88 protein-coding genes are annotated in these 105121 nt (G+C 39.9%); 47 read left to right on the forward strand and 41 right to left on the reverse strand.

Annotated elements, in window-relative coordinates:
• Nucleotides 1-468: IS30 family transposase (locus tag GQR45_RS15070; RefSeq protein ID WP_165726374.1), on the forward strand; the 468-nt coding region annotated here is incomplete at its 5' end.
• Nucleotides 469-1076: 608 nt separating this feature from the next.
• Complete coding sequence (locus GQR45_RS15075) at nucleotides 1077-1562, forward strand: hypothetical protein (RefSeq protein ID WP_010554987.1); 486 nt, start codon at nucleotides 1077-1079, stop codon at nucleotides 1560-1562.
• A 31-nt stretch (nucleotides 1563-1593) separates the two neighbouring features.
• Here the strand turns inward: GQR45_RS15075 and GQR45_RS15080 are convergent, their stop codons facing one another.
• Complete coding sequence (locus tag GQR45_RS15080; RefSeq protein ID WP_165726375.1) at nucleotides 1594-2799, reverse strand: anhydro-N-acetylmuramic acid kinase; 1206 nt, start codon at nucleotides 2797-2799, stop codon at nucleotides 1594-1596.
• A 149-nt stretch (nucleotides 2800-2948) separates the two neighbouring features.
• Here GQR45_RS15080 and GQR45_RS15085 point away from each other — a divergent pair, with 149 nt between their 5' ends.
• The 4 genes from GQR45_RS15085 to GQR45_RS15100 all read left to right on the forward strand — a co-directional run bounded on the left by GQR45_RS15085 (nucleotide 2949) and on the right by GQR45_RS15100 (nucleotide 7171).
• Nucleotides 2949-3449 carry a GNAT family protein gene (locus tag GQR45_RS15085; protein ID WP_165726376.1) on the forward strand — a complete coding sequence of 167 codons (501 nt, stop codon included), beginning with the start codon at nucleotides 2949-2951 and terminating at the stop codon, nucleotides 3447-3449.
• A 181-nt stretch (nucleotides 3450-3630) separates the two neighbouring features.
• Entirely contained in the window at nucleotides 3631-4659 is a 1029-nt protein-coding gene (locus GQR45_RS15090) for an NADP-dependent oxidoreductase (protein WP_165726377.1), read from the forward strand.
• A gap of 50 nt (nucleotides 4660-4709) precedes the next feature.
• On the forward strand, nucleotides 4710-5327 hold the full coding sequence (locus GQR45_RS15095; RefSeq protein WP_010554991.1) for a glutathione S-transferase: 618 nt from the start codon (nucleotides 4710-4712) through the stop codon (nucleotides 5325-5327).
• Between the two features lie 224 nt (nucleotides 5328-5551).
• Nucleotides 5552-7171: a methyl-accepting chemotaxis protein gene (locus tag GQR45_RS15100; RefSeq protein ID WP_165726378.1), complete on the forward strand. Its 1620-nt coding sequence runs from the start codon at nucleotides 5552-5554 to the stop codon at nucleotides 7169-7171.
• Between the two features lie 71 nt (nucleotides 7172-7242).
• Here GQR45_RS15100 and GQR45_RS15105 read toward each other — a convergent pair whose 3' ends face one another.
• Together GQR45_RS15105 and GQR45_RS15110 are read right to left on the reverse strand one after the other, a co-directional pair.
• Nucleotides 7243-7551, reverse strand: a complete 309-nt coding sequence (locus GQR45_RS15105; RefSeq protein ID WP_165726379.1) for a YkgJ family cysteine cluster protein — start codon at nucleotides 7549-7551, stop codon at nucleotides 7243-7245.
• A 45-nt stretch (nucleotides 7552-7596) separates the two neighbouring features.
• Nucleotides 7597-9525 (reverse strand): RecQ family ATP-dependent DNA helicase, encoded by a 1929-nt coding sequence (locus GQR45_RS15110; protein ID WP_165726380.1) that lies wholly within the window; start codon nucleotides 9523-9525, stop codon nucleotides 7597-7599.
• A gap of 247 nt (nucleotides 9526-9772) precedes the next feature.
• Here GQR45_RS15110 and GQR45_RS15115 point away from each other — a divergent pair, with 247 nt between their 5' ends.
• Nucleotides 9773-11077 carry an NAD(P)/FAD-dependent oxidoreductase gene (locus tag GQR45_RS15115; RefSeq protein WP_007583476.1) on the forward strand — a complete coding sequence of 435 codons (1305 nt, stop codon included), beginning with the start codon at nucleotides 9773-9775 and terminating at the stop codon, nucleotides 11075-11077.
• A 95-nt stretch (nucleotides 11078-11172) separates the two neighbouring features.
• On the forward strand, nucleotides 11173-12672 hold the full coding sequence (locus GQR45_RS15120; protein WP_165726381.1) for a DUF2235 domain-containing protein: 1500 nt from the start codon (nucleotides 11173-11175) through the stop codon (nucleotides 12670-12672).
• Nucleotides 12673-13019: 347 nt separating this feature from the next.
• On the opposite strand, the gene GQR45_RS15125 is transcribed toward GQR45_RS15120, so the two are convergent.
• The 3 genes from GQR45_RS15125 to GQR45_RS15135 form a co-directional block, all read right to left on the reverse strand.
• Nucleotides 13020-14114: a Fic family protein gene (locus GQR45_RS15125; protein WP_165726382.1), complete on the reverse strand. Its 1095-nt coding sequence runs from the start codon at nucleotides 14112-14114 to the stop codon at nucleotides 13020-13022.
• A 314-nt stretch (nucleotides 14115-14428) separates the two neighbouring features.
• Nucleotides 14429-15562 carry a DUF1570 domain-containing protein gene (locus tag GQR45_RS15130; RefSeq protein WP_165726383.1) on the reverse strand — a complete coding sequence of 378 codons (1134 nt, stop codon included), beginning with the start codon at nucleotides 15560-15562 and terminating at the stop codon, nucleotides 14429-14431.
• A 2-nt stretch (nucleotides 15563-15564) separates the two neighbouring features.
• Nucleotides 15565-16050, reverse strand: a complete 486-nt coding sequence (locus tag GQR45_RS15135; protein ID WP_165726384.1) for a hypothetical protein — start codon at nucleotides 16048-16050, stop codon at nucleotides 15565-15567.
• A 687-nt stretch (nucleotides 16051-16737) separates the two neighbouring features.
• Here GQR45_RS15135 and GQR45_RS15140 point away from each other — a divergent pair.
• Nucleotides 16738-19890, forward strand: a complete 3153-nt coding sequence (locus GQR45_RS15140; protein ID WP_165726385.1) for a DEAD/DEAH box helicase — start codon at nucleotides 16738-16740, stop codon at nucleotides 19888-19890.
• Nucleotides 19891-19936: 46 nt separating this feature from the next.
• On the opposite strand, the gene GQR45_RS15145 is transcribed toward GQR45_RS15140, so the two are convergent.
• The 6 genes from GQR45_RS15145 to GQR45_RS15170 all read right to left on the reverse strand — a co-directional run bounded on the left by GQR45_RS15145 (nucleotide 19937) and on the right by GQR45_RS15170 (nucleotide 28948).
• Nucleotides 19937-20764, reverse strand: a complete 828-nt coding sequence (locus GQR45_RS15145; protein WP_165726386.1) for a hypothetical protein — start codon at nucleotides 20762-20764, stop codon at nucleotides 19937-19939.
• Nucleotides 20761-22350 carry a hypothetical protein gene (locus GQR45_RS15150; RefSeq protein ID WP_165726387.1) on the reverse strand — a complete coding sequence of 530 codons (1590 nt, stop codon included), beginning with the start codon at nucleotides 22348-22350 and terminating at the stop codon, nucleotides 20761-20763. The genes GQR45_RS15145 and GQR45_RS15150 overlap by 4 nt, the downstream gene beginning before the upstream one ends.
• A 4-nt stretch (nucleotides 22351-22354) precedes the next feature.
• Nucleotides 22355-23827: an OmpA family protein gene (locus tag GQR45_RS15155; protein ID WP_165726388.1), complete on the reverse strand. Its 1473-nt coding sequence runs from the start codon at nucleotides 23825-23827 to the stop codon at nucleotides 22355-22357.
• A gap of 104 nt (nucleotides 23828-23931) precedes the next feature.
• Nucleotides 23932-26886: a DEAD/DEAH box helicase family protein gene (locus GQR45_RS15160; protein ID WP_165726389.1), complete on the reverse strand. Its 2955-nt coding sequence runs from the start codon at nucleotides 26884-26886 to the stop codon at nucleotides 23932-23934.
• Nucleotides 26887-27489, reverse strand: coding sequence for a class I SAM-dependent methyltransferase (locus GQR45_RS15165; RefSeq protein WP_165726390.1), 603 nt, complete (start codon nucleotides 27487-27489; stop codon nucleotides 26887-26889).
• Between the two features lie 214 nt (nucleotides 27490-27703).
• Entirely contained in the window at nucleotides 27704-28948 is a 1245-nt protein-coding gene (locus GQR45_RS15170) for a UPF0149 family protein (protein ID WP_165726391.1), read from the reverse strand.
• 195 nt (nucleotides 28949-29143) lie between these two features.
• Here GQR45_RS15170 and GQR45_RS15175 point away from each other — a divergent pair, with 195 nt between their 5' ends.
• The 6 genes from GQR45_RS15175 to GQR45_RS15200 all read left to right on the forward strand — a co-directional run bounded on the left by GQR45_RS15175 (nucleotide 29144) and on the right by GQR45_RS15200 (nucleotide 35107).
• Nucleotides 29144-29884: an ABC transporter substrate-binding protein gene (locus GQR45_RS15175; RefSeq protein ID WP_165726392.1), complete on the forward strand. Its 741-nt coding sequence runs from the start codon at nucleotides 29144-29146 to the stop codon at nucleotides 29882-29884.
• Nucleotides 29885-29891: 7 nt separating this feature from the next.
• Entirely contained in the window at nucleotides 29892-30632 is a 741-nt protein-coding gene (locus GQR45_RS15180; RefSeq protein ID WP_165726393.1) for a transporter substrate-binding domain-containing protein, read from the forward strand.
• A 294-nt stretch (nucleotides 30633-30926) separates the two neighbouring features.
• Nucleotides 30927-32525, forward strand: coding sequence for an ABC-F family ATPase (locus GQR45_RS15185; RefSeq protein WP_010555514.1), 1599 nt, complete (start codon nucleotides 30927-30929; stop codon nucleotides 32523-32525).
• Nucleotides 32526-33038: 513 nt separating this feature from the next.
• On the forward strand, nucleotides 33039-33782 hold the full coding sequence (locus GQR45_RS15190; protein ID WP_101164395.1) for a ferredoxin--NADP reductase: 744 nt from the start codon (nucleotides 33039-33041) through the stop codon (nucleotides 33780-33782).
• A 251-nt stretch (nucleotides 33783-34033) separates the two neighbouring features.
• Nucleotides 34034-34777 carry a nuclear transport factor 2 family protein gene (locus GQR45_RS15195; protein ID WP_165726394.1) on the forward strand — a complete coding sequence of 248 codons (744 nt, stop codon included), beginning with the start codon at nucleotides 34034-34036 and terminating at the stop codon, nucleotides 34775-34777.
• Between the two features lie 9 nt (nucleotides 34778-34786).
• On the forward strand, nucleotides 34787-35107 hold the full coding sequence (locus tag GQR45_RS15200) for a hypothetical protein (RefSeq protein WP_010555512.1): 321 nt from the start codon (nucleotides 34787-34789) through the stop codon (nucleotides 35105-35107).
• Nucleotides 35108-35400: 293 nt separating this feature from the next.
• Here the strand turns inward: GQR45_RS15200 and hemH are convergent, their stop codons facing one another.
• Nucleotides 35401-36420: a ferrochelatase gene (hemH, locus tag GQR45_RS15205; protein WP_165726395.1), complete on the reverse strand. Its 1020-nt coding sequence runs from the start codon at nucleotides 36418-36420 to the stop codon at nucleotides 35401-35403.
• Nucleotides 36421-36494: 74 nt separating this feature from the next.
• Nucleotides 36495-37823, reverse strand: a complete 1329-nt coding sequence (locus tag GQR45_RS15210) for an HD domain-containing phosphohydrolase (RefSeq protein ID WP_165726396.1) — start codon at nucleotides 37821-37823, stop codon at nucleotides 36495-36497.
• 200 nt (nucleotides 37824-38023) lie between these two features.
• On the opposite strand from GQR45_RS15210, the gene GQR45_RS15215 reads away from it, so the two are divergent.
• The 3 genes from GQR45_RS15215 to GQR45_RS15225 all read left to right on the forward strand — a co-directional run bounded on the left by GQR45_RS15215 (nucleotide 38024) and on the right by GQR45_RS15225 (nucleotide 42177).
• Complete coding sequence (locus GQR45_RS15215; RefSeq protein ID WP_007583514.1) at nucleotides 38024-38977, forward strand: HAMP domain-containing sensor histidine kinase; 954 nt, start codon at nucleotides 38024-38026, stop codon at nucleotides 38975-38977.
• Nucleotides 38978-39230: 253 nt separating this feature from the next.
• On the forward strand, nucleotides 39231-41771 hold the full coding sequence (locus GQR45_RS15220) for a TonB-dependent receptor (RefSeq protein WP_165726397.1): 2541 nt from the start codon (nucleotides 39231-39233) through the stop codon (nucleotides 41769-41771).
• A gap of 205 nt (nucleotides 41772-41976) precedes the next feature.
• A complete protein-coding gene (locus GQR45_RS15225) occupies nucleotides 41977-42177 on the forward strand; it encodes a ribosome alternative rescue factor ArfA (RefSeq protein ID WP_165726398.1) in 201 nt (66 codons plus the stop codon).
• A gap of 311 nt (nucleotides 42178-42488) precedes the next feature.
• Here GQR45_RS15225 and GQR45_RS15230 read toward each other — a convergent pair whose 3' ends face one another.
• Entirely contained in the window at nucleotides 42489-43469 is a 981-nt protein-coding gene (locus GQR45_RS15230; RefSeq protein WP_010555235.1) for a helix-turn-helix domain-containing protein, read from the reverse strand.
• A gap of 220 nt (nucleotides 43470-43689) precedes the next feature.
• On the opposite strand from GQR45_RS15230, the gene GQR45_RS15235 reads away from it, so the two are divergent.
• Genes GQR45_RS15235 through eat form a run of 3 tightly spaced genes read left to right on the forward strand, consistent with a single transcriptional unit; the run spans nucleotide 43690 to nucleotide 47446 of the window.
• Nucleotides 43690-45096 carry an ethanolamine ammonia-lyase subunit EutB gene (locus GQR45_RS15235; protein ID WP_165726399.1) on the forward strand — a complete coding sequence of 469 codons (1407 nt, stop codon included), beginning with the start codon at nucleotides 43690-43692 and terminating at the stop codon, nucleotides 45094-45096.
• A complete protein-coding gene (gene eutC / locus GQR45_RS15240; RefSeq protein ID WP_165726400.1) occupies nucleotides 45093-45980 on the forward strand; it encodes an ethanolamine ammonia-lyase subunit EutC in 888 nt (295 codons plus the stop codon). The genes GQR45_RS15235 and eutC overlap by 4 nt, the downstream gene beginning before the upstream one ends.
• A gap of 59 nt (nucleotides 45981-46039) precedes the next feature.
• On the forward strand, nucleotides 46040-47446 hold the full coding sequence (gene eat / locus GQR45_RS15245) for an ethanolamine permease (RefSeq protein WP_165726401.1): 1407 nt from the start codon (nucleotides 46040-46042) through the stop codon (nucleotides 47444-47446).
• 129 nt (nucleotides 47447-47575) lie between these two features.
• On the opposite strand, the gene arfB is transcribed toward eat, so the two are convergent.
• Nucleotides 47576-47989, reverse strand: coding sequence for an alternative ribosome rescue aminoacyl-tRNA hydrolase ArfB (gene arfB, locus GQR45_RS15250; protein ID WP_007583522.1), 414 nt, complete (start codon nucleotides 47987-47989; stop codon nucleotides 47576-47578).
• Nucleotides 47990-48181: 192 nt separating this feature from the next.
• Here arfB and GQR45_RS15255 point away from each other — a divergent pair, with 192 nt between their 5' ends.
• Nucleotides 48182-48754, forward strand: coding sequence for a hypothetical protein (locus tag GQR45_RS15255; protein ID WP_007583523.1), 573 nt, complete (start codon nucleotides 48182-48184; stop codon nucleotides 48752-48754).
• Nucleotides 48755-48916: 162 nt separating this feature from the next.
• On the opposite strand, the gene katG is transcribed toward GQR45_RS15255, so the two are convergent.
• Nucleotides 48917-51097, reverse strand: coding sequence for a catalase/peroxidase HPI (katG, locus tag GQR45_RS15260; protein ID WP_101164385.1), 2181 nt, complete (start codon nucleotides 51095-51097; stop codon nucleotides 48917-48919).
• Nucleotides 51098-52004: 907 nt separating this feature from the next.
• Here katG and GQR45_RS15265 point away from each other — a divergent pair.
• Nucleotides 52005-52895, forward strand: a complete 891-nt coding sequence (locus tag GQR45_RS15265; RefSeq protein WP_007583526.1) for a tetratricopeptide repeat protein — start codon at nucleotides 52005-52007, stop codon at nucleotides 52893-52895.
• A 674-nt stretch (nucleotides 52896-53569) separates the two neighbouring features.
• On the opposite strand, the gene deoD is transcribed toward GQR45_RS15265, so the two are convergent.
• Both deoD and GQR45_RS15275 read right to left on the reverse strand, forming a co-directional pair.
• Nucleotides 53570-54274: a purine-nucleoside phosphorylase gene (gene deoD, locus GQR45_RS15270; RefSeq protein ID WP_002959109.1), complete on the reverse strand. Its 705-nt coding sequence runs from the start codon at nucleotides 54272-54274 to the stop codon at nucleotides 53570-53572.
• Nucleotides 54274-55506, reverse strand: coding sequence for a phosphopentomutase (locus GQR45_RS15275; RefSeq protein WP_010555228.1), 1233 nt, complete (start codon nucleotides 55504-55506; stop codon nucleotides 54274-54276). Before GQR45_RS15275 ends, deoD begins: the two co-directional genes overlap by 1 nt.
• 192 nt (nucleotides 55507-55698) lie before the next feature.
• On the opposite strand from GQR45_RS15275, the gene udk reads away from it, so the two are divergent.
• The 3 genes from udk to GQR45_RS15290 all read left to right on the forward strand — a co-directional run bounded on the left by udk (nucleotide 55699) and on the right by GQR45_RS15290 (nucleotide 58592).
• Nucleotides 55699-56331 (forward strand): uridine kinase, encoded by a 633-nt coding sequence (udk, locus tag GQR45_RS15280; RefSeq protein ID WP_007583533.1) that lies wholly within the window; start codon nucleotides 55699-55701, stop codon nucleotides 56329-56331.
• A 17-nt stretch (nucleotides 56332-56348) separates the two neighbouring features.
• On the forward strand, nucleotides 56349-57575 hold the full coding sequence (locus tag GQR45_RS15285) for a NupC/NupG family nucleoside CNT transporter (RefSeq protein ID WP_007583535.1): 1227 nt from the start codon (nucleotides 56349-56351) through the stop codon (nucleotides 57573-57575).
• A 306-nt stretch (nucleotides 57576-57881) separates the two neighbouring features.
• Nucleotides 57882-58592: a transporter substrate-binding domain-containing protein gene (locus tag GQR45_RS15290; protein WP_197188258.1), complete on the forward strand. Its 711-nt coding sequence runs from the start codon at nucleotides 57882-57884 to the stop codon at nucleotides 58590-58592.
• An 864-nt stretch (nucleotides 58593-59456) separates the two neighbouring features.
• Here GQR45_RS15290 and GQR45_RS15295 read toward each other — a convergent pair.
• The 11 genes from GQR45_RS15295 to GQR45_RS15345 form a co-directional block, all read right to left on the reverse strand.
• Nucleotides 59457-59666, reverse strand: coding sequence for a cold-shock protein (locus tag GQR45_RS15295; protein WP_002959120.1), 210 nt, complete (start codon nucleotides 59664-59666; stop codon nucleotides 59457-59459).
• A gap of 235 nt (nucleotides 59667-59901) precedes the next feature.
• Nucleotides 59902-60618, reverse strand: a complete 717-nt coding sequence (locus tag GQR45_RS15300) for a hypothetical protein (protein ID WP_007583539.1) — start codon at nucleotides 60616-60618, stop codon at nucleotides 59902-59904.
• Nucleotides 60615-61355 (reverse strand): iron transporter, encoded by a 741-nt coding sequence (locus tag GQR45_RS15305; protein WP_165726402.1) that lies wholly within the window; start codon nucleotides 61353-61355, stop codon nucleotides 60615-60617. Before GQR45_RS15305 ends, GQR45_RS15300 begins: the two co-directional genes overlap by 4 nt.
• Complete coding sequence (locus GQR45_RS15310; protein ID WP_007376645.1) at nucleotides 61342-61695, reverse strand: cupredoxin domain-containing protein; 354 nt, start codon at nucleotides 61693-61695, stop codon at nucleotides 61342-61344. The genes GQR45_RS15305 and GQR45_RS15310 overlap by 14 nt, the downstream gene beginning before the upstream one ends.
• Nucleotides 61688-63001, reverse strand: coding sequence for an ATP-binding protein (locus tag GQR45_RS15315; RefSeq protein WP_165726403.1), 1314 nt, complete (start codon nucleotides 62999-63001; stop codon nucleotides 61688-61690). The genes GQR45_RS15310 and GQR45_RS15315 overlap by 8 nt, the downstream gene beginning before the upstream one ends.
• 26 nt (nucleotides 63002-63027) lie before the next feature.
• Nucleotides 63028-63687: a response regulator transcription factor gene (locus tag GQR45_RS15320; RefSeq protein ID WP_010555222.1), complete on the reverse strand. Its 660-nt coding sequence runs from the start codon at nucleotides 63685-63687 to the stop codon at nucleotides 63028-63030.
• Between the two features lie 7 nt (nucleotides 63688-63694).
• Nucleotides 63695-64342 carry a hypothetical protein gene (locus tag GQR45_RS15325; RefSeq protein WP_165726404.1) on the reverse strand — a complete coding sequence of 216 codons (648 nt, stop codon included), beginning with the start codon at nucleotides 64340-64342 and terminating at the stop codon, nucleotides 63695-63697.
• Between the two features lie 21 nt (nucleotides 64343-64363).
• Nucleotides 64364-65134, reverse strand: a complete 771-nt coding sequence (locus GQR45_RS15330; protein WP_165726405.1) for an SDR family oxidoreductase — start codon at nucleotides 65132-65134, stop codon at nucleotides 64364-64366.
• Nucleotides 65131-65820 (reverse strand): iron-containing redox enzyme family protein, encoded by a 690-nt coding sequence (locus GQR45_RS15335; RefSeq protein WP_165726406.1) that lies wholly within the window; start codon nucleotides 65818-65820, stop codon nucleotides 65131-65133. The genes GQR45_RS15330 and GQR45_RS15335 overlap by 4 nt, the downstream gene beginning before the upstream one ends.
• Entirely contained in the window at nucleotides 65813-67282 is a 1470-nt protein-coding gene (locus GQR45_RS15340) for an AMP-binding protein (protein ID WP_165726407.1), read from the reverse strand. The genes GQR45_RS15335 and GQR45_RS15340 overlap by 8 nt, the downstream gene beginning before the upstream one ends.
• Nucleotides 67279-67932 (reverse strand): thermostable hemolysin, encoded by a 654-nt coding sequence (locus tag GQR45_RS15345; protein WP_024592423.1) that lies wholly within the window; start codon nucleotides 67930-67932, stop codon nucleotides 67279-67281. The genes GQR45_RS15340 and GQR45_RS15345 overlap by 4 nt, the downstream gene beginning before the upstream one ends.
• Before the next feature lie 274 nt (nucleotides 67933-68206).
• On the opposite strand from GQR45_RS15345, the gene GQR45_RS15350 reads away from it, so the two are divergent.
• The 5 genes from GQR45_RS15350 (at nucleotide 68207) to GQR45_RS15370 (ending at nucleotide 72442) form a co-directional block, all read left to right on the forward strand.
• A complete protein-coding gene (locus tag GQR45_RS15350) occupies nucleotides 68207-68830 on the forward strand; it encodes a fused MFS/spermidine synthase (protein ID WP_165726408.1) in 624 nt (207 codons plus the stop codon).
• Nucleotides 68823-69707 (forward strand): fused MFS/spermidine synthase, encoded by an 885-nt coding sequence (locus GQR45_RS15355; protein ID WP_165726409.1) that lies wholly within the window; start codon nucleotides 68823-68825, stop codon nucleotides 69705-69707. The genes GQR45_RS15350 and GQR45_RS15355 overlap by 8 nt, the downstream gene beginning before the upstream one ends.
• A gap of 134 nt (nucleotides 69708-69841) precedes the next feature.
• The gene (locus GQR45_RS15360) at nucleotides 69842-70309 is read left to right on the forward strand and encodes a MarR family transcriptional regulator (protein WP_007583567.1); all 468 of its coding nucleotides are present in this window, start codon (nucleotides 69842-69844) and stop codon (nucleotides 70307-70309) included.
• A gap of 8 nt (nucleotides 70310-70317) precedes the next feature.
• Entirely contained in the window at nucleotides 70318-71382 is a 1065-nt protein-coding gene (locus GQR45_RS15365; protein WP_165726410.1) for an HlyD family secretion protein, read from the forward strand.
• A gap of 10 nt (nucleotides 71383-71392) precedes the next feature.
• A complete protein-coding gene (locus GQR45_RS15370; protein WP_024607811.1) occupies nucleotides 71393-72442 on the forward strand; it encodes a DUF2955 domain-containing protein in 1050 nt (349 codons plus the stop codon).
• A gap of 115 nt (nucleotides 72443-72557) precedes the next feature.
• Here GQR45_RS15370 and GQR45_RS15375 read toward each other — a convergent pair whose 3' ends face one another.
• On the reverse strand, nucleotides 72558-73715 hold the full coding sequence (locus tag GQR45_RS15375; RefSeq protein WP_024591511.1) for a benzoate/H(+) symporter BenE family transporter: 1158 nt from the start codon (nucleotides 73713-73715) through the stop codon (nucleotides 72558-72560).
• 379 nt (nucleotides 73716-74094) lie between these two features.
• On the opposite strand from GQR45_RS15375, the gene GQR45_RS15380 reads away from it, so the two are divergent.
• The gene (locus tag GQR45_RS15380; RefSeq protein WP_165726411.1) at nucleotides 74095-74799 is read left to right on the forward strand and encodes a hypothetical protein; all 705 of its coding nucleotides are present in this window, start codon (nucleotides 74095-74097) and stop codon (nucleotides 74797-74799) included.
• A 126-nt stretch (nucleotides 74800-74925) separates the two neighbouring features.
• Nucleotides 74926-75669, forward strand: coding sequence for a zinc-dependent metalloprotease family protein (locus GQR45_RS15385; RefSeq protein ID WP_165726412.1), 744 nt, complete (start codon nucleotides 74926-74928; stop codon nucleotides 75667-75669).
• Nucleotides 75670-75760: 91 nt separating this feature from the next.
• On the opposite strand, the gene GQR45_RS15390 is transcribed toward GQR45_RS15385, so the two are convergent.
• On the reverse strand, nucleotides 75761-76981 hold the full coding sequence (locus tag GQR45_RS15390) for an ectonucleotide pyrophosphatase/phosphodiesterase (RefSeq protein ID WP_165726413.1): 1221 nt from the start codon (nucleotides 76979-76981) through the stop codon (nucleotides 75761-75763).
• 163 nt (nucleotides 76982-77144) lie between these two features.
• On the opposite strand from GQR45_RS15390, the gene dgt reads away from it, so the two are divergent.
• Together dgt and GQR45_RS15400 are read left to right on the forward strand one after the other, a co-directional pair.
• On the forward strand, nucleotides 77145-78611 hold the full coding sequence (dgt, locus tag GQR45_RS15395) for a dGTPase (protein WP_165726414.1): 1467 nt from the start codon (nucleotides 77145-77147) through the stop codon (nucleotides 78609-78611).
• Nucleotides 78612-78683: 72 nt separating this feature from the next.
• Nucleotides 78684-80321, forward strand: coding sequence for a cell surface protein (locus tag GQR45_RS15400; protein WP_165721969.1), 1638 nt, complete (start codon nucleotides 78684-78686; stop codon nucleotides 80319-80321).
• A gap of 319 nt (nucleotides 80322-80640) precedes the next feature.
• Here the strand turns inward: GQR45_RS15400 and GQR45_RS15405 are convergent, their stop codons facing one another.
• The 3 genes from GQR45_RS15405 to GQR45_RS15415 form a co-directional block, all read right to left on the reverse strand.
• Nucleotides 80641-81519 carry a bile acid:sodium symporter family protein gene (locus tag GQR45_RS15405; protein WP_024591551.1) on the reverse strand — a complete coding sequence of 293 codons (879 nt, stop codon included), beginning with the start codon at nucleotides 81517-81519 and terminating at the stop codon, nucleotides 80641-80643.
• A gap of 86 nt (nucleotides 81520-81605) precedes the next feature.
• On the reverse strand, nucleotides 81606-82187 hold the full coding sequence (locus GQR45_RS15410) for a uracil-DNA glycosylase family protein (RefSeq protein WP_165726415.1): 582 nt from the start codon (nucleotides 82185-82187) through the stop codon (nucleotides 81606-81608).
• A 150-nt stretch (nucleotides 82188-82337) separates the two neighbouring features.
• Complete coding sequence (locus tag GQR45_RS15415; protein WP_007583589.1) at nucleotides 82338-82694, reverse strand: VOC family protein; 357 nt, start codon at nucleotides 82692-82694, stop codon at nucleotides 82338-82340.
• A 232-nt stretch (nucleotides 82695-82926) separates the two neighbouring features.
• On the opposite strand from GQR45_RS15415, the gene GQR45_RS15420 reads away from it, so the two are divergent.
• The 3 genes from GQR45_RS15420 to GQR45_RS15430 are packed head-to-tail and all read left to right on the forward strand — an operon-like array spanning nucleotide 82927 to nucleotide 85198.
• Entirely contained in the window at nucleotides 82927-83268 is a 342-nt protein-coding gene (locus GQR45_RS15420) for a hypothetical protein (protein WP_007583591.1), read from the forward strand.
• Nucleotides 83265-84866 (forward strand): PepSY-associated TM helix domain-containing protein, encoded by a 1602-nt coding sequence (locus GQR45_RS15425; protein WP_165726416.1) that lies wholly within the window; start codon nucleotides 83265-83267, stop codon nucleotides 84864-84866. Before GQR45_RS15420 ends, GQR45_RS15425 begins: the two co-directional genes overlap by 4 nt.
• On the forward strand, nucleotides 84863-85198 hold the full coding sequence (locus GQR45_RS15430; protein WP_007583595.1) for a DUF3325 domain-containing protein: 336 nt from the start codon (nucleotides 84863-84865) through the stop codon (nucleotides 85196-85198). The genes GQR45_RS15425 and GQR45_RS15430 overlap by 4 nt, the downstream gene beginning before the upstream one ends.
• Before the next feature lie 209 nt (nucleotides 85199-85407).
• Here the strand turns inward: GQR45_RS15430 and GQR45_RS15435 are convergent, their stop codons facing one another.
• On the reverse strand, nucleotides 85408-85929 hold the full coding sequence (locus tag GQR45_RS15435; RefSeq protein ID WP_007376693.1) for a lipocalin family protein: 522 nt from the start codon (nucleotides 85927-85929) through the stop codon (nucleotides 85408-85410).
• Between the two features lie 130 nt (nucleotides 85930-86059).
• On the opposite strand from GQR45_RS15435, the gene GQR45_RS15440 reads away from it, so the two are divergent.
• From GQR45_RS15440 to GQR45_RS15450, 3 genes are read left to right on the forward strand one after another with little or no spacing between them, the layout of a single operon-like run.
• Nucleotides 86060-86515 (forward strand): YaiI/YqxD family protein, encoded by a 456-nt coding sequence (locus GQR45_RS15440; RefSeq protein WP_007376692.1) that lies wholly within the window; start codon nucleotides 86060-86062, stop codon nucleotides 86513-86515.
• A 1-nt stretch (nucleotide 86516) separates the two neighbouring features.
• On the forward strand, nucleotides 86517-87080 hold the full coding sequence (locus GQR45_RS15445) for a hypothetical protein (RefSeq protein WP_165726417.1): 564 nt from the start codon (nucleotides 86517-86519) through the stop codon (nucleotides 87078-87080).
• A 19-nt stretch (nucleotides 87081-87099) separates the two neighbouring features.
• Nucleotides 87100-87492 carry an ACT domain-containing protein gene (locus GQR45_RS15450; protein WP_024592701.1) on the forward strand — a complete coding sequence of 131 codons (393 nt, stop codon included), beginning with the start codon at nucleotides 87100-87102 and terminating at the stop codon, nucleotides 87490-87492.
• A gap of 182 nt (nucleotides 87493-87674) precedes the next feature.
• On the opposite strand, the gene GQR45_RS15455 is transcribed toward GQR45_RS15450, so the two are convergent.
• The 4 genes from GQR45_RS15455 to GQR45_RS15470 form a co-directional block, all read right to left on the reverse strand.
• Nucleotides 87675-88331, reverse strand: coding sequence for a class I SAM-dependent methyltransferase (locus GQR45_RS15455; protein ID WP_165726418.1), 657 nt, complete (start codon nucleotides 88329-88331; stop codon nucleotides 87675-87677).
• 28 nt (nucleotides 88332-88359) lie between these two features.
• A complete protein-coding gene (locus tag GQR45_RS15460; RefSeq protein ID WP_165726419.1) occupies nucleotides 88360-92010 on the reverse strand; it encodes an AAA family ATPase in 3651 nt (1216 codons plus the stop codon).
• Nucleotides 92007-93254, reverse strand: a complete 1248-nt coding sequence (locus GQR45_RS15465; RefSeq protein WP_024592704.1) for an exonuclease SbcCD subunit D C-terminal domain-containing protein — start codon at nucleotides 93252-93254, stop codon at nucleotides 92007-92009. Before GQR45_RS15465 ends, GQR45_RS15460 begins: the two co-directional genes overlap by 4 nt.
• Before the next feature lie 78 nt (nucleotides 93255-93332).
• A complete protein-coding gene (locus GQR45_RS15470; RefSeq protein WP_002959190.1) occupies nucleotides 93333-93569 on the reverse strand; it encodes a hypothetical protein in 237 nt (78 codons plus the stop codon).
• A gap of 579 nt (nucleotides 93570-94148) precedes the next feature.
• On the opposite strand from GQR45_RS15470, the gene GQR45_RS15475 reads away from it, so the two are divergent.
• The 4 genes from GQR45_RS15475 (at nucleotide 94149) to GQR45_RS15490 (ending at nucleotide 98886) form a co-directional block, all read left to right on the forward strand.
• Nucleotides 94149-96596, forward strand: coding sequence for a M1 family metallopeptidase (locus tag GQR45_RS15475; RefSeq protein ID WP_165726420.1), 2448 nt, complete (start codon nucleotides 94149-94151; stop codon nucleotides 96594-96596).
• A complete protein-coding gene (locus tag GQR45_RS15480) occupies nucleotides 96596-97090 on the forward strand; it encodes a DUF6702 family protein (RefSeq protein WP_165726421.1) in 495 nt (164 codons plus the stop codon). Before GQR45_RS15475 ends, GQR45_RS15480 begins: the two co-directional genes overlap by 1 nt.
• Nucleotides 97091-97409: 319 nt before the next feature.
• A complete protein-coding gene (locus GQR45_RS15485) occupies nucleotides 97410-98027 on the forward strand; it encodes an HAD family hydrolase (protein ID WP_007583617.1) in 618 nt (205 codons plus the stop codon).
• 133 nt (nucleotides 98028-98160) lie between these two features.
• Nucleotides 98161-98886 (forward strand): YebC/PmpR family DNA-binding transcriptional regulator, encoded by a 726-nt coding sequence (locus GQR45_RS15490; RefSeq protein WP_007583619.1) that lies wholly within the window; start codon nucleotides 98161-98163, stop codon nucleotides 98884-98886.
• Nucleotides 98887-99086: 200 nt separating this feature from the next.
• Here GQR45_RS15490 and GQR45_RS15495 read toward each other — a convergent pair whose 3' ends face one another.
• Nucleotides 99087-101276, reverse strand: a complete 2190-nt coding sequence (locus tag GQR45_RS15495) for a malate synthase G (RefSeq protein ID WP_165726422.1) — start codon at nucleotides 101274-101276, stop codon at nucleotides 99087-99089.
• Between the two features lie 241 nt (nucleotides 101277-101517).
• Here GQR45_RS15495 and GQR45_RS15500 point away from each other — a divergent pair, with 241 nt between their 5' ends.
• Together GQR45_RS15500 and GQR45_RS15505 are read left to right on the forward strand one after the other, a co-directional pair.
• On the forward strand, nucleotides 101518-103119 hold the full coding sequence (locus GQR45_RS15500; protein ID WP_007583624.1) for an isocitrate lyase: 1602 nt from the start codon (nucleotides 101518-101520) through the stop codon (nucleotides 103117-103119).
• A gap of 616 nt (nucleotides 103120-103735) precedes the next feature.
• Entirely contained in the window at nucleotides 103736-105109 is a 1374-nt protein-coding gene (locus GQR45_RS15505) for an IS4 family transposase (protein ID WP_096058041.1), read from the forward strand.
• Nucleotides 105110-105121: the final 12 nt, after the last annotated feature.

A 105121-nucleotide genomic window follows, 5' to 3' on the forward strand; every position in this document is an offset into this window, starting at 1 on the left:
CGTATCGGAGATTGGGAAATAGATACCGTCATAGGTAAAGGTCATCGAGGCGCCCTTGTTACCATTGTAGAGCGGGTCACCCAATTCACTGTATCAACTCAGGTGGCAGGAAAAACAGCGGAAGCCGTCACTGCGGCGACGATAGAACTATTAAGGCCATATAGGTCAGCGCTTCATAGCATCACAGCTGACAATGGAAAAGAGTTCGCTTATCACGAGCAAATCACAGAGGCTTTAAGTGTACCTGTTTATTTTGCTCACCCTTATCACTCATGGGAGCGCGGATTGAATGAAAACACGAATGGATTACTACGCCAGTATTGGCCGAAGAGCACAGATTTTACGGCGGTTACACCAGCGCAAGTAATACCTGTACTTGAGCAACTTAATAATCGTCCGAGGAAGACACTTGGATTTGAAACGCCTGCAAAATTGATGCAGGATCACTTGGCGGCTAAAGCCGCCTAAACGTTATGCACTTCAGATTTGAATCCGCGTCCTTTAATGAGCTACTATTAATAGCAAATAGTGTAAGTTATTGCCAGCTATAAATATTATGCTTAGATCGGTTATTACATAATGTAAAAAGGGGGACTTTTTCTATTAATATTACTTTGCGAATCGCTATTAACCCTGAATGACTGGTTATCGCTCATAACCGACTTACTACATTTTTAGTTTCAGATAGTTTTGCTTTCAGGGCACTCTTTTAATATGTACTACAACAATAAATCGCTATCCATACAGTATTAAATCAAAAAAGATAAGTATGAATTTTCATTTAGGATCTTTATTTAGTGTTTTAATTAGTTTAAGCCTAAAAACCAAATTCCAAACCTTATGAGAAAAACCCAAATAAGGAACGAGATCACCATCGCTACATGCCCTGCCACATATGGCTCTTCATTCCAGATGTGTGAGAAACCATTCCAAAACCGAATGAGAAAGAACAAAAATCCTCTTTGATCAAACCACTCAATAATTGTACTAATTAATGCAATTAGTCATAAATCTGTAACTTTGATCCGCGATAATCTCTATCCGATAAATGAATAAACTCAAGAAGACTAAGTAAGATGAGTACACCCTTAGTGCAACTAACATTTGCACTGCAATCATTTGATGATTCTATGTCTGCGGCGATGAGCCACGCTATGGAATATGAAAAGCTATCGCTAAAAGCCAATGCTGCGCATAACATCACGCTGCAATGTGTGTTGCCTGATGGCGCAAATGAGAGCGATGTTATTTCACTAAGTGCAACGCAGCCCAGTGCCCGTGGGGCGCAGTATTTTACTGAAAAAACGCTGAGCAATGCGGACCTTGAATCTGGTACTGTAAATCTAACTTTAAGTAACATTACACAAAGCCAGTGTTTTGTAGTGCAAATGATGCTGCACGGAAAAAACACGACTTTAAAAGAAAGCCAACAACTCGATGTGTACATTAAAGCATTTGAGCAAGGCTATATTCCTGAGCAAATAAAAACTGAACATACCAAGTCACAGGGAGTTCGTAGCTACTTTGCAAGTATGGGTTCTACGTTTTTATCGCTGTTTTAGTGCTGGCCGTACTTTGCCGACCTATAAGTTATTAATCTGCAAAACTTACTTTACCCATAGTAACTCCCGCAATACCTTGTGCAGTATTACTTAGGTGTTGCTGCTCTCCTGCTAGGCATTCGTTTGCTAAAATAGCAAATAGTACAGCCTCTTTTGCGTCGGGGTTTATACCTAAATCGTCGGTGTTTTTAAAAGCCTTAATACGTGGGCAAAGCGCTGTAAGTTGCGCCATTAGTAACGGATTATGAATACCGCCACCACTTACATACACCACACAATTTTGTGCGCGCTCTGCACACTCGTTTAATGCATTTGCTATAACGGTTGCAGTAAAGGTATTTAAGGTGGCCATTACATCTTCATGGCTTAAATGGTGGGTGTTTGTAAGCTGCTGTGCGGCGTTTAAATACGCTAAGTTAAATACCTCTGGCCCTGTGGTTTTAGGCATTGGGAGTTTAAAAAATGCGTTATTACATAATGCATTTAGTAATGGTGTATTTACCTTGCCTACTTTTGCTATTTTTGCGCCATCGTCATAATGCATATCTTTAAAATGTTGCTGTACGTAGGCATCCATAATGGTATTACCTGGGCCAATGTCGGAGCTAAATACGCCGTTTGCATCACCATTTTTGGGTAAAAACGTTAAGTTAGCTATGCCGCCCATATTTAGCAAAACCCGACTCTCAACAGTGCTCGAAAAATACAAATAATCGCCATACACAGCAAGCGGTGCACCCTCGCCCCCTGCGGCTATGTGTTTTTGCCTAAAATCACCAATGGTAGTAATACCCGTAGTAACGGCTATTTGGTCGCTATCGCCAATTTGTAAGGTGCCATTAGTAAAGCTTTTGTGGTTATGCTGCGACTGCGGGCAGTGGTAAATGGTTTGCCCGTGACTTGCTATTACATCAATACTTGCAGGGTTTATATTCCACTTAGCTAAGCACTGATTAATCATATTGCCATGGAGTTTACCTACCCACGGGTGCAGTAAGGTAACAAGCTCTAAATCGCATTCTCGTTTAGCAAATACCTGCTTTATTTTAGTTTTATAATCGTCGTTGTAGTCAACGGTGGTAAAATTTAAAACCTCAATGTGTGTATTTAAGCCCGCGCCCGTTACTTTACACAGTGCAACATCAAGCCCGTCCAACGAGGTACCGCTCATTAAACCAATAATTAAACGGCTTGCTTTTTGGGCGCTGTTATAAAGTGCTTTAATGTGAGGGTGCATAATGGCATCTAAAGTAGGTGTAATATTTTGCTTATATTAGAGGACTTTAAAACAAAGTAATAGCCGTAAACCGTTTAATTTAGGTTCTGATTGTTTAACTCTCAAATGATTGTTAAGTTAGTGTGCATGCTAAAAATTTATGAAAAAATATGATCACCCTCAGAGAGTTTAAAGCCCAAGACGCGCCTTTTATTATTAGCACCTTAAATGATGAACAGGTGACGCGTTTTCTATCGTCAAAAATTCCGTTTCCGTATACGCAAGCCGATGCTGATTGGTGGATAAACCAAGGCTCAAAGAACGGCGTAATTGATGCAACAGTTAAAGCCATTGAGGTAAATGGGCAATTTGCGGGCTGTATTGGTGTAACTCCCGGCGAATTTGAATACAGCCACAGTGGCGAAATTGGTTATTGGCTAAATAAAGCCTATTGGGGGCAAGGTATTATTACTCGCGCTATTGAACTTATATGCAATGAAGCGTTTGCAAACTCACACATAAACAGAATTTTTGGCGCTGTGTTTGCTGGTAATACCGGCTCTATGAAAGCACTTATTAAAAGTGGCTTTGAGCAAGAGGCTGTGCTTAAACAGGCCATTTATAAAAACGGGGTGTTTTACAATAGCCATATTTTTAGCAAGCTAAAATAAACCATTTAGAATAAATACTCTGCAAAGCTTGAATTATCAACCACCCGCCCAAAACTCCTTTATTAAGGTACGCATTGTACATATTCATACTGCTTAGCCGCGCATTATTGTTTAGCTGATCACGATTTTTAAAGCGTAAACATTCGGTAAGTAGTTTATTTATATTAATAGGAGATCTTATATGTCTACGACTAGTCGCCAACTTACTCTTGAATCACGCCCTAATGGCGCTCCAACAGATGAAAACTTTAAATTAAAAACAGTAGAGCTTCCTGCATTAAAAGACGGCGAAGTTTTACTACGTACCATTTACCTATCGCTAGACCCGTATATGCGTGGTCGTATGAGCGATGCTAAGTCGTACGCTGACCCAGTTAATATTGGCGATGTAATGGTTGGCGCAACAGTGTGCCAAGTAGAAGAGTCTAAAAACGATAAATTTAGCGAAGGCGAGTGGGTCCTTGCCTACACAGGTTGGCAAGACTACGCCATTACCGATGGCGAAGGCTTAATGCAATTAGGTAAAGAACCTGCAAACCCTTCATACGCATTAGGTATTATGGGTATGCCTGGCTTTACTGCTTACATGGGTTTACTTGATATTGGCCAGCCTAAAGAAGGCGAAACCGTAGTTGTTGCAGCAGCAACAGGCCCAGTAGGTGCAACGGTTGGTCAAATAGCTAAAATTAAAGGCTGTAAAGTAGTGGGTGTTGCTGGTGGTAGCGAAAAATGTGCACACGCCGTTGAAAAACTAGGGTTTGATGCCTGTATTGATCACAAAGCTGATGACTTTGCAGAGCAGTTAGAAAAAGCCTGCGATAAAGGCATTGATGTTTACTACGAAAATGTGGGCGGTAAAGTATTCGACGCCGTACTACCACTATTAAATACCGCAGCGCGCGTACCATTGTGTGGTTTAGTATCGCAATATAACGCAACTAGCTTGCCAGAGGGCCCAGACCGTTTAGGTATGCTAATGGGTCAATTGCTTACTAAGCGTATTAAAATGCAAGGCTTTATCATTTTTGATGATTACGGCGACCGTTATGACGAGTTTGCACAAGACATGCAAAAATGGCTACAAGACGGAAAAATTCAATACCGTGAGCACATGGTAGAAGGCATTGAAAATACAGTAGGCGCGTTCAACGACATGATATGCGGTAAAAACTTTGGTAAAACTGTGGTTAAAATTAATAACCCACTTTAATTTTAAACGGCTTGTAAGGCCAAGTCCTTACAAGCCACAAAAGGACTGACATGATCAAACTACACCATTTAAATAAATCACGTTCTAAACGCGTAATTTGGCTTTTAGAAGAGCTAAATGTTGACTACGAAATTGTGGCTTATCAGCGTAATAAAGACACCTTCTTAGCCCCTGACGAATTAAAGCATATTCATCAACTTGGTAAGTCACCAGTGATTGAAGACGGCGGTTTAATTATTGCTGAATCAGGCGCTATTACCGACTACCTTATTACTAAATACGGCAACGGTAAATTTGCTCCAAAAGTAGATACCGCTGAATATGTTGACTACCAACAATGGTTGCACTTTGCAGAAAGCTCAGCAATTTTACCGCTTTTACTTAAAATGTTTGTACTAAAAGACGGCGCTAAAACGCAGTTTTTAGAAGGCTATGCTGACGCTGAAACAGCTAAAGTCATTAGCTACTTTAACGACCGCCTTGAAGGTAAACGTTATTTAGTGGGCGATACCCTAACGGGCGCTGATTTTATGATGTCGTTTATTGTTGAAATTGTTAAAAACTCAGGTCAATTAGCGCACTTTAAAAACCTCGTTAAATACGACGAGCAATTACAAAGCCATGAGAAGTTTCATACAGCTAATGAGCTAGAAGCAAAGTACGACTAAACTTTTATATAATATTTTTATATAACACTAAGGGGCATTTAGCCCCTTTTTTAATACCTGAAAAACACTCCTCATTAAAGTTACGCTTGTAAACTAAATTAACAAACACCCTCTTATTGCTAATAAAGCTTCAGTTTATAGGGCATAATGCCGATATTATTTTGAAATTATCACTAATAATACTGGCTGCCCTTACTGGTATTAACTCAAACTTGGAATCATCCATGACCATAAACATGCGTTTAACGACCGGCTTTGGCGTAATTTTATCAATGATGCTTATTTTAACCATTATTGGCATTTCGCGCGTTAGCCTCATTAATAATAACATTACCCACATGACCGACGTAAATTCGGTAAAGCAACGTTACGCAATTAACTTTAGAGGCAGCGTACACGACAGAGCAATAGCCGTGCGCGATGTAGTGCTAATTACCGATCAAAGCAGTTTAAGCACCGTGTTAAAGAGCATAAAAGAGCTAAACGCATTTTACCAAACGTCAAGCCGGTCTATGGCCGAGCTAATGGGTGATATGAATAGTGAAGAACGCGCTTTAATTAATAAAATAAATCAAATAGAGCAGCGCACTCAACCTTTCATTCAAGGTGTAATAAACGCTAAAAATGCAGGAAACCTAAACGAAGCTGAGCGCATTTTATTAACCGATGCGCGCCCTGCGTTTACCCAGTGGCTAAATGTTATAAACCAATTTATAAACCTGCAAGAGCAAGCAAATCAAACCACCACTATTGATACTCTCGATATTGCCAGCTCGTTTAAAATTTGGATGATTTCGCTCACCGCACTTGCCTTTTTAATAGGCATAAGCGTTGCGTATGTTATTAGCCAACTGATCAGAAATTCAGTAGGTGGCGAACCACAAGAAGCCGCTGAAGTAATTGCCCTTATTGCGCAAGGCGATTTAAGAGGCGATGTACAGTCGTGTTGCCCAAATAGCATGATGGCTTCTGTAGGCGTTATGCAATCTAAATTAAAAACCATTGTAGATAGCATTATTAACTCATCTGAAGAGCTTTCTACGCACTCTGCAAGCGTAGCATCTGGCTCGCAGCAAGCACTTAGTGCCGCTGACGCACAAGTAACTTATACAAACTCCGCAGTAAGTAGCCTAGAAGAAATGAGCCGCAGTATTCATGCTGTAGCCGACTCAGTTAGGCAAACAGAAGATAACTCAAAAATAACCGCGCAATTATCGCAGCAAGGTAGTATTGCAGTGCAAAAAGTAGCGGCCGAAATTGAGCAAATTTCAGTAACCGTAAAAGCCACAGTTACCCAAGTAAACGTGCTGCAAGAACATGTAAAACACATTGGCGATATTTTAAGTGTGATCCGCAGTATTTCCGATCAAACAAACTTGCTTGCACTAAATGCAGCAATAGAAGCTGCAAGAGCAGGCGAAACAGGCCGAGGGTTTGCTGTTGTTGCTGACGAAGTAAGGCAACTTGCCCAGCGTACTGGTGATGCAACTGGCGATATCGAAAAGATGATTTTGCAAGTACAAGAAAACACGCAAGCGTCGGTAACAGCTATGGAAACCACTGTACCACAAGTAGAAAATGGCCTAACGCTTACTCACGAAGCAAACGAGTTACTGCATCAAATACAGCAACAAGCTAACGATTCATTAAGTAACGTGCTTGAAATTGTTGAATCAACATCAAACCAAGTAGCCACCGTGGCGCAAATTAGTACCGGCGTTGAAGAAATTGCCAGTATGTCCAAAGAAACCAGCATGTCGCTTAACAGTAACGCACAAGAAGCCGTTGCATTAGCTGACCTTTCAAACACACTTAAAAAGTATATTAGCTACTTTAAAGTTTAATTTTTATAGTAAGCAATAAACAAAGGGGCTTTTAAGCCCCTTTGTTGTTTATGTACATGAATAATAGCGGACTATATACCCGCTAAATCGCGCTCGGTAATACACTCACCCGACGCCATTTCAAACTCGCGGCAAACTAATGGGCGGTTTTCGTAAATAGAGCACATAAGCGTATTGCGGTCGAGTGCTTGGCACCAACCGTCGTCAGCGCGTTTCATTACTTCGCTGCCCCATTTATCGTATTCTATATAGTTAAAAGGCACGCCGGTGTCGGTTACTATGCGCACTTCTAATTGGCAACAACAGGCTTGGCAGTTAGCACACGTAACGGGCTCTGCGGTAGTAGAAATATTTTCAACGGGGATAACAATATGAGGCATAGTGGCTTACTTTTTTGAATAAGCCACTAGGATACAGTAACTAATTTAACGCGCTAGTAGTTTTGCTTTAATATCGCTGTAACGCATTTGCTCACACAGTGCAAAACCACTCAGCTGGCGCACTTTATTACGCGCAAATAACGGCACACTCATCCCCGCTAAAAAGCGGCATTGGGTTTCAATACCCACATTATTATTACCCTTGCCTGCCATATGCGCTAAAAACTCATCTACCTTTTGATAAATAAGTTGCTCGTCAATATATGCAGGCTCTATAGAGTATTCAAGCTTAACCGCATGGCCTCTACACACACTACAATGCCCACACTGCTCAGGTGCATTTTGATCGTCAAAATAGCGTGCTAAGTTATAGCTTAAGCAACTTTGTAGCTCAAAAAAGCGTACCAGTGCAGCAATACGTTTAATTTCGGCTTGTTCTTTATCACTAAAGTAGTCGTGAAGTTGCTGGGCAAGTTCTGGGTTATTTATAACCTCGCTATGCACTTTGTATACTTGGGTAATACGTTTGGTTTCGAGCGTTATTAGGTTTTTTTCGGCTAGGTAATCAAGGGCAGCTACTACACGTTTTCGATCAACCTGCGCGGCTTGCGTAAGGGAGTCAAAATTTAGCGTGCCCCATATTTTTTTAAAATCGGTGTGGCTAAATATTTGTGTTAAAAATGCTTGGCGTTGCGCATCAAATTGGCTTAGTAACTCGTTTTTATCAACCAAAAATTTGTATTTAAAATCAGCGTAGTAAGCATATTGCGGCGTTATTGCGCCTTGCATTTCAAGCTGTACGAGTAAGGTTTTTAGTGCCAGTTGCCTAATATTACTTTCACTCGATAAGCTATATTCTTGCATTTCCCATTGCTGGTGGCTTTGGCGAATATCGTTAATTACGTATTCAATACCGCTAAGCTCAGGAGTGTCGCCATATACAAAGTTTTCAACCGTATTTAGGCCGTCTAGGTTAGCAAGCGTGTAGCAGTTTGATGGATTGCCATCGCGCCCTGCTCGGCCAATTTCTTGGCTGTAGTTTTCTATCGATTTAGGTAAATCGTAATGTATAACAAAGCGAATATCAGATTTATCAACGCCCATACCAAAGGCAATGGTTGCCACTACAACGTTAATTTTACCGCCCATAAAGTCATCTTGAATTTGCCAGCGTAGCGTATCTTCAAGCCCCGCATGATACGCCACCGCGTGCACACCTTGCGCACTTAGCACATTAGCAACTTGCTCAGCGCTTTGCTGTAGCGTTACATACACAATACCTGGGCCATTTTGCGCGCGCACAATGTTGGTAAGCTCGGTGTTTTTATCGGCGGTTTTAACGCTCAACACACTTAAATCTAAATTAGCGCGGTAAAAGCCCGTTTGCACAATACACTCAGGCGCAATAGCAAAGCGCTCTGCCATATCGCGTTTTACTTTTTTAGTGGCCGTTGCAGTAAGTAACAACACTAAAGGAATATTAAGCTCTTCGCGGTAACGCGGTAGTTTAAGGTAGTCGGGTCTAAAGTTATGGCCCCATTCTGATATACAGTGCGCTTCGTCTACCACTAACATCGAAAGCGCCACTTGGCTTATAAACTCTCTAAAACGCTCGTTTTTAAAGCGCTCAACCGACACCATTAGTACTTTAATTTTACCATTTCGCACATCATTCATTACGGTGCTGCTTTGCATTTGATCTTGGCTCGAATCAAGGCTGGCAGCATAAATGCCTTTGCTATTTAAAAAGCTAATTTGATCTTTCATCAATGCAAGTAAAGGCGAAACCACTAAGGTTAAATTTGGTAAATGCAACGCAGTTAATTGATAGCACAACGATTTACCCGAGCCGGTAGGAAATATAGCCAACGACGATTGACCATTTAAAAGCTGCTCTATAGTTTGTTGTTGCCCTGTTCTAAATTGGCTAAAACCAAAGTGCTGCTCAAGTGATTGAATTAGTGGCGTGGTCATAAATGTCCTTTTGATGTTTTTAAACAGCGATTTAACTGCACAGCTAGGCGATAAGAAAGTGAGTATAACTTATATACCTTTGATCATCATTTTTTGCTGACATATCCTTTATTTAGGCGCAAACTAGGCACCCATAAAATGAGTAGTAACTACTTGTTGCCAAAATAATTTATTGATACCCAAGTCACCTTAAAAAACTAATAAAAAATACAGATCACTTGGGTATATTATTTTTAAGGGCAACGTTATGAGTATTACAATACCTAAAATCGTCGTTATTGGCGGTGGTGCTGGCGGATTAGAACTTGCAACCCAACTGGGGCATAAGCTAGGGAAAAAAAAACAAGCAGATATACTGTTAATAGACAAAAACCGTACCCACATATGGAAGCCGTTACTGCACGAAGTAGCGACAGGCTCTATTGACCCTGATTTAGATGGCGTTGTGTATTCAGCCCATGCCGCAAAACATCATTATCGTTTTCAACTTGGTACTTTTTGCAATATAGACCAAAGCAATAAAACAATCACCCTCTCCCCATTAAACGACGAGTTAGGCCACACTATTTTACCTGGCCGTACAGTTCGTTACGACCACCTTGTTATTGCCATCGGCAGCGTAAGTAACGACTTTAATACCCCAGGTATAAAAGAGCATTGCTACTTTTTAGATTCAAGCCAACAAGCAGAGCGCTTTCAGCACTCATTACTAGATAGCTTTACGCGCCTTCACCAAGACGACAACCAACAACAATCACTTAATATTGCCATTGTAGGCGGCGGTGCTACGGGTGTTGAACTCTCAGCTGAGCTTTATCATGTGTCTGAGCTATTAAAGCTTTATGGCTTAACAAATATGTCGTCTAAGCGTTTGCACATTCATTTAATTGAAGCTGGCCCACGTATTTTACCTGCATTACCAGAGCGTATTGCCGTTAGTGCCAAACGCGAGCTATTAAAGCTTGGCGTAAACGTGCGCGAACAAACGCAAGTGAAAGAAGGCACCGCGCAAGGCTTTATCACCAAAGATGAAGAACACATTGATGCCGATATAATGGTGTGGGCGGCAGGCGTAAAAGCACCTGATTTTATTAAAGATTTAGGTGTTTTTGAGCTTACTCGTAGCAACCAAATTCAAGTAAACGAGTTTTTACAAAGCACCGTTGACGAAAGCATTTTTGTATTAGGCGATTGCTGCGCATTTACCCAAGCCGACGGCAAACAAGTACCACCACGCGCACAATCCGCGCACCAAATGGCGTTGTGCGTCGAAAAAAATCTCATAGCAACATTAAAGCAGCAACCACTACGCGGCTTTAAATACAGCGATCATGGCTCGTTGGTTAACTTATCGAGTTACAGCACCGTGGGTAACTTAATGGGTAACCTAACCAGCAATACCTTTTTTATTGAAGGTAAAATTGCCCGCTTTATGTATATATCTTTATACCGTATGCACCAACGCGCCATACATGGCAGCGCAAAAACCTTTGCATTATGGATAAGCGAAAAAGTGTTGCGTGTAGTGCGTCCTAAAATGAAATTGCATTAAAGGCGATTTAAATTAAAGGCAGTGAGCGTTATCACTGTCTTTAATTTTTAACATAGTCTGTGTAGAGTATTTAAAACAACTAAGGGAATTGGGTTATGACGGGTAAAACGCTAATTTTTAACTTTGACGGCACAGGAGGCGAGCCCCGTGACGCAGAACAATTTAGCTCAGATCATTTTAAAGAAGACTCTAATATTACAAATATTCTAAAACTGCATTTACTACTTGGCGGTAAATTAGAAGACTCCCCAATTACTCCTTTTGCTAACCAACTCAGTTTTTATTATCAAGGTATTGGCACTAAAGGCAGCCGCCTTAAACGCATTTTAAACCAAACCCTTGCACCTCGTGGTGACGACGTAGCCAGTATTTTAAATCAAGCGTTAAGCGACTTTAAAGCTCACTACCTAATAGGCGATACCATACTGCTAACGGGCTTTAGCCGAGGCGCCGCGCTTGCCAGGCGTTTTGCTAAATGTTTAGAACCCTTAATAAGCAACAACGTGTATGTATGTGTGTTTGATACCGTCGCCTCTATTGGCTTGTCAAAAGTAAGTAAAGCCACACGTGGCGCAGAGCATGTTATTTTTGAAAACCACACCATTGCCAACAATATTACTCACGCGCTGCACTGCGTAGCCCTTGACGAAAAACGCCGCGCCTTTGAACCCACACTCATGAACCATCAAAACAATATTACCGAGCTATGGTTTGCAGGTGCGCATTCAGACATTGGCGGTGGTTACTACCGCGATGGCCTAGCCGATATTAGCTTGCGCTACGCACTTGAGTGGTTAATAGAACAACCGCTTAATATATCGTTACTCACTAGCCACGATATAGATTACGAAACCCTGCTCCCCGATAGCAACTTAGTAGCACAAGATGACGTAACCGTAACGCCCGATCCACTCGCATTAAGTCATCAACAAAATTACTTTTGGTTTAACCCGTTTTTTAAATTAGTAGATAGGCAGTGCTATGTATTAATTGATGACGAAGCCAGCAACCTTGAGCCCTTAGTACACTACAGCGTAGCCGAACGTATTAATAAGCTAACTAGTTACCGCCCAGAATCGCTTAAAAAACTGCATTACAAAATTAGCTACAACGACAACACCACGCTTAGCTTTATTGGTTTAAGCCAACATATAGAACTGGCTAATCAAAATATGAGTGTGCTGAGCATTAACCAAAGCCAAGATGTAATGGTATTTGCCTCTGAGCAATACAACGCAACAGGCCTCATGCTAGAGCAAGGCGCTACGTACCGCTTTACCCCATACCCAAATCAATACTGGTTTGACGATGGCATAAAGTGCACGCCATTAGGCTGGAACCGCGATAACGTACAACTTGGCGTAAAAGAAATCCCAATGGCTGTGCTTGAACCATTTAGACGATTTCCTCGCGCACAATGGTTTTCACTCATTGGTGCTATTAATAAAAACGACGACCACCTTTTTGAAATAGCCAACGGCGCCGACATTAAAATAGATAAATCAGGCGAGTTTTGCCCATTCGCAAACGACCTAAGCCGCTTTTACGGCGCTAATGCCGGTAAAATAAAAGTGAAAGTAACGCGGCTGGGATAAGAGGTTGCACAGTATTTAAAATTGCAGGCGTGAGTTTATCTCGCGCTTTGGCTTTATAAAAACACCATGCGAGGTATAAAACCTCACCTACAACAATTAAACCACTGCACTCAATAAACCCGTAGGTGTGATTTTACATCGCGCTTTGGCTTTATAAAAACACCCGCGAGGTATAAAACCTCACCTACAAATAATTCAAACACCACACTCAACAACCCCGTAGGTGCGATTTTACATCGCGCTTTCGCTTTATAAAAACATTAAGCGAGGTATAAAGCCTCACCTACAACAATTCAAACACCTATTCGCCTCACATAATGAGGCAAACAATATGTGTAATTGCCTCATTAGGCAATTTTGTAACGTGTACTACGCCCACCTGCGGCGGTTTTTGTTAAAAACCCAAGCGTTTGCAAGTCCGATAAATGGCGTGTTGCGGTTGCACGGCTAACCTTAGCCACCTTTTGATACTGACTCGCACTAATACCCTGTTCAAATTGGCCATCAAGTAACTTATTAAGCACTTTTACTTGCTGCTCACCTAACTTTGTTTGATCTTTACTTGCCCAGTAATTGGTTTTAAAAATTGTTTGCTCAATATTATTAAGCGTATGGTGTATAGCATTATTAAGCGTACGTAAAAACCATTTAACCCATTGGGTAATACAAAGATCTCCACGTTGAGTGGCTTCAAGCACCTCGTAGTAGCTTTTTCTGTCTTCTAAAATAGCCACCGACATAGCGTAAAACCGAATTGACTCAGCATGTTCTTGCGCTAATGCCAGGTCGGTTATAAGCCGTGTAATACGCCCATTACCATCCTCAAGTGGGTGTATTGTTACAAACCATAAATGTGCGATAGCTGCCCGAATAAAAGGGTCTATTTGAGGATCGTTTTGCGTTTTGTTAAACCAGTTAAAAAATAGCGAAAGCTCTTTATTTACTCGCTCTTTAGGAGGCGCCGTAAAATGTAATACCGGTTTATCTAAGCGCCCCGATACCACTTGCATTGGCTCGTCAGCACGCAATTGCCCGCCCTCAATTTTAGTAAATAAGCTTTGCTCACCTGCAAACAATAAGCGATGCCAATTAAGCACTCGCTCTAAATTAAGCGGTGAGTCTGTGTTATTTATTGCATCAAGCATAATCTCTGCAAGATTATCGCTTTGCACTGTTGTTGGGTAAGGTTGCTCATTAATATTGAGCTTTTTAGCAAGAGAAGAGCGAACCGAAAATGCATTAAGCTTTTCGCCCTCAATCGCACTGGAGTGAATAATATTTGCTAGTAAGATATCAAGGGCCTGCTGCTTTTGTTGAGCACTTTGCACGCCCATACGCCCTACTAATAAACCTTGATTATATGAAAGATCCCTTAGTAAAGGAGCAAGCGCTGCAGCATCCCACGTAAAGTTTGGCCAATTTTGCTGTTGCCATATCCACATAGTCTTTAGTCCTAAAGGTAATTAGCTTCAGTCTATGTTATTTATTTGCCTCATGCAATGAGGCGAATAGAAGAGTTAATTGCCTCATTACTTTTAAGCGTTAAACAGAACAATAATTCATTTTTCAATGGTAAAAACAATCCATTTATAAGCGAGGTATAAAACCTCACCTACATCATTGCAAACACCACTCTCAACAAAAGCGTAGGTGCAATTTTATATCGCGCTTTGGCTTTTAAATAAGGCCAAGCTCAACACCTGTAGGCGCGAAGCTTGCTCGCGCGAAAAGCGAAGCTTTTAGATTTTTACCTTATTTAAAATATATGCGCTTTTAAAGGCTTTTTTAACCTCTGGGAATATTCACGATTAAGATTAGGAAGTTGCTTATACATCATCGTTTTTAATTGCTTTTCAGATAGCTTATTACAGAGAAATTCTTGCTCAGCAAGCATTATATTCTTAAGTAACGATCGCCCTGCTTGAGTATCCATTAAAAAGTAAATTGCAGCCCAACTGCTTGCGTACAGCTTACTGGTATCACCTTTTTTCCACGAGTCATCCAAACCCACTAACGAATCAATTAAAAATACACTTTTAGTAATATTGTTATTTTTCGTCCATGAACTATTCGACTCAACAATAGCTGTTTGCATATTACTTTTAGTAAGCTCAAAGTATTCTGCAAATCCCTCATTAAACCATCTCGGGGTGTAGCCTAAGACCGCTTTATTAATGGCGTGCACTGCTTCATGTACCGCAGTTCGCATTGCACTGTGTGCATTATCATAATGAATAAAAGCAGAATTACTCGCGTGAAAATACATACCCGCAGTATTTGTAGGGTCAGCACTGCGTTGCTTTATTGCGGCCTCATAAGCGCGGCGCGTAGGCAATACCGTTAAATTAAGCTTTACCTTTTTAAGTGCATGCACGCCAATAATCTGCCCGTATACTTTAAATACAGTATTGAGTTTTATGCGTAACTCTTGGTTAAATGACGAAGGTAAATTAGGCGTATTTAAAGTGAGATCAAAGTAATCTAACGGTTCAATAAAACCTGTATCGTAAGTTGCTACTGCAAAATCCGGTTTTTTATCACTAAAATGCGGCACACCGTCACTGTCTGTCCACGTAAATATATCGCCATTACGTTTATATTTAACCTTACCCAACGACACATCCACGCAGCGCGTATTGTTAGCTTGCGATAAGTGATTATCGGCAGGTACTGATGCGTTTTGTAAAGTTGTTGTGCTTACATTTTTGAGCTGTTCAGTCGCTAACGGTTCAGTAGCTATCTGCGACGATAAACCATTATAAATTCGTTTAACCTCGCCTATAGGATCATGATAATTAAATACCCGCCCAGTAAAATGATTAGCAATGAGCGCCGATGCAATTAACAGCACAAAAAATACAAACACCACGCGCAATTTTGTTTTAAACATCTTTATGGGCGCCCTTGCCACTGTGCTTCAAACAACTCTTTTTGCTTACCCCGATACTCGCTACACCATACAAAGTCGGCCGACTCCATCCCTTTTTTACGGCAACGTTTAGGCAACTTATAAAATTTTGACCAAGCATCAAGCTTAGCGGCATCTTTATAGCTATCGCTATGCAAAGACATGTTTGATACTTTATGATTGAGTAACCAATTGCTATTAGGCGTACGAGTTGGGGTAGAAGAAGTAGCCTGATAAGCGCTGCCACTCTTTTTAGGCTTACTGCAGTGATTAGCAAGTAAAGTAAATAGCGCTTTATCGCGCGCAGTTAAACGCTCACCTTCTTTATTACTGTAGCCACTTCTAAATTGAGACCGAATAGCTTCGCGCTGCTTTTTAATGCTATCGCATTGGGCTTGTGTGTAAGCCTCACCAGCTTGAGGAAAAGTTGTAAATACGCTAATAAATACCAGTAAAATCCATTTAATCATTATTCATTCCCTGAATTAAAGCTTTAAAATAGTGTACCTATAAATGTGAAAAAACACATCAACATTACTAATCCAAAAAGCAAATATTAAAGCTATGGGTGGGAGTGCACCTTATGTCTTGGTTTTTATAAAGCACCCGCGAGGTATAAAACCTCACCTACAATAATTAAACCACCGCACTCAACAAAAGCGTAGGTGCGATTTTATATCGCGCTCTCTCTTTAGTAACTAGCTCATTATCTCAATCAACACTACAAAGCCCGCCTAAAAATCTGTAGGCGCCTCAACTTGCTCGCGCGAAAAGCGAAGCTTTTAAAATAATTTACTTATATCGCGTTGGCGATGGCAACCAAAGAGAAGTAACCGCCGACTTCTCTTTTGAATCTCTCGGCGCCCCTCAATTTCACTTATCTTTAAACTCTAAATTAATATGAACGTAAACGCGATGAAAGCACATCCATGTGCAAGCATCGCTTTCCTCGAATCCATGCGAGGTAATTACTCATTAATTATGTGTTTGCAGGTGAAGTTGAAGGGGATAATTTCTTAGCATCATCATTTGATTACTCTCTCGGCTAATACTTAACTCACACGTTTGTACTTAATTACTAGTAACTTAGTCGATTAATACTTGTAGCTGTACCGCATTTAAGTAAACTAACCACTCGCAAACAGGGAGTGGTTTTTATGCAGCAAATTGGTATTTACGAGCAGTTAATTACGCAAGTAATTGAGCAAAACTTAAATCGTGATCAATTTTATGTTGGCGAGCGCCAGCTTGAAACGGCCGAAGCCGCAACATGGCTTTCACGCTTTTTAAGTAAACTTGTAACGCATGCAATCGATGCCATTCCCAACTCGAACGAGCGCCTACAAGAACAAATTAGCCTAGCTAATAGCCTTGTACTTTGGCTTAAAGATCATATTCGTGATGACGAGCTAATAAACGAAAACCTTATCGACAGCCAAGGCCGAATACTTACCGCGCTGTTTAATACCCAAAACCCTATTGCGGCCAACCTTAAAGATTATTCAAGCGATATATTTCCACTCACAGGGCTCACACAAAGCGAGTTATTTAGCGGTGCTAATGCAGGTATATCGCTCGAAACCGAGCTAAAGCGCGAGATTAAATCGTCCGACACTATTTACTGGCTTGTCTCATTTATAAAATGGACGGGGCTGCGCATTTTTAAAAATGAGCTTGAAGCGTTTACCAAAAGCGGTAATAAACTCAAAGTTATTACAACTTCGTACATGGGCGCAACGGATGCTAAAGCCGTTGAGTTTTTAGCAAACCTACCAAATACCGAAGTAAAGCTAAGTTATAATAATCAGCAAGAACGCCTACACGCAAAGTCATATTTATTTATGCGCAATACAGGTTTTCATACAGGGTATATTGGCTCGTCTAACTTATCGCATTCGGCGCTTACCAGCGGCCTTGAATGGAACTTAAAAATTACCGCGCAAGAAATCCCGCACATAATAGCTAAAACCAAAAGCACCTTTGAAACCTACTGGGAATCAAAAGACTTCGAGCTATTTACAAGCGCTGTTGAGTGTAAAGAAAAGCTCATTAATTCACTTAACGAGCAACGCGGTGTAGGGCAATCAAGCAGCCAGTTTTATTTTGATATAACACCAAAAACGCATCAGCTCGCTATTTTAGAAAAGCTAAGTGCTGAGCGCAGCGTACATAATCGTTTTAAAAACCTAGTAGTTGCTGCAACCGGCACAGGTAAAACAATAATATCGGCGTTCGACTTTAAAACCGTTTACGATAAAAACCCAAATGCACACTTTTTATTTGTGGCCCACCGTGAAGAAATACTAAAACAAGCGCAAAGCGCTTACCGTGGTGTGCTTAAAAATAACGACTTTGGTGAGCTGTGGGTAGGTAACTACAAACCACAGCGCTACAATCAATTATTTGCGTCAATCCAAACATTAAACAGCCAAATTAAATCGCTCAATTTAACCAGTGATTACTACGACTACATAGTGATAGACGAAGTACATCACGTAAGCGCTGCCAGTTATCGCACTATTTTAAGTTACTTTACGCCCACAATATTACTTGGCTTAACCGCTACACCAGAGCGACAAGATGGCGCAAATATACTCGATGATTTTTGCGGAGTAATAGCCGCTGAAATTCGCTTACCAGAGGCAATAAATCAACGCCATTTATGCCCGTTTCAATACTTTGGATTGGATGACGATACCGACCTAAGCCAAATAACATGGCGAGGCGGCCGTTACGATATAAGCGAGCTAAGTAACCTTTATACAGGGGAGAACAGCCGCGCTAACAAAATTATATCGAGCCTTGCTGATATAGTTACCAATGTTCACGCTATTAAAGCACTCGCGTTTTGCGTAAGCCAAAAACACGCAGAATTTATGGCTAAAAAGTTTAACTTAGCGGGTATAAACGCCGATGTACTCACCAGCAAAAACACTAATGAGCGCGCGACCAAACAGCAAGCACTACGCCAAGGCGAAATACAAATACTTTGCGTGGTTGATATTTTTAACGAAGGTGTCGATATCCCAGAGGTCGATACTCTACTGTTTTTACGCCCAACTGAAAGCCTAACGCTGTTTTTGCAGCAACTAGGCCGTGGTTTGCGCCTGCCCGACAACAGCCAAAAGCAATGCTGTACCGTGCTCGACTTTGTAGGTAATGCCCGCCCAGAGTACGACTTTGCCAGTAAGTTCCGCGCGCTTATTGGTAAAAGTAATCAGCCAATAAAAACCGAGATTGAAAACAACTTCCCGCATTTACCACTAGGTTGCCGTATAGAGCTACAAAAACGCACACAACAAACAATATTAAAAAATATTCAGCAAGCTATAAACTCTAAACGCCGTTTACAGCAGCTTATAAATAGCTATCCACAACATACTAATGACGCGCTTACGCTAAGCAATTTTTTACGTATAAACCCACAAGTCACGCTTGAAGATATATACAAACCAAAAGATAAAAAACTCGGCGGCTGGCACTGGCTTAAAGACGATGAAATACCCGCAGAGCAAGCCGACATTTACGCCGCGTATTACCGCGCAATCAACACCCAATTACTCGGCTGCGACTCAATCAGTTACTTATGCTTTTTACGTGATTTATGTAATAACAACTTTAGCTTTACCCCAACAGCGCAAAACCAACAGTACGCGCTTATGGCGCATTACAACTTTTGGGATAACACAGGCACAAGTTTAGGATATAAATCACTTGAACAAAGCTTACAAGTACTTAAACACAAAGAGCTACAGCACGAACTTGCACAAGTAATTACGCTATTAATAAACCGTATTCACCAGCAAGAAAGCGATTTAGCGTGCCTACCTAATCACGCCATAAAATTACACAGTCGCTACACACGCCAACAAATACTCGCAGCATTTGGGGCGCACTCGTTTGATAAAAAATCGACCGCCCGCGAAGGCGTTCTAGAATTTAAAAACCAAAACCTAGAGCTGTTATTTGTAACGCTCAACAAGTGCGAAAAAACATACTCACCCACCACGCTGTATCACGACTACGCAATCAGCCCTACTTTGTTCCATTGGCAAACGCAAAACAGCGCCCGCCCAGAACACGGCCGTGGCCTTAGTTATATTCAGCACCAAAAAACAGGCAAAACCATCCTGTTATTTGTGCGCGAACAAGGCAAAGATGAAAACGGCAGAACTATGGGATTTGTAAACTACGGCGAGGTTAAATACCAACACCACAACGGTAGCCAGCCAATGAATATAACGTGGGAGTTAACCAACCCCATGCCAAGTGAAATGTGGCATGAGGCTGGGAAGTTAGCGGTTGGATGATAAATAAAGCAGACAAAAAATGACTGCTATATTTTAAGTATAAACATCACTCAATATCGGTTAAAAGTTTTGGGGTACCAAATTGCTTTAGCGAGCCACCTGCCTGCTCAATAACTTTCAACCAAAACAATTTAAGTGAATTAAGGTCTGCTTGAGAAGAATATGCTCGCCCACCGTTTGCGTAGCCGCCACCTATAACAAATACATCTACTTGAGCTAGCGCAGTTGGAGAAACAACTGCTGAATACTTTGCAAATTCATCATCCGCATTAATGGCTCTAATACTGCCTGAAGCATAAAAACTAGAAATATCAGAATTTTCCAACATATCAGATACAAGAATCATTATTCTACGTTGAGTATTATTTTTAATATAAATAGCTGAAGATACATCCAGTATTGATCCCACAAGCTCAGTTTTAGGATAACTTTGATCGCTATCGTGGAATGAAGCTTTCAGTTTTTCATGAACCAGAACAATAGCTTTATTGCTTTGCATCTCCATACATTTATCAAATTTCCCTAATTTTATACGGTTCATTGCATTGCGCTGTTCCTCCTTGAGAGGCTGGTCAAATTCTCCTTCAAATGCAATGTCGGTATAGTGACCTTGTGCATTTGCTGAAAAGGAAACTATTCGAATGCGATCACCAGGACCTAAAAGTTGCTGCACTTGTTTATGGACACTTTTTTTAAGATTTGTATCTAAATTCACTGTCTGATCGACTAAAACAACAACATCTCTAATTGAGGTAGCTGGTTTTAATTCAGTCATATCAGCGTAAGTATAACAAGAAATAATGTCATCTCTATCCGTCTCAGCAAAGGCTAAAGAGCTAGTCATTACTGCTAGCAACATCAATTGCTTAATCATAATTTACCTTCTGCTTTTAATTTTTCAAGAACACGAGCTCTCTGCTCTTCTGGAGTTTCTTGTTTCTTAGCCTGTGCTTCGGCAAGAATCTGCTTTTCTAGTTCTTCATCACTTAACGATTGCTCTTTTGTTTCGGTAAGAATCTGGCTCTCAATCTCTTCATCTGTAGGTTGTTCAATCCGAGAATTAGAGCTCACAGCTTTAAATTCATCCGCCGTAACTTGGCTAGCAGACTTAGAAATAATATCTGAGTGCTCACGCTCTCTCTCAAGCATAGTTTGTGTTTGTCGATTTCGACTTGATAAAGACTGTTCTGACTCTTGCTCTACATACCTAAGGAAAGTTCGGTCAGATGCCTTCTTAAGTAAATCTGATACACTGCTATTCATAGTGCTATCTATAAGCACTTTGGCCATACGAGATTGCAAGTCTCCAAGTGTTTTTTGAGCACGTTGTGATATTCTCTTGCTCTTTGCATCCATTGCAGCTTCATATTGATTTTTTGTGTTGAACTTGTGTGTATTCTTCCAAGCCGACTTTGAATGTTTGCCTACAAAACCAAACTTAAAAGAAACCCAAGTAGCGAATGCTTGTAAAACAATAAATAAAATAGCAAGCATACCAAATGTAGCCCAGCTACCTTCTTTTGTTGCCTGACAGATCTCACTTTCACCTTTTCCTACAGCTTCTGCTGAAACTTTCTGAGACTCAAGCGGAGGTGGTGGTGTTGAACTATATAGGTCATCCAAGCTTGTTAAAGCTGCATTTGATGTTGCTGAACTAGGTTGGCACATTGCATCTTGTGTTTGTGCAACTTCGAGTGTTTTAACTCGAACAAAAGTAATGATGATACCTATAGCAATAATTGCGACTAAAGCACCTATTGTAAATGTATGTTTCTTCCTTGGAGAATTAACATCTAACCGATTAAGCCGTTGCTTATATTTTGGTCCATTTTCATCAGTAAAATTGTCAATTTCGTAGTCAAAATCGATATCATCTAAAGTTCTAGGTCTACTTTCTGTATCATCAACTTGCCAGTTATTACGTATACGACCAAGAATGCCGTTACGATAAAGCTCATGACCCATCATATGAGTCAAAAATGCAAGAATAACTGCAAAAGCAATTGCCACAATCCAAGTCATTGTAACTCGTGTATTTTCAGATGCGCTTAAGTCAATGAAACCAGCCATTGTGTAGCTAAAACCCCAAGCTTCTAAAACGAGAACTGCAAACAAGCCAAGCATCAATAATGTACCTAAGGGCTTCCTCCCTGATTCACCTACAATTGATAAATATTTTTTACTAGATTCGTAATAATCTCCATCTTTATGAATTTGAGAGTACAATTCACCATAGTCTTGACAGACAACTGTTTCTGAATGAAACCAGCGTCCGGCAGTATCTGGGTTTTTAGCCAGTGAACGTAATTTACTAAATAAAAAGTTATGATATTTAAATCCTTTCCACCACAAACTAACAGCATCCCAGTTGGTGTATGCAATGTACGCCAAAATAGAAAGCGTAGCAGCGATAACAATAAGAATATCGCGATAAGTTTGTAATACACTGAATAAGTCCATCGTTTTATCCTTTTACTAAATTCATGTTGAATGCTTTTGCCATTAATTCATTATTTTCTTGATAAATAACAGCACTAGCTTGTGTCTGAGTAGAACCATTGGTACTAAATACCACATCACTACAGCGCATTAGTGCATTATCATCCTGAGCAAACATACGAACTAAAACAGTTCCGTCTCCACGGTATGTTTCTACACTTACAGGGTATTTAAGATCAGCCTTAGTTGCGCTGCCATCATATTGTTTATAGAAACTGAAATATGGTTTATGCGTAGGGTTAAGATTATTCTTTTCTATACCGATAGGACCAAGTGTTATTGCTGTAGAACCAGCCATACCGTACCATGCAGTTCCAAAAAGATTACTAATACTGTCTGCAACTTTAGCTTTCTGAATAGGCCTTCCGTTATATGGTTTAAGTGAAGATTGAACAACTGGTGCCGCATAGGCACAACTTCCCATAAATTCGGAATCGTCAGCATTTGCAGCTGTAAAAAAAGTCATAAACGACTCTTCTTCTCTTTCACCCAAAGCTGTTATCACATAACTCTTATCAAACTCTTCAAGTTTAACTCCCTGTAACCCAAGGCTTGTAGAGTGCTGATTATTACTTACAGACACGGTGGGGGTAGGTAGTGATTTTTTAGTTTTAACTATAACAGGAAGGTCATTTATTACATTTTCAATACGTGTTTTCTTTGCACTTGCAACTTGGATAACCTGCTCATCTGATACAGTATTCGCTTGAGCCGACTCGCCGGTTGTATCCATGAGCACGTCTATTATTTCAAAGCGACGATTTTTGCTTTTTCCTTCATTCGTTAAGTTACTCGCTACAGGTTGTGACTCGCCCACACCTTCAAAAAACAGACGGTTCTCATTTATGCCAGCATTTACAAGTTCATTAGCAATAAATTTTGCGCGCTTTTCTGATAAGCGTTGGTTAAACGCTGCAGACCCTGAACTGTCTGTATGCCCAACAACATATAGTTTTGAAGCTGGATCGAGTGATTTTACATAACCTTTGAGAAATTTTTGTAAGTTTGCAAGTTGTTCAGAATCTGTTATTTGGGCTTTTCCTGAGTCGAACATTGGCTTTTCGGTGGATAATGAAAGCTGAGACGCTATCACGTTTTCAGTGGCGTTTTCTGAAAAGCTAGCCCCATTAGCTTCGTTATTAGAGATACGCTCAAATTCTGGTTTTAATGAGCTTTCCTCTGCAAGTTTGGCTAACTCCTCTTCTCTTTTATCTAAATAGTAGCCTGCGCCACATCCAGCAATAAAACCTACCCCTGCGCCCATGACTGCTTTTTTTGGATCGCCTGTTACCAAAAAAGTACCTAACGCACCAACTACAGCCCCACCAACACACCCTATAGTTGTGTTAGATATATTATTTGTAGCAGCACAACCGCTTAGTACTAACGGAGCTGCAAGCACTAAGGCAGCAGTTCTATGGATTTTTTTACATTTCATTTTTTATTTTCCTTTTTGAAATGATTACTTTTAATTTATACAACGCAAAAATAAACTGCAATTTAAAGCTTTGCCTGGAAGCTGCGCACCTAAAAATGATCAAATTACTCTGGTACTATTTGTTTAAACCGTGCGAACGTTCGCATGTTTTCATCAGCAATCATTACTTCATAATCTGGGTTTTGAGCGATTAGCTCATATTGCCCGTTTGGTAATTTATTAACTTTACGCAGTAAATATTGCCCTTCTCCAGTTATATCATCTCGCTCTATCGCGACAATTTGGCCGCGTAGCGATCCGGCTTTATCAGAGGTTATAAGCTCAAGTAGCAGTAAGTCGCCATCGTAAATTGGGGCTTTACCGCCGTTCATAGAGTTACCCGATGCACGTGCTAAAAAATGTACGTTTGGATCAAGCTTGCCTGCACCAAAAGGTGCGTCCATTAATTCCATATCGCTTTCATCCCCTGTTTTAAAATGCCCGCAGGCAATTTTAATATTAGGGAAGTACGGCAGTTTTAATGCGTTATCTTGCGCGTTTGCTGTATCGGCAAGATCTTTAAACGCTAGCTGGGTTACATTGTCAGCTTTTTGCTCTGTATTTTGTTCCGTGGTTGGCGTTTTTACTTTTAGTCGCTGGCTGTATTTAGCTAAGGTGTATTCAACCAGTTCTAACACGGCGCCGTTTAGTAATTCGCATTTTTCTGCGGGTACGTCAAACGTGGCTTTTACGGTGTTATTTTGTAAGGTAAACCATTGTGTGCCGTCTTTATTTTTATTGGTGTAGGCTTTAATTGGATTTTTACGCCAGTAGCTTTGCCATGTTTGCGAATCTGCAGCTGCTTGCTGTTCTTTAATAGGTAAATCGTGTTGCTTTAAATTTGGATGGCGCGCGAGTACCTTTGCACTCATTACAGCAAGTTCTGCAACTGTTGGGGGGTTAGCAAAGCCATTTAAAGCAACATAAGCCTCAAGCAAAATAGCTTTGAAGCATTTGGTCATACTGGTTGTTTGTATGCCTTTATGTAAAAACTCGTAAAACGGTGCTAATTGCTTGGCACTTTGCTGTGCTTCGTCATCAATATTTTGTGTTTTAGCAATTAGATCAAACCAACTAGTGTAGTTGCTGTTTACCTTTTTTATATCGCCGTAGTGGTAGTAAAACTCACTTAATGTAGGTAAATGCCCTAGTTGCTCGGCAAGTTGTGTTATATCTTCTAACGCTGTGGTGCGCTGTATTTTGGCTAGCTGCTGCCAAAAGTTGGTAACTTTTAAGTCAATATTTATAAAGCAGCCATCAGCAAGGTTTGGTTTTTTAAGCTTTTTAACTACACCAGTTGGCGTGGTTTCATGAAGTAGCGCATAAGGTTTATTTAAAAAGCTGTGGTGGTTACCAATAAAATCGAGCACCACTAAATGTGTTTTACCTTCGAGGGTGCGTAAACCCCGCCCTAATTGCTGTAAAAAGAGTATTTTAGAGTCGCTTGGGCGCAACATTAATATGGTATCAATGCTTGGTAAATCAGTCCCCTCGTTAAACAAATCAACGGTAAATAATACTTCAACTTGACGCTGTTCTAATTGTTTTAGTGCATCATTACGGCGTACTTTTGACTGGTTATGTACAGATAGCGCTTTTACACCCGCGTTATTAAATGCAGCCGCCATATAATCAGCATGTTTAGTAGATATACAAAAACCTAATGTGCGCTGCTGTTTGTATTGCTGCCACTGTAAAAGTGCGTGGTCTGCCCGTTTTTCGGTTGCAAATTTGTTTTCAAGTGCTGTTGGATCAAATCGGCCATTACGCCACGGAATAGCTTGGTAGTTTACGTTTTCATCCCAAATACCGTAGTAATGAAATGGAACTAACGTTTTTTGGTCTATCCCCTGCGTTAAGTTACGCTCAAATACTAGGTTGTTGTCGCATAACCCTAAAATATCAGCTTGGTCGGTACGCTCTGGTGTAGCTGTTAAACCCAGTAAAAACTTGGGTTCAAAGTAGTTTAAAAGCTGGCGATATACGCGCGCACTTGCATGATGAAATTCGTCAACAATAATGTAATCAAATGCTGTTGGTGCAAACTGCTTTAAGTGATTACTTCGGCCAATGGTTTGAATAGAGGCAAATAAACACTCAGCGTTTTTGTCTCGCTGTTTACCGTTATAAAACCCAGTAGATAAAGTAAGTAATTCAGAAAAAGTACGCTGTGCTTGCAAAAGTATTTCTTCGCGATGCGCTACAAATAAAACGCGTTTAGCTTTGAATTGTTTTACATCAAATGCACTTAACCATGTTTTACCCATGCCCGTTGCTAATACCACTAAACCACGTTTAAAACCCTCTGTACGGGTTTGCGCTAGGGCATTAAGCGCTTCAATTTGAGCTGGCCTTGGTGTTTTAGCTTCATTCTTTTCAATAACTTGCTCAGCTGTATCAGCATGGTTTACCGATACAAACTGCTGTGTTTTACGCCTAGTAATGTAGCTATTTATCCATTCATGGCTTAAATGGGTAACAAATTCGTGATTAAAAATATTTTCAAAAGCTGTGCGAATACTTAAAAACTGCTTTGCTGCTTGGCTTGTTTTTGGTTGTGTATAATCGTGTCTAAAATTCCACTCATGACCTTTGGTTAATGCGCTGGCACTAATATTACTTGAGCCAATAAAGGCACAGCCATCAGTAATCTCTTTTTGGTCGTTTGTTTTTATAAAAATATACGACTTCATATGAAAACTTTGATTACTGTGCGTTTGGTAAATACGCACATCGGCTCCACGATCTACTAATGCCATAAGTTCTCTCAACGCATTAGGGTGAGTAATATCAAGGTAGTCTGAGGTAAGTAGTTTGAGCGTTGCGCCGCTTTGTAAAGCTTCGCTTAGGGGGTCGAACAACAGTGCTAAGCCACTTGGCTGAATAAATGAAACTGTAATTTCAATCTCAGTGGCATTGTTTATGGCATGTACAAGGTTGGGTAATAACGGATCATTATCACCCGTAATAAGCTGTCGGTTATTATTCTGCAGGTGTTGATGTTCGCTAAAACTATTCACTTATAATTTCGCTTTGCTATGCGTTAACAAGGCATTTAACCATACTTCGCTTTCGCGCCCTGGGCGCTGATCAACACTTTGCCAGTGCTTCATTATGCTCAATTGCGTGTGCTGATTGATTAAATCACTTAATAATTGCTCGGTTAAATCGGTAAATTCACGACCATTATGCACACGTTCTGTATCGCCATATTTAAACGATATATACAAAACGCCATTCGGTTTAAGCGCATTTTGTAGGTTTAAAAACACCTGCGGTAACTCAGCCTTTGGAACGTGTAATAAACTAGCGCAGCACCAAATACCGTCGTATTGATTTACACAATTTAGCTCTTGGAATGTTTTAACCGCTACAGGTTGTTGTAAGTAACTGCTTGCCAACTCTGCCAGCTCTGGGCTTGCGTCAAACGCACTTACAGTAAAACCCTGCGCTTTAAAAAAAGCGGCATCGCGCGCACTGCCACAACCGGCATCTAAAATACTCCCGTGCTGTGCAACGTGCGGTAAAAACTCAGCATAAAGCGCCGACATATCAACGTTTAGTGTTGAGTCGCTAAAGGCTTTGGCATTTTGGTTGTAATAAGTAAGTGTGGTGTTTGACACGAGACTCACCGCTCCTTGGCTAATCGTTTAACAGCTAAGGCACTGTTAATACTGCATTCATTATTTGTTTAATCTACAGGAACAAGCGCATTAAATATAGGCTTAATAAGTAGAAATTTTTAAATTAATACGCCGTTGTTATTAAGTGCTGATGTTGAGCACTGAGCGCGATATAAAATCGCGCTTAGCATTTTTTGAGTTACGCTTTTAGTTATTACTTTTTTCTTAGCCAAAAAAGACTCGCAGGTACCGAAATCCACGCCTGCTTACCTAACGAATCAAGGTAAACAGCTACTTCTTCTTTACTGCCTGGGCTGAAATATGGCGGCTGTTGTTCTTTTAATTTTTCTTGCCCTGTAAGTATTTTGCTAAAGTGTTTATTTTGCTGCTGGAGCATTTTTTTATATTCGTTAGCTGGTTTTGAATCACCATGTTTTACAAAAGCACTTAGCGCACGGCTAGCTGTTGTGTGTAGTTCTTGAAAATCAAAGTCGGCCAATAGAGCATCCAACTTGTCCCATTGTTTATCAATGATTAGGCAGTTCATTAATAAAAAGCGGTTTGCTTGATTGTCGTTTGGGTTTAGCGTTAATAACTCTTCGAGTTCTGACTGCGCTTTTTGGGTATAACCATGCAGCGCATGTATTTTTGCTCGATGCGCGCGAAGCATCATATAAGGGCGGGTTTCGTGCAAGCCCCAAAAGTGCCCTGTGTTATCTTTAATAAATTGCTTTGTTATGAGCCCACTTTCCATTATGTCTAGCAACATTTGTATTGGCTCAAGTGCTTTTAGCTCGGTGTCGGCAAGTACCAGTTCAAGTAATTCATCAAGCTCATCTAATTCATTTGGTTCTTCGTCTAAAAAGCTGTTGTTAAATTCGGCCTCATCTTCATCACTTAAAGTTAGGTCGTTACTAAATCGAAGTTCAAAAATAGCGTCGGCCATAAAATACACATAATTACGTTTATATTCTTGGGCGTTGTATTGGGCAAATTCACCAAACTCTTTGGCTGCTGCTTTTTCATTAGAAAATGCTTTTAAAACGCTGCTTAAGTTATTAAGAGCCTGTTTTTGCCCTGCATCAAGCATACGTTTATTTATATTTTTAAGCGCCTGTAAAACCCCTTTACAGTAACTTGGTAGGGGCATGTTCGGCTTTAGCGAATCCCGATAGTCTTGCTTAGATAGGCTGCATTTTGTTGGCATTTTTAATTCGTTTTGAATTACTTTATCCATGCTTTGGTTATACAGCGCCATTAAGCTTTCGAGGTATTTTAGCTCGCTCTCTTTTTGAAGGTTAATATCTCCAAATAAATCAGGTTGCCACTCGCTCAGGGGAAGCATTTGGGGTAATACACCTAACCCCATTAAATAACCTTGTATAAAATAGTAGTTTGGTTGTTTAGTGCTTAATTCACTGAGTTTTATAACATTGTTGCGAATTTTAGTTGGCGACATAACGTGCCCTGCTATGTATAAATTTATTATTAGTGTACCCATAGATAAGGTTACCAACAACGCTAGTTTGGTTGTTTTATCCTAAAATGAATATTTAACGAAATATTTACAAATTTAAACAAACCCGCGCCGCTAAAATACAAAAGCTGGTTTATACTGTTGTAATAATGAGCAAAATAATAACTATGAGGCGTAATGAATAAATTAATTACCGTATTTTTATGTTTGCTGTTTACGGCTCCATTTAATGTATTTGCTTGTGAAAGAACCTTTAGCGTGGCATCGCACGATGCTTTTTGGCCGCCTTATGTAATGGGCATTAACGGTAAGCTGCAAGGCTCAGAGGTTGATGCGCTCAACATTATATTTGCTGACTCCCCTTTTTGTTTTGAAGTTAAGTTACTGCCAAATTCTAAGCGGGCTTTTATTGAGCTTAAATACGGCCGTATTGATTTAGGGTGGGCTGCAAGTTATACAGACGAGCGCGCTAAATACGTGCACTTTAGTGATAACTACCGAACTGAAGTTATGCGCTTATACGAAAACAAAAATAATCAGCATAGTGTTAAAAACCTCGAAGACATTTTTAAACAAGGCTTTATTGTTGGCGCTAACTTTGGAAGCTATTACGGCGAGGAGTTTGAGCAATATAAAACTAAATATAAAAAGCAGATTGAATACACCAGTGCAACCAGTAAACGCTTTGAAATGCTTAATAAACAACGTATTGATTTTGCTATTGAAGACGAGTTAGTGGGGGCTTACTTTGGCAAAAAAGGCTCAAATATCAAATTAGTAACCAATATTGAGCATGTAAATAAAGACGATATTTATTTAATGTTTAGCAAACAAACGGTGTCGGTTACTGAGCTTGCAGTAATTAATGATCATATAAACAAAAACAAAACAGCACTTAATGCGCTGTTTAAATACTAGGAGTGTAATGAAAACTTTATTTTTAACATTTACTACACTGCTATTTACTCACTTTAATGCCCTTGCGTGTTCAAAAACATTGGTAATGGGCACTAACGAAACTAATTGGCCGCCTTACCTTGTTAAGCAAGGTGATACATTTTTAGGCACAGAAGTGGATGCTGTAAACGCTATTTTTAAAGATTCAAAATTTTGTATTAAATGGACTTATTTCCCGAGTTTTTCGCGTGTTCAAGCTGAGCTTAAAAATGGCCGAGTAGATATGACCTACGCGGCAAGTTACACAAAAAAACGCGCTCAATATGCGCACTTTAGTTTGCCCTACCGCGAAGAAGTTATGCATCTTTATAAACATAAAGACTCGCCTGATGTGACAAGCTTACCTGAGCTTTTTAGTAAGGAGTTTACAGCTGGTATTAACCGAGGAAGCTTTTTTGGTAACGAGCTTGAACAACTAAAAACTAAGTATTCAACACAGGTAGTGCTTACTGCTCAAGCAAATAATCGATTTAGCATGTTAGATAAAAAACGAATCGACTATGTTATTGAAGACTCAGTGGTTGCGCAGTACTTTGTAAAAAAACACCCCTCAATTACGCAGGTAAAGTCTATTACACCGATTAACGTTAACAATGTGCATTTTATGCTAAGCAAGGAGTCGCTAACACTTGATGACGTGGCGACCATTAATCAATTAATTACTAAAAATGCGGCTGCTATAAAGTTAATTTATCAACCTGTGCATTAAAGCATGGGCAATAACTTAGCTCTTTAGCTGCAACACTTCTTTAATATTGCCTGGCGTTAGTAATTATTTACATTGTGGCTGTAAGCACATTCAACACTACATACGCTAAAAATAGTGGCTTAAAATTGAGAATTGCCGTTATTTTCGCTTGGTTATAAATTAGCTGCCTTTTATCTTTCATTCGTTGTGGCTGATCTGTATAATTCGCCAGCTAATTTACCCTATTGTCTGGTTCTTGTTTGTGGCGTGTTGCTGCAGCGTACTCCTGTCAGTACTAATCTAGGATTACCCTTTTTGATCTCCACCGCAAATATTACGATGCAGTTTGGCGCAGAGCCGTTGTTTGAAAACATTTCAGCTAAATTTGGTAACGGTAACCGTTACGGTTTAATTGGCGCTAACGGCTGCGGCAAGTCGACTTTCATGAAAATTTTAAGCGGTGCGCTTGTTCCAAGTGCGGGTAATGTATCTATTACTCCAGGGTTGAAATTAGGTAACCTAAGCCAAGACCAGTTTGCTTTTGAGCAATACAGCGTTGTAGACGCGGTAATTATGGGCGACGTGGAGCTTTGGAAAGTAAAGCAAGAGCGCGAACGTATTTACTCGTTACCAGAAATGAGCGAAGACGACGGCATGAAAGTAGCCGATCTTGAAAGCGTATTTGCTGAAATGGACGGTTACACGGCAGAAAGCCGCGCTGAAGAAATTTTGCTTGAAGCGGGTATCGATAAAGAATTTCATTACGGGTTAATGGCAAACGTTGCTCCAGGTTGGAAACTACGTGTGCTTTTAGCACAAGCGTTATTTGCAAATCCTGACATTTTGCTACTGGATGAGCCTACCAATAACTTGGATATTCATACAATTACGTGGCTTGCTAACGAGCTTAACAAACGTAAATGTACGATGATTATTATTTCGCATGACCGTCACTTTTTAAACTCGGTATGTACACACATGGCCGACATTGATTACGGCGAGCTGCGTATTTACCCTGGTAACTACGAGAAGTTTTTAGATGCTGCGGGCCTACAACGCGAGCAACTTTTAGCTGAAAACGCTAAAAAGAGCGCTGAGATTGACGAACTACAAGACTTTGTTAACCGTTTTGGTGCTAACGCTTCAAAAGCTAAACAAGCGAGTTCGCGCGCTAAAAAAATGGATAAAATTAAGCTTGATGAAGTTAAATCTTCAAGCCGTATGAGCCCATCACTTTCGTTTGACGAAGGTAAAAAAATGTATCGTCAAGCGCTTGAAGTTAATAAGCTTGGCCATGGTTTTGATGGCGAAACGTTATTTACTGGTGGCGACTTACTACTAGAAGCTGGCGCTAAGCTTGCTGTAATTGGCGAAAATGGTGTGGGTAAAACTACATTTTTACGCTGTTTAGTAGACGAGCTTAAAAGTAATGAAGGCGAAATTAAATGGTCTGAAAATGCGACCTTTGGTTATTGCCCGCAAGACAGCACTAAAGATTTTGAAAACGATTTAACGTTGTTTGATTGGATGTCGCAATGGCGTACAGCTAAGCACAACGATTTAATGGTTCGTGGCATGTTAGGCCGTTTGTTGTTTACAGCAGACGATTCAAACAAAAAAGCGCGTAACTGTTCTGGTGGTGAAAAAAACCGCCTGTTATTTGGTAAGTTAATGATGCAAGACGTTAATGTGCTTGTTATGGACGAACCAACTAACCACATGGATATGGAAGCCATTGAAGCGCTTAACAATGCATTAAAAGACTTTGAAGGTACGCTTATTTTTGTAAGCCATGACCGTGAGTTTGTATCGTCATTAGCTACGCGCATCATTGATATTAAAGATAAAAAAGTAATCGACTTCCAAGGTACGTTTGACGAATACCTAGCAAGTTGTGAAGAGAAAAAAGCGTAAACTTTTTCTAATTGCTTATAAAAACGGTGCTAAATTTAGCACCGTTTTTTATGTGTGGAATTTGAGTTTAACTATAAAATTAATTAATAAAGGCTTAAATAAATAATTCACTAAGAGGTTAAGAGACGCTACGCTTTTAGAGTCAGTGATAAAATACTCGTTTCTGGCTTGGTTCTTCTCATTTACTCCTCTTTGGCTTCTCCTAGCGCAATAGTTTTTCAAGTAAATAATTCACTAATGGTGATATAAGACGCAGCGCTTTTAAAGTGAGTGATAAAATAAAAAAGTACTGTTTTTTTGACTTTATTTTTCTTAGTTACTACTGCTTCGCTTTTCCTTATGCAATTAATGGCTCTTATCGCAGAGCTAATTATTCACATTATTTTATTGGTAAATACTGCATACATCACTGCTTTAAATCTAGTCATATTCTCCTGTAAGTCTTTGTCACTTAATGCTAATGTTTATGGAGTGAGTTATTTAAAACTTTAATGGCTAAACCAAGAGGTAACTATGTCTAATTGGGTTGAAGCAACAGTAAAAAGCGTAACATGGTGGAGCGAAACGCTCTTTAGCTTAACCGTTAATGCTAATGTAGAGCCGTTTAAAGCAGGGCAATTTACAAAGCTTTCTATAATGGATGGCGACAAGCGTATTGCTCGGGCTTATTCATATGTGAACGCTCCTGAAAACCCCGATCTTGAGTTTTACCTTATTAACGTTATTGACGGTTTGCTTTCTCCTCGTTTAGCTACATTACAACCTGGCGAAACCGTATTAATAGAACAACACGCAACCGGCTTTTTTACTCTTGATGAAATACCACAAAGCGATCAGCTTTGGATGTTAGGTACTGGCACTGCCATAGGACCTTTTTTATCAATATTGCAACAGCCCGATGTGTGGAAAAAATACAAAAGCATAAACTTAGTGCATGGTGTACGTTTTAATAACGATTTAAGCTATCAGGCACTTATTAACGAGTTATTAAGAGTGTACCCAGAACAACTCAACTATATTCCTGTTGTAAGTAGAGAAGAGCCATTACAAGGCTTAAGTGGCCGGATTACTAACGCTATTGAGAGCAACGGCTTGTTTGAACATGTAAAATTAAACCCTGAGCCTAGTAACGCGCAATTTATGATTTGCGGAAACCCACAAATGGTAAAAGACACAACCGCGCTACTTCTCGATAAAAACTTTACGCGTAACCGCCGCAAAGCACCCGGTAACATTACTGTAGAGCAGTACTGGTAGGCTACAGTGGTGGTATTAACTACCCGATAACGTTAAAATTTGCTATGTTGCATCCTTATACCAATATTATCAAAAATATGATCATTCTATCGCATTAAATAACTCACTAACTGCGTTAAATATTATTCATATAGAACAACTATATGTCACAATTTTCGCCTTGTTATTGTGCTATTTTCTTGACGCTATAATAGATCACTTATTTAATGTAATTGGTATTACACGTGTTTAGTGTTCATTTTAGGAAAGTTATGAAACCGTTATCTATTATTTTTGCCTCGTTAATTACCACCGTTGCGCTTATTACTTACGCCGCAGAACAAAGCGAGCCTGAGCAAAAAGAGCAGCAAGTTGAAGCTCAAGCAAGCGCTGAAAAACCAAAAGTTGAAGATGAGCAATCAGTAACTCAAGTCAAAGCTGACGACAAAGTAAATACGCTTGAATACAAAGCACCTGAGCTTAAAAAGCCAACAATTGATGCGACTAAACCAGACGATTCAAAGGTATTGGGTAACGAGCAGATTAAACCTACTGAAAAGCCTAAAAATAAAATAGAAAAAGCAGTGGCTGTAGCCGAAGCTGAAAAAGCAGTTACGCAAGCAAAAGAAGCGCTGACAGTTAAGCAACAAACTAAAGCTAAGCAATCGCGCGAATCACTTGCGGTAGTAGAGCAGTTAGTTAAAGCGTATAACGCGCGTAACATTGAAGAGTTTCTTCGTGTGTATGCCGAAGATGTTGAGTTTTATATTTTCCCTAATGAGCTATTATTTAAAGGTAAAGAAAAACTAATAGAACGTTATGGGCTAATGTTTAAAAAGTTAAAGTGTATTCACTCATCACCAATTAAGCGCATAGTGCACGGTGATATAGTGATTGATCACGAACTATCAGAAACCTGCTCAACTGACGAAAAGGTAGTTGATAAACGTTCAGAACTTATTTCGAGTTACCAAATTAAAGATGGAAAAATAGTACGCGTACTGTTTTTTAGATAAAGGCTTTATATGCAAATAAATGACGACAAAAAAATTCGCTTAATGTATCGCATTGAGCCCGGTTGCCTTGGCCCTAAGGGTGCTGAGCATGTTGAAGATTTTTGTCGTTTTGCAAATAAACATATTAAGTCACCATTTTATGGCCAATTTGTATTTTTACCTCGTTACGATAAAGCCATAGACGAGCGACAATATAGCGTTAACAGCCGTAATTTATCTCTTGTGCAGGCTCGAGCTTACTTAAAGCACTTTGATATTAATATTGAAGAATTTGAAGAACAACTCGACGAGCTCCTCACCAAAGCGATTGATTTATATTTTAAGCGATAGCGTTTAATTGCTGTTGCTTAGGTATTCTCCCCCTCCACAATGCGTTTTTATTTATTTTAATTATTATTAAAAGTATAAGTAATTTCTTCCACAAAGATAAGGTAATCAGTAATAACTGAGAAAAACCAGATCGGCCAATATGTATCACTTACTTTAAAAGCGCAGCGTCTCTTAAGCTCTTTGGGAATTAATTAACTAAATATTTTAAAAGCCCTAAAAACAAAAAAAGCGGTGTTAATTTTAACACCGCTTAATGCGAAATATATTTAGGTATGTGCTTTAGTAAGCCTGGGTTACAACATAGGTTTTATAACATCAAACACAGCTTCTATATGGTCGTCTCTGTCGTTTAATGCCGCTATGTAACGGTATTTTTTGCCACCTGCGTTTTCGAATATTTCACGATTTTCGCCTTCTAGCTCTTCAAGTGTTTCTAGGCAGTCGGCGCTAAAAGCAGGGCTGATAATAGCTACATCGGTAATACCCTCATCAGGCAGGGCTTCAAGCGTTGCATCGGTATATGGCTTTAACCACTCGGCTTTACCAAATCGACTTTGAAAAGTACTAATTACTTTGTCTTTATCAAGGCCCAGTTTTTCGACCACTAAACGCGTGGTTTGTAAACATAGGCAATGGTACGGATCGCCTCGCTCTAAAAATAGTTTAGGCATACCGTGATACGAAAAAACAATTTTTTGTGGCATACCATTCGCTTCTAAATCCTCACTAATACTATTAGCAAGTGACTCAATATAACGGCTGTTTTTATGATAGCCATTAATAAAGTGCAGCTCTGGCACCCAGCGCCATTTACGCAGTACGCTCGATACAGCATCAAAGGTTGAACCCGTGGTTGGGCTAGAATATTGCGGATACATTGGCAATATAATAATACGCGTTAAGCCTTTATCACGAAGCTCCTCAAGGCCAGCCTCTATTGAGGGATTGCCATAGCGCATAGCCATTACTACTTCGGTATTGGTATAACCTTGCTCTTTCAATAAGGTATTTAGCTTTACGCTTTGTTGACGAGTGATGTGAGTAAGCGGCGAGCCATTTTCGGTCCATATACTTTCGTATAATTTAGCCGAACGCTTAGGGCGCACACGCAAAATAATGCCATGTAAAATTATCATCCATACTAGGCGTGGTATTTCTACAATGCGTGGATCTGATAAAAACTCACGTAAGTATATACGAAGCGCAGCAGCTGTTGGTGCATCAGGGCTACCTAGGTTAGTAAGCAGTATTCCCGTTTTTTGGTTAAAACGCCCATCATGGGGATTGTCAGTAACCGCAGAAAATCGCGACACAGAGTGCTCCTTCAAGCAAATTCAATAATGTATTTTATGCACATTGTAACGAAAAAAACTGCCGTTTAGATCAATCATTTAGCAGTTTTAACCATAATTCTAAATGGGGCTGGTTTTTTAGATTCTAGTTGCTGCAGTTTTTCTATTGATGTGCGGCTAAATACATGACCTTTAGGCAACAACATTATACCCGAATGGCTGTGCAGAGCATGCCCGAGTATCATTTGATCTTTGAGTTCATGAGCATTACAAATTAGTACTGATCCTGCTGAACTTTTTTGTTCGTGTAGTTTTGCATGGCTTGCTTCAAGCGCACGAACTATTTTAGGGTGGTAAAACGAACCACTATAAAGTTTTACACTTTCGAGTGCATCCTCATGGCGCTGCTTTTCATCGCTTGCATTGCTCTGCTCAAACGCATCCCAATAGTCGCGAGCTAATCCTAATACCATAGCGCCTATTGGTATGTCGTTTCCAGCAAGGCCTTTGGGCATTCCATTTCCGTTAAAACGTTCAAACTGATAATAAATAGCATCCGACAAATCGTGTAAATGTATTGCTGGCATTAGCATTAATTGTGCAGTACTTGGGTGAGTATAAAAGGCCTTACGCTGTTGCTCATTTAACCGATTTAGCGGTTTTTTATAAAGTTCAGGGTCCATAGCAAGCAAACCTATTTGTGCTAAATAACCAGCCATTGGGGCAAGATCAATGCTTTTTTGCGACAGGTTTAAGTAAAGCGCTATTTGTGTACAGGTATTTGCAATATTTTGTGCTTTATTGCCATCAAGATAAGGGTTTGCGTTAACAAAATTATATAGCAGCTCAACGGTTGATTTGTGCTCTTGTTTTTCGCGCTCGTTGGCATCTTCAAGCTTTTTTAAAACTTGTTTAATTTGTAAGGTGCGTTTTTCTACTCGTTGCTCTAACGTGTTGTTTAGCTCAAGTAGTTCTTGGTTTTGTGCCTTAACTTGTGTTTCTAATTTTTTGTTTTGCTTTTTTAGCGCAAATTTTTCTAGGCTATCTTTAATGCTTCGAAGTAATAAGTCGTTTTGCCATGGTTTTTGAATATAACCATTTATTTGCCCTTGGTTAACAGCCGCTAGGGTTGTTTGTATATCGGCGTAACCGGTTAATAGAATGCGTTGAGTGTCGGGTGCCAGCGCACGCGCTTTTTCTAAAAACTCGGCACCGTTCATTACTGGCATCCGCATGTCGCTAATAATTAAACCAAATTCATGATTTTTAAAAAGTGTTAATGCGTTTTGCGGATTATCGCAAACAATAACCGTTAAGCCATTTACTTCAAGTAGTCGTGTTAACGTGCGTAGTACTATTTCGTCATCATCAATACAAAGTACATCAACCTGATTCATTAGTGTGTTTGGTGTTGCTTGAGTCATTGCGCCGCCTTTAAATTACTTCTGGCTAAATAATAGCTTAAAAAAACATCCGTGACCTGTTTATGCTTACCTTTTATATAGAGTAGGAGTCACCTAATGTGGTTATTATCTATAAGTAGATAAATGCTCACACTAAAGTTGCAAATTTGCATGTAGACGACTAAACGTTAAGTATAAAGTTATCTATATGGATGAAAGGAATGAATGGATCAGATGGTAATTTTGAACGTGCTTTTTTAAACGAACAAAAGCTGCGCTTGGCCGCAGAACAATTACTCAAAGATAAAAGCACCGTTTTAGTTGCCATAAATAATGAATTACAAAAAAAAGTAGCCGATTTAGAACACCAGCAAATGCTGTTTGTGCAAACCGAAAAAATGGCAACCTTAGGAACGCTTTGTGCAGGCGTAGCCCACGAAATAAATACCCCGCTTGCCTATGCAATGAGTAATATAGAAAGCTTACAAAATTCTACTCCTTTGCTTATCACGTTGCTAAAGCTTAACGAGCAATACTTAAACAATGAAATTAAAGAAAGCCGTTTTAAACACGAAATAGACATACTCAATTTACAGTATCCGTATGCGTGGCTTTATAACAATTTGCAGGGACAAGTTAACGACAGCGTTGAAGGACTCAAACGAATAAAACAAATTGTGCATGACTTATTAAACTTTGCCCACCCCTCCTCCTCGCAAGATAAACAACTAACCGATGTAACAACGGGTGCTAATAATGCTTTAAGATTATTAAGTAACAAACTCAAACTATGCGAGATAAAAACGCGGTTTGAACCACTACCACTTATTTGGTGCAATTTATCGTCAATTAATCAAATTTTTGTAAATCTATTAATGAATGCTTGGCAAGCATGCGAGCTTGATTTAGAAAAAGGCTGCATTATTGAGGTCAATATTTTTGAACTAAACACAAATATCTGTATTGAGGTAAAAGATAATGGCTGTGGAATGAGTGAAGACACAATAGCGCATATGTTTGACCCTTTTTATACAACAAAAGAAGTTGGTGAAGGTACCGGTATGGGTATGACACTTGTATACGCTATGGTGAGCGATCATGGCGGAAAAATAGAAGTTAACAGCACATTAGGGACAGGTACGACCATCCGCTGCCTATTACCTTTAAAAGCGTAAACTAACGAACAAAACCACAATGTAAATAAAAAGTTAATAGATCTTTTTTTGAAGTTTAATGCCCTTGCAGCATGTATTTTAATCGATTAAAGGTGGTTTTTTCTTATCTTGAAATTTATTTGCATACTTAGACCAAATATTTAGTTTTTTTCATTTCTTTTTGTTTGCATATGTTGCTAGGATGTTTGCAACAGGTTATGAGCACCATAACCACACACATATTATAAGAACACAAAAAAACAGGGTCGTCACTATGCCAATATACCGTTTAAACACACTTGCTGTAGCCGTTGCTTTCGCGTTTAGCGCACCAAGCATTGTTAACGCAGAAGAAGCACCAGTGCAAGCTGCTAAAAACATTGAGCAAATATCTGTATTAGGATCGCGTGTATCTAACCGTACTTCTACTGAGTCTTCTTCTCCTATTGATTTAATTGACGCAGATGATTTAACCAAAGGTGGCTTTACCGAGCTTGGCCAAAGCCTGCAAGCGACAGCGCCTTCATTTAACTTTTCGCGTACACAAGTATCTGACGGTTCTGATTTATTTAGACCCGCCACACTTCGTGGCTTACAGCCAGATCAAACTCTTGTATTAGTAAATGGTAAACGTCGTCATAACCAATCAATTTTTGGCCTTAACGGTACAGTAGGCGCAGGCGCTGCGGGTACCGATATGAATGCCATTCCGCTAACGGCCCTTAAAGGCGTTGAAGTATTACGCGATGGCGCAGCGGCGCAATATGGCTCTGATGCTATTGCAGGCGTAATTAACTTATCTCTTAATAACTCAACCGGTATTACAACGGGTTTTGTACAATACGGCGGCACAAGTGAAGGTGACGGCGACACTATTTCAGCAGGTTTAAACCGTGGTTTTGAATTAGGTAACGAAGGCGGCTTTATTAACCTATCGCTTGAGTACCGTGATGCCGATGGCACTAACCGCGCCGAGCGTGATACGGGTGGTTCGCTTAATGTTGAACCAGGTACGTTAAGTGAAGACGTACGCTGGGGCCAAGGTAACTCAGAAAGTGAATTTACGTCGTTATTTTACAACATGGCATTACCAATGGGCGACGGCGAGCTTTACTCGTTTGGTGGCTACTCAGAGCGCACGGCGCTGGGTAATGGTTTTTACCGTAACTTTAACGAAGCCTCTAAAAACGTAACACAAGTATACAGCGATGGTTTTTTACCGCGCATATATAACGAAGCACAAGATATTTCAGTCGCGCTTGGTTTTAAAGGCGATATAAACACAGATTGGAATTACGATGTATCGGCTGTTTATGGTGAAAATCAATACGACTTTACATCACGCAATACATTAAACGCTTCTTACGCGGCTGAGTATTTATTTAACAACCCAAGTGCAAGCGATGCCGATATTGCAGCAAATTCAGGCCCTAGTGGCGGTTACTCAGGTGGTTTTAGATTTGATCAAACAACGGTTAACCTTGATGTAAATGGTATTGTAGATATTGGCCGTGGTGAACCTTTATATGTAACAGTAGGCGCTGAATACCGTAAAGAAAACTACGAAATAGTACCTGGCGATGAAGCATCATACGCCTGTGGACTAGCAAATATGGATACCTCGTACCCATCAGTAAACGATCCGGACCAATTTGCACAGTGTGGTTTTCAGGCTTATAACGGCCTACGCCCTGAAGCGGCTAACGACAGCGACCGTAACAGCTACGCAGTTTATGTAGACGTAGAAACAATGATCACCGACGCATGGAACGTCAGTGGTGCGCTACGTTATGAAGATTTCTCAGATGCTGGGGATGATTTAATTGGTAAATTAGCAACACGTTATGAATTTTCAGATGATTTTGCTGTACGTGGTGCGGTATCTACCGGCTTTAGAGCACCATCGCTTCAACAAAGTGGTTATACAGCCTTTACAACTAACTTAGGCTCAGACGGCACATTAACGCAGTCCTTCACTGCAAACACCGGTACAGCCTTCCCAAGTGCGTTAGGCGTAGATAGCTTAGAGCTTGAAACTTCAACAAACTACAGTGCTGGTTTTGTTTACGATGTAACAAGCGAGCTTTCGTTAACGGTTGATTTTTACCGTGTAGAAATTGAAGACCGTATAACGCTTGGCAGCTTACTTACGGCTGACGACGTATCGTTTAGCTCAGAAGCGGTTGCAGCGCTACAAGCAACAGGCGCAGTGCAAGCTAACTACTTCTCAAACTCGGTTGATTCTACTACGCAAGGTGTTGATATTATTGCATCGTACCGCACTGAAGTTGAAGGCGGCAATTTAGGAATAACCTTTGCGGGTAACCTAAACGATACTAAAATTGACGGCGTAAATGCTGAAGACGGTATTCCTGAAGCGGTTGCTTTTGACGACCTACAACGTAGCTTTTTTACCGACGGACAACCTAGTGAACGTGCAACGCTTACGTTTGACTACGAGCGCGATGCCTACACATCAACCATTCGCTTTAACTACTTTGGCGAAACAGACGTAAAATACTTTGGTAACGACCATATTTCATTACCAGGTGAGCTTTCGCCTACCGGTTCATTTAAACCAACAAGTACGGTTGAATCTGCTGTGTTAGTTGATTTAAATGTTAGCTACCAAATTAACGACATGTTTGCGCTTTCGGTGGGTGCCGATAACGTATTTGACGAAACGCCAGACGAGCTAGGCGACGACGAAGTACTTAACTTTATCACCAACGGTGCATTTAAATATCCAGTACGTGCATTACCATACGGCTTTGACGGCAGAACGTACTATGCAAAAGTAAGCTTTAGTTTTTAATTTATAAAGCAAACTAAAGTAATATTAAGCGCAGTTATTAACTGCGCTTTTTTTATACTTTTTTATTATTAAAAAAGTACCTGTTGGGCATTAAAAATACTTGCGCGGTTGAAAATTAAGCCTACAATCGCCATCTCTTAAATAGGCTAATATAAAAGCCTCTTTATTATTTAACTTAAAATAACCATTAGTTGATAGGAAATATATGACTAAAAAATCTAAAGCAAAAACCGCAAACATCAGCGCGGTAGATACAGGGCGAGGCGTTATAAACCACAATGCACTAGCGGCGATGGTCACCTCTAAATTATTTAAACCACAAGTGGTTAAAGCTAAAAAAGGCAAAGGTTCGTTTAAACGTAGCAACAAGCATTCAGGACAAGAGTCCTATTTAATCGCGGCTTAAATAGCACCGATCAAATAGGGCTTTTGAATATAGTAAGCGAGGTTTTATACCTCGCTTTTACTTTTAAAGCATACAAGCCACGTTACATAAGCGCGAAATAAATTCGCACCTACGGGTTTGGTATTTGCACGATGTAGGTGAGGTTTTATACCTCGCTTTTACTTTTAGAGCATTAAAGCCATGTTACATGAGCGCGAAATAAATTCGCACCTACGGGTTTGGTGTTTGCACGATGTAGGTGAGGTTTTATACCTCGCGTTCACTTTTAGAGCATTAAAGCCATGTTACATGAGCGCGAAATAAATTCGCACCTACGGGTTTGTAGAGCACGGTGGTTTAAACTGCTGTGCTGAATTTTTAACTGTTTGTGATGGGTTTTCACCAAATAGTTGCGTGTAATCTTTAGCAAATTGTCCCGCATGCCAAAATCCCCAATTGGCTGCTATTACTGAAATTGGCTTATCTTGGTTTGATTTTTTTAGTTCCCGCCTTACATTATTTAAGCGTGTTAAACGTAAAAACCGCAAAGGGTTAATTCCTAAAATACTCTCAAAACTATACTGAAGTGTGCGCCTACTTACAAAGGCAAGCTCGCACAGCTCGGTTATGGTTATTGGATTTTGTGGATTTGTGGCCACGTAATCTTTTACTTTATCTACTACGGCTTTTCGATGTTTATAACTTGGCGCAATATTTTGTTGTGGATTATCTGCTTGTAATAAGTGTAGTGCCAACATGTTTAGCATATCTTGTTGCGATTCGGTTTTAAGTCCAAAGCCCTTGCCTACAACCATGCTATTAATTATTTGCCTTGCCGTTTGTAATGATGAGTTGCTTACCGATAAGCGAGCTGATTGTGCAGATGACAGGTTTTTCAATGTTACGCCTTGTAGCTGCGCCATATATTCAATTGAATTCCAATCGATTACCAAACCATAAATATTAAATTGCTCAGGGGTTATCAGCTCAAAGTCATTATCACTTGTACGGCACATAAATTGATTACTTGCCACACTTAGACCATTAATCTTACTTTGCTGCGACTGACAAGGAATGCCAAGCCAAACAGAATTGGGGGCGATGTTACATTGCTGACGAAGCGCTCGCTCGGTGTATTCTTTAAACACATGAATATTGGCGTAATCTGTTTCTTCAATAAAACCATAAAAGCTGCCGTCGCTCATTTGATCGTACTTTTGTTGCCATTGAGTAAGGCTATGCGCTTGCTCGTCTATATCGTGTGTTTGCACCTTGCTCTTTAGTGGTGCGTTGTAGCTACTTTGCTGCGCCATATAGGGGATGCTCTTTTTCGTTACACTTTTATTATGGTTAAGTTAACACCGCTTTGCGTATGTAACCAATTGAATTGGATTAATAAATAATCTTTTGCCGAAATTCGATAGTTACTTGGTACAAAATAAGCTGTCTTGTAACTATTGAAAATTGATTTATAGCTAAAGATGCAGCAAAACCTATACCAAGGTTTATCATATTAGTTATGTGGAGTAAATCATGGGGCAAGCGTACAGTTACACTTTAGGTACACACACTTATAAATTCAAGAACTTAGCCCAGTTAATGGCTAAAGCAACGCCGCAACGTTCGGGTGATCGCTTAGCGGGCGTCATTGCACAATCAGCACAAGAACGTGCTGTGGCACAAATGACATTGGCCGATGTACCTCTTAAAACATTTTTAAATGAGGTACTTATTCCCTACGAAGATGACGAAATTACACGCTTAATTATTGACGAGCACGATGCCAATGCCTTTATGGCTATTGCACATTTAACTGTAGGCGATTTTCGTAATTGGCTTTTAAGCGACTTTGCAACACCCGCTGTACTTGCAAGTATAAGGCAAGGTATTACGCCCGAAATGGCTGCTGCTGTTAGCAAAATAATGCGCAATCAAGATCTCATATTAATTGCTAAAAAGTGCCATGTTACAAGTGCTTTTAGAAACACTATTGGCCTTCCTGGGCATTTATCTACACGTTTACAACCAAATCATCCAACTGACGATATTAACGGTATTGCTGCATGCATGCTTGATGGGCTGCTATACGGTAATGGCGATGCCGTAATAGGTATAAACCCAGCAACCGACAACGTTGCCCAAGCCATTAAATTAATGACATTAATGGATGATGTTATTCAAAAATACGCCATACCGACGCAAAGCTGTGTGCTTACACATGTTACTAACACTATTGAATGTATAGAAGCTGGCGCACCGGTTGATTTGGTATTTCAGTCGATTGGCGGCACGGAGGCTACTAACTCAAGTTTTGGTTTTAATTTAAATACCTTAGCTGAAGCGCAAGATGCCGCTTTGAGTTTAAAGCGCGGCTCTGTTGGCAATAATGTGATGTATTTTGAAACTGGGCAAGGCAGTTCGCTTTCAGCAAATGCGCATCATGGGCTTGATCAGCAAACGTGTGAAGCTCGCGCTTATGCAGTTGCTCGTAAGTTTAACCCGTTACTGGTAAATACCGTGGTGGGGTTTATTGGCCCTGAATATTTGTTTGATGGTAAAGAAATTACCCGAGCAGGACTTGAGGATCACTTTTGCGCTAAGTTACTAGGCATACCGATGGGGTGCGACGTGTGTTACACCAATCATGCAGAGGCCGATCAAAACGATATGGATAATTTGCTAACGCTATTAGGTGTTGCAGGTTGCTCGTTTGTAATGGGAATACCTGGCTCTGACGATATTATGCTTAACTACCAAACTACGTCGTTTCATGATGCATTATATGTGCGTCGAGTTCTTGGCTCTAGACCCGCCCCTGAGTTTGAAGCATGGCTAAGCAAAATGAAAATTATGCAAAGCACTACCGACATCACACTTTCAGATACCTTGCCTCCCGCTTTTGCTAAACCTCTGGGTGCAATTGCTGGAGGTGGCTCATGAAATCAAGTTCAAAACCGACCACTCCATTAGATAACTCAGTAAATGAGCATAAAAATAACGGTAATGTAGTGCACAACCCTTGGAGTGATTTACGGCGTTTTACCGACGCCCGTATTGGGCTTGGTCGCGCTGGTATAAGTTTGCCAACCTCTGAAATGCTGGCTTTTCAGCTATCTCATGCACAAGCGCGCGATGCGGTGAGTTTTCCGCTTGATATTAACGAAATGACTGAGCAACTAGGCAGTATTAGCGTATTAAAAGAGGTTGCCCTTCCCCTGCATTTACACAGCCAAGCCGTTGACAGAGTTACTTACCTTCAGCGACCCGATTTAGGCCGCAAACTTGATGAAAATGGTAGGCAAATACTTCTCAGCTATATGAATAAACAAAAGCACACTACGCAGGCTAAATACGATTTAGCGATTGTAGTGGTTGATGGACTTTCGTCGTTGGCGGTACAAAAAAATGCATACCCATTTATAACAGAGCTATTAACGCACCTTACAACAGACAAGCAATTTAAAATTGCTCCCATTACTTTGGTTGAGCAAGGGCGAGTAGCGATTGGAGATGATATAGGTGAGTTGCTAAATGCGCAGGTGGTTATGGTGTTAATAGGAGAGCGCCCAGGACTTAGTTCGCCAGATAGCCTTGGCTTGTATTTAACATGGGAGCCCAAAACAGGACTTAACGATGCATGTCGTAATTGCATATCGAATATTCGCCCTGCAGGCCTACCTTATACAGAAGCGGCGAGACGCGCACTGTACTTATTACGTGAAGCTAAAAAACTGAAACTAACTGGGGTTAATTTAAAAGACCGCACACAAGATGATGTAATTGAGCATCAGGTTTCAACCACTAACTTTTTAATTGCTGAGTAATTTTAATTAAAAACACATGAAATAAAAAAATAAAAACTAAACATCAACGGAGAAAGGTTATGTCTTCTAATAATAATACAGAGTACCTTGCTAAAAGACAGTTAAAACGGGGTACTGCGGGGTGGTTATTGCTCGCAGGTTTGGGTGTGTCGTATGTAATATCGGGTGACTTTGCAGGCTGGAACTTTGGTATCGCCGAAGCCGGTTGGGGTGGTTTTGCGATTGCTGCAGTATTAATGGCGGTTATGTATTTAGCGCTTGTACTATCGCTTGCTGAAATGTCAGCTGCAATACCTGCTGCAGGCGGTGGTTATAGTTTTGCGCGTCAAGCTATGGGGCCAGCGGGAGGCTATTTAACCGGGCTTGCCGTATTAATTGAATACGCCTTAGCGCCCGCTGCTATTGTTATTTTTATAGGCTCGGCAGTTGAAGCCCTCACCGGATTTAATGGCCCATGGGTATATGCATTATTTTACTTACTATTTGTGGGAATTCATTTAGCGGGCGTAGGAGAAGCGCTTAAAGTAATGATGGTAATAAGTGGTTTAGCGGTATTAGCTATTATTGCAACGGCTTTTGTTTTAATCACAAATTTTGATGCATCGCGCTTATTTGACGTCCCCGTAACCGATGCAGTGGGAGCCAGTGAGTTTTTACCTTTAGGTTGGTACGGGGTTTGGGCTGCATTACCGTTTGCCATGTGGTTATTTTTAGCGGTTGAAGGTGTACCGCTTGCTGCTGAAGAAGCAAAAGATCCCGCTAAAGATGTGCCAAAAGGCATTATTGGTGCAATGATCTTTTTGTTATTTACTGCTTTTTTAGTTGTTGTTTTAGTACCTGGTGCTGGCGGTGCTGCTGCAATGGGGGCAAGTGCTGTACCTTTAGTTGATGCATTAAATGCATCCGGTAGTGAGGGCTTAGCAACCGTTGTAAATATATTAGGGCTTGCGGGTTTAGTTGCTTCGTTTTTCTCTATTATTTATGGTTATAGTCGCTTAGTGTTTGCTTTATCTAGAGCCGGTTATTTACCACGTTCGTTGTCGATTACGACTAATCGCAAAGTGCCAGCACGTGCGTTGATTGTACCGGCAGTATTTGGCTTTTTAGTATCACTCAGTGGTGAGGGTGATTTAATACTTGCAATGGCAGTGGTAGGTGCAACGCTCTCGTATGCATTAATGGCGCTGAGCCATATTTTACTTCGCGTTAAACAACCTGATTTACCTCGCCCATACAAAACTCCAGGTGGCGTAGTTACGTCAAGTATTGCTTTAGTACTTTCGCTTATAGCATTAACGGGTGTGTATGCGTTTGACCCTCGTGCATTTTTATACACTATGGTGCTGTTTATTGTGGGCGCCGCATATTACTTTGGCTATAGCTCAAAACACTTAGTTGCTAAAAGCGCTGATGAAGAGTTTGCAATGTTGGCAAATGCAGAATCTGATTTAGAAATGGCTAAGTAGGTATTAATAGTTATTAAATATAAGTGAGGCTACCCCTCACTTATATTTTTATACGTACAATACGATGTAAAAATGGTGCCTGCATGTAGGCATCAAGTCCCTTCTCTACTTTATTAATACCGTTTAAAACTAAAACTTTATATTGCCGCGTAGCGCTTTGTTTTGCCCGTGTTTAGTTTTTTTGTCCATGCGCTTTCGCTGTGAATTACGGCTAGGCTTGGTGGCACGACGCGCTTTATTAACAACGGTAGCACTAAGAATTAAATCTTTTAAGCGCTTAAGGGCATCTTCTCGGTTTAGCTCTTGAGTACGATGGCTTTGCGCTTTAATTATTAAAACGCCTTCTTTGGTAATTCTTGTATCATTTAAGGCAAGTAAGCGTTCTTTGTAGAAGTCAGGTAATTTAGAGCGGTTAATATCAAAGCGTAAATGAATTGCACTTGCGACTTTGTTAACATTTTGACCACCGGCACCTTGCGAACGAATAGCCGTTAGCTCTAGTTCCCATTCATCGATAGTGACAGTATTTGAAATTGTTAACATTGTGTTCAGCTCTATTTGTCAAAAATGTATTATATCATCAGTACATTAGCTTGTGGTGAATGAACTAAATTCTTAGAACTTAAATAAATTCTCATAAATTGTACTATAAAATCAGCCAATATATTATTTTGTGTTGGCAAGTGTTGCTTATTAGTTTCTAATTGGCACAACTTTAATACTAGGAAATGCTCAATGAAAAAAATACTTGTATCACTTAGCTTATTAGCAATGAGTTTCTCAAGCCTTGCAGTAGATATTAACGAAGGTCAACTCCAAAGCTATATGAAAGCACTGCCAGCTGTAACGAGCTGGGCAAGCAGCCAAGAGTCCTTAAAAGACTTAAACTTAGCAAGTATGTTAGGTGGTTCTGCAGATCAAAGTGTTGACGAACAAAGCTCTTTAGCTAATAGCGCACTAAACATGATTAAAGAGCAAGACCTATACAAAAGCTTCGCGGGTGTTACAGGCCGCTACGGCTTTACACCAGAGCAACTAGTAACTGTAGGTTCTGAAGTATCAATGGCTTATATCGAAAACCTTAAATCGGGTTTATCTGCTGATAATCAAGAAACAGCGAATAAAGTAATGGGCGGTTTTCAAAGTATGAAAAGTGCTAAAGATAAAGGCGCTAGTTCGTTAATGGGTTCGTTTGGTAAATCGTCAAGCGCAGCTGAGGAGTCTACAGAGTCTTTAGTAAGCGAAAGCAACCTTGAACTTGTGAGCGAATACATGCCACAACTACAAAAGCTTTTTGCACTTCTATAAGTTTTATTGTTTTATAAGAAGGTGGCTTTTGCCGCCTTTTTTAATGCCTAATTTTTATATGACTTAGATAAATTACAATATTTTATAAGTAATACTGACCGGGACTATATGCAAAAACGGGGGAGTAAATTATTACTCCCCCGTTTTTATTTAGCGTACAGATTATTTAATATCGAATCTGTCTGCGTTCATTACTTTTACCCATGCATTTACAAAGTCATGTACAAAGCGCTCTTTGTTGTCGTCTTGTGCATAAAACTCAGCAAGTGCGCGCAATATAGAGTTTGATCCAAATACTAAATCAACGCGTGTTGCAGTCCATTTAGTAGTGCCACTTTTACGGTCTACTATATTGTATAAACCTTTTTGAGTTGGCTCCCAACGGTTTGACATGTCAGTTAAGTTTACAAAGAAGTCGTTGGTTAATGAGCCTACGCTATTTGTAAATACACCATGCTCGCTGCCAGCATAGTTAGTACCTAGTACTCGCATCCCACCAATAAGTACCGACATTTCTGGTGCACTTAATCCCATTAGTTGGCTGCGCTCTAGTAATAACTCTTCAGCTGATACTGCGTAATCTTTTTTCAGCCAGTTTCTAAAACCATCGTGGATTGGTTCTAGTACATCAAACGATTCTGCATCAGTCATTTCATCTGTTGCATCTCCACGTCCTGGAGCAAACGGCACGTTTACATCAACACCGGCTTGTTTTGCTGCTTGTTCTACGGCTGCTGTACCACCTAAAACAATTAAGTCGGCGATGCTAACAGGTTTACTCAAGCCAGCCTGCACTTTTTCAAGCGCACTAAGTACTGATGCTAAACGTTCTGGCTCATTACCTTGCCAATCTTTTTGCGGTGCTAAACGAATGCGTGCACCATTTGCGCCGCCACGTTTATCAGAACCACGATAAGTACGTGCGCTATCCCAAGCTGTATTTATTAAATCAGCGGCACTAACACCACAATTTAATAATGTGGTTTTTAGATTGCTAATTTCGTCGTCTGTTAATGTGTAATCAACGGTTGGAATTGGATCTTGCCAAATTAAGTCTTCGCTTGGTACGTCAGCACCTAAATAACATGATTTAGGACCTAAATCGCGGTGAGTTAGTTTAAACCAGGCACGTGCAAACACGTCTGAAAAGTAGTCAAAGTCGTTATAAAAACGCTCAATAATTTTACGGTACGTTGGATCCACTTTCATGGCCATATCAGCATCTGTCATCATTGGGTTCAAACGAATTGATGAATCTTCTACATCGACAGGTTTGTCTTCTTCTTTAATATTAATAGGCTCCCACTGATGAGCGCCTGCTGGGCTTTTAGTGAGTTCCCATTCGTAGGTTAATAAAAGCTTACAGTATTCGTTGTCCCATTGTGTTGGGTGCGTAGTCCATGCGCCCTCTACACCTGATGTAACTGTATCGCGGCCAATCCCACGTGTTGTAGTGTTATTCCAACCAAGGCCTTGCTCGTGTACGTCAGCTGCTTCTGGTTCTGGTCCTAAGTTTTCTGCTTTGCCATTACCGTGCGCTTTACCTACTGTGTGCCCGCCTACCGTTAATGCAGCGGTTTCTTCGTCATCCATTGCCATACGCGCAAAAGTTTCGCGAATTTGGGCCGCTGTTTTAAGCGGATCAGGAATACCATTTACACCTTCCGGGTTTACATAAATTAAGCCCATTTGTACTGCGGCTAATGGATTCTCCATGGTGTCTGGTTTATCTACACTTTCGTAACGACCATCACTTGGCGCTAACCATTCTTTTTCGGCTCCCCAGTAAACGTCTTTTTCAGGATGCCAAATATCTTCTCGGCCGCCGGCAAAACCAAAGGTTTTTAAGCCCATTGATTCGTATGCCATGTTGCCCGCTAAAATAATTAAGTCGGCCCATGAAAGCTTGTTACCGTATTTTTTCTTTATTGGCCAAAGTAAACGGCGCGCTTTGTCGAGGTTACCGTTGTCTGGCCATGAATTTAGTGGCGCAAAACGTTGATTACCTGTACCACCGCCCCCTCTACCATCGGCTAAACGGTATGAACCCGCTGAGTGCCATGCTAAACGAATCATTAAACCGCCGTAATGTCCCCAATCGGCTGGCCACCAATCTTGGCTATCGGTCATTAAGCTTTTTACGTCTGTTTTTAGCGCGTCAAGATCGATTGATTTAAATGCTTCAGCGTAATTAAAGTCGCTATTGTATGGGTTTGATTTGGTGTCGTGCTGATGAAGAATGTCTAAGTTTAGGGCATTTGGCCACCAATCAGTATTGGGATTAGACGTTTTAGTATTACTGCCGTGCATGACCGGACATTGGCCTGCTTTAGGGTTGCTCATTCTGGAATCCTTATAATAGAAAAGTAAAATACTTAATCAATCAGTATTGTTGCTTATGTATTTATAACTTTTTAAAAAGTAACGGTTATTTTTATTTAATCGGCTTACTTATTATTTAGTGTGCCTGCCTAAACACTTACGTATCCTTAATATAGGCGCATAAATTATGCTACGCCAGCCTCAACATACTATTTAAAACGATTGCTCCAATTTATATTTTTGATTGGCCTTTTGCTAATGATGTATTTAACAATAGCTTTGTAATTACGTTCAAAATAATAGTAAAAATAAATCTGATGACGCTCGTGTAAGGTATTACGTAAGATAAAAAAAACAAATTAGTGAATTAACCTTAACCTTTTTACTAGACCTGTGATCGAATTGAAAAATTTCGGCGTAATGGTATGTGAAGGGTTTGAAAGTGGCTTTAATTTATTTAAAGCGCACATTGGAATACCCCCCTTCACCATGAAATTGTAGTTATATAGTTATAATTATAAAGGTGCATTACTTAAGCCCAATGCACCTTTACTTTATAAACCGAATACTTTGAGTATTCTCATATTTTTAACTAATTGAATTGAATTAAGTATTTGTTCATAAAGATTCAGTTAGTATGAAGTTGTTCTCCTGTGAATCCCTACGACATATTGTTGTTTTAAGCAGTTTTTGCCAGCTCATATTGAGCTGGTTTTTTTTGCCTATTTTTTCTTAAAACCACCTAAGTATTAGCAAAATGCTCATGCTTTAACCTGTTATTGCTAAGCTCACTGGGCTAAAAAATTCTTACAACTATTACTCCTATCTAAATTAGGTCAATTTTAATCCTGAAAAGTCAACGCGCCCTAGTGCCATTCAGCCCTGCATGTTAAAGTTATTACAGTAATTAATTTAATTAGGCGTACCGATGCGTTATTACCTATCTACACTTTTTGTTTGTTTAACTTTTTTTTCGGGTATAGTAAATTCTGCTGAACAAAAACCAGCAGCCCCTACAGCACAACAAGAGCAACAAGCCCTCAAACAACTTAAAGAGTCTATGTTTAAACCGCTAATGGAGCGCTACATACTCGACGAGCTAAAAGCCGTAAGGCAAGATCAACAAAAACTCCGTGAGGATGTAACTAAGCAAGTTACTCATGCACAGCTTGATACTGCAGATCGCGCATTAACATACACTACCGATACTATTAATAATGTATTTTTTATAATTACCGCTACGGCTTCTATTTTGGTTTTAGTGGGCTGGAACTCACTACGCGATGTTAAAAACAAAGTAGAAGATATTGTAAATACACGTGTAAGTGTAATTACTGACGAGTATGAAGACCGATTAAAAATTCTTGAAGAAAAACTACGCGTACGCTCAGAAGAAATACTCAGTAACCAAGAGCGCATATCGGTTACCAACGAGGTTCATTCGTTATGGATGCGCGCCAATTTAGAAAGTGATTTTGCTAATAAAATTGAAATATTTGATGAGATTTTAAAACGCAAACCAGAGGATGTTGAAGCCATTGCTTATAAGGCCGATGCGTTATTAGAAATAAATGAAACAGCGCAAGCCATTGAGTTGTGTAATCAAGCCATTGATATAGATAGTGTCTATGGTTATGCCTATTGGCAACGAGCATGTGCTTATGCGCTAACACATAAGCATGCTGATGCATTAGCCGACATTAAAATGGCACTTGAATACTCTCCAAATTTACGTAATGAGCTATTACATGAGAGCGCATTTGCAAGCTTACATGACAACGACAGCTTTAATACTATAGTAGCTGGTGAAGTTGTTTAAGCACTCAGTATATGGCCTGTATGATTAGGCGCAACATCATAAAAAAGGGCCTTGGCCCTTTTTTTGTTTTTAAAGGTTATGTTTGTTGTGTAATTAGAAGCTTTACTGCGCTCTACAAACTCAGCTCTACCGTAGAGTTAAGACCTAAAGTGATTAATTCACAAAGAGGTTTAGAGACGCTGCGCTTTTAGAGAAGAGCTTAGAAGTTAAAATAATAAAAACAATCAGAAACTGTGCTTCTAACATGAGCAACAAGTCATACTCTAAACTTGGTATAAACACTTCTATTCGCGCAGGTTACAAGCTTTTAAAGCAACGCTTGTACTTTTATAATGCCGAGTCAGCATTGGTTTTGCTCTTCTCATTTGCTCCTCCTTTTCTTCTCTGCGTGCATATTTTTTTTAGGGCTGTTATACACAAATAGGTTTAGAGATGCTGCGCTTTTAGAGTAGTTAGCTTAAGTAATTAGAAGCTGTGCTTCTCGCGCGAGCAAGCTCTGCGCCTACAACACAGCAAATCACGTCAAAATCCGATGCAATATTGTATGGTGGCTTATTTTCTTCAGGCATAAAAAAAGCCGCATAAAATGCGGCTTTGGAGGTTTAGTCTCACTTCACTTTGGGCGTGTCTCCAAAACTTAGTGAATACGTTACCAAGGAACTGTTATGTATTATTTAAGCTATTGACTCTAATGCAATTTTAACCATTTCGTTAAACGTGCTTTGACGCTCATCAGCAGGTGTTGCTTCGCCAGTGATTACGTGGTCACTTACTGTAAATAATGCCATTGCGTTTGCGCCGTATTCAGCTGCAACGCCGTATAAACCTGCTGTTTCCATATCTACTGCTAGCATGCCTAACTTGTCTAAGTCTTTATAGAACGAGTCATCTGCTTGATAGAATGTGTCTGTCGTAAATACGTTACCTACTTTTGCTTTAATTCCTAGCTCTTTAGCAGCGTTTACGCCGTTTAAAAGTAGGTCAAAGTTAGCAATAGCAGCAAAATCGTAGCCACGCACGCGTGCACGGTTTACGTTTGAATCTGTGCTTGCACCTTGTGCAAAAATTACGTCACGAATTTTGATATCTGTGCCAATACCGCCACACGTACCAATACGTATAATATTTTTAACGCCAAAGCTTACAATTAGCTCACGTGCATAAATAGACATTGATGGAATGCCCATGCCTGAACCCATGATACTTACTGGCTTACCTTTGTAAGTACCAGTGAAACCGTACATGTTACGAACGCCTGTAACTTGTACTGCATCATCTAAAAAGTTTTCAGCAATATATTGCGCACGTAGCGGATCGCCTGGCATTAATACTGTTTCGGCGAAATCACCAACGTTTGCACTGATATGCGGAGTACTCATTAATTGTTTTCCTTTTTATTTGGCGTTTTTAGCTCATTTAAAAAGCTGTCGCCGTAATCAAGCGCAGATAAGCTAAACCACTGTGCCAGTGTTTGACCTATATCTGCAAAGCTGTTGCGTTCACCTAATGGTGTGTTACTCATACCTGGCTGGTATGCAATAACAGGTACGTATTCACGAGTGTGCTCAGAACCTGGAAAGGTTGGGTCACAGCCATGATCTGCAGTGATCATTAATACGTCATCTGCTTTTAACTGATTTAGTATAGTTGGTAAATAGTCATCAAATTCTTTTAATGCTTTTGCGTATCCTACTGGATTACGACGATGACCAAATTTTTCATCAAAATCAACTAGGTTAGTAAAGATTAAGCTACGATCTGGCGCGCTTTCCATTACTTCGCTGGTTTTTTCTAGCAAGTTCATAAGTCCAGGTGCTTTATGCTTTTGGGTTATGCCCTGATGCGCGTAAATATCTGAAATTTTACCAATACTAATTACTTCGCCGCCGTCTTTTGCTAGTACATCTAGCAATGTTGGTGCAGGCGGAAGTACTGAATAGTCACGACGATTACCCGTTCGAGCAAAGTCTTGGCTATTTGAACCCAAAAATGGCCGCGCAATCACTCGTCCTATATTCATTTCATCAAGTAGCGCCCGTGCGATTTCGCAAACTTGATAAAGCTTCTCTAGGCCGAATGACTCTTCATGCGCGGCTATTTGAAACACGCTATCAGCTGAGGTGTAACAGATTGGTTTACCTGTTTTTACATGCTCTTCACCTAGCTGTTCTAAAATGGTAGTTCCTGATGCATGGCAATTGCCTAAAATGCCTGGAATACCTGTACGAGCAATAAACTCGTCTATAAATTCTTGTGGGAAACTTGGCTGTGTTTTTGGGAAATATCCCCAATCAAATAACACAGGTACGCCTGCCATTTCCCAATGACCTGATGGCGTGTCTTTTCCGCTAGAGATTTCTTTAGCGTAACCCCATGCACCTTGAGGAGCTTGGCGGTCTGAAATTAAACACGGTTCGCCACCGGCAGCTTCGCATGCATCCACTAACCCAAGTTTTGATAGGTTAGGAAGCGACAGCGCACTGCCTGTTTCGTCGTAATATGCTTTTAGTAAGTGAGCGAATGTATTAGCCCCAAGATCGCCGAATTTATCTGCATCTGGTGCTGCACCGATTCCTAGGCTATCTGCCATTAAAATAATTGCTCTTGCCATTTTGACCTCACTTTGATTCTAGGTGGTTACTTTATCCGCTGATCGAATTTTCCGTACAGGACAAAAGTCCTGTTTCATAAAACCTAAACATTATAAATTTGCACCCTTGAGCGAAGCAAAAGAGATTAATCGTGTCTTTTTTGCTATTGTGATCTACCAACAATATATCTTTCTGTGTGGATGAGAACTTTAGTGACACGAACTACTATTATAGCCATTGCAGGCGCATCAGCGTCGGGCAAATCTCTTTTTAGCCAAACAATTTACAATGAATTGGTTAATGAGCTTGAACCAGGCGCTATCGCCATTATTGAAGAAGATGCTTATTACAAGGATCAGTCGCATTTGCCGATGGCTCATCGTACGCAAACAAATTACGACCATCCAGATGCATTTGAACACGCATTAATGCTTGAGCATTTAACGCAACTTCGTTGTGGTAACTCAGTAGAAGTACCAACGTATGATTATGCACAGCACACGCGTAGCGCAACCACACGCCGAGTGCCAGCTGCTAAAATACTGATTGTTGAAGGTATTTTACTATTGAGTGATAAAGCGCTTAATAAAGAATTTGATATTAAGGTGTTTATAGACACACCTTTAGATATTTGTTTAATGCGTCGTATGCAACGTGATATGGAGCAACGAGGCAGAACATTACAATCTGTTGTTGAGCAATATCAGGCAACTGTTAGACCGATGTTTTATCAATTCATTGAGCCTTCTAAGCATAATGCTGATTTAGTTGTGACTCGAGGCGGCATGAACCGCGTTGCGATTGATATAATAAAAAGTAAAATTAAATATTTACTACAAGAATAACAACGGGAAACATTTGTATGACAACATTTATGAGCTTAGTAGGCATGTGTGTGCTACTAAGCATTGCCTTTGCTGCGTCAACTAATCGCAAGGCAATTAATTTAAGAACCGTTGGTATAGCATTTGCGATGCAAATTGTTATAGGCGGTTTTGTTCTGTTTTTCGAAGCAGGAAAAAATGTGTTAACTAGCATGTCATCAGCCGTTTCGTCGGTTATTGGTTATGCTAATGATGGTATTGGGTTTTTATTTGGTCCACTCGCCTCACAAGACACATTAGGTTTTATTTTTGCAATTCAAGTTTTGCCAGTTATCGTGTTTTTCTCAGCGCTTGTTGCTGTGTTATATCACCTTGGCATTATGGATTGGATAATTAGGATTTTAGGCGGCGGTTTACAAAAATTATTGAAGACCTCTCGCACAGAATCGCTTTCAGCAACTGCAAATATTTTTGTAGGCCAAACTGAAGCACCGTTAATAGTTAAGCCATTTATAGCAACGATGACAAAATCGGAATTGTTTGCAGTAATGGTAGGTGGCTTAGCCACTGTAGCAGGCTCTGTAATGGCCGGTTACGTAATTATTGGCGTAGATCTTAAGTATCTTATTGCTGCGAGCTTTATGGCTGCACCAGGTGGTTTCTTAATGGCCAAGATGATTGTGCCAGAAACTGAAACGCCTAGAGATAACTTAGCTGATTTAGATTTAGATGACGAAGATAAGCCTGTAAATGTAATTGATGCAGCTGCATCAGGTGCTGCAAACGGTATGCATTTAGCACTTAATGTAGGTGCAATGTTACTTGCTTTTGTAGCGCTAATTGCACTATTAAACGGTTTATTAGGCGGTATTGGTGGGTGGTTTGATTACCCAACATTAACGCTTCAAGAAATATTAGGTTATGTATTTGCTCCAGTTGCATGGTTACTAGGTGTGCCATGGGATGAAGCGATTATAGCCGGCAGCTTTATTGGTCAAAAGATAGTAGTAAACGAGTTTGTTGCTTACTTAGACTTTATAAATTATCGCGATACGTTAAGCGCGCACACACAAGCAATCGTTACTTTTGCTTTATGTGGGTTTGCTAACTTATCATCGATAGCCATTTTACTAGGTGGGTTAGGCGGTATGGCGCCTAGTCGGCGGAAGGATATCGCTCGCTTAGGGCTCAGAGCAGTGTTAGCAGGATCTATGGCTAACCTTATGAGCGCAGCAATTGCTGGGTTTTTCCTCTCGCTAGCTTAGAAACTTATTGAGATGAACACCGGTGTTGCAAAACAAGAGGATAGCGCTTTAAGGGGTTAAAGCTCTATCTGACTTGAACGATACTTCACCAAGGGCCGCAAGGCCCTTTTATCGTTTTAGGCCTTAATTTTTAGCCTCAACTACTTCTAACCTCGAAGCACTTATCTATCTAGCCCCCTTTATAGTTATACATAACTCAAATAAACCAATATCTTAGTAACAAGTTCACATAAATAATTTTTGTGTTTTTCATATTTTCAGCCACACTTATTATTACTTAAGCTAACTGAATGACGATTCGCTATTGTGAAATATATTCTTTATTCTCTTTTTTTAATTTGCTCTGTGTATGTTCAAGCAAAGGAAGCCCTGCTTGTTGTTACAGAGTTAGCACCACCAAACCAAGTATTGATTAATGGCGAGGTAGCAGGTGAAGGTACTCAGTTTATTAGAGATATATTTGCTGAGGCTGATCTCACACCTAACATTCAAATGTATCCTTGGGCACGTGCTTATAAAATTGCAGATGAGTTAAAAAACACCTTTATATACAGCCTTGCACGCACTGTAGAGCGAGAAAATAAATTTTATTGGATTGGACCAGTTGGACGATTTGAGCTGGGCTTTATCGGCCTATCAGAGCGAAATGATCTTATTATAAATAATACTGAACAAGCAAAAGTGTATAAAATTGCAATGCAACGCAATGACTTTTCAACACAAACCCTCACGAAACTTGGATTTGAAGTTGTTTTAACCTCTGATATTCAAAAATCATACTCTTTACTATTAGCTAAAAAAGTAGATTTAATTGTAGACGATCCTTTATTCATGCAGCAGATGAGTGATTATCTAAAGCTCAAACCAGCACACTTAAAGTTTATTTATAAAATAGATGAGCTAACAATTGATGCTTATTTAGCTGCAAATAAAAAAACAGATATGCATTTAATAGAAGCACTGCAAGCTGCATTTTTAAAAATAAAGCAAAATAAAGGGCTGCCTTACGAAAGATAAATCATTGAAGATAAGTATGCTTATGGGCGACAAAATCATCTTTCATTTTTAACTTTTTATATTCTTCATAAAATTGCTTTATGACATGCTCTGGTACTGATTTATTAAATGCAATGTAATTGCTCACAAGCTTAGGAAGAGGTAATTCTTGCACTTCACTGCGTCAGTTGCTTTATATCCAAAGAGTTCTAGCTATACTTTATTGTAACTTTTGAACCTAAATTAGATCTATTTTTCTTTTTAAAAACAAATCCATATATTGTTTTCGCCTCCAAACATTAGTAAGTTTTCGCCCGCTTTAAAACCAATTTTATTTACGCCTAGAGCTGAATTGTTTTTTCGGCGTAAAATTTAGACCGCATACTTAATGGAATTGGTATAACTTACTTATCAGCTTTGAGCTTATAAAAGAAAGTTTGACTCGCGCCAGCGGCCCAGCCCAATAAAATGGTGGGTCACGTTCGATGTTTTTAATTATTGAAACAATGCCAAAGTAAGGGGCTTTTAAACTAAGTTATAAGCACGCTTCCAAGGAAGCAATTTAAACTCGCAGGTTATATCAATAGCTGTGCAAATATCTTTTACAATATCGAGAGTACTACTAACAAGCTGGTCTTTGTCGTTTTGAATTTGTTGTTTTGAAATTATAAGGGAGAAATGTTCGGTATAAATTACAAGCTTAAACTCACTTGCATTAGCGCAATGACTTAGAAGAATAGAAAAACGAATATTAGGAGGGGCTAAATAATAGCAATATCATTTAGTTAATTTACATTGATAATGGACGTTGCTTGGTTTGAGTCAAATTTCAGACACAAAAAAAGCGCCTTAAGCGCTTTTTTTCATTTTACTTAAAAAGCAAAATTATACAGCTGTGATGTTATCAGCTTGTGGACCTTTTTGACCTTGTGAAAGAGTAAACTCTACACGTTGGCCTTCAGCTAAAGTTTTGAAACCTTCGCTTTTGATTGCTGAGAAATGTGCGAAAACGTCTGGGCCATTTTCTTGCTCGATGAAACCAAAACCTTTAGACTCGTTAAACCACTTAACTGTACCTGATACGATGTTAGACATTGTAATATCCTGAAATAAAAATAAAAATATGCTCATAAGAGCGGGTGTAGCAAAAAATGAGATGGTACTTTAAAAACTTCAGGACGGTACTACAAGTATTACTTATATCGAAATGGAGATTTATAGCTTACATGCTTTCTTTCTAGCTGCGGCCCACTATATAGAGTTTAAATAATATGTCAAGTACCTATCTATGATCAGAATAACAAACAACCAAAACTACTTTTAGTTGTTATTAAAATTCAAATTCTAATGCGAGCCTAAAACTATGGTTTTTTTCTGATTGGCTTATCTCAGTGATGAAACCCGCTTCCCATTTTAATTGCTTTTGCCCATCAAAGCGCTGTAAACCTATAAAGCCAGGCCCTATACCAATAAAGTCTTCACCTACGTAAACCTCTATAGAAGGCTGAAAAGCAGAGCGATATCGATAGCGATATTGTGCTCTAAACTCACTTTCCCATTCATTTTTAATGTCTTGCCCCCACTCATAAACCAAAAAAGCATTTAGCGTAAGACTTGTTTTTCCAAATTCTTTTTCGATCACAAAACCCGAGGTTGCCTCATACACATCTTCGTTATGTTTTTTTTCAAGCTCAAATAACGCGCCCCAATCAGCCCATAATTTACCTTGTTCAATTAATTGCCAACGTAGCTCAAGCTCATAAGCTTCTAATCCAAAGTCGCCGTTGTCGTCTCGCTCACCAACTAAATAGCCTTCCAGTGCCATTGTATCGTTAATAGCACCACCGCCACCCAAACGCTGCGCTAGTATGTTGCCACTATCTGTTTGGTGCGACACTAATCGCCACTCAAACTCACGCTCAAAAGGCAAAACATAGGGGTGATATACCTTATCAACAACAATACCATCGGCCTTTGCTTGGATTGAGAATACCAACAAACAAAGAGCGGTAAAACTAAGCGCTAAATATAGGTTGAGTGCTTTCATACACGTTCCTTAGTTATTGGAGCCGAAATAACATAACAAAGTAATAAAAATAACACGCTGCTTGTACTATATATAAGTACACTCATTAAATCGGGAGTGGCCTCGTAACCAACAAGAGCACGCAATACGCGGCCTAGCTCAGAGTTTTCGCTTAACAAATCACGTAAATCCCATACTGTTGAGGTGTTTGTAATTAAATCTATTTGGCTTGCCAAATCCAGTGCAACTAGTAACTTAGCCGCGCTGTTAAAAGCAAGCAAAGTAAAAAGCGGATACATACCAAAACGGTGCTTAATTGCATTCATTAAAAAGTACAGCAATACGCTAAAACTTAAACAAATTCCCACACCTAATAAAGTGCCAATAAATAAGCTTTGCCCTGCATCATTATTTTGCCAAAAACTGGTGAGGTAAATAATATAATGGCTTAAATAGAGCGTTATTGTGCTTATAACTGCGATATAAAATGCCGCTGACTTTTGCTTTAGTGCAAATACCAATACAGCAATAAATATAGTGATACATAGCCCTATTTGTGAGTACTCTAACCCTTGGTGTTCAAACCACTGGCTCACCCACGACGCACTTTGCATGTACAAAAACGACATTACCGCGCCTATTACTAAAGCAGACCCTATTTTTAAAGAGCTTTGTTCTTTAACTACTTGTAGTAATACTAATAAAATAGCCACTGGTAGTAATTGGTTAAGGCTCATGACTAAACTAGTTATTAGCATGCTGCGCCCCTTCATCGTTAACTATAACAACGCCCCTTGCTGTATTTGGCGAAAACTCACCAAAAAACTCGTAATGCCCTTTACTTAGCGGCCCTATATAAATAATGCTTTTACGATTTGGGTAGAGTACTTTTTCTCTGTTTAGATCAAAGCTATCAAACTCTTCTGGTGTGCTGTCTTGGTTTTCTATCAATAGTTTTACTTTTTTATTTGCGGGAATAATTATTTGCGAGGGATAAAACAAATGATCTTTTAAAATAATAAGGTACTCTTTACTCGCCGCGTTAAACGACAAAAATAGCAAACAACAAAGACATTGATTGAATAAACGTTTAGTCACTTTTTACTCCTGTAAAAGTAACCTTAACGGTTAGTCCGCCTAAAGAGCTATTCGCTAAATAAATACTTGCGCCATAAATAGCAATTATATGTTGAACAATCGCCATACCTAAACCCGCACCTTGCTCGCCTGATGGATGTTGATCGCCACCTACGCGATAAAAGCGATTAAATATTCGCTCTTTTTGCTCTTCAGTCATGCCCGCACCAGAATCATCAATTTGCCAACTATAGCTGTTATTACTTGATGCTAATTTAATTATTATTTGACCATTATTGGGGGTGTATTTTATGGCATTGCTAAGTAAATTAGCGATGAGTGTGGTTAATGTAAACTCATCACCATTAATTACAAAATCATCACCTTCGAGGCTAATCATTTGGTTTTTTTCGTCTATTTTGTCGTATTGCTCCGATACGACTTGTTGAGTAATCGTTAGCAATGATTGTTCGCTAAACTGCCTCTGCCATTGTTCAGGCTGAGTGCGCCCTAAAATTAGCATTTGTTCAACAATATTACTTAAGCGATTAATGCCCTGCGACATGGCTTGTAATTCTTGATGGTCTTGCAGATTACTTTGTTTATTAGCCAAATTATGTACATTAATTTTTAAACTACTGAGCGGGGTACGTAATTCGTGAGCTGCATCTGAAGCAAAAAAGCGCTCTCGTAAGTAGGCAGTTTCTACGCGCTTAAATAAGTCGTTTAAACGATTAATAACCGGTTTAATTTCTTCGTCGGTTACCTGCCAGTTAATTGGCGTAAAGTCGTTTGCTTGGCGAGTAGCCAGCTGCTTAGATAATCGAGTAAGAGGGGCTAATGCGTATTTAACAAAAAAGCTAATAAAAATAGCAAGCAGAGGGACTGCCCATAGCATAGGTAACATTGCAGATAAAATAACGGCTTCAGCTAATTCAAACCGCTTTGCCATAGGTTCAGCAACAATGACTTTACGGGTGTTTTTACTCATCACAAACACTCGCATACGCTGCCCTGCTACATTGGCAGTTTGAAAGCCCTCGCTAAAACTAATTTGGTTATTCGTTAAACTCGATGAGCCGCTAAGTAAACTATTGTTTTGCCAAATTTGATACAACAACTGAGCACTATTATTGCTTACTTGTACTGCATTTGTGCTTAGTGCTAATGGTTGCTCAATTAAAACGCCAGCCACTATTTTAAGTTCATTATCAAGCAAGTTTTCGCCGTGGCGCATGCTTTTTTGATAGCCTTTTACTAAAGCTAAAAAGCAAGTTAGCACCATCATTGAAAGTAAAATTAAGGTCAGACGTTTACGAATAGACATTTTCAACCTCGAAAGATAAACACACTCTAACGCTTACCAACCACGTAGCCAATGCCACGTAAGGTTTTAATAAAATCGCTAGGGAATTTTTTACGAAGATGATGAATATGCACCTCTATGGCATTAGAGCCAACTTCTTCACCCCATTGGTAAAGTTTGTTTTCGAGTTGCTGTTTTGATTGCACCCTTCCCTGATTTTCCATCAGCGCTTTTAAAAGCATGTATTCTTTTCGCGGCAGTGTAAGTGACTGCCCACTTAGTGTAACTGTATGTGCAGAGGTATCAATTACTACGTCACCACAGCGCAACAAGCTTGATTGTGTTTGGTTAATGCGCCGACTTGCTACACGTAAACGGGCAAATAGCTCAGCGGGATCAAACGGCTTTGCAAGGTAATCGTCTGCCCCCATATCTAGCCCTTGGACTTTGTCATCAATACTGCCGCGAGCAGTTAAAATAACCACCGGAATAACTTTTTTTTGTGCTTTAATATGCTTTAAAACTTGCGAGCCGTCGCCATCAGGTAATCCTAAATCGAGAATAACCAGCTCAATTTCACCACTAGAAAGGCACTCTAAGGCATGCTTAACTGTGCCACTATGCTCTACGCTGTAGCCCTCTTGACGCAAAGAGCGAATAAGCCCTTGCGCCACTAAATGATCATCCTCAACGAGTAATAAATGCATTATGTGTTTATCTTTTTAGTTTTTTATCTACTTTTACCAATAGCTGGCTTATTGCTTGTTGGCGATATTCATCTGCTTTTGCACGAGTATCACGAATGCCCGCAGCTTGTGCTACAAGTAGTCGTGCTTTAGCTTGTTTATAATCGCCTTCGTCATACAAGTATTCACCGTATAAGTAATTAGTATCAATGCCTTCGAGATTAAAAGCGAGCGCTTGTTTAAATAATTTTTCAGCTTTGTCGTCATCACCAAAACCAATTGGCCAACCGGGTACTTTGCTATAAAGCGTTGCAAGGCTTGCGTAAGCTGAGCCATTTAATGCAGTGCCATCTATTGAAAGTGCATTTTCGAGTGACGTTTTTGCCTCTTTTGCTAAACCAAGTGCACCCAACCCGCCTTTTGCGCCAGCAAAACTAGCTAACACAATTCCATTCCAAATATGTGTTTGTGCCGAGCTTGGGTAGTTTTTAACAAACAATGCACTTTGCTCACTTAGTTGTGTAAACGCATCTATTTGCGCATCATCTTCAAGTTCGTAGTTAGCAATTGCCCAATTTTGTTGAATAGAGGTTAAGTCTTGTGTTTCATCTGCGTGTACTGCGGTTGCAAATACAGTTGTTAGTACTAAATAAAATGCGAGTGTAAATTTATACATAATTTTGCCCTTGTGTGTTTGTTAACTTAAAAAACGTTTAATTTTAGGAAGTTGTTTTGCAATAGCGTTATCAACAACGCTTGGGAATACCCCATTTATGCGTGCAAATAATTTTTCAGGAAAACCAATAAAGCGCCTTGTTTGGTTTGAACTTATAAGAGCTAATAACTCTTGAGCAACTAATTCTGGCGAGTCCATTTTATTGCCGAGCTCTTTATTCATTGCCCGCGCTTTACTGCTATTAATAGATGTATCTGTTGCTCTAGGCGCTAAATAGGTCACTTTAACGCCTGAGCCGTTAAGCTCACGCGAGAGCGCTTCTGTAAAACCACGTAAACCAAATTTACTGGCGCAATAAAGTGTTTGAAACGGGTAGCCAATACTGCCAAACGATGAGCCCACGTTAACAATGGTGCCTTTGGTATACGCTAACTGCCCTAAAAATAGCTGGCATAATTTAATAGGCACCGACAAATTAGTAATGAGCATATTGTCTATTTGCTCATTACTTGTGTGCTCTAAGCTTTGCATTGTATTTATACCGGCATTGTTAATAAGTAACTTAACGCCGCCGAGTTGCTTGGCTTTTATTGCTAAGTTAATACGTGTTGTATCGTCGGTTAAATCGCCAGCAAATATTTCACTGTCAGGGCATGCACGGCTCAGTTTTTCAAGGGCTTGGGTATTTCGCCCTACAAGCAGTAACTTCCACCCTTTTGTATATAGGGCTTTAGCAATCGCTTGCCCTATTCCGCCTGTTGCGCCAGTGAGCACACATAAAGTGCTACTCATGCCAATTTGCCTTGTGCACTAGCTTTAAAAAACGGTTCGTCATCGAGTCCACGAAATATATCGCCGTATAAACGATAAAAGCGCTTTGCACCATGAAGTATGGCTTGTTGATCCGCCTCATCTGTTATTTGGTTCATTAGGTTTTCAAAAAACTTCACATGCTCTATATCAAGTGCGCCGTGAGAGGTTAAATAACTAAATGCTTTTTTAGGTAAGCCCACAGCGCTTGCAATGTTTGAAGCTGCGCCATCAGCAAGTGCTATAGAAGTGCCTTCAAGCACATGTACCATGCCAAAAAAGCTCAATGGGTTTTTACGTGCAATAGAGTCGTACGCGTACGACACCATCATTTCGGTAGCAAATTGCGGCTGACTACACCGTACTATTTCTTTGTCAAAACCACAGGCTGCAATATCATTAAGTACCCACTCTTGATGGCCTATCTCTTCTTCAATGTATTCTGCAACGGCTTCGCGCAGCCACTCTTGATCATCGGTTAATCGCGCACCAACCGACATCATTAATGGCACGGTGTGCTTAACATGGTGATACGCTTGCGCTAAAAACGAGGCGTATTCTTCAAGTGATGCTTCGCCTTTAAAAACACGCTGAATAATAGGTGCTGCAAGCAGATAGTTTTGCTCTTGTTTAGTTTGCTCTTTGAGGGTGTTAAAAAAATCACTCATTAATTACTTCTCCAAGTCGGTAAAATTGCTCAAACACAGCATGGTACTGCTTACTTATGGCATCTCGTTTTGGGCGATTATTTGTGGTTAATAATCCTTGTTGCACACTTAATGGGGCAGCTAAACGATGCCATTTTTGAATTCGTGAATAGTCGGGTAGTTGTTTATTAATTGCGTTAATGTATTGAGCTAACACGGGGTTACATAGCTTTGAATCGGCATAAATAATGGAGGTTAAAAAAGGTCGACCTTCACCAAACACAACCGCTTGTAAAATTCCGCTTTGACTTAGTAATAGTGATTCAGGCCACTCGGCACTGATGTTGCGACCCATGCTGGTAATAATTAGGTTTTTTAGGCGGCCTTTAATAAATAAGGTATTTTGATGCTGCTCGACTAGATCACCGGTTGCATACCACTGGTTTTTGTTGTGAGGTTGATGGTTTAAGTAACCTAAAAACAAATCGCCTTTTATAAAAAGCTGGCCATTTTCAATTTTGGTTTGAATATGAGGTAACACAGAGCCTGCACTGTGAAGGTTATCGTTTGTGGGCGTATTTAAACTAACTACAGATGCCGCCTCAGAAAGCCCATAACCTTGGTAAACCGGTAAGTTTAAGCTACGCGCTTTGGTTAATAGCATTTCGCTGACACGCGCACCACCTACTGCTATAAATTGTAACGAACTAGGCGGTTGCCACCCATCTTCTGCAAAAGTAACTAAGCATGCTAATAGTTCAGGCACTAAAATAAGCGTATTTGGCTTAACTTTATCAATCGCAGCTATAAGCTGTGCGGGCTGTTTTAATGCAGTTCCAACAAATCCTAATTCATTTAACGGCATTAAATGCACTGTACCGCCACTTTTTAAAGGGGCATACACACCGGCTATATTTTCAAGCAATACAGCAAGCGGCAATAAACATAAATGAACAGGCTTTTTAATATTAATTTTATCGCACAGAGATTGGGCTACCTGCATTTGACTCTTTGCAGATAAACACACGCCTTTTGGTTGCCCAGTCGATCCAGATGTAAACGTTACTTTTTGAGTTTCTGGAAAATAACTGACGGCTTTAGCTACAACAATTTCGTAAATATATAACGTGTAAAACTCAAACATAGTAATCAATGCAGTAGGCTCCCCAAGTAAAGGGTTTGCCGTGTCGCTAATAAATAAATGTGCGCCACATTGTGCTAGTACATATTGAGTTTGTTGTTCACTAAAAAAGTGAGCAATTGGCACAGCCACTTTATTAGAAACTGCAGTAGCGGCATCAATAACAAGCCAAGCTGGCGTATTATCGAGCTTATAAGCGACACATTTGCCGTTAAAGCTTTGTAGTATTTTTACTACTTTTTGTATTTGCTGGTTAAACTCATCACCTTTAATTTCAAGTGTTTGCTCTTTATTATGGGCAATAATTAATGGCGGTACTGCATGGGTATTATAGTAATTCATACATTCACCAATGCATTTACCAAAGAATTAATACTTGAGTGGTTTTGCTGCATCAAACTATAAAGCATTGGGGTATTTAATACTTGTTGGTGAGCTTGCTCTAGGCTCACAATGCATACTGTTGGTTGGTTGGCGTAATAGCTGCCCCACTTTAATGGGTTCTCAACTACAAAACTGCTCGCAAGTGCAATTTCAGTACACGTAACACCAAGTAAGCGCAATAAAGCACGCACTTTGTTGGTTGCACAAAACACTAAATGTTTTGCCCCCACACTTTGCAGAGCTTCGTTAACAATAATAAAATGTGCAAGTGTTGCTCTTCGATTTGTAGAGCAGAGATTACCAAGTTCAAAAATTTTATTGCGAGAAATACTTTCATCTAAAAAATCTTCAACGGGTGATGCTAAATATTGCTCAATAAACAATGGCGAAGTTGCTTGCCTTAGCCCTAACGTGCACTTTCCTTGCTCGGTAACGTATTGGCAAAGTAGGGGCATAAAAGAAGTAAGCTTAGCGTTATACGCAACTAAAAAACCTTCTTTCACTGTATTTTCGAGATTTTTTCGATGCACATCATCAATACGAGCACTAATAAACTGACTGTTATTTTGTGTTAAATCTAATGATGTAGAAGTGTGGGCTAATTGCATAAGCTCGCTCATTTAAACCTGTTTATATTTCAGGGTTTAAACTTAACGAGTGAAACTTAAAGAAAACTTAAGAAAAAATTAATTTAAATGAAAAAGCGTCTTAAGTGTTAAATCGCGAGGGCCTAGGCAAGCTAAATAGATCAGAATTCAACTAACTAACAAATCGCTATAACAAAACTTCTTTTTTTAATTAAACTTAGGTCAACAGGCTCTAGCAGCTTTGTATGCATCACGTTAGTATAGTGTTCTACTTAAGTTACATAACGATAATTATATGAGCATAAAAACAAACGCGTTAATTTACTTTTTAGCTTTTTGCAGCGGCTTTTGCATAATGGGCATTGAGCTTTTAGGTGGGAGAATTCTTGCCCCCTTTTTTGGCAGTAGCGTGCATATTTGGGGCAGTATAATTACTGTGTTTATGCTTAGTTTATCTTTTGGGTATTTACTTGGTGGTAAACTCAGCACTAAAAATGCATCCCTTACCAAATATGGTTTAATATTTTTAATTGCCAGCATTATGGTTGTTCCTATTACATTATTTTCGCAGCCTATAATGGAATTTATATTTACCCATATTGAAGATAGCCGCTACGGCTCGCTCTTAGCGTCAACTGCTTTATTTTTTATCCCTACCGTTATTTTAGGCATGATCTCGCCCTACTCTGTGCGCTTACTGGTAACAGATAGCGATAAAAGCGGCCAAGTGGCTGGGCGTTTATACTTTGTAAGTACGCTTGGCAGTGCCCTGGGTACTATTATTACCTCTTTTTACTTTGTACTCGCGTTTGACGTGAATACAATTATTAGCGCCTTTGCTTTAACGCTTGGGTCACTGGGTTTAGTAGCGATTGCTATTAATACCTTGGTTAATAATAAGGGGCTTGCTCATGCTTAAATATTTGCTACTGCCATTAATTGTGTTTTCAGGTTCTGCGTTTAGTAACGTTATTCATGAAGAACGCTCGCTTTATCGCAATATTATTGTTGAAGAAACAAGCGACTTACGTTGCCTTAAATTTAATACTAAAAGTAGCCAAACAAGCCAAAGTTGCATGTATAAAAGCAATTCCGACAAACTTGTTTTTAATTACACAAAATTGACGTTTGCGAGCCTTTTAGTAACCGACAACCCTAAAAGTGTACTTATTATAGGATTAGGTGGCGGTACGCTTTCTAACGTTATTCATGAGCTATACCCCACTGCAAATATTCATAATGTTGAAATAGATCCTGCAGTAACTAAAGTTGCACGCGATTACTTTAACTTTATAGAAAACGACTTAGTGACATCAAGCGTGCAAGATGGCCGTATTTTTATAAAGCGCGCCGCTATTAAAAAGCAAAAGTACGATTGGATTATTTTAGATGCGTTTAACGGTGACTATATTCCGGAGCATTTGCTCACTAAAGAGTTTTTTGAAGAAGTACAAAGCGTATTAGCTGATGGTGGCGTTATTGCCGCAAATACGTTTTCAAGTAGTAAACTTTATGAGCATGAGTCGGCAACTTACCACGCTGTATTTGGCGACTTTATAAATGTAAGCCGCGAAAATCGTAGCAACCGTATTATTTTAGCGGGGCTTAAATCAATACCGAGCGAAGCGCAAATTAACACGCGTGTTAATGCTCTCGCCCCTAAATTAGTAAAATACGGTGTAGATATAAAAGCGATTAGCCAACTTATGCACTTTACTAAAGACGGCCAAGATTGGCCTGCAGATACAAAAGTACTTACCGATCAATACTCCCCAGCTAATTTACTTAACTTTTAAAATCCCCTAAACCTCACCATTTTTTTACAGGTGAGGTTTAGCAAATATTTTGCCACTTCCCGTACTTACACATATTTACTTAGCAAGCTAAGTAATGATAAAATAGTTAGCTTGCTAACTATGTTGGGATGGCTATGCCTACACAAAAACCTTTTCACGAGACGCTCGATTTAACAGTTATCGGTAATATGGGCCGAGTTCATCGCTTATGCCGCGAAGCAGTAACCATTGCTGTTGAGCCTTTGGGGCTTACTCAGTCGCGCTGGACTGCACTAATGCATATAAATATGCGTGGTGAGGGACTAACACAACTTGAACTTGCTAATAGCTTAGGGATAGAAATGCCTTCACTGACTCGCACGCTTAAGCAATTAGAGGAGCAATCGTTAATCGTTCGCCGTGTAGACAAACATGATAAGCGCAGTAAAAGACTCTATTTTACTGAGCAAAGTGATGCCATTTTACATTCATTGCAAGAGACCATTTCCGATATAAAAAATCAGTTATACAGCGGTTTATCTGTTGAGCAGCTAGATGCCATTGCATTTGGTTTGATCAAAATAGAGCAAAACGCCCTTAAATGTATTCAAGTTAATAAGTAAGGCTAAAAATGACACCGGATCAAAAGTTTGCACGCTATGTAAGGTTTTCTCTCATAGGGTTTATCTTAGTATTTATTTACTATTTAGTGGCCGATATGGTTTTGCCTGTGACACCACAGGCACGTGTATACCACCCTGTTGTGCAAATATCACCGCAAATTAGTGGCCGAGTCACTAGTGTGCAAGTTAATAATAACCAACCAGTTAAAGCGGGCGATATATTATTTAGTATCGATGAAGGCCCATATAATTTAGCCAAAGAGCAAGCTCAACTCGCGCTTGATGATGCCAAATTACAAAACAAGCGTCTTGATACCAATGTTAAAGCCCTTGAAGCACAAATTAGTGCTGCAAATGCTAAGCAGCATGAGCAAAAGCTATTAAAAAGCAGAGGCGAAAAACTCTATACTCAAAAGTCTATATCGGAGCAAGAGCTTGAAAGTATTCGTGCTAATTTTGAAGCCAGTAAAGCAAATGTTGCGGCCCTAGAAGCGCAGTTAGCTGAAGCAGTTTTAGCTAGAGGTGACTCAGGTAATAAAAACTTAGCTATGCGTCATGCTGCTAACCAGTTAGCGCAGGCTGAGTTAAATTTATCCTACACGCAAGTACGTGCACTAAGTGACGGTGTAGTTGCTAACTTACAATTATTAGACGGCGCATACGCAGTTGCAGGTAGCCCATTATTAGCTATTGTCGCTAAAAAAGCCGATTTAGTTGCCGACTTTAGAGAAAAGTCACTCTCAAATATGAAGCAAGGCACTCAAGCGCGCGTCGTATTTGATAGCCGCCCAGGTGAAGTTTACGACGCAATACTAGAAACATTTGAAGCAGGCGTTAGCAACGGTCAACTTAGTGCAAATGGTTTACTAAGTACAACAGAAACCAGCAATCGTTGGGTACGCGATGCACAGCGTCAACGTATTCATTTAAAGCTCGTAAATCATCAAGACTTAATAGCGGACATGCCAAGCGGGTCACGTGCAACAGTACAATTATTACCCGAATCGACAATTGGGCAATGGTTTGGCTCTGCACAAATTAGATTTATTAGCTGGTTACACTACATTTATTAATGGAGGCTTTATGACTCAAATTGTTAGCCAAGGCCCACAATTAGACTCTAATGGCCTTCGCCAAGCACTACGCATTGCAGGTGGATGCACCCTTGGCTTTACTATTAGTAAATTAATGAACTGGCCTAATGGTATATTTTTTACCGTTTATCCTATGTTGATATTGGGCATGGTACCTACGTTAAGTCGTGGGCTTATAAATCAATTTATAGCATCTGCTGCATTTAGCGCGCTTATAGTGCTGATAATGCAGGGATTGTTCTCTCACTTGCCAGTCGTTATGACATTATTAGTGTTTGGTGTTTTTTGCTTTTTATTTCACCAAATGAGTAGCGGTAGTGCCTTTTTATTTGGCGCTTTAGGCGTGATAAGCCTTTCTATTCAGCTACATTTTTCGAGCTATGTTGATGAAGGAAGTAGTATTTATCCGTTAATTTTAACTAATGGTTTGGCTATATTTTTAACCGTTGTTATTGGAGCATTAATGCATGGCCTATTTCCTGATGTAACCGCAAGGCCCGGGCGAGTAATGCCAGCTAAAGCAAAAGAAAGTATTCGCCATGAGGTATTGTTATGCTCAACCGTGGCTACCCTCTCTTTTGTGGTTTTTCAGGTTCTTGATTTACAAGACTCAATATCTGCGCAGGCAGCTTCTGTGCTTATTTTGTTTTCATTATGCTGGAAAGCCGCAGGTATGGCTGGTTGGCAGCGAGCAATTGGAACGCTTATAGGGTGTAATGCAGCGTTACTATCGCAACTATTTTTGTATAGTCACTCTGATTTTTTACTTTTTCCGATGGCTATTTTATGGATACTTTCGTTTCTTTTTGCGCGTTTTCATATTTTAGGCGGAGGCATACCTGGTATTGGTTTTGGTGTGCTGACTACATTCGGTATTTTATTTGGGAACTCACTCGGACCAGGCCAAGATCTTGTTTATAGCGCAATGTACCGGTTTAGCTCGGTATCGGTGGCTATAATATTAAGTTTGTGCGTTGTGTATATTATGCACCATATACTTAATCGGTTTAGTGTAACTCGCCATCATACTTTTGATTAGGTAAATCTTGTTTTATAAAACTAAAGGCTGCAATTGCAGCCTTTTTTATAAGCTCAGTTAAGCTATTTTAATGATATAAATACTCACCAGCGGCTCTTTGTACACAATAAAGCTTCTAGTCTTTTTGGGTGATAAGGAGCGTAAGCACACCTGCTATAATCCCCCAAAAGGCAGACCCTACTGAAAGCAATGTTAAGTTAGATGCTGTTACTAAAAAAGTAACAATTGCGGCCTCCGTATATTTAGTGCTACTAAGGGCTTGCTGCAAACTATTAGCAATTGTGCCAAATAGCGCAATGCCTGCCAAAGCTAAAATAAGTGCCTGCGGTAAACTTGCTACCAACCCGACTAATGTGGCCGCGCACAGCGCCATTAAAATATAAAATGCGCCCGCCGCTATACTCGCCCAATAACGTTTATCATGATTTTCATCCGCTTCATCACTCATACAAATAGCAGCAGTAATAGCAGCTAAATTAATAGAATAAGCTCCAAACGGGGCGGTAAGCATATTTACAAAACCAGTCACATTAAGAGATGCAGATATAGGTGCTTTATATTTATGCGCTTTTAAAACAGCAATACCCGGTAAATTTTGCGAGGTCATGGTAACTATATAAAGTGGTAAACCTATGCTAATGCATGCTTGCAAGTGAAAAACGGGTTCAATATAAGCAAATTCGCTCATTTTCCAGTGCAGTGCGCTGGTATCAATATGGCCCATTTGCCAAGCGAGTAGTACACCTATAATAAGCACACTTAACATAGCAAAGCGGGCAAAAAAGCGTTTACCAATAAAGTACATAACAACCATTAAGCCAATCACTAAAGGCATGTCGTTCATAAAATTAAAAACATCAATACCAAAGGTAACAAGTACGCCGGCCAACATGGCGCACGCAAGCTCACTTGGAATACGGTTCATTATTTTTTCAAACCAGCCCGTCACCCCCGACAAAAAAACGAGCAATGCACTGAGCATGAACGCGCCAATAGCCTCGTTTAAGTTATACCCTTGTGCACTTGAAATCAGTAATGCAGCCCCCGTGGTAGACCACGCAATTAAAACAGGCACTTTGTAATAGTACGACAAACCTATTGACGTTGTGCCCATCACTAAACCGAGCATTAAAATCCAACTAGCTACTAAATCGGGCGTGCCTCCAAGGGTTATCACCACCTGATAAATCAATGCAATAGAACTCGAAAAACCAATAATTACAGCCACAAGTCCTGCTGTAATTCGGTTAAGCAACTGATCAGACACCTTCATAAATCCCTCGTAATGCCATTTATGCAGCACACAACATACGTGCCCGATAAATGCATTGCAATTAGCGATTAGTTTACAAAGAGTGAAAAAAATTCACTTTTTATTTTTCATTGTAATTAACGTCAAAAAGTCACTTTTAACCATTGTATTTAACTAAACAAACAAGTACCCACAAACGCGCCAAAGGCCGCATAAACCCTACAAAAAACCAATACTAAAAAGAGTGAAAAACATACCAAAAATAAATATCCTTATATTTTATAAGGAATTATGAAATTTAGAATTAATTCTTTTCGGTTACATTTATTATCTTGATCTAATCCATTTAATAATATAAAAAGTAACAAACAGTTAACTAAAAACACTAAAAGAGAAACAAATGAAGAGATCTGTCGTCTTACTAATTGCTATACCATTATCGGCATTTGCAGTTTATGGGCTATTTTTTAATGCAGATGAAACGGGCGAACCTATCGCGCCTGTTGCTATTGATTTTGTTCCTATTGATTTACAAAAAACGCGCAATACACATCCCCCTGCACCTATTGATATGAGTAAAGATCCAATTACCGTTAAACCCATTGTTGCCCCTGACAACAATTTACCGTTTGAAGAATTTGATGCCGTAAATCGCCTATCCGCCAAAGCAAAGCAAGTGCTCATAAACGCAAAAGTTTTACCTACCGACTTACATAACGAAGCCTACATTGAGTTTGATTTAAATTCTTTACAGGCTTTAGAAACTGGCGAAAATTTTGATTTAGCTATTCCGCAAACAGCCGAAACATTCACCGCAGAAGTGACTAATGTGGTTGAGTCTGAAAATGGCGATAAGAGCATATTTGGCAAAATAGTGGGTGTTGACGGTCGCATGCATAATACCGTTTTAACGGTAGGTAAAGATGCCGTATATGGTCAATTTACTGCGCCTTCTGGTAATTATGTATTCGAAAGTAAAGGTAAGTACGGATGGATTGCAGCAAAACGCGATTTATATAAAAGCCACATAGAGCATGATGTAACCGCACCAAAACCCAAATCAGATAAAAGCATCGATATATTTGCACCAAAAATTGATGGCTAACCAATAATCAAAATATAAAAAACAACTAAAGCCGCACTATAAGGCAGCTTTAGTGTGTCTGCTTTTTATGAGCTCAACCAAGTTAAAAACAAGTTCCAACCACAACAAGAGTAAGGAAATACAATAATGAAAAAAGTAATCACAACAACCGCACTGGCTGCGGCATTATGTGCAGCAAGTGTTGCACAAGCAGAAACAATCGATATCGGTATTTTATATACCGACCAATCAGCTGCTGCAACTAGCAATATTGACACTAAAATAAATCAACTAATTGCTTTTAGTAATCAGGTATATAGCCAAAATGGCGTTGATATAACACTACGCTTAGCTGGCAAACAAAACTTAGGTGACTACGCAGTAACACCGTCTGAGGATTGGTTAGATTCGGTAACAAATAGCAGCTACGTAGATGGTTTACGCAGCGATTGGAAAGCCGACATGATTGCCGTATTAGGTACTGGTCAAAGTGCTGGCAATGGGCTTATTTCATGTGGTTTAGCATGGGTTGGCCAAGGCACTAATGGCAATCTATACAGCTCAATGAGCAGCCGTATGTACTCAATCACTGCAATTGATTGTGGTGCAACGACATTTGTACACGAACTTGGTCATAACCAAGGTTTAGCGCATTCACGCAAACAAGGTGATACGTCTGGCGGTGTATATGTAGATGGCATGGGTCATGGCGTACAAAACGAGTTTGCAAGTATAATGGCTTACCCGCACGTTTACGGTAGCGCAACTCAGTACGATTACTTCTCTAACCCTGGCTGGAGCGTAAACGGTATTGCATTTGGTATTACAAAGCAAGCGCATGCAATTCGCACAGTTACTGCTACAAAAACAAGTATTGCTAACTTTAAATAAGCTGCCCAATAAAAAAGTGGGCTAAATAGCCCACTTTAAAGTTTTAACATGTTCTTCCCTGCAGAGCGCTTACGCGCTCTTTTAGATTAAGCTAATGCACAACGATTTTTTGCTTAATTGCTGGCATTAATGTTTTACCATTGCCATCTACTTTGTTTAACAATTTAAGTCCCATCACTTTTGCAAGTACTGGGTAAATATCAAGGTTATTTACTTCTTTAAGGCTTACACCTTGTTTAAATGCAGGGCCTACAGCAATAAATGATGCTGCCATATCCTCGGTATATGCATAACCGTGAGTCCCTAAATAGGTTGGTTTTTTACCATTGGTAAATACCGCTGGCGCTGTAGTTTGCACCACAATATCGCCTACGCGAGTGCCTTTATTGTAATGATACGCTGCTAATTGCTCGTCAGTTAATACTGCATAACGACCGTTTGACGCATCTCGTAAACGTGCTTTGTAACCTTCAATATCAGCGTTTTTAGCATCCGGTTGGGTATAAATAAGTAAACGTGGGCCAGTATTTTTAACTAAAAAGTTTTCATCTTGAGGCAGTGTGGTTACATCAATGCTTTTATCTGGATCTATACTCGTCATACCATGATCCGACACAATAACTAAGTTTACCTCTTGCTCTAATTTACTTAAGCGAGCTTGTAATTGCCCCATTAATTCATCAAGCTGTTTAACTGCATCACGCGTTTGTGGTGCGTCTGGCCCAAATTCATGGCCCATGCTGTCAACTAGCGAAAAGTAACTCGCAATAAAACGTGGGCGCTGTGCTTTTGGTAAACTTAACCACTGAATAATTTGATCAACACGGCTTTGGTAATCGCTGTATTTAGAATAGTGATAAAAGTAATCTGGTGTCATGCCGTTAAATAATGCATCTGACTCAGGCCAAAAATAAGTAGCCGATTTAAGTCCCTGCATTTTGGCTAAATTCCAAAGCGGAATACCCTTTACCCATGTGCTATCGCCCAATGCTTTGCCCATGCTGTAACAGTCGTTTTTACGCGCTTTATCACAAAAGCTATTATCAACAATGCCATGGTTTACTGGCAGTAAGCCCGTAATAATAGAAATATGGTTAGGAAACGTTTTAGTTGGATAAACAGGTATTAGTTTTTGTGCGCGAACACCGCGCTCGGCCATTGCTTTTAAATTTGGCGCGCCGTGTCTTTCAATATAATCCCAACGCAGGCCATCAATTGATACAAGCACCACAGTTTGCTCTTTTGCAGCAAATGCGCTGTTCATTCCTAACATTAGGCAAATTGATACTGCCTTTAAAATCCACTGTTTCATTATAAACACCTATAAATGCACAACAATTACTCAAAAAATTATTTTAAAGCAAGTTGTTACTTTATGATACAAACTGATAGATTAAACCCTGTATATTAAAGACAAATGACTATGTGCTAAAAACTATGCCAGTCATCAATTGTAAAAAAGGACAAGTATAAAGATGACCATAGATTTTAGTAAAAAAATAACGCCAGCACGAATGTACCGCACAACCTCTAACTTACAGATGGCGCTAGAAAGCGACCGTGGACGTATTATTAACAGTGCCGCTATTCGCAGGCTGCAGCAAAAAACACAAGTGTTTCCGCTTGAGCGCAACGCAGCTGTACGCTCTCGCCTTACCCACTCGCTTGAGGTACAACAGGTTGGTCGTTTTATAGTGCAACGTATTTTTGCTAATTTAAGCTACGAGCAACAAAAAGATTACGGCTTAACCGAGCTAGAGCGCCCGCTAGAAAGCCTAGTAGAAATGGCCTGCCTAATGCACGATATAGGCAACCCACCGTTTGGGCATTTTGGCGAAGCTGCTATTAACCACTGGTTTAATAACAACCTAGCAAGCGTAACACCCGAGCGCTGTAAAGAACCAAACACCGGTATAGGTGTTGTTTTTAAACACCTTGCGCTTGATATTTGTAACTTTGAGGGCAACGCCCAAGGCATACGTATAATTCATTCTTTGCAAACGCTTAATTTAACCTACAGCCAAAGTGCTGGTATTTTAAAATACACTCGCCCTGCTGGGCTTGATGTAAAAGACATTCCGCAAAATAAAAACTATTTAATGAAAAAAGTAGGTTACTACTACAGCGAAAAAAACTTTGTTGAAGCGCTACAAAAAGAGCTCACTATTGAGCCTTACTGCCGCCATCCTGCAAGTTACATAATGGAAGCCGCCGACGACATTTCGTATTGCCTAGCCGACATAGAAGACGCCGTAGAAAAAGACATAATAAGCACTGAGTTGCTGTGCGAAAAACTTAAAAGTAGTTACAAAAAAGTATTAATAAATCTATTAATCGACGACGCTCAACATCAAAATTTTGTAGACAAAGCCGTAGACTACGCACTAGAGCGTGCACAAGCACAACCCTATAATTTTAATAGTGAATTTTTTATATACCTGCGGGTTGCATTGCTACATCCGCTAGTAAATCACGCCGCAAAACGCTTTATCGAAAATATAGAACCTATTTACCATGGCGATTTTAACCAAGCGCTTTTAGAAGATAGAAGCCATCTACATGCAGTAACTAAAACACTAAAGCAGGTAGCGCTTGAGCATGTATTTTCAAACAAAGAAGTCGAAAAATTAGAGCTACAAGGGTATCGCATAATTAATGGTTTGCTCGATTGCTATAAACCATTACTGCTACTAAACAAGGATGACTTTAAGCGTGCACTAAATGGTGATTCACGTTTATTAATAGAGTCGCGACTTGTTAAAAAGCTCTCTAAAAAGCACTTAAACAGTTACCAACACGCAATAGATGCGATGCAAGAAGAGCCCGATCACTTTGCTGCATACGAGTTTTATTATCGTTGTAGATTAATCCAAGATTATATAAGCGGTATGACCGACCAATTTGCTTACGATGAATATCGTAGCCTTATGGCTATTGATTAGTTCTATTACTCTGGATAATTTTTAATTTTGCGCTTAAAATCAAACTATTAATATTTAAGCGCGCATAACTTCATGATATCAAAACTAATTAGATTTACCCTTTGCTTTGCCTTATTTTATAGTGCGCAAAGTGCTGCATACAACGAAGCTATGTGCATTTTAATTAAACAAGAAATGCAGCAAAATAGTAATAATAAAGCGAGTCAAAAATATCGTAAAGCTGCGCGTGATTACAAAAATAACTGTAATAAGCCAAAAGAAATTCAAGCACAACCTAAGCCCCAAATAATAGAGCCTGAGCCGACTATTATTACTCAGCCACAACCTAAAATTGTTGAACCTGCCCCTGTAATTAAACCTACTGAAGAAGCTGTTAAAGAAAGCATCAACGAGCAAACCCTTAATTTAACTAATGATCAAAAACAACAAATAAACGATCAGCTAAATACCAACAGTAACGAAATAGTAATTGATGCAGAGCCAACAAAAGCAGCACCCGAGCAAGTAGTTATAGAGCAAAAAAACGAAGCTGTGATAGAGCAAGTAAAACCGGCGACGCCAGAGCAAAGCGTTCAACCTACGCCTGAAAATCCTGTACTTGTAAAACCAGCACCGGTGTTAACTAAACCAGCGCCTGTAATTGCGCCGCAACCTGTAGCACAAAGCCCAAGCTCGTTACTTTTACCCACTTTAATACTTGTTATAGTGGTACTTATTGGCGCTATAGTAGTCGTGCGCCTGCGCCGTGCAAAACAAAGTAAAACGATGGCAGAACCGACTATAGCGGCTCCACCTGAAGTTAAATCAGAAAAAATTGCTACGCCAGCTAAACCTGAAATTAAAGAAACAAAGCCAGTACAAACAACAAAAGAGCCAAAGATTGAGCCTGTCGTCATTAACGAAGCAACTCAAAATAATAAAGCAGTTGAGAGCAGCGTAGCGACAAATGAAGAGTCAGTGGAACCTACTAACACAGCGCAGATCTCAGATGAGCAAAACAACGTAGTTACTCCATCGCAAACAAGTGAAATTGAGTCTGCACAAATGGAGCCAGCAGATACTTTAGAGCAAACAAGTACCGCTACGTTTAACGAAGTAAAACAAAAACCTGAACCTAATACCGCCGAGTTTGAAGCCGCCGCTAAAACAACCTTAGAGCGCATTAAAAATGCCAGCAGCTTTAATGAGCCAGAGGTACGCGACTTTGACCCAGATGCAAAGCCAGTAAAAAAACAACGTAAGCACTATACAGCGCAAGTAACGGAATCTGCGCCAATAGAAGCCGAACATAACACTGTAGAGCCGGTTATTACTACTCCTGAGCCAGTAACAGCGAGTGAGCCGGTTATAGATTTACACGCTCCAGAGCAAATATCTGACGCTCAATCGACTACGTATACAACCGAGCAAGACTTTAAAGAACCAGAGGTGCGTACATTTAACCCAGATGCACCATTACCTGGTGAAAAGCCGATGCCTAAAAAAGAAGACGCGATACCTGAGCAAGCACAAACAACACCGCTAGTTGATGAGCCAGTAATTGAGCCTAAAAAAGCGGTCAGTAACAATCCATTTGCTAACTTATCGTTAGACTCAAGCTGGGATCCTGACTCGGCTGAAAAGCCCAAAATAGAAGAGAAAAAACGCGCCCCTAAATCACAAGCATTAATAGATGCAGAAGAACGCGCTAAAAACATGCAAACCAAATAGTAAGTTTTAAAGTAGCGCCTCATATTTGAGGCGCAGTTTTAGTAACCAAATAATTAACTGCTTTTTTACCCCATATTACTTACACTCTTATCCCATCCTAAAATGCGCCCTAGTAATTAGAAGCTTCACTCTCGCGCAAACAAGCTCTGCGCCTAGTGCAATATTCAAGCTTGAGAGTCTTTTGTAAGCCTACAACTTGTTGACGCGATGGGTGCAGAGCATACATTTAACAGGTGGTATTTTTAGACTGGAGTTTACGGCTACGTTATACGTAGCCTTAAATTAAGCTAACTTGGTCAACATGCCCTAATTAAAAGTCCTAGTTAACAGCCCTAGCGGTACGTTTATTTTTAAGCTTTAACCCGCCAATTAATAGCAGTGGCCCTATAAACATAGCAAGTCCATACACGCCACCGGTAACCGCGTATTCTGGTTTATTCAAAAAGCTAATAGCAATTAAAATAGCTAACGATGCATTTTGAATTCCAACCTCAATTGAAAGCGTCAGCGAATCAGTTAAATTTAATTTTGAACACTTAGCAATTAACCAACCAACAACCATTGAACCAATATTAAGTGCTATGCACGCCCAAAATACATCGTTAAATGAGCTAACTAATAAATCGCGCTCTTTTATTACTAGTGCGGCAATCATCATAAGCATAAAAAACAACGAGAAGCGTCTAAAAAACGGCTCTGCTTTAATGGCAAAATCACTTTTAAAGTGACGTAACCAAATGCCTATAGCAACTGGCACTAAGGTAATAAAAAATAGCCCTAATGAAGTAGTTAAAATAGAAAAAGTAGCATCGTCTGCTGGGGCAAACTGACTCATAGCAAAGCCAATAATAAACGGTGTGGTTATTATACTAATTGCGGTAGAGGCAGCGGTTAAACTTACCGAAAGCGCTAAATTAGCTTTAGCAAGCTGGCTTACTACATTTGACATAGTACCGCCGGGGCAGGCAGCTAATATCATTAAACCAATAGCGATAGGCGTTGGTAGGTTAAGTAAATAACACAGCCCTAATGCTAATAAAGGCATTGCTACAAGTTGGCCTATTAAACCCATAACAATGGCAAGCGGGCTTTTAAATAGACGAGTAAAATCGTTTGTTGTGAGCCCAAGACCCATACCAAACATAATAAGTGCAAGAGCGAGCGGAAGTATTACTTCAGTTAATATAGATGCATTCAAATTAGACAGCCTCGTTTGTTATTGTTTTTAATTGGAGTGTTAATTTTTAAGTTAACTGTAACGCCTCTTTGCAATAGCTAGAAGCATTACTTATTTAAAATAGTAGCAATGCGTTTACCCAGTTCCGGAAGTACATCTTGCTCAAACCATGGATTCTTTTTGAGCCATATATTATTACGCGGACTGGGGTGTGGAAGCACTAAATAATTTGGCCAATACTCACGCCACGATTTTACTAACTCCGTAAGTGGCATTTTTTTAGTCTCCGGTAAATGATACGCCTGCGCGTATTTACCTAATACTATTGTCAGCTCAATATTTGGTAGTGCAGCCAATAATTGCTCGCGCCATGCTGGGGCACATTCTTTTCTCGGTGGTAAATCACCCGACTTACCCCTACCCGGATAACAAAAGCCCATAGGTAAAATGGCTATATTATTAGCATCGTAAAATTCATCACGTGTTAGCCCAAGCCATTCTCGCAGGCGGTTTCCGCTTGCATCGTTAAACGGCACGCCTGTTTCGTGAACTTTTATACCCGGTGCTTGGCCCGCGATTAAAATACGTGCGTTTGGTTTAAATTGTATTACAGGTCGAGCCCCTAAAGGTAAATGAGGATCACAGATCACGCATTTACTAACTTGGTCTATTAATTGGTGACTATTCATGTTTATTTGGCCTTAAATGCTTAATTTTTATCCTAAATGGCCATTTAGGATAAATGAGTTGGTAAAAAATCGGTTTATTTTATCTAAAATGGCGATTAGTTAGTAAAATCCTGATCTTTAAGCCTAAATGTCCTACAGCCCTTATAGTACCTAGTGTTCTTTCGCCCATACCGCAAATTCGTTACCACTTGGTTCTGTAAAGTGAAACCGACAACCGCCAGGAAACTCAAAAATAGGTTTTAATATTACTCCGCCAAATGTCTCTACTTTTTTAAAGGTTGCGTGTATGTCGTCGCTATAAAAAATAAGTAATGCTGCCCCATGCTGAGTTAGTGACTTTAATGGAGCCTGAAAAATCCCACCATCTAACCCCTGCCCACTAAATGCCGTGTATTCTGGGCCGTAGTCAGTAAACTGCCAATTAAATACATGACTAAAAAAGGCCTTAGTTGCGGGTAAGTCGCATGCTGGAAACTCAACGTAATTTAGTTTTTCGTGATCGCTCATCGTTATTTCACTCTTTATTTTTACTCAGTTTATTAACCTTAAGCTTTACATACAGCCTGTGCAATATCATTAAACAATAACAGATCAGTATTTTACTAAGTAATTAAGTAAGTAAGCATAATTTACTTAAAAGTTAATGACTACAAATGAGAATAGCTATCTTTTGTATTTGTAACATATATAATAGCGCCTTTGTTTTATCCTCAGCTTTAAATAAAGGGATTAATTAACTATGCAGGCACCTTTGCACAGTGCGCCATTCGATAAGGTTAACGTAATTGCGCTTATAGTAAAAAGCGTAAGCAGTTATCGAGTTTTGGTATTTTTACGTTTTTTTATTGCCATAATTGGTGGCTATGCCTTTACCTCTGCAAGTACTGCGTTATTAAGTTTTGTATTGCCAATAGCTAAGCAAGACGCTGTACTGTTTAGTGTTTCAATCAGCATTTTAATTTATGCCGTAGTATTTATTTATGCCTTTAGCGTTAAATCATTAAGAAAAGTTTGGATCAGTATTTTACTAAGTACAGGTGCGTTTATCGGATTGCTTGTATTACTAAAGGGTTGGGTATGAAAGACAGCTTTTTCAGATCGATGACTTGGTTACACACTTGGGTAGGGTTACTCGTTTGTTGGTTATTATATTTAATATTTTTTGCAGGAACACTTAGCTTTTTTAGAGACGAAATAACGCTGTGGAATCAACCTGCCATACATAATGTACAAGCCCAAACACAGCGTATAGAAGCGCAAAAACAACAAATAATTACAGGGTTCGATTACTTAGCTAACCATGGAGCTAACTCATCAAGCTGGCGTATTACATTACCTGAGCCGCGTATTCCTTATTTAATTTATGGTTATGCAAAGCCAAAAGAGCCAGGCCAGCGCCGCAACCAGTTTAAAAACACACAGTTAAACCCTAATACCATGAAAGAGCTTGAACCCTTTGTAGATACTAAAGGTGGTAACTTTTTTTATCGGCTGCACTATGATTTACATTACATGGATGCAATAACCGCACGCTGGATTGTGTGCTTTGCTAGCTTTTTTATGCTAATTGCTATTATATCGGGCGTGGTTATTCATAAGCGTATTTTTAAAGATATGTTTAGTTTTAGACGTAATAAAGGTAGTCGTACGTGGTTAGATGCCCACAATTTAAGCTCTGTGCTTGCCCTGCCTTTTCATTTAATGATTACTTACACGGGCATGATTACGCTCATATTTATGTTGTTTCCCTACCCTGCGCAAACGTCTTACGATAACGGCATGCGTGGCTTTTTTAACGATGTAACCCCTCGCAACACCATGACCGATAAAGCCCAAGGCGAATCGTCAATGGTGCCGATTCAAAGCATTTTGGATCAGGTTTATACTAAGTGGCCTCATGCAGATATTACTCGCGTACAAGTTAACCAACCAAATATGGCAGCTTCAACAATTACCGTATTGGTAAGCGCAGGTAAAACACTGCGTGACCAAGCACCACGCTTAATATTTAGTGGTGCTACAGGGCAAATGGTTGCTAAAACTGATGACGAGCTAACTAGCAGCAAAGCGCTTTACGAATCACTTAATTCAATGCATACAGGGCGTTTAGCTATGTGGTTACTGCGTTGGTTATACGTATTAGGCGGTATTGCAGGCTGTGTAATGATTGGCTCTGGCTGTATTATGTGGGCTAAGCGAATTCGCGAGCGAACTAAAAATAACGTTAAACCTTCGTTTGGTTTAAAACTAGTTGAAGGGTTAAACCTAGCCACTATTATGGGACTTCCACTGGCAACGTGTGCATTTTTTATTGCTAACAGACTACTTAGCCCAACTACCGCAGAGCGCGCCGATAAAGAAATACTCGCGTTCTTTTTAACATGGCTAGCGGTTGCTCTTTTAGCACTTATAAAGCGCGACACACTGCAATGGCGAGTTATGGCAGCTATAAATGCTGCTGCATGTTTAAGCGTACCGGTTATTAATGCACTTACAACTAACGGTAATATAGTTAGCTATTTGATGCACAAACAGTGGGCTTTATTTACTTTTGATGCACTGTTTTTGTTATTTAGTATATTATTTTTTATACAAACCGAAAAATTACGTACTGCTAAAAACAACTCAAAAATAATCAGCCCTAGTCAATCTAATAACCTCAAAAGGCAAAAACCATGATTGATTTACTTGGGTTTAGCCTATGCCTGCTCAGTTTTAACTGTTTTGCGCTGGCTAAGTATAATCATTTTAAAGATGTATTTAAAAAACGCCCTACAGAATCCCAACGTAAAAAGCTGCTATTAGCTGCTTGGATCAGTATTTTACTAAGCTTGGTGCTTTGTATAGTTACTCAAGGTGGATATGGAACATTACTATTTTGCGGGTTTATGAGCCTAAGTGTCTTAATTATAATGGTTTTTTATAATTTTTTAGTAGGCTACGTAAAGTGGTTTAGTGTTTTAAATAGCGTGTTAGTTGTACTAAGTGGGTTGTTTTTAGCGTTAAACTAGCCTTAGTTAGTAAAAACGTGATCCGTTATTTTCTCATATATTAGGCAAAAAAAATGGCAAGCTATATAGCTTGCCAACAATAGGGGATATTCAGTGTTTCCAATACTTACTGTCTCACGGCAAGTACACACAATATAACCATAATATATTTAAGTTACTTTACAGTTAGGTGACTCTTTTATTACTACTGTAAAGGGGCTTTACATTGTTTATTGCTCAACCCAAATTATTTCATCAGTAGCAAAGCCCAACTCTTTAGCTTTAGTTAAAAAGTGTTCTTTAAGCTCTTTGCTAACCGTTGGTGTACGCGATAAAAACCACAAGTAATCTTTGTTGTAACTGGTTATAAATGCATATTGATAATCGGGTTGGTCAAGTTCAAAAATCACGTAAGCGCCATAAAATGGACCAAAAAACGAGACTTTAAAATGTCCGGTGTCAGTGCCCTCAACAAACTTGGCCAAACCTTCGGCGTCATCCCATTTTTTATCATCCGTTAAATACCCTTTGTTAAGGACCTTTACTGTGCCGTCGTCGTTAATTGAATAAGTCGCGGTAACTTGCTCCATACCTTCTTCAAATGAGTGGTTGAGCCGCGCTATTTCAAACCATTTGCCTTTATATTTTTGTATATCAAAGTTTTTAACGGGTGTTATTCCCTCAGGAGGGCTGGTGCAAGCACTAAGAAAAAATAGCCCTGTAATAAGTAAACCGTATTTAATAGCCTTCATGTAAGCTCCTTTTTAAATTACATAAATAGTACGTATTATCTAAATATAGATGGATATAAAGTTTGCTAGCCGATTAAAAAATTTTGCTATAGGATCATATTAATTCTAAAGCAATAAAAATGACCATAGCATGAAAATTTGGGTAGATGCAGACGCGTGTCCTGTTGTTATAAAAGAAATACTTTTTAGAGCTGCAGAGCGTATGAAAATCGAGACTATTTTAGTAGCTAATCACGCAATGCGTATTCCGCCGTCAAAATACATAAGCCGCGTTCAAGTATCGTCGGGGTTTGATGTAGCCGACGACGAAATAGTAAAACGTATTGAAAAAGGCGATTTAGTTATTACGGGCGATATTCCGCTAGCAAGTGAAGTAATTGATAACGGCGGGCAAGCACTCAACCCGCGTGGCGAGCTTTATACCACCGAGAATATCCGCTCAATACTTAACGTGCGAGACTTTATGGATACCATGCGCTCAAGTGGCGTAGAAATGAGTGGTGGGCCGCCGCCACTTAGCCAAACCGATCGCCAAAACTTTGCAAATAACCTCGACCGTATTTTAGCGCAAAACAAGGCTAACTAACTTGAATACCCAATTAGTTGGCTTAGGTGATACGCAATTTAGCGTGGCGGTATACGTAGCAAAAGCGCCGCCAATGCCGTTTTTTGAAACACTCGAATGCCTTGAGCCGGTTATAAATGAGCAAATAAATACCATAAACCAGCACTGTGGTAATGGTTGGCGCAAAGTGTTTAACGTGTACGCAAAAGTGCTATTTGCCCTGCCAAGTGAGCATTATTCATTTGCCAAACAAGCCCCTACTTGGCAACAATATCGGGATGAGTTTTTACTGCAAAAAAACAGTAAAACCGCCCTGCTATTTAGCGCGCCTGACACTACTATTACTTGCCCAGATAAGGCTACTAGCAATAAAAACCAGCTACATATAATTGCTGGGCGTACGCACGCTAAAAACTTACTTCAGCAAGGTAAGCTTAATGCGCAATTTAATTGGCTAGACGACGAGTTTGCAATTGATACAACCAACCACATTATTGTTTGCCCGTATTTTGATTACAGACAGTTAAGTAATATAAAAATAGCGAGGCTTAGCGAACTAGTCGCGCAGCTAAAAATCACTAAATAACACATTGTAGGGAACGACCATGGCCGGAATTTTAGAGTTAAACGAATTATTAAAATCAATGCAGCCAGCGCTTAAGCAAGGCGAGTATATTTTTTGTTGCTTAGCAGGCTCACTTGCCGATTATGTTCATTTAGAGCCACTTGCCACTTATGTTGAAGAGGAAGGGCTAACCCTTATTTTAAAAGCTGAAACCGCCGATAAAGCAGGTATTACTTACGAGGGTAAATATAATTTAATTACTCTTAATGTACATTCAAGCTTAGAGGCCGTTGGGCTAACTGCTGCGGTATCTGCAAAGCTGACTGAGCATGGCATTAGCGCTAATGTAGTAGCTGCGTTTTATCACGACCATATTTTTGTACAAACAGATAAAGCACAAGCTGCAATGAAAGCGCTTGGAGAGATTGGTTAGGATTGCTGGCACAGCAATGATCTGAGTGATGTGGATATTAGAGCGTCGGGTGGCGCTTCGCTTAACCGACCTACGTATAAAATAAAAGCGTGGTGTAGAGAGGTTTACATAAAAACACCGAGTTTGTTCACTCGGTGTTTTTATTGGTGCTGAATCGCGGGTGCTTGTTCAGCTTGTTAAACTTAAACTACATACCCACTAAAACCTAGCGCTTTAAAATACAGCTTCGGAATGCCAAATTTGCACTCATTTAGCAGTTCGCTAAAGCGCATTCTATCTAGCGGGTAAAACTCATTTTCTAAGTCGTGCCCTGTTTGTGTTTTACCTGTTTCGGTTAAACCCAATTGCGCGCACGTTGTAAGCTGAGCTTCGCGCTCAAATGAAGTTTCAGGGCGCATTAAATCTGCAATATAAAGGTTGGCGTCTTTTTTAAGGCTTCCTTTAATCGCTTTTAATAACTCTTTTTTATCGCCATTATCTTGTACAAAATGCATTACCAATAAACATAAAACGGCATCGGCTTTAACCGATAATTTATTAACAGGTCCGTTGTGAATATTAACGCGGCTTGCTATGCTTTGCTCATCAAATTGCTGCTTCGCGATAGCAAGCATATCGGCTGATGTATCTTGCGCGGTAAATTGCCATGTAGGGTTTAATGCAGCCAGTGCAAGTACTTCTTTGCCTGTGCCTGCCCCTACTACTAAAATATGCGCATTATCGCTTAGCGTTGCTTTTAGCTGTGCGTTAGTGAGCTGATGTAATAATTCATAACCAGGAACTAAACGGGTTATACGGCTATCGTATTGTGTTGCTTGCTCGCCTGTAAACGTTGGCATTGTATCTCCTTGTTTTCAGTAATGTTGCTTATAAAACTTCAACTGTGGAATATCCACCTGGCTTTTTGGCTACATGCACTTGAGTGGCTACACGCTCGCTCATTTGTGTTACGTGCGATATAACGCCTACTTTTCTGCCTTGTGCTTGCAAAGAATCCAAAGCGTCCATTGCAATGCTTAGGGTTTCGCTGTCTAACGTACCAAACCCTTCGTCAATAAACAAAGAATTGATTTGTACTTTGTTTGACGAAAGCGATGCTAAACCAAGTGCAAGTGCGAGCGATACTAAAAATGACTCCCCGCCTGAGAGTGTATTAACAGAGCGTTGCTCGTCGGCCATGTCGCGGTCAATAATTGCAATGTCGAGTGTTTGCGCTATGGCGGTTAATTCGTAGCGTTTATTGAGCGTTTTTAAATGGCTGTTGGCATAATGCAGTAATATTTTTAACGTTTGTGTTTGCGCTAAGTTACGCATGGTTTTACCCGTTGCATCACCCAAGACTTTATTAAGCAAATGCCACTGTTCAACCAGCGTTTTAAGTTTAGTTAACTCAGCCTGCTTACCTTCAAGCGCTTTTGCGTTTTGGTTGTGTTGCTCAATAGCGGTATTAGTTGCTAGTAATGAATTTTGCAGCTGCGTTTGTTGCTCGTTTAAGCTGCTTAGTTGCGTACTTAAAGCCTCTGCACTTTGCGTTGGTTTATCGCTACTGTTGTGTTTTTCAAGCGTAAGTTGCTGCTGTTTTAATGCGGCGTTTGCATCTGTTAGGGCTTGAGTTAACTGCTCGTGCTGAGTTAAATGCGCTTTAATAGTCTCGCTACTAAGCGTTAGTAAAATTTTGACCTGTTCGTGCGTTGCATTGCTATATTGCGCTTTAAAGTCAGTAAACCACTGGTTATAACGTGCCTCAAGCGTTGCTAGCTCTTGGCTGTTTTCAAGTAAGCGTTGCTCTACATTTTTAAGCGTTATGGCGTGCTCATCTCGTTGTTTTATAGCGTCGTCATATGCTTTTTGACTCGCTTGAACCTGCGATTGCAGTTGCTCTTGCGCACTTGTAAGTTTTGCTTGGTAGTCGTCTGCACTTATTTGCTCGTTATTAAATAAAGCTAAGCGCTCACTTTGTACAGTGCTTAGTAAATTTTTAGCTTTTACAAGCTCTTCATTAAGTGCTTTTAACGACTGCTCGTTGTTACTTATAAGCGGTGTGAGCTGCTTTATTTGTTCATTAGCTGTGTCTTGACGTTTTTGGCTTTGCTCAAGTTGCGTTTGAGTTTGCTGATACTGCGTAACCTGCTCGTGCAGCTCGCTAAGTTCAAGCGTATTGGCTTGTAGTTGCTGCCAAAAATCACTATTTTCAAATTGGCTATTGAGCGTTGTACCGAGCTCGTTAATTTGCGCACTAAGCTCGCTTTGCTTACTCGTTATTTGGTTTTGCTGATGTGTAAGCTCAAGGTGTTTATTACTAAGTTGCTGCTGTACTTGCTGCTCTGCTTTAAGTGCTGCAAGTAGCTCATTTACTTTAGTTTGCAGTGTACGTTGACGTTTTTGCTGCTCAAAGTATTGCGCTTTTTGCTCCGTTAACTGCTTATAAGTTACTTCAAGCTGATCAGGCGTTAAGTCGTTAAGCTCTGTACGTGCGCCTTGCATGGTATTTTTAATGTCGAGCTGTTTGGCTTTTGCTGTTTGTATTACTTGCTCAAGTTGTCCGTGTTCAGCAGTTAATACGGCGTGTTGAGTTTGGTGCTTATGCAGCTCGCTTTGTGCATGGTCAAATTGCTTTTTAGCTATATTAAAAGCATTTTCAAAATCAGTAATTAAGTTATTTAATTGCTGATTTTGATTTACCGCATACGGGTGCTCAGTTGCGCCACACACTAAACAAGGCTCATTAGGGCGAAGCTCTGTGCGTAAATGTTCTACGTTTTCGCTGGCTCTTAAGCGCGCTTGGTTGAGTGCGTACTCGCTACCTTTAAGCGCTTGCTCGCTGGTTATTAAATGCTGATTAAGTAAAGCATGGGCTTGCTGGCTTTCATTTAACTGCTGATTAAGTACTTGTTGGCGTTGAGTGCTTTGTTTTAGTTCTGCGTTAAATTGCCCGTAGCGCTCTCGCTGCTCTTTTAAGTAATCAATACTTTTTAGCTGAGCGTCACAGTGCTCTGCATTAAATTCATTAAGCTGAGTATTTAATGCCTGTAAAGTTGATTGCTCACCACTAAGTGCCACCTCGCACTGCTGCACTTTATTATTTTGCGCATTTAAAAGATCGCTCTGACTTGCAAGCTCGCTATTAAGAGTTTGGCTTTGTGCAAGGTTTGCGGTTAATTGCTGCTGTGCATTTAAGTAGGTATTAAAGCTTTGCTGATAGTAGCTCCAGTCTTTTGCTAAAACATGCAGCTGTGCATGCTCATTAAGCCATTGCTGGCTTTTAGTTGATTCGGTATTAGCGAGTTCAAGCTCGCTATTGCTTTGTTTAAGCTGCTGTGTGAACTCATCAAACTGAGATTGCTCTTTGGTTATTTGCGACTCAGTACCTTTTACAGCTTGAGTTTGCAAGGCAATATTGCTGTCGAGCTCTCGCGCTTTAGCTATAACGGGCGCTGCATTTTGTTTTTGCTCATTGGCGTTATTAAGCAGCTCGGTATGCTTAGTAAGCGCGGTATTACGCTCGTTAATTACCGCTAAATGATCAACACTTTTAAGCGATGTTATTTGCTGATCCAAAGCCGTATTTTGATCGGTTAACAAATTAAAACGGCTGCGGTTATCTTTTATTTCAAGCGCCTGCTTGGCTTGTTTTGCCTGCTCGCTTTGTGAGGTAATACTTTCAAGCGCTGAGCTTGCTTGTTGCTGGGTTTGCTGTGCTTGCAGTAAGTTTTGCTCAAGTACTGTAGCTTGCTGATACCAGTTAAGTGCTTTTTCGGTTTTGGATAGCTCTTTTTTAGTGTGTTCGGTTTGCGCTTTTAAATCGGTTAACTTGGTTTGTTGTAGCTCAAGTTCTTCTGGTGCTAGCAAAGTATAGCTTTGAAGGCCTGCTTTAAGCGCTTCAAGCTTTGCTACTTGCTCTTTATGACGTTCAAAAATACGCACGCCAATACGGCTAAATTTATCGGTACCTGTTAAGCACTCTAAAAGTTGCGCTCGCTCATCGCCAGTGGCTTTTAAAAACGCAGCAAACTCATGTTGTGCTAAAAGTACGGCACGGGAGAACTGCTCAAAGTTAAGCCCTATTTTACTCTCGACTTCTTTTATTGTGTGGCTTTTGTCAGCTATAAGGGTTTCGTCTGGCAGGGTTACTAAAGTGTGCTCTGCTACTTTAAGTTTGCCTGTTACTTTTTTATGGGTCCGTGCAATTGTATAGCGCGCACGATAAAGCTGTTTATCTTGTCCTAAAAAGTCGACCTCGGCGTAGCCTTCCCATGTACCTCTGCGTAGCAAGTTTCGCGCATCATTAAGCTTAATGCTGTCGCCGTTAAACTCAATTAAGTTACCTTTATCACCGCGCAGCCTCGCTGTTTTTGTATAAAGGGCTAAACAAATGGCATCTAAAAAGGTACTTTTACCAGCGCCAGTATCGCCAGTAATGGCAAATAGACCTGCGTCTTTTAATGGAGCTTTAGTAAAATCTATTTCAGCGTCAACTATTGAGGCTAAATTATGAATACGAACTGCGGTTATTTTCATAGTTGTTCCTGCTCCGTTAGCTCGTTTATCACGTCACTTAAAAGTGCTTTTAGCTCATCGGGTACGCTTTGCCCTGCCATGTCTTTATCGTTTGCGAATGCTTGTTCTAATAGGTTTAGTGGATTGAGCATTTCAACTTCGCTTAAATCTTCAAATACGGTGTTGTCGTCATTTTGCGCTGATTGCTCACGTACACGTTCAATACCACAAAATTTAATATGCTTGCCTTCAAGTGCTTGTTCTATTTGTTCTCTGAAGGTGGTGTCGGTATCGCTTGATTTAAGCTTTACACGTAAATAAGGCGCTATTATATTTTGTGCGGTGTCGAGCGCTTTAATTTGCTCGCATAGTTCGCTTAATGGTACACACTCCCCTTTTGGTAAAATAATCACATCGGCAGAGCGCGGAATGTAAAGGGGGTTTACAGTTGTACTAATATGTTGTTTTTCATCAATAATAAACTCAACAACATTTACTTGGTGCGTGTAGTTACGTTCTGAAAACGACATAGGGATAGGTGTGCCGCTGTAGCGAATAACATCACTTTTAGCGACTTGTTGCGCTTTGTGTAAGTGCCCAAGAGCGACGTAGTTGGCTTGTTTACCAAATACATTGGCTGAAATAGACTCTTCACCACCTATTACTAAGTTACGCTCAGAATCACTTGAAATATCCCCGCCTTTTGCGTGTAAATGCCCCATAACTATTAATGGTGAGTTTTGCTCATTCTCATTAAGAGCTTGCTTTAGTGCAAGCTCGTAAGCTTTTGAAACGCCTTGAGCATAACTAGGGCCGCTTTCGGTTTGGCTAAGTAAACTTACATCACTTGCACGCAAAAATGGCATAGCGACGATTACAGCGCGTTTACCATTGGTATTTATGGTAATAACAGTTTCATCGGGTGTTGCGACATCAAAGCGCCCTACTACGTGAGTATCAAACTGTGCAAGTAATGGCTGAGCTGCCAAAATACGATTTGCAGAGTCGTGGTTACCCGCAATAATCACTACGTGTAATAGTGGGCATGCTTTTTTGGCGTCTTTAATAAATTGATAAAGCTGATTTTCGGCGCTAGCACTTGGTGTCGCTGTATGATAAATATCGCCCGCAACTAAAAGTAAGTCTATTTGTTGTTCAACAAGAGTGGCTAATAACCATGTAAAAAAAGCTTGATGTTCAACACGGCGATCGTGTTCGTAAAATTGTTGGCCAAGGTGCCAATCTGAGGTGTGGAGGACTTTCATGTCGCGCTCTTAATAAAACCGTAAGAGCGCCAATATACCCAAGGCTGTTAAAGATGCAAGCCTAAGGCATGCATTACGTTAGGTTAAACTGTACCAAGCTGAAAAAACAACCGGTAATGCTAAAAGTGCCATTAATAATGGAATTTTTAACGTTTTAGTTTGTTTTGCGTGTAGCGCCTTTAGTGCATTAGTTTCGTTGCACGCTGCTACTTTATCGATATAAAAATAACCCGAATCGAGATACTGCTTACAGTTATTCTCACTTGCTGGAATCGCAATTAGTTCTTGTTGTTTTTTTAGGATGTAAAAATCCATAAGCCCACCGCATTTCTTGCTAGTAATCGATATTAATTTGAGGATAAATGTGACGAATTTATTTGCCTCAAATAAAAAGGTTGGCGATTTTAAATATAAACAGCACTAAAGATCAACCTAAAATTACACTATTTGTCATTTATCGTACAAATAGCGAATATTAATGAAGTTCGGCAATATTTGAGCCAATTATTTACTCGTTTCACTGTGTTTTTGTTCAGTAGAAAGGGCTTTTAGGCCATTTTACTTGTTGCGAATTAGTAATACTTATACGTAGGATTAATGGTTTACCTGGTAATGCCAAAGCAATACTTTTTTAGCAATATATATAAAATGAATGATATTTTTTTGAGTTCTGGGACTTTGTATTTAACCGATCAAAACCATTATTAAAACCCAATTTTGTAAACCCCCTTTACAGTTTTTATCTATTCGTATTTTGTTACAAAATAATTGTATTTTTCAATCTAAAAAACTAAGTGAACATCACCCTAAAAATACGGTACTTGGTCGCTAATTTATTGAAGCTAACTGGTATATTTGTCAAAGTACGCTCACAAAATTATATTAGGACTAACAATGAAAAAAATAGGTCTTACGCTAAGTGCTTTTGTATTGCCGTTCGCAATATCGAGTGCAGCTATGGCGTCTTCGGTTGAGCAAACAAAAGGTTCTTTTGTTGATAAATTTCGTCAATTAGACGAAGCACTTCCTACACCCAATGTTTATCGTAGTGCCGCTGGCGAACCAGGTGAAAAATACTGGCAGCAACGTGTAAATTACGATATTGATGTGAAGCTAGATGAAAAAAAGCACCGCATTACCGGTAGCCAAAGCATTGAATATAAAAATAACTCACCACATACGCTTAAATATTTATGGTTACAGTTAGATCAAAATATTTTTAAAAGCGATTCAATTGCCGAAACAACTAAAACGTTTAAAAGCACTTTAGAAAGCCTACCAGCTCAAAAGCCCGCTAAATTAAGTTTAGGTGAATTACGTCGTCAGCAATTTATGAGCGACAACGAACTCGGTTATACAATCAGTGGCGTAAAGGATGACGATGGTAAAGAGCTACGCGTAACTGTAGTTGATACCTTAATGCGCATCGATTTAAACGAGCCATTAAAACCAGGTAAAGAAGTAGAATTTAGCATGAACTTTGCCTTCAACATTGTTGAAGAGGATGCAGTGGGTGCACGTTCTGGTTACGAGCACTTTGAAGAAGACGGCAATGACATATTCTTAATTGCTCAGTGGTTTCCTCGTTTAGCCGCTTATACCGATTACGAAGCATGGACAAACAAGCCATTTTTAGGCTCTGGTGAGTTTACGCTTGAGTTTGGTGATTACGATGTTGAGATTACTGTTCCGGCAGATCACATTGTATCGGCAACAGGTAAACTTGATAACGCGAGCAAAGTACTTACAAGTACTCAGCGTAAACGTTTAAAGCAAGCCGAAACATCTAAGCGTCCTGTGTTTATTGTTAACGCAGAAGAAGCGCTAGAAAACGAAAAAGAAGGCACCGACAAAACTAAAACGTGGCACTTTAAAGCGCAAAACGTACGTGACTTTGCTTGGGCGTCGTCTCGTAAGTTTATGTGGGATGCAAAGGGTTATCAACAAGGTGGTGACGTTCAGCCTTTAGTTATGGCAATGTCGTTCTTCCCTAAAGAAGGTGGTGACTTATGGGAGAAGTACTCAACTGAAGCTGTAGTACACACAATGGAAGTGTACTCTAAGTATTCTTTTGACTACCCATACCCAACTGCGCAATCGGTAAATGGCCCTGTTGGCGGTATGGAATACCCAATGATTACCTTTAACGGCCCGCGTACTAAGTTACAAGATGATGGTACACGTACTTATTCTCAAGCTGAAAAGCGCTTTTTACTTGGCGTAGTTATTCATGAAGTGGGTCATATTTACTTTCCAATGATTGTTAACTCAGATGAGCGCCAATGGACGTGGATGGATGAAGGCTTAAATAGCTTTTTAGATGGCGTTGCTGGTCGTGAATGGGATCCTACTATTCCTTGGGGTGTTGAGCCTCGCGATATAGTGAGCTACATGAAGTCTGAAAACCAAGTACCTGTTATGACTCAGTCAGACAGTGTATTACGCTTAGGTCCTAATGCTTATACTAAACCTGCAGCAGCCCTTAATATTTTACGTGAAGTAATTTTAGGTCGTGACTTATTCGACTTTGCATTTAAAGAGTATGCTCAGCGCTGGAAATACAAGCGCCCTACTCCAGCTGATTTTTTCCGTACAATGGAAGAAGCCTCTGGTGTTGATTTAGATTGGTTTTGGCGTGGCTGGTTTTACACCACAGACCATGTAGATATCTCTTTAGATAAAGTATATCAACTACGTTTAGACACTAAAAACCCTGATATTGATTACAGCCGTTTACGTGATATTGAAGCAGACAAACCTACTTCATTATTTGTTGAGCGTAACCGCGCACAAGGTAAAAAAACATGGGTTGAGAAAAACTCTGATGTTACCGATTTTTATGACGAAAACGACCGTTTTACTGTAACCAATAAAGAACGTAACTCGTACAATAAGTTTTTAAAAGGCTTAGAGCCGTGGGAGCGTAAAACGCTTGAGCGTGCTTTAGAAGAAGATAAAAACTATTACGTTATGGAATTTTCAAACCTTGGTGGTTTGGTAATGCCTATTTTATTAGAGCTAACATATGAAGATGGCACTAAAGAAGAGCGCTATATTCCTGCTGAAATTTGGCGTCGTAATTATAAAAACGTTCAAAAGCTGATTGTTACCGATAAAAACAAACCGCTTGTATCAGTTACTGTTGACCCAGGCTGGGAAACAGCTGACGTAGATGTTGAAAACAATAACTACCCTCGTCGTATTATTCCTTCACGTATTGAAGTGTTTAAAAAGGAAAAGAGTAAAGCTAAAGTAAGTCGCGATATCATGCAAGATATTAAAACTGAGCTTAAAACTGATGAGAAGAAAGACAAAAAGGATGACGGTGAGGAGCAGCAATAATGCGCTTTTTGCTTATTATTGTTTGCCTTTTAGTTGCTGCGCCAAGTATGGCGCATCAACTAAAGTCGTCAGTTACAACCGTGCTTTTTAATAAACGAACGCATAATGTTGAATTAATGCATCGCTTTTATTTACATGATACCGAACACGCCGTAGGAACATTGTTTAAAGGCAAAATTGATATTATTAGTAATAAAGCCGACCAACAACGTTTTGCTAAGTATGTTGAATCGCATGTTGCTCTACAAACGTTAAGTGGCGAACCTTTACCACTTAGCTTTGTAGGGGCACAAGTTGATGGTAAGTTTTTTTGGGTTTACCAAGAAGCACCAATTCCTCAAAATATTGAAGGAATTAAAATGAGTAATGGCGCACTTCGTGATTTATGGCCATCTCAGGTAAATATGGTAAACGTTGAGGGCAAAGGTAAGATTAAAACTTTAAACTTTGCTCAAGATGATACTTGGCTCGAAGCCCGCTTTGAGCAAAATTAATATTTAAAACTTCCCCAACCGACGCGCACAGCAGTTTATGTGCGCGTTTTCTTCATACGTTTAAACTGCGTTCATGTTTGATCTGTTATTTGTAAATTTACGTAAAATTTGTGAGTTCAATTTGTATATTTACCTTTTTTTGCGCATGATATATCAAGCACTTAAATTACTTTGTTATCAATAGATTGATAATGGTGCGTATTAATATTTAAATATAGTTAGTTTCATTTATCCCTTTGTATTTACCGGCCTAGGGCATAAGCAGTAGAGAATTTTATGTTTAAATTTCATTTAGTAATAACTAAATTCAGGGAATGATATGACTACTCAGGTTGAGGCTATTTTTGGAGTGATTTTTGATTTAGATGGAACATTGGTTTCATCAGAATTAGATTTTGCATTAATAAAGGCCCAAATAGGTTGCCCTTGCGAGCAAGACTTACTTGATTACATTGCTCAGTTGCCCTCACCGTATATGCGTGAAGAGGCAATGAATATAGTTCACCAACACGAATTAATAGATGCACAACATGCCAGTATATTACCTGGTGTGAGTGAAGCTATTCATGCTTTAAAGTCTAAAAATATTCCGATGGCGATTGTTACTCGCAATTTTGATAAAGCAGCGGCAATTAAATTACAAAATAATCCACTCCCTATCAGCACAGTTTTAACGCGAAGCGATGCCCCAGCAAAGCCAGATCCCAGCGCTTTAAATGCCATTGCTACACTTTGGAACATTAACGCCAGAAATTTACTTTATGTAGGCGATTACCTTTACGACATTCAAGCTGCGCACAATGCAAATATGCGCGCGTGTTTATACGCTCCAGAGTCAACGCCTGCTTATGCCGATCAGGCAGATTACGTTTTACATGACTTTGTTGAATTAGTGACATTAGTTGAGAGTTATTCTGAAAAAATAGAGTTATGTTAAATAGCGTACTATTAAATTTATTTAAGAATAAGTGCTACGTTATTTAAATTACAAAATAACGTTTGTTCCTAGCCCAATACGTTTTGAATTGGTAAAATACCGCAAAACGTAACGTATTCATTAGGGGCACAAAATGGGCAGAGCATTTGTAGTTCGTCAAAGTTCTATGATCAAAACAGCCAATGCAAAAACAAAAGTAAACTCAAAGTATGGTAAAGAGATTTACGTTGCAGCAAAAAGTGGCGATCCCGATCCCGAAGTAAATCAAACACTACGCCGTCTAATCGAAAAAGCTAAAAAAGACCAAGTACCCGCACACGTTATTGAAAAAGCAATTGAAAAAGCAGCCGGTGGCGCAGGGGAAGATTACTCTGTTGCCCGTTACGAAGGCTATGGTCCTGGTAATTGCATGGTTATAGTTGACTGTTTAACTGACAATCCGAACCGTACAATTAAAGATGTACGCTTACCGTTTACTAAAACAGACTCAAAAATTGGTACTCCTGGCTGCGTAGCACATATGTTTGATCATTATGCGGTACTTGGCTTTGCGGGTGATGACGACGAAATAGTATTAGAAGCATTAATGATGGCTGATGTTGATGTTAGCGATGTTGAAGCCGAGGACGGTAAAATATCGGTATTTGCACCGCCAACAGAATACTTTAAAGCTAAAACTGCCCTTGAAGACGCATTTGAAGGCATTAACTTTGAAGTAGACGAAATTACGTTTATTCCTCAAGTTAATATTGAAATTGAAGACGAAGAAGTTATTGCTAACTTTGATAAGTTTATAAATATGCTTGAAGATTGTGACGATGTACAAAATATTTATCACAATGCCATTGTAAAAAATTAGATTTAATTAGCTAAAAGCTTTAAAAAGCGTGTTTTGTGTATGCAAAACACGCTTTTTTACGTTTGAATAAATGTTAGATATTCATATGTATTATCTATATACCTTTAAAATGACTTAAAAGTGATGTTATTCTAATTTTAGGCGATAAAAAACCAGCTTAAAAGCTGGTTTAGCACTTAATCTGAACTTTGCTTAAGCAGTTAAAGCGTATTCGTTTTTTGTGCTTTATATTTTATACGGTAGCTATGTAGCAGTGGTTCAGTGTAACCACTAGGTTGTGTTACACCCTCCAAAACCAGTGCAAGTGCAGCTTGAAACGCAATGCTGTTATTAAGGGTTTCTTCGTTTATTGCCATGGGTGTATACGCAGTGTCGTGCTCGTTTTGACCATCAACTACTTTGGCCATTTTAGCCATTGTTGATTTTATTTGCGCCTGTGAACACACGCCATTTAGCAACCAATTAGCCATATGCTGGCTTGAAATACGCAGTGTTGCTCTGTCTTCCATTAGCCCGATATGGTTAATGTCGGGTACTTTTGAGCAGCCAACGCCTTGATCAATCCAACGTACAACGTAACCTAAAATGCCTTGTGCGTTGTTTTCAAGCTCGCTTTGAATATCTTCTTTTGAAAGCGTTTTAGGGTCTGTCATTAGCGGCGGTGTAAGCAGGTCATTAAGGCTCGCAATAGTTCGCTTAGCTATACTTTGCTGCTCGGTAAATACGTTTATATCGTGATAATGCATTGCATGCAGGGTAGCGGCTGTAGGGGAGGGCACCCATGCAGTATTAGCGCCTGATTTAGGGTGAGCTTGTTTTTGCTCCATCATTAATGCCATTTTATCTGGCATTGGCCACATGCCTTTACCTATTTGTGCTTTATGACTTAAGCCACAAGCAAGGCCAATATCGACGTTGCGATCCTCATAAGCTTGTATCCATGGTTGCTGCTTAATCTGTGCTTTTGGAAGTACAACACCCGCTTGCATAGAGGTATGAATTTCATCGCCTGTGCGGTCTAAAAATCCAGTATTTATAAATACAACACGCTCTTTAGCTTCATAAATACAGGCTTTTAGGTTTACAGAAGTACGGCGTTCTTCATCCATAATACCCATTTTAAGCGTGTTTTTAGGTAAGCTTAGCGCTTCCTCTACTAAGCTAAATAAAGTGTTAGTAAACGCTACCTCTTCAGGGCCATGCATTTTTGGTTTTACTATATTAATACTTTGCGCGCTGGTATTTTTAATACCTGTTTTTTTATTTAGGTCGTGCAGGGCAGCGGTGGCAGTAAACATCGCATCCATAATGCCTTCAAATACCGGTTGATTGTACACATCGGTAATAGCAGGGTTCGTCATTAAATGGCCAACGTTTCTAACAAACATCATGCTACGGCCTTTTAAAGTAACGGTGCCGCCATCGAGTGCGGTGTATGTTTTATCACTTTGCAGAGTGCGCTCTACAGTTTTATCGCCTTTTTTAAACGATTCAACTAGGTTACCTTGCATCAAACCAAGCCAATTTTTATAAACTTGTACTTTATCTTCTGCATCTACCGCAGCTACAGAATCTTCACAATCCATAATGGTTGTAAGCGCGGCCTCTAACACTACATCTTTTAAGCCTGCTTTATCTGCTTGGCCAATAATGTGGTGGTGATCGATATGTAGCTCTATGTGTAAATCATTGTTTTTTAATAACACTACGGTTGGGTTTTGTGCTTCACCTTGATAGCCAATAAGCTGAGATGGGTCAGCTAATGTGGTTTGAGAGCTATCACGTAACGTAATTAAAAGTGCGCCATCTACTACTGAATAATTAGTGCTTTCTATATGCGAGCCATTAGTGAGCGGCAATGCTTTATCTAAAAACTGGCGAGCGTAGGCCATTACCTTAAAACCACGAACAGGATTGTAGGTATTCCCTTTTTCGGCTCCATCGTCTTCGCTTAACACATCTGTACCGTATAAAGCGTCGTATAACGAACCCCAGCGTGCGTTAGCGGCATTAAGTGCAAAGCGTGCGTTACTGACAGGCACAACCAACTGAGGACCTGCTGTAAGGGCTACTTCGGGTTCTACATTTTGGGTTTCAATTTCAAAGTTGGTAGGCTCTTTAACTAAATAGCCAATATCTTGCAAAAAGGCATGGTACTTAACGCTATCCCACGTTTTATTAGCAAGATGGTAGTCATCTATTTGCTGTTGAAGCAATTCTCGCTTTTCAAGCAGTGCCTTATTTGTAGGGGTAAGTGTTTGAACTATATGTGCAAAGCTTTGCCAAAATTGATGCTCACTTAAGTGAGTGCCTGGTAGTAATTGATTTTTAACAAAATCAGCGAGTTGTGTGTCTACGCTGAGTCCTGAATGTGTGAGAGTGTGGGACATAATTGCCTTCCTTAAACGGTCGCGATGTTGTTGTGTGCTTGTGCGTTAAGGCAACAATAACTCAAAAAGGCAATGTTGAGTGCTTTTTAGCCATTCACAAAATGTATAGCCACAATAACAACTATAAATTTACTAAATCTAGAAAAGGAGCCTAATGTTGAATCAAGCGAAACGGAGCACACACTCCTAGCCACTCTCACAACATTAAAATAATTTACACACTCGTTCGAAGGATTTTATTATGACAACATATCAACGCGAAACAGACACACTCTCTACTCTTTGCCAATCACAAGGCAGCGCATGGAAAGCTATTAACCCTGAATACGCAAGCCGTATGCGTTTACAAAACCGTTTTCGTACAGGGATTGAAATTGCGCAATACACAGCAGACGTTATGCGTGAAGATATGGCTGCATATGACGCCGACACAAGCCTGTACACCCAATCTTTAGGGTGTTGGCATGGCTTTACTGCCCAACAAATGATGATGGCTATTAAGCGCCATCAAAAAACAACTAAACGCAGCTATGTATACTTAAGTGGCTGGATGGTTGCAGCACTTCGCTCTGCATTTGGTCCGCTGCCAGATCAAAGCATGCACGAAAAAACATCGGTACCTGCATTAATTGAAGAAATTTACACATTTTTAAAGCAAGCTGATGCACGTGAACTAGACCACTTGTTTAACGACCTAGATGCAGCAAAAGCGAATGGCGGCGATGTTCAAGCTGTTATTGATAAAATAGACAACTTTGAAACTCATGTTGTGCCAATTATTGCTGATATTGACGCAGGTTTTGGTAACGAAGAAGCAACTTACTTACTGGCTAAAAAAATGATTGAAGCCGGTGCGTGTGCCATTCAAATAGAAAACCAAGTATCTGACGCCAAACAATGTGGTCACCAAGCGGGTAAAGTGACCGTTCCACACGAAGACTTTTTAGCAAAGATTAACGCTGTACGTTACGCCTTTTTAGAACTTGGTATTGATAACGGTATTATTGTGGCACGTACAGATTCATTAGGTGCAAGCCTTACTCAAAAAGTACCTGTGTCACAAACACCAGGTGACTTAGCAAGCCAATACAATGCATTTTTAGAAACGACGCCAATTAACGGTGTCGATGACTTGAATGAAGGCGACACAGCAATGAAAATTAATGGCCAGTTATGTAAACCAACTCGCCTAGATAACGGTTTATTTCAATTCCGCGAAGGCACTGAAAAAGACCGCGTAGTACTAGATTGTATTACGAGCTTGCAGTCGGGCGCTGATTTACTGTGGATTGAAACAGAAAAACCTCATGTTAAGCAAATTGCAGAACTGGTAAATCGTGTAAAAGAACACGTGCCAAATGCAAAACTGGTATACAACAACTCGCCTTCGTTTAACTGGACGCTTAAGTTTCGTGAGCAAGTGTATCAAGAGTGGGAAGAAGCAGGCCGTGACCTTAGTGCTTACCCAAGCCTTGGCGACAATAAAGGCCTTATGGCACCAGAAATGGATGCAACAGAACTTGCGCAAGCAGCCGATTTACTAGTGCAAAACTTCCAGCGCGATGGCGCACGTGAAGCAGGTATTTTCCATCACTTAATTACTCTGCCTACGTACCATACAGCTGCGTTGAGCACTGATATTTTGTCTGAAGGTTACTTTGGCGATATGGGTATGCTGGCTTATGTACGTGATGTACAACGCCAAGAAATTCGCCGTGAGCAAGCTTCTGTTAAGCACCAAGACCTAGCAGGGTCTAACATGGGCGATACGCACAAAGAATACTTCTCTGGTGATAACGCGCTAAAAGCCGGTGGTGAAGACAACACCATGAACCAGTTTTAATTTCTAACTAGATAGTGTTACTCAAGGGCCAATAGGCCCTTTTTTATTGCTTTAAGTAAAGTTAGAACATTGAAGCATAATTACAGATCAGACTTTAACTAACCAAATAATTTTGGATCACTATTTAACTACCTGAGTGGATTTACAGATCAGAGTTTAACTAACCTTTCATAAAACGGCATATTTGGGGTGATTTTGCTGTAAAAAGCGTTTACGGCAACTTTAAAAGGCGGGTAAGTGACTGATTTTTGCTTTAATAGACAAACTTAGCAAATTTATAAACCGATTTTTTACTAACTTCTCTGTGCTATAAAACAAAATTTTACTAACTGATAGGCTATAAACAGTGACTCAAACCGATTTTTTACCAACTCAAGTTACAAAAAATGCTATAAACCGAAATTTTACTAACTGAAGTTTTAGCTAAGTCCGATATTTAACTGTCACAGAAGTGTAAAGGGGGTTTACAGTTTGAATATTAAGGCGGTAAATACAAAAGCCACTTATTTGAAGCTGTCTCTTATACACAAATCCCTGCTAAGAAATTAGCGGGGATTTTTTTGAACTAAATCTCAATGTCATGATCAGATCTTCAAATCTTGTTTGAGGGCACATTATGATTAACGAACATACTCATTGGGCAAAACAACAATTCGGTAAATCGGACTTAGGTGATCCAAGAAGAACAGCGCGTCTGGTAAAGTTAGCATCAACGCTTGCAAATGAACCAGGAAAACCACTTGTGAACATCACTCAATCCCCCGCCGATATGGAAGGTGCCTACCGCTTTATTCGCAACGAGAATATTGACGCAACGGCTATAGCAGAGTCAGGCTTTAAAGCCACGGTTGAACAAGCAAAAAGTCATAACTTATTACTCGCATTAGAAGACACGACCACACTAATTTATAAACATTCCTCCATTCGAGATGATTTGGGTCATGTCGGACGAGGAGCAAAACAACGAGGCTTGTTAGCTCATAGCGTATTACTGTTTGCGCCAGACACAAAGCAAGTTGTGGGATTAATTGAACAGTCTCGCTGGAGTCGTGATATCAACACGATTGGAAAAAGAGAAAAACACGCGACGACTTCTTACGAAGAAAAAGAAAGTTACAAGTGGGAGTCAGCGTCACGAGCGATGGCAGAGCGGCTGCAAGGACAAATGGCGAACGTGATATCGGTGTGTGACCGCGAAGCGGACATCTACGAATACTTGCAGTATAAACTGAGCGAGCAGCAACGATTCGTCGTACGCTCGATGCAAAGTCGTCATATTGAAGAAGGTGAGGATAAGCTCTATGCGTTTGCAAGCGAGCTGATGAGTGCAGGCACCAAACACATCCACATTGCACAAAAAGGAGGAAGAAAAGCCCGAAGCGCAACACTGGATATCACCTATGCGCCAGTGACACTCAAAGCGCCTTACAATAAGAAAGGACACTCCCTCCCAGTTTACTATGTCGGCTGTGCAGAGCGAGGAAACGCTGAGAACGGCTTAAGCTGGCACCTATTAACCAGTGAACCAGTCACCAGCAAAGAAGACGCTTTAGCTATCATCACCTACTATGAGCACCGTTGGCTTGTAGAGGAATACCATAAAGTCTGGAAAAGTGATGGTACGGATATCGAAAGTTTACGCCTTCAAAGCCAAGATAACATGGAAAGATTGGTGACGATTAATGGCTTTATTGCGACGCGAATATTGCAACTAAAGTTCACCAATGAGCAGCCTGATTCTCCAAGTTGTGAACAACTGTTATCTCCCAAAGCATGGAAGTTATTGTGGTTAAAGAGAATAAAAACACCATTGCCTGAAACTGCTCCAAATATGTCATGGGCGTATCAGGAACTGGCAAAGTTAGGAGGCTGGAAAGATACCAAGCGCACAGGGCGTGCATCTGTGAAAGTGTTATGGCAAGGATGGCTTAAGTTACAAGCCATCCTGGAAGGCTACGATTTAGCAAAATCTCTTGAGTCAGACTTGTGATCAAGAGACAGC

Source organism: Pseudoalteromonas sp. SA25, from assembly GCF_011378705.1.
In the GTDB taxonomy this organism is placed as follows: domain Bacteria; phylum Pseudomonadota; class Gammaproteobacteria; order Enterobacterales; family Alteromonadaceae; genus Pseudoalteromonas; species Pseudoalteromonas arctica.

What these genes read in the sequence shown, in the direction of transcription:
- GQR45_RS15075 (WP_010554987.1), top strand. Translation starts at nt 1,077, where the DNA reads ATGAGTACACCCTTAGTGCAACTAACATTTGCACTGCAATCATTTGAT.
- GQR45_RS15080 (WP_165726375.1), bottom strand. Translation starts at nt 2,799, where the DNA reads ATGCACCCTCACATTAAAGCACTTTATAACAGCGCCCAAAAAGCAAGC.
- GQR45_RS15085 (WP_165726376.1), top strand. Translation starts at nt 2,949, where the DNA reads ATGATCACCCTCAGAGAGTTTAAAGCCCAAGACGCGCCTTTTATTATT.
- GQR45_RS15090 (WP_165726377.1), top strand. Translation starts at nt 3,631, where the DNA reads ATGTCTACGACTAGTCGCCAACTTACTCTTGAATCACGCCCTAATGGC.
- GQR45_RS15095 (WP_010554991.1), top strand. Translation starts at nt 4,710, where the DNA reads ATGATCAAACTACACCATTTAAATAAATCACGTTCTAAACGCGTAATT.
- GQR45_RS15100 (WP_165726378.1), top strand. Translation starts at nt 5,552, where the DNA reads ATGACCATAAACATGCGTTTAACGACCGGCTTTGGCGTAATTTTATCA.
- GQR45_RS15105 (WP_165726379.1), bottom strand. Translation starts at nt 7,551, where the DNA reads ATGCCTCATATTGTTATCCCCGTTGAAAATATTTCTACTACCGCAGAG.
- GQR45_RS15110 (WP_165726380.1), bottom strand. Translation starts at nt 9,525, where the DNA reads ATGACCACGCCACTAATTCAATCACTTGAGCAGCACTTTGGTTTTAGC.
- GQR45_RS15115 (WP_007583476.1), top strand. Translation starts at nt 9,773, where the DNA reads ATGAGTATTACAATACCTAAAATCGTCGTTATTGGCGGTGGTGCTGGC.
- GQR45_RS15120 (WP_165726381.1), top strand. Translation starts at nt 11,173, where the DNA reads ATGACGGGTAAAACGCTAATTTTTAACTTTGACGGCACAGGAGGCGAG.
- GQR45_RS15125 (WP_165726382.1), bottom strand. Translation starts at nt 14,114, where the DNA reads ATGTGGATATGGCAACAGCAAAATTGGCCAAACTTTACGTGGGATGCT.
- GQR45_RS15130 (WP_165726383.1), bottom strand. Translation starts at nt 15,562, where the DNA reads ATGTTTAAAACAAAATTGCGCGTGGTGTTTGTATTTTTTGTGCTGTTA.
- GQR45_RS15135 (WP_165726384.1), bottom strand. Translation starts at nt 16,050, where the DNA reads ATGATTAAATGGATTTTACTGGTATTTATTAGCGTATTTACAACTTTT.
- GQR45_RS15140 (WP_165726385.1), top strand. Translation starts at nt 16,738, where the DNA reads ATGCAGCAAATTGGTATTTACGAGCAGTTAATTACGCAAGTAATTGAG.
- GQR45_RS15145 (WP_165726386.1), bottom strand. Translation starts at nt 20,764, where the DNA reads ATGATTAAGCAATTGATGTTGCTAGCAGTAATGACTAGCTCTTTAGCC.
- GQR45_RS15150 (WP_165726387.1), bottom strand. Translation starts at nt 22,350, where the DNA reads ATGGACTTATTCAGTGTATTACAAACTTATCGCGATATTCTTATTGTT.
- GQR45_RS15155 (WP_165726388.1), bottom strand. Translation starts at nt 23,827, where the DNA reads ATGAAATGTAAAAAAATCCATAGAACTGCTGCCTTAGTGCTTGCAGCT.
- GQR45_RS15170 (WP_165726391.1), bottom strand. Translation starts at nt 28,948, where the DNA reads ATGTCGCCAACTAAAATTCGCAACAATGTTATAAAACTCAGTGAATTA.
- GQR45_RS15175 (WP_165726392.1), top strand. Translation starts at nt 29,144, where the DNA reads ATGAATAAATTAATTACCGTATTTTTATGTTTGCTGTTTACGGCTCCA.
- GQR45_RS15180 (WP_165726393.1), top strand. Translation starts at nt 29,892, where the DNA reads ATGAAAACTTTATTTTTAACATTTACTACACTGCTATTTACTCACTTT.
- GQR45_RS15190 (WP_101164395.1), top strand. Translation starts at nt 33,039, where the DNA reads ATGTCTAATTGGGTTGAAGCAACAGTAAAAAGCGTAACATGGTGGAGC.
- GQR45_RS15195 (WP_165726394.1), top strand. Translation starts at nt 34,034, where the DNA reads ATGAAACCGTTATCTATTATTTTTGCCTCGTTAATTACCACCGTTGCG.
- GQR45_RS15200 (WP_010555512.1), top strand. Translation starts at nt 34,787, where the DNA reads ATGCAAATAAATGACGACAAAAAAATTCGCTTAATGTATCGCATTGAG.
- GQR45_RS15210 (WP_165726396.1), bottom strand. Translation starts at nt 37,823, where the DNA reads ATGACTCAAGCAACACCAAACACACTAATGAATCAGGTTGATGTACTT.
- GQR45_RS15215 (WP_007583514.1), top strand. Translation starts at nt 38,024, where the DNA reads ATGAATGGATCAGATGGTAATTTTGAACGTGCTTTTTTAAACGAACAA.
- GQR45_RS15220 (WP_165726397.1), top strand. Translation starts at nt 39,231, where the DNA reads ATGCCAATATACCGTTTAAACACACTTGCTGTAGCCGTTGCTTTCGCG.
- GQR45_RS15225 (WP_165726398.1), top strand. Translation starts at nt 41,977, where the DNA reads ATGACTAAAAAATCTAAAGCAAAAACCGCAAACATCAGCGCGGTAGAT.
- GQR45_RS15230 (WP_010555235.1), bottom strand. Translation starts at nt 43,469, where the DNA reads ATGGCGCAGCAAAGTAGCTACAACGCACCACTAAAGAGCAAGGTGCAA.
- GQR45_RS15235 (WP_165726399.1), top strand. Translation starts at nt 43,690, where the DNA reads ATGGGGCAAGCGTACAGTTACACTTTAGGTACACACACTTATAAATTC.
- eutC (WP_165726400.1), top strand. Translation starts at nt 45,093, where the DNA reads ATGAAATCAAGTTCAAAACCGACCACTCCATTAGATAACTCAGTAAAT.
- eat (WP_165726401.1), top strand. Translation starts at nt 46,040, where the DNA reads ATGTCTTCTAATAATAATACAGAGTACCTTGCTAAAAGACAGTTAAAA.
- arfB (WP_007583522.1), bottom strand. Translation starts at nt 47,989, where the DNA reads ATGTTAACAATTTCAAATACTGTCACTATCGATGAATGGGAACTAGAG.
- GQR45_RS15255 (WP_007583523.1), top strand. Translation starts at nt 48,182, where the DNA reads ATGAAAAAAATACTTGTATCACTTAGCTTATTAGCAATGAGTTTCTCA.
- katG (WP_101164385.1), bottom strand. Translation starts at nt 51,097, where the DNA reads ATGAGCAACCCTAAAGCAGGCCAATGTCCGGTCATGCACGGCAGTAAT.
- GQR45_RS15265 (WP_007583526.1), top strand. Translation starts at nt 52,005, where the DNA reads ATGCGTTATTACCTATCTACACTTTTTGTTTGTTTAACTTTTTTTTCG.
- deoD (WP_002959109.1), bottom strand. Translation starts at nt 54,274, where the DNA reads ATGAGTACTCCGCATATCAGTGCAAACGTTGGTGATTTCGCCGAAACA.
- GQR45_RS15275 (WP_010555228.1), bottom strand. Translation starts at nt 55,506, where the DNA reads ATGGCAAGAGCAATTATTTTAATGGCAGATAGCCTAGGAATCGGTGCA.
- GQR45_RS15285 (WP_007583535.1), top strand. Translation starts at nt 56,349, where the DNA reads ATGACAACATTTATGAGCTTAGTAGGCATGTGTGTGCTACTAAGCATT.
- GQR45_RS15295 (WP_002959120.1), bottom strand. Translation starts at nt 59,666, where the DNA reads ATGTCTAACATCGTATCAGGTACAGTTAAGTGGTTTAACGAGTCTAAA.
- GQR45_RS15300 (WP_007583539.1), bottom strand. Translation starts at nt 60,618, where the DNA reads ATGAAAGCACTCAACCTATATTTAGCGCTTAGTTTTACCGCTCTTTGT.
- GQR45_RS15305 (WP_165726402.1), bottom strand. Translation starts at nt 61,355, where the DNA reads ATGCTAATAACTAGTTTAGTCATGAGCCTTAACCAATTACTACCAGTG.
- GQR45_RS15315 (WP_165726403.1), bottom strand. Translation starts at nt 63,001, where the DNA reads ATGTCTATTCGTAAACGTCTGACCTTAATTTTACTTTCAATGATGGTG.
- GQR45_RS15320 (WP_010555222.1), bottom strand. Translation starts at nt 63,687, where the DNA reads ATGCATTTATTACTCGTTGAGGATGATCATTTAGTGGCGCAAGGGCTT.
- GQR45_RS15325 (WP_165726404.1), bottom strand. Translation starts at nt 64,342, where the DNA reads ATGTATAAATTTACACTCGCATTTTATTTAGTACTAACAACTGTATTT.
- GQR45_RS15330 (WP_165726405.1), bottom strand. Translation starts at nt 65,134, where the DNA reads ATGAGTAGCACTTTATGTGTGCTCACTGGCGCAACAGGCGGAATAGGG.
- GQR45_RS15335 (WP_165726406.1), bottom strand. Translation starts at nt 65,820, where the DNA reads ATGAGTGATTTTTTTAACACCCTCAAAGAGCAAACTAAACAAGAGCAA.
- GQR45_RS15340 (WP_165726407.1), bottom strand. Translation starts at nt 67,282, where the DNA reads ATGAATTACTATAATACCCATGCAGTACCGCCATTAATTATTGCCCAT.
- GQR45_RS15345 (WP_024592423.1), bottom strand. Translation starts at nt 67,932, where the DNA reads ATGCAATTAGCCCACACTTCTACATCATTAGATTTAACACAAAATAAC.
- GQR45_RS15350 (WP_165726408.1), top strand. Translation starts at nt 68,207, where the DNA reads ATGAGCATAAAAACAAACGCGTTAATTTACTTTTTAGCTTTTTGCAGC.
- GQR45_RS15355 (WP_165726409.1), top strand. Translation starts at nt 68,823, where the DNA reads ATGCTTAAATATTTGCTACTGCCATTAATTGTGTTTTCAGGTTCTGCG.
- GQR45_RS15360 (WP_007583567.1), top strand. Translation starts at nt 69,842, where the DNA reads ATGCCTACACAAAAACCTTTTCACGAGACGCTCGATTTAACAGTTATC.
- GQR45_RS15365 (WP_165726410.1), top strand. Translation starts at nt 70,318, where the DNA reads ATGACACCGGATCAAAAGTTTGCACGCTATGTAAGGTTTTCTCTCATA.
- GQR45_RS15370 (WP_024607811.1), top strand. Translation starts at nt 71,393, where the DNA reads ATGACTCAAATTGTTAGCCAAGGCCCACAATTAGACTCTAATGGCCTT.
- GQR45_RS15375 (WP_024591511.1), bottom strand. Translation starts at nt 73,715, where the DNA reads ATGAAGGTGTCTGATCAGTTGCTTAACCGAATTACAGCAGGACTTGTG.
- GQR45_RS15380 (WP_165726411.1), top strand. Translation starts at nt 74,095, where the DNA reads ATGAAGAGATCTGTCGTCTTACTAATTGCTATACCATTATCGGCATTT.
- GQR45_RS15385 (WP_165726412.1), top strand. Translation starts at nt 74,926, where the DNA reads ATGAAAAAAGTAATCACAACAACCGCACTGGCTGCGGCATTATGTGCA.
- GQR45_RS15390 (WP_165726413.1), bottom strand. Translation starts at nt 76,981, where the DNA reads ATGAAACAGTGGATTTTAAAGGCAGTATCAATTTGCCTAATGTTAGGA.
- dgt (WP_165726414.1), top strand. Translation starts at nt 77,145, where the DNA reads ATGACCATAGATTTTAGTAAAAAAATAACGCCAGCACGAATGTACCGC.
- GQR45_RS15400 (WP_165721969.1), top strand. Translation starts at nt 78,684, where the DNA reads ATGATATCAAAACTAATTAGATTTACCCTTTGCTTTGCCTTATTTTAT.
- GQR45_RS15410 (WP_165726415.1), bottom strand. Translation starts at nt 82,187, where the DNA reads ATGAATAGTCACCAATTAATAGACCAAGTTAGTAAATGCGTGATCTGT.
- GQR45_RS15415 (WP_007583589.1), bottom strand. Translation starts at nt 82,694, where the DNA reads ATGAGCGATCACGAAAAACTAAATTACGTTGAGTTTCCAGCATGCGAC.
- GQR45_RS15420 (WP_007583591.1), top strand. Translation starts at nt 82,927, where the DNA reads ATGCAGGCACCTTTGCACAGTGCGCCATTCGATAAGGTTAACGTAATT.
- GQR45_RS15425 (WP_165726416.1), top strand. Translation starts at nt 83,265, where the DNA reads ATGAAAGACAGCTTTTTCAGATCGATGACTTGGTTACACACTTGGGTA.
- GQR45_RS15430 (WP_007583595.1), top strand. Translation starts at nt 84,863, where the DNA reads ATGATTGATTTACTTGGGTTTAGCCTATGCCTGCTCAGTTTTAACTGT.
- GQR45_RS15435 (WP_007376693.1), bottom strand. Translation starts at nt 85,929, where the DNA reads ATGAAGGCTATTAAATACGGTTTACTTATTACAGGGCTATTTTTTCTT.
- GQR45_RS15440 (WP_007376692.1), top strand. Translation starts at nt 86,060, where the DNA reads ATGAAAATTTGGGTAGATGCAGACGCGTGTCCTGTTGTTATAAAAGAA.
- GQR45_RS15450 (WP_024592701.1), top strand. Translation starts at nt 87,100, where the DNA reads ATGGCCGGAATTTTAGAGTTAAACGAATTATTAAAATCAATGCAGCCA.
- GQR45_RS15455 (WP_165726418.1), bottom strand. Translation starts at nt 88,331, where the DNA reads ATGCCAACGTTTACAGGCGAGCAAGCAACACAATACGATAGCCGTATA.
- GQR45_RS15460 (WP_165726419.1), bottom strand. Translation starts at nt 92,010, where the DNA reads ATGAAAATAACCGCAGTTCGTATTCATAATTTAGCCTCAATAGTTGAC.
- GQR45_RS15465 (WP_024592704.1), bottom strand. Translation starts at nt 93,254, where the DNA reads ATGAAAGTCCTCCACACCTCAGATTGGCACCTTGGCCAACAATTTTAC.
- GQR45_RS15470 (WP_002959190.1), bottom strand. Translation starts at nt 93,569, where the DNA reads ATGGATTTTTACATCCTAAAAAAACAACAAGAACTAATTGCGATTCCA.
- GQR45_RS15475 (WP_165726420.1), top strand. Translation starts at nt 94,149, where the DNA reads ATGAAAAAAATAGGTCTTACGCTAAGTGCTTTTGTATTGCCGTTCGCA.
- GQR45_RS15480 (WP_165726421.1), top strand. Translation starts at nt 96,596, where the DNA reads ATGCGCTTTTTGCTTATTATTGTTTGCCTTTTAGTTGCTGCGCCAAGT.
- GQR45_RS15485 (WP_007583617.1), top strand. Translation starts at nt 97,410, where the DNA reads ATGACTACTCAGGTTGAGGCTATTTTTGGAGTGATTTTTGATTTAGAT.
- GQR45_RS15490 (WP_007583619.1), top strand. Translation starts at nt 98,161, where the DNA reads ATGGGCAGAGCATTTGTAGTTCGTCAAAGTTCTATGATCAAAACAGCC.
- GQR45_RS15495 (WP_165726422.1), bottom strand. Translation starts at nt 101,276, where the DNA reads ATGTCCCACACTCTCACACATTCAGGACTCAGCGTAGACACACAACTC.
- GQR45_RS15500 (WP_007583624.1), top strand. Translation starts at nt 101,518, where the DNA reads ATGACAACATATCAACGCGAAACAGACACACTCTCTACTCTTTGCCAA.
- GQR45_RS15505 (WP_096058041.1), top strand. Translation starts at nt 103,736, where the DNA reads ATGATTAACGAACATACTCATTGGGCAAAACAACAATTCGGTAAATCG.